Origin of the sequence: Thiothrix eikelboomii, from assembly GCF_900167255.1 — a bacterium.
Lineage (GTDB): Bacteria > Pseudomonadota > Gammaproteobacteria > Thiotrichales > Thiotrichaceae > Thiolinea > Thiolinea eikelboomii.
On sequence record NZ_FUYB01000016.1, the window covers coordinates 1 to 100,057 of the forward strand.

76 protein-coding genes and 1 pseudogene are annotated in these 100,057 nt (G+C 46.4%); 32 read left to right on the forward strand and 45 right to left on the reverse strand.

Going from position 1 to position 100,057, the window contains the following annotated elements:
- Positions 1–578, reverse strand: a pseudogene (locus tag B5D50_RS14060) (RNA-guided endonuclease InsQ/TnpB family protein); the annotation flags it as partial.
- Between the two features lie 413 nt (positions 579–991).
- Here B5D50_RS14060 and ilvD point away from each other — a divergent pair.
- Together ilvD and B5D50_RS14070 are read left to right on the forward strand one after the other, a co-directional pair.
- The gene (gene ilvD / locus B5D50_RS14065; protein ID WP_078923281.1) at positions 992–2,842 is read left to right on the forward strand and encodes a dihydroxy-acid dehydratase; all 1,851 of its coding nucleotides are present in this window, start codon (positions 992–994) and stop codon (positions 2,840–2,842) included.
- A 112-nt stretch (positions 2,843–2,954) separates the two neighbouring features.
- Positions 2,955–4,352 (forward strand): mechanosensitive ion channel domain-containing protein, encoded by a 1,398-nt coding sequence (locus B5D50_RS14070; protein ID WP_078923282.1) that lies wholly within the window; start codon positions 2,955–2,957, stop codon positions 4,350–4,352.
- 24 nt (positions 4,353–4,376) lie between these two features.
- Here the strand turns inward: B5D50_RS14070 and B5D50_RS14075 are convergent, their stop codons facing one another.
- The 3 genes from B5D50_RS14075 to B5D50_RS14085 form a co-directional block, all read right to left on the reverse strand.
- Complete coding sequence (locus B5D50_RS14075) at positions 4,377–5,708, reverse strand: DEAD/DEAH box helicase (RefSeq protein ID WP_078923283.1); 1,332 nt, start codon at positions 5,706–5,708, stop codon at positions 4,377–4,379.
- Positions 5,709–6,020: 312 nt separating this feature from the next.
- Complete coding sequence (locus tag B5D50_RS14080) at positions 6,021–7,517, reverse strand: aldehyde dehydrogenase (protein WP_078923284.1); 1,497 nt, start codon at positions 7,515–7,517, stop codon at positions 6,021–6,023.
- Between the two features lie 15 nt (positions 7,518–7,532).
- Entirely contained in the window at positions 7,533–8,252 is a 720-nt protein-coding gene (locus B5D50_RS14085; protein WP_078923285.1) for a GntR family transcriptional regulator, read from the reverse strand.
- 192 nt (positions 8,253–8,444) lie between these two features.
- On the opposite strand from B5D50_RS14085, the gene B5D50_RS14090 reads away from it, so the two are divergent.
- From B5D50_RS14090 to B5D50_RS14100, 3 genes are all read left to right on the forward strand, one after another.
- On the forward strand, positions 8,445–9,788 hold the full coding sequence (locus tag B5D50_RS14090) for a glutamine synthetase family protein (protein ID WP_078923286.1): 1,344 nt from the start codon (positions 8,445–8,447) through the stop codon (positions 9,786–9,788).
- A gap of 318 nt (positions 9,789–10,106) precedes the next feature.
- The gene (gene speB / locus B5D50_RS14095; protein WP_078923287.1) at positions 10,107–11,084 is read left to right on the forward strand and encodes an agmatinase; all 978 of its coding nucleotides are present in this window, start codon (positions 10,107–10,109) and stop codon (positions 11,082–11,084) included.
- Positions 11,085–11,091: 7 nt separating this feature from the next.
- On the forward strand, positions 11,092–11,811 hold the full coding sequence (locus B5D50_RS14100) for a glutamine amidotransferase-related protein (RefSeq protein WP_078923288.1): 720 nt from the start codon (positions 11,092–11,094) through the stop codon (positions 11,809–11,811).
- A gap of 42 nt (positions 11,812–11,853) precedes the next feature.
- Here the strand turns inward: B5D50_RS14100 and B5D50_RS14105 are convergent, their stop codons facing one another.
- The 6 genes from B5D50_RS14105 to hslV form a co-directional block, all read right to left on the reverse strand.
- Positions 11,854–13,392, reverse strand: coding sequence for a hypothetical protein (locus tag B5D50_RS14105; protein ID WP_078923289.1), 1,539 nt, complete (start codon positions 13,390–13,392; stop codon positions 11,854–11,856).
- A 125-nt stretch (positions 13,393–13,517) separates the two neighbouring features.
- Positions 13,518–13,763, reverse strand: a complete 246-nt coding sequence (gene yidD, locus B5D50_RS14110; protein ID WP_078923290.1) for a membrane protein insertion efficiency factor YidD — start codon at positions 13,761–13,763, stop codon at positions 13,518–13,520.
- On the reverse strand, positions 13,760–14,182 hold the full coding sequence (hisI, locus tag B5D50_RS14115) for a phosphoribosyl-AMP cyclohydrolase (protein WP_078923291.1): 423 nt from the start codon (positions 14,180–14,182) through the stop codon (positions 13,760–13,762). The genes yidD and hisI overlap by 4 nt, the downstream gene beginning before the upstream one ends.
- The gene (locus B5D50_RS14120) at positions 14,182–14,547 is read right to left on the reverse strand and encodes a gamma-butyrobetaine hydroxylase family protein (RefSeq protein ID WP_078923292.1); all 366 of its coding nucleotides are present in this window, start codon (positions 14,545–14,547) and stop codon (positions 14,182–14,184) included. Before B5D50_RS14120 ends, hisI begins: the two co-directional genes overlap by 1 nt.
- Positions 14,548–14,557: 10 nt before the next feature.
- On the reverse strand, positions 14,558–15,931 hold the full coding sequence (gene hslU, locus B5D50_RS14125) for an ATP-dependent protease ATPase subunit HslU (protein ID WP_078923293.1): 1,374 nt from the start codon (positions 15,929–15,931) through the stop codon (positions 14,558–14,560).
- 4 nt (positions 15,932–15,935) lie between these two features.
- Positions 15,936–16,469: an ATP-dependent protease subunit HslV gene (gene hslV, locus B5D50_RS14130; RefSeq protein WP_078923294.1), complete on the reverse strand. Its 534-nt coding sequence runs from the start codon at positions 16,467–16,469 to the stop codon at positions 15,936–15,938.
- Positions 16,470–16,698: 229 nt separating this feature from the next.
- Here hslV and B5D50_RS20760 point away from each other — a divergent pair, with 229 nt between their 5' ends.
- Positions 16,699–16,821: a hypothetical protein gene (locus tag B5D50_RS20760; protein WP_268807817.1), complete on the forward strand. Its 123-nt coding sequence runs from the start codon at positions 16,699–16,701 to the stop codon at positions 16,819–16,821.
- A gap of 112 nt (positions 16,822–16,933) precedes the next feature.
- Positions 16,934–17,671, forward strand: a complete 738-nt coding sequence (locus B5D50_RS14135) for a DUF3299 domain-containing protein (RefSeq protein WP_078923295.1) — start codon at positions 16,934–16,936, stop codon at positions 17,669–17,671.
- 1 nt (position 17,672) lies between these two features.
- On the opposite strand, the gene B5D50_RS14140 is transcribed toward B5D50_RS14135, so the two are convergent.
- The 7 genes from B5D50_RS14140 to B5D50_RS14170 all read right to left on the reverse strand — a co-directional run bounded on the left by B5D50_RS14140 (position 17,673) and on the right by B5D50_RS14170 (position 25,052).
- Positions 17,673–18,047 carry a VanZ family protein gene (locus B5D50_RS14140; protein WP_078923296.1) on the reverse strand — a complete coding sequence of 125 codons (375 nt, stop codon included), beginning with the start codon at positions 18,045–18,047 and terminating at the stop codon, positions 17,673–17,675.
- A gap of 6 nt (positions 18,048–18,053) precedes the next feature.
- Positions 18,054–19,007 (reverse strand): patatin-like phospholipase RssA, encoded by a 954-nt coding sequence (gene rssA, locus B5D50_RS14145; RefSeq protein WP_078923297.1) that lies wholly within the window; start codon positions 19,005–19,007, stop codon positions 18,054–18,056.
- Positions 19,008–19,073: 66 nt separating this feature from the next.
- Positions 19,074–20,294, reverse strand: a complete 1,221-nt coding sequence (locus tag B5D50_RS14150) for a cytochrome-c peroxidase (RefSeq protein WP_078923298.1) — start codon at positions 20,292–20,294, stop codon at positions 19,074–19,076.
- 5 nt (positions 20,295–20,299) lie between these two features.
- Positions 20,300–20,731 (reverse strand): FixH family protein, encoded by a 432-nt coding sequence (locus B5D50_RS14155; protein ID WP_159448644.1) that lies wholly within the window; start codon positions 20,729–20,731, stop codon positions 20,300–20,302.
- Between the two features lie 66 nt (positions 20,732–20,797).
- Positions 20,798–23,161, reverse strand: a complete 2,364-nt coding sequence (locus B5D50_RS14160) for a copper amine oxidase (RefSeq protein WP_159448645.1) — start codon at positions 23,159–23,161, stop codon at positions 20,798–20,800.
- 46 nt (positions 23,162–23,207) lie between these two features.
- Positions 23,208–24,368 carry a copper amine oxidase gene (locus B5D50_RS14165; protein WP_078923304.1) on the reverse strand — a complete coding sequence of 387 codons (1,161 nt, stop codon included), beginning with the start codon at positions 24,366–24,368 and terminating at the stop codon, positions 23,208–23,210.
- Positions 24,369–24,383: 15 nt separating this feature from the next.
- Positions 24,384–25,052, reverse strand: a complete 669-nt coding sequence (locus B5D50_RS14170) for a P-loop NTPase family protein (protein ID WP_078923305.1) — start codon at positions 25,050–25,052, stop codon at positions 24,384–24,386.
- 292 nt (positions 25,053–25,344) lie between these two features.
- On the opposite strand from B5D50_RS14170, the gene B5D50_RS14175 reads away from it, so the two are divergent.
- Complete coding sequence (locus B5D50_RS14175) at positions 25,345–26,667, forward strand: AI-2E family transporter (protein WP_078923307.1); 1,323 nt, start codon at positions 25,345–25,347, stop codon at positions 26,665–26,667.
- Here the strand turns inward: B5D50_RS14175 and B5D50_RS14180 are convergent.
- Complete coding sequence (locus B5D50_RS14180; RefSeq protein WP_078923308.1) at positions 26,609–28,345, reverse strand: hypothetical protein; 1,737 nt, start codon at positions 28,343–28,345, stop codon at positions 26,609–26,611. The two genes, B5D50_RS14175 and B5D50_RS14180, sit on opposite strands and share 59 nt — an antisense overlap.
- A 61-nt stretch (positions 28,346–28,406) precedes the next feature.
- Here B5D50_RS14180 and B5D50_RS14185 point away from each other — a divergent pair, with 61 nt between their 5' ends.
- A complete protein-coding gene (locus B5D50_RS14185) occupies positions 28,407–29,195 on the forward strand; it encodes a methyltransferase domain-containing protein (RefSeq protein WP_078923310.1) in 789 nt (262 codons plus the stop codon).
- On the opposite strand, the gene B5D50_RS14190 is transcribed toward B5D50_RS14185, so the two are convergent.
- Complete coding sequence (locus B5D50_RS14190) at positions 29,189–35,125, reverse strand: CHAT domain-containing protein (protein ID WP_159448646.1); 5,937 nt, start codon at positions 35,123–35,125, stop codon at positions 29,189–29,191. The two genes, B5D50_RS14185 and B5D50_RS14190, sit on opposite strands and share 7 nt — an antisense overlap.
- A 269-nt stretch (positions 35,126–35,394) precedes the next feature.
- On the opposite strand from B5D50_RS14190, the gene B5D50_RS14195 reads away from it, so the two are divergent.
- Positions 35,395–36,207 (forward strand): DUF6174 domain-containing protein, encoded by an 813-nt coding sequence (locus tag B5D50_RS14195; RefSeq protein WP_078923313.1) that lies wholly within the window; start codon positions 35,395–35,397, stop codon positions 36,205–36,207.
- A gap of 49 nt (positions 36,208–36,256) precedes the next feature.
- Positions 36,257–36,970 (forward strand): DUF6174 domain-containing protein, encoded by a 714-nt coding sequence (locus tag B5D50_RS14200; RefSeq protein ID WP_078923314.1) that lies wholly within the window; start codon positions 36,257–36,259, stop codon positions 36,968–36,970.
- Here the strand turns inward: B5D50_RS14200 and B5D50_RS14205 are convergent.
- The 6 genes from B5D50_RS14205 to B5D50_RS14230 are packed head-to-tail and all read right to left on the reverse strand — an operon-like array spanning position 36,967 to position 42,250.
- On the reverse strand, positions 36,967–38,070 hold the full coding sequence (locus B5D50_RS14205) for a DNA cytosine methyltransferase (RefSeq protein WP_078923315.1): 1,104 nt from the start codon (positions 38,068–38,070) through the stop codon (positions 36,967–36,969). The genes B5D50_RS14200 and B5D50_RS14205 overlap by 4 nt on opposite strands.
- 25 nt (positions 38,071–38,095) lie before the next feature.
- Positions 38,096–38,743, reverse strand: a complete 648-nt coding sequence (locus B5D50_RS14210; RefSeq protein WP_078923316.1) for a LutC/YkgG family protein — start codon at positions 38,741–38,743, stop codon at positions 38,096–38,098.
- Positions 38,736–40,151 (reverse strand): LutB/LldF family L-lactate oxidation iron-sulfur protein, encoded by a 1,416-nt coding sequence (locus B5D50_RS14215; protein ID WP_078923317.1) that lies wholly within the window; start codon positions 40,149–40,151, stop codon positions 38,736–38,738. The genes B5D50_RS14210 and B5D50_RS14215 overlap by 8 nt, the downstream gene beginning before the upstream one ends.
- Positions 40,148–40,915, reverse strand: coding sequence for a (Fe-S)-binding protein (locus B5D50_RS14220; protein ID WP_078923318.1), 768 nt, complete (start codon positions 40,913–40,915; stop codon positions 40,148–40,150). The genes B5D50_RS14215 and B5D50_RS14220 overlap by 4 nt, the downstream gene beginning before the upstream one ends.
- A 12-nt stretch (positions 40,916–40,927) precedes the next feature.
- Complete coding sequence (locus tag B5D50_RS14225; protein ID WP_078923319.1) at positions 40,928–41,476, reverse strand: thioesterase family protein; 549 nt, start codon at positions 41,474–41,476, stop codon at positions 40,928–40,930.
- 27 nt (positions 41,477–41,503) lie between these two features.
- A complete protein-coding gene (locus B5D50_RS14230; RefSeq protein WP_078923320.1) occupies positions 41,504–42,250 on the reverse strand; it encodes an FCD domain-containing protein in 747 nt (248 codons plus the stop codon).
- A gap of 182 nt (positions 42,251–42,432) precedes the next feature.
- On the opposite strand from B5D50_RS14230, the gene B5D50_RS14235 reads away from it, so the two are divergent.
- Positions 42,433–45,240: an FAD-binding and (Fe-S)-binding domain-containing protein gene (locus B5D50_RS14235; protein ID WP_078923321.1), complete on the forward strand. Its 2,808-nt coding sequence runs from the start codon at positions 42,433–42,435 to the stop codon at positions 45,238–45,240.
- Positions 45,241–45,273: 33 nt separating this feature from the next.
- The gene (locus B5D50_RS14240; RefSeq protein ID WP_078923322.1) at positions 45,274–46,464 is read left to right on the forward strand and encodes an aspartyl protease family protein; all 1,191 of its coding nucleotides are present in this window, start codon (positions 45,274–45,276) and stop codon (positions 46,462–46,464) included.
- 12 nt (positions 46,465–46,476) lie between these two features.
- Here the strand turns inward: B5D50_RS14240 and B5D50_RS20805 are convergent, their stop codons facing one another.
- A complete protein-coding gene (locus tag B5D50_RS20805) occupies positions 46,477–46,962 on the reverse strand; it encodes an acyltransferase (protein ID WP_327193359.1) in 486 nt (161 codons plus the stop codon).
- A 166-nt stretch (positions 46,963–47,128) separates the two neighbouring features.
- On the opposite strand from B5D50_RS20805, the gene B5D50_RS14250 reads away from it, so the two are divergent.
- Complete coding sequence (locus tag B5D50_RS14250; RefSeq protein WP_078923324.1) at positions 47,129–48,307, forward strand: YbfB/YjiJ family MFS transporter; 1,179 nt, start codon at positions 47,129–47,131, stop codon at positions 48,305–48,307.
- Here B5D50_RS14250 and murU read toward each other — a convergent pair.
- Both murU and B5D50_RS14260 read right to left on the reverse strand, forming a co-directional pair.
- Positions 48,252–48,953 (reverse strand): N-acetylmuramate alpha-1-phosphate uridylyltransferase MurU, encoded by a 702-nt coding sequence (gene murU, locus B5D50_RS14255; RefSeq protein ID WP_078923355.1) that lies wholly within the window; start codon positions 48,951–48,953, stop codon positions 48,252–48,254. The two genes, B5D50_RS14250 and murU, sit on opposite strands and share 56 nt — an antisense overlap.
- Positions 48,954–48,965: 12 nt before the next feature.
- Positions 48,966–49,973 (reverse strand): aminoglycoside phosphotransferase family protein, encoded by a 1,008-nt coding sequence (locus tag B5D50_RS14260; protein WP_078923325.1) that lies wholly within the window; start codon positions 49,971–49,973, stop codon positions 48,966–48,968.
- A gap of 105 nt (positions 49,974–50,078) precedes the next feature.
- Here B5D50_RS14260 and B5D50_RS14265 point away from each other — a divergent pair, with 105 nt between their 5' ends.
- Positions 50,079–50,576, forward strand: coding sequence for a hypothetical protein (locus B5D50_RS14265; RefSeq protein ID WP_234975888.1), 498 nt, complete (start codon positions 50,079–50,081; stop codon positions 50,574–50,576).
- A gap of 25 nt (positions 50,577–50,601) precedes the next feature.
- On the opposite strand, the gene B5D50_RS14270 is transcribed toward B5D50_RS14265, so the two are convergent.
- The 5 genes from B5D50_RS14270 to B5D50_RS20170 form a co-directional block, all read right to left on the reverse strand.
- Positions 50,602–51,432 (reverse strand): phosphotransferase, encoded by an 831-nt coding sequence (locus B5D50_RS14270; RefSeq protein WP_078923326.1) that lies wholly within the window; start codon positions 51,430–51,432, stop codon positions 50,602–50,604.
- A gap of 22 nt (positions 51,433–51,454) precedes the next feature.
- Positions 51,455–52,621 (reverse strand): Gfo/Idh/MocA family protein, encoded by a 1,167-nt coding sequence (locus B5D50_RS14275; protein ID WP_078923327.1) that lies wholly within the window; start codon positions 52,619–52,621, stop codon positions 51,455–51,457.
- A 232-nt stretch (positions 52,622–52,853) separates the two neighbouring features.
- The gene (locus B5D50_RS14280; protein ID WP_078923328.1) at positions 52,854–53,711 is read right to left on the reverse strand and encodes an SDR family oxidoreductase; all 858 of its coding nucleotides are present in this window, start codon (positions 53,709–53,711) and stop codon (positions 52,854–52,856) included.
- 99 nt (positions 53,712–53,810) lie between these two features.
- Entirely contained in the window at positions 53,811–54,860 is a 1,050-nt protein-coding gene (gene pyrC / locus B5D50_RS14285) for a dihydroorotase (RefSeq protein ID WP_078923329.1), read from the reverse strand.
- Between the two features lie 210 nt (positions 54,861–55,070).
- Complete coding sequence (locus B5D50_RS20170; RefSeq protein WP_143594371.1) at positions 55,071–55,574, reverse strand: hypothetical protein; 504 nt, start codon at positions 55,572–55,574, stop codon at positions 55,071–55,073.
- 195 nt (positions 55,575–55,769) lie between these two features.
- Here B5D50_RS20170 and B5D50_RS14295 point away from each other — a divergent pair, with 195 nt between their 5' ends.
- From B5D50_RS14295 to argS, 3 genes are all read left to right on the forward strand, one after another.
- Positions 55,770–56,045, forward strand: coding sequence for a helix-turn-helix transcriptional regulator (locus B5D50_RS14295; RefSeq protein ID WP_078923331.1), 276 nt, complete (start codon positions 55,770–55,772; stop codon positions 56,043–56,045).
- A gap of 19 nt (positions 56,046–56,064) precedes the next feature.
- Positions 56,065–57,297 carry a type II toxin-antitoxin system HipA family toxin gene (locus B5D50_RS14300; protein WP_078923332.1) on the forward strand — a complete coding sequence of 411 codons (1,233 nt, stop codon included), beginning with the start codon at positions 56,065–56,067 and terminating at the stop codon, positions 57,295–57,297.
- A 142-nt stretch (positions 57,298–57,439) separates the two neighbouring features.
- A complete protein-coding gene (gene argS / locus B5D50_RS14305) occupies positions 57,440–59,158 on the forward strand; it encodes an arginine--tRNA ligase (RefSeq protein ID WP_078923333.1) in 1,719 nt (572 codons plus the stop codon).
- A gap of 62 nt (positions 59,159–59,220) precedes the next feature.
- On the opposite strand, the gene dacB is transcribed toward argS, so the two are convergent.
- Positions 59,221–60,939: a D-alanyl-D-alanine carboxypeptidase/D-alanyl-D-alanine endopeptidase gene (dacB, locus tag B5D50_RS14310; RefSeq protein ID WP_078923357.1), complete on the reverse strand. Its 1,719-nt coding sequence runs from the start codon at positions 60,937–60,939 to the stop codon at positions 59,221–59,223.
- Positions 60,940–61,197: 258 nt separating this feature from the next.
- Between dacB and B5D50_RS14315 the strand changes: the two genes are divergently transcribed.
- From B5D50_RS14315 to B5D50_RS14325, 3 genes are read left to right on the forward strand one after another with little or no spacing between them, the layout of a single operon-like run.
- Positions 61,198–61,602: a septal ring lytic transglycosylase RlpA family protein gene (locus tag B5D50_RS14315; protein ID WP_200807100.1), complete on the forward strand. Its 405-nt coding sequence runs from the start codon at positions 61,198–61,200 to the stop codon at positions 61,600–61,602.
- Positions 61,603–61,645: 43 nt separating this feature from the next.
- Positions 61,646–62,470: a polysaccharide deacetylase family protein gene (locus tag B5D50_RS14320; protein ID WP_078923334.1), complete on the forward strand. Its 825-nt coding sequence runs from the start codon at positions 61,646–61,648 to the stop codon at positions 62,468–62,470.
- Positions 62,471–62,490: 20 nt separating this feature from the next.
- The gene (locus tag B5D50_RS14325; RefSeq protein ID WP_078923335.1) at positions 62,491–63,534 is read left to right on the forward strand and encodes a tRNA (5-methylaminomethyl-2-thiouridylate)-methyltransferase; all 1,044 of its coding nucleotides are present in this window, start codon (positions 62,491–62,493) and stop codon (positions 63,532–63,534) included.
- Positions 63,535–63,603: 69 nt separating this feature from the next.
- Here B5D50_RS14325 and B5D50_RS14330 read toward each other — a convergent pair whose 3' ends face one another.
- Entirely contained in the window at positions 63,604–63,807 is a 204-nt protein-coding gene (locus B5D50_RS14330) for a YgaP family membrane protein (RefSeq protein ID WP_078923336.1), read from the reverse strand.
- A gap of 134 nt (positions 63,808–63,941) precedes the next feature.
- Positions 63,942–64,301: a hypothetical protein gene (locus B5D50_RS20175; protein WP_143594372.1), complete on the reverse strand. Its 360-nt coding sequence runs from the start codon at positions 64,299–64,301 to the stop codon at positions 63,942–63,944.
- 200 nt (positions 64,302–64,501) lie between these two features.
- Between B5D50_RS20175 and B5D50_RS14335 the strand changes: the two genes are divergently transcribed.
- Genes B5D50_RS14335 through B5D50_RS14345 form a run of 3 tightly spaced genes read left to right on the forward strand, consistent with a single transcriptional unit; the run spans position 64,502 to position 69,301 of the window.
- Entirely contained in the window at positions 64,502–66,166 is a 1,665-nt protein-coding gene (locus B5D50_RS14335) for an AMP-binding protein (RefSeq protein ID WP_078923337.1), read from the forward strand.
- 8 nt (positions 66,167–66,174) lie between these two features.
- Positions 66,175–67,956: a sensor histidine kinase gene (locus B5D50_RS14340; RefSeq protein WP_078923338.1), complete on the forward strand. Its 1,782-nt coding sequence runs from the start codon at positions 66,175–66,177 to the stop codon at positions 67,954–67,956.
- On the forward strand, positions 67,949–69,301 hold the full coding sequence (locus tag B5D50_RS14345; protein WP_078923339.1) for a sigma-54-dependent transcriptional regulator: 1,353 nt from the start codon (positions 67,949–67,951) through the stop codon (positions 69,299–69,301). Before B5D50_RS14340 ends, B5D50_RS14345 begins: the two co-directional genes overlap by 8 nt.
- A 139-nt stretch (positions 69,302–69,440) precedes the next feature.
- Here B5D50_RS14345 and B5D50_RS14350 read toward each other — a convergent pair whose 3' ends face one another.
- From B5D50_RS14350 to B5D50_RS14390, 9 genes are all read right to left on the reverse strand, one after another.
- A complete protein-coding gene (locus tag B5D50_RS14350) occupies positions 69,441–69,836 on the reverse strand; it encodes a thiol-disulfide oxidoreductase DCC family protein (protein WP_078923340.1) in 396 nt (131 codons plus the stop codon).
- A gap of 90 nt (positions 69,837–69,926) precedes the next feature.
- Complete coding sequence (locus B5D50_RS14355; protein WP_234975889.1) at positions 69,927–70,424, reverse strand: cache domain-containing protein; 498 nt, start codon at positions 70,422–70,424, stop codon at positions 69,927–69,929.
- A 232-nt stretch (positions 70,425–70,656) separates the two neighbouring features.
- On the reverse strand, positions 70,657–71,958 hold the full coding sequence (locus B5D50_RS14360) for a reverse transcriptase family protein (protein WP_078923342.1): 1,302 nt from the start codon (positions 71,956–71,958) through the stop codon (positions 70,657–70,659).
- A 4-nt stretch (positions 71,959–71,962) separates the two neighbouring features.
- Positions 71,963–73,783, reverse strand: coding sequence for a hypothetical protein (locus B5D50_RS14365; RefSeq protein WP_078923343.1), 1,821 nt, complete (start codon positions 73,781–73,783; stop codon positions 71,963–71,965).
- Complete coding sequence (locus B5D50_RS14370; RefSeq protein ID WP_078923344.1) at positions 73,780–80,148, reverse strand: HEAT repeat domain-containing protein; 6,369 nt, start codon at positions 80,146–80,148, stop codon at positions 73,780–73,782. Before B5D50_RS14370 ends, B5D50_RS14365 begins: the two co-directional genes overlap by 4 nt.
- Before the next feature lie 9 nt (positions 80,149–80,157).
- Entirely contained in the window at positions 80,158–83,346 is a 3,189-nt protein-coding gene (locus tag B5D50_RS14375) for a BRCT domain-containing protein (RefSeq protein WP_078923345.1), read from the reverse strand.
- A gap of 471 nt (positions 83,347–83,817) precedes the next feature.
- Positions 83,818–86,235, reverse strand: coding sequence for a penicillin-binding protein 1C (gene pbpC / locus B5D50_RS14380; RefSeq protein WP_078923346.1), 2,418 nt, complete (start codon positions 86,233–86,235; stop codon positions 83,818–83,820).
- A 59-nt stretch (positions 86,236–86,294) separates the two neighbouring features.
- Positions 86,295–92,150 carry an alpha-2-macroglobulin family protein gene (locus tag B5D50_RS14385; protein ID WP_234975890.1) on the reverse strand — a complete coding sequence of 1,952 codons (5,856 nt, stop codon included), beginning with the start codon at positions 92,148–92,150 and terminating at the stop codon, positions 86,295–86,297.
- A gap of 152 nt (positions 92,151–92,302) precedes the next feature.
- A complete protein-coding gene (locus B5D50_RS14390) occupies positions 92,303–93,952 on the reverse strand; it encodes a vanadium-dependent haloperoxidase (RefSeq protein ID WP_078923348.1) in 1,650 nt (549 codons plus the stop codon).
- Positions 93,953–94,550: 598 nt separating this feature from the next.
- Here B5D50_RS14390 and B5D50_RS14395 point away from each other — a divergent pair.
- The 8 genes from B5D50_RS14395 (at position 94,551) to B5D50_RS14430 (ending at position 100,052) form a co-directional block, all read left to right on the forward strand.
- Complete coding sequence (locus B5D50_RS14395; RefSeq protein ID WP_078923349.1) at positions 94,551–95,855, forward strand: tyrosine-type recombinase/integrase; 1,305 nt, start codon at positions 94,551–94,553, stop codon at positions 95,853–95,855.
- 84 nt (positions 95,856–95,939) lie between these two features.
- On the forward strand, positions 95,940–96,275 hold the full coding sequence (locus tag B5D50_RS14400) for a Fic/DOC family N-terminal domain-containing protein (protein ID WP_078923350.1): 336 nt from the start codon (positions 95,940–95,942) through the stop codon (positions 96,273–96,275).
- A gap of 199 nt (positions 96,276–96,474) precedes the next feature.
- Positions 96,475–97,368: a hypothetical protein gene (locus tag B5D50_RS14405; RefSeq protein ID WP_078923351.1), complete on the forward strand. Its 894-nt coding sequence runs from the start codon at positions 96,475–96,477 to the stop codon at positions 97,366–97,368.
- Between the two features lie 95 nt (positions 97,369–97,463).
- Positions 97,464–97,706 (forward strand): helix-turn-helix transcriptional regulator, encoded by a 243-nt coding sequence (locus B5D50_RS14410; protein ID WP_078923352.1) that lies wholly within the window; start codon positions 97,464–97,466, stop codon positions 97,704–97,706.
- Positions 97,706–98,350: a primase-helicase zinc-binding domain-containing protein gene (locus B5D50_RS14415; protein ID WP_078923353.1), complete on the forward strand. Its 645-nt coding sequence runs from the start codon at positions 97,706–97,708 to the stop codon at positions 98,348–98,350. Before B5D50_RS14410 ends, B5D50_RS14415 begins: the two co-directional genes overlap by 1 nt.
- A complete protein-coding gene (locus B5D50_RS14420; RefSeq protein WP_200807101.1) occupies positions 98,343–99,338 on the forward strand; it encodes an AAA family ATPase in 996 nt (331 codons plus the stop codon). The genes B5D50_RS14415 and B5D50_RS14420 overlap by 8 nt, the downstream gene beginning before the upstream one ends.
- Positions 99,339–99,517: 179 nt before the next feature.
- Positions 99,518–99,748 (forward strand): hypothetical protein, encoded by a 231-nt coding sequence (locus tag B5D50_RS14425; protein ID WP_078923354.1) that lies wholly within the window; start codon positions 99,518–99,520, stop codon positions 99,746–99,748.
- A gap of 34 nt (positions 99,749–99,782) precedes the next feature.
- Positions 99,783–100,052: an IS1-like element transposase gene (locus tag B5D50_RS14430; RefSeq protein ID WP_078923360.1), complete on the forward strand. Its 270-nt coding sequence runs from the start codon at positions 99,783–99,785 to the stop codon at positions 100,050–100,052.
- The last annotated feature ends 5 nt before the right edge of the window (positions 100,053–100,057 follow it).

Consider the following 100,057-nt stretch of genomic DNA (forward strand, 5'->3'; position numbering starts at 1 on the left):
ATGGCTTTAACACGCTGCTTCTTGTTAGCACGTTGAGCAACCGCTAGTTTAGGTTCTAATTCACGATAAAACTGTTCGGACTCGAGCTTTAAGCCATTGCTACAGGTAGCAGTGGTTTTTAAACCTAAGTCAATGCCTACTTCTCCGGTGGCTGAGGAGGTGGCTTGCGCGGCTTCAACGACAATATTGAAATACCAGCGACCTCGAGCATCTTGAGAAAATGAACCCGAACGAAACGCAAATTGAGCCAGCCCGTAGCTATCCCATACCTTGAAGTAGTGGCCTGCAAAATAAACTTGCCCGCTTTTCCACTTGGCGGCACTTGCCTTAAACGGAACCCACCCCAAGGACCGCCGTGCTCCACCGGATACTCGCCAGCGCAGCTTATCCGTTTTGAATTGACGACGGGCTTTATGGTGAGCTGCAATCACTTCTTGGACCGTGGTTGAATGAAAGATAAATCCACGTTCCGCTTTAAGGCGCTTCAAGTCTTTTTGCAGATCAAACGCAGAGAAATTCGTTCTTAACCGACCCACTTCGGGAATAGGTATATCGGAATAATTCCGCCGTGATTTCATTCGCCACATTCCAGACCTGATTCACCTCAAATGCCATTCGTTCAAGGATCGGCTTGTGCTTATCCTTGATGCGAACTTTGAGCGTTTTGAGATTGGTCTTTTCTGTCATAAGGCTTATTATACATAACTTATTCTAACTATTAAAAAATCAGTCTATGAATGTTCGTACAGGTCGACTTGAATCACTTTGAATCACTGAATAAGCGACCGCAGCAACTGCAGCGGTGGTGCAATGAAGCTTGCTGTAGTCGGCTTAAGCAAGCTGAAATAGTCAGCCACCCTTTGTGACAAGGATACTATAAATTAATTGCACGTCTTGAATTGTATCCTCACAAGATAAACCCTATGTGACTCCCCGCGCTTCCGGCGTTAGAATGCTCATTTATCCAGAATTTTTGCTCAGGAGAGATCTCATGCCCGTTTATCGTTCCCGCACCTCCACCGCAGGTCGCAATATGGCTGGCGCACGCGCGTTGTGGCGTGCTACCGGTATGAAGGATGATGATTTTCAAAAACCGATTATTGCAATTGCTAACTCCTTCACCCAATTCGTACCGGGGCATGTGCATTTAAAAGATTTAGGGCAGATGGTTGCCCGCGAAATTGAAGCTTGCGGCGGGGTAGCTAAAGAATTTAATACCATTGCGATAGATGATGGAATTGCGATGGGGCATAGCGGCATGCTGTATTCACTACCTTCCCGCGAAATTATTGCTGATGCGGTTGAGTATATGGTCAATGCGCATTGTGCCGATGCCATTGTCTGTATCTCTAACTGTGACAAGATTACCCCCGGTATGCTGAATGCGGCGATGCGTTTAAATATTCCGGTAGTCTTCGTATCGGGGGGGCCAATGGAATCGGGCAAAGCGCTCATCAATGGCAAAACCGCGAAATTGGATTTGATTGATGCGATGATCTCCGCCGCAAATCCTAATGAAACCGACGAGAACGTGACCAAAATGGAGCGCTCTGCTTGCCCCACTTGCGGCTCTTGCTCAGGGATGTTCACCGCCAACTCGATGAATTGTTTAACGGAAGCCTTGGGTTTAAGCTTACCCGGCAATGGCTCGTTACTCGCCACCCACGCAGATCGCAAAGAGCTATTTTTACGTGCTGGGCGATTAGCTGTGGAATTGGCAAAACGGTATTACGAACAAGATGATAGCTCGGTACTACCGCGCTCAATTGCAAATAAAGCAGCTTTTGAAAATGCCATGTGCCTAGACATTGCGATGGGTGGCTCGACTAATACGGTGCTACATTTATTGGCTGCGGCACAAGAAGGCGAAGTTGATTTCACAGTCTCAGATATTGACCGTTTGAGTCGTAAAGTACCCAACTTGAGCAAAGTCGCCCCTGCAACCCAGCTTTACCACATGGAAGATGTACATCGTGCAGGGGGCGTGATGGGTATTTTGGGTGAATTAGATCGTGCGGGTTTAATCAACCGCGATTGTGGCAGCGTGCATAGCACGAATATAGGTGCTGCCTTGGAACAATGGGATATTATGCGTAGCCAAGACCCTGCTGTGCATACTTTCTTCAGCGCAGCCCCTGGTAATGTACCGACCCAAGAAGCCTTCAGCCAAAACAAACGCTGGGAAGAACTCGACACTAATCGTGAAGGTGGCTGTATTCGTGATAAGGCGCATGCTTATTCACAAGATGGTGGCTTAGCGGTGCTATTCGGTAATATTGCTTTGGAAGGTTGTGTCGTAAAAACAGCGGGTGTGGACGAAAGCATTCTTAAATTCTCCGGCCCTGCGCGCATTTTTGAATCGCAAGATGCTGCTGTCAGCGGGATCTTGGGTGATAAAATCAAAGCGGGTGATGTTGTCATTATTCGCTATGAAGGCCCACGTGGTGGCCCGGGTATGCAAGAAATGCTGTATCCAACCTCCTATCTAAAATCCAAAGGCTTGGGCAAAGTCTGTGCCTTGATTACCGATGGACGCTTCTCAGGTGGCACGTCTGGCTTATCCATCGGACACGTTTCCCCCGAAGCAGCCGAAGGGGGAGCGATTGGCTTGATCGAGGAAGGCGATACCATCGACATTGATATTCCGAATCGCACCATCAATGTCCGCCTCAGTGATGAAGCCCTCGCCAGTCGCCGGGTTGCGATGAATGCACAAGGCTCAGCGGGTTGGAAACCTGTCAACCGTGAACGTCAAGTCAGTGCAGCACTCAAAGCCTATGCAGCGATGACCACTTCAGCATCACGCGGAGCAGTCCGTGATGTCAGTCAGTTGGAGAGATAAAACTCAGCGCTTAGGAAGCCTCTTCAAGAGGCTTCCTTAAGAAGGTATGGTATTGGTAATTTGTTTGTATACAGCATCACCACTTTAGCTATCAATCATTGGCAGGATTTTAATGAAACACCGATTGCACTTTGCCTTGTTCCTCAAGCTGTGTTCTGTCTTTGCTGCAAGTATTCGTGAGGGCTTAAGACAAGCGCTACGAGTTATTAGTTTGAGTGTTTTACTGTTAACTAGCCTGAGTGTAAGTGCTCAAGCGGCTACTGATCCCTTTGTCAATTTATTGAATGCTAATAGCCAAGCTGCGCCAGTGACTCAATTATTAGATGGCAAAGTGATTAGCACAGATATTAGCGCAGCTGATGATGAGAAAATCGAAAAGCGATTAACGCAGATTTATCAAGAGATCGACACTTTTAAAGCGCTGAAAGTGAGCGTTAAAAATGCCATTGTCACGATCACAGGTGAACTCAACTCAACTACGGATGCAGTACGTGCCTTGCAATATGCAAGACAAATTGAAGGGGTCATCGGGATTAATAATAAAATCACGATTAATCGCAGTGTAGGCCGCCGCTTAGTGAGTACGTGGAATCGGATTACGGGCATTATTAAAGATGGGATTGGTAGCTTACCTGTATTATTAATTGCAGTTTTAGTATTTTCTGGTTTTTGGTGGTTAGGCCGTTGGTTGTCAAAACGCCAAAGCTTTTATCGTCACCTCAGTGATAATTATTTTATTTCGAGTTTAATCGGCCAGTTCGTTAATATTTTAGTAATCGGCACCGGCTTTTTAGTAGCCCTGATTATCCTCGATGCCACCAGCTTAGTAAAAACCATTTTAGGAGCAGTGGGGATCGTTGGCTTAGCGATTAGCTTTGCAGTCCGTGATACTGTCGAAAACTATATCGCGAGTATTTTGCTAAGTATCCGCAATCCTTTTAGCATGCATGATCTAGTGAAAATTGATGCTCAAGAAGGGCGGGTCGCTAGCCTGAATTCACGGGCTACTATGCTACTAGCAGCCGATGGAAGTTATATTCGGATTCCTAATTCCACGGTATTTAAAGCGATTATTATTAATTACAGTTGCAACCCCAAACGGCGCTTCAGTTTTGATCTAAGTATTGATAATGATCAAAATGTTCGCGTTGCTCAGGCCTTAGCTAATAAGGGCATGGAGGCTACTGAGGGTGTGTTAGACGATCCAAAACCTAATGTTTTGATCCAAGATTTGATAGAAGAAAAAGTCGTTTTACGTCTACAAGGCTGGGTTGATCAGGAAAAGCATAGCTTAGGTAAAGTTCGCAGCCAAGCGATTCGGGAAGTTAAGCGATTATTTGATGAGGCTGGCATTTTCTCAATCGAGCCAGCTATCAACGCAGACCCTCCGCTGCAGGAAGATTTAGAACACCTCAAACTGAATGATATTAGCCCTGAGCAGAAAGTCTTAGCGGAACAAGTGAATAATGAAGAGAATTTGCTTAGCCCTAAAGCACCTAAAGAGTTTTAGAACTTTAGGCGCTGAGGGCTTTACTTAACCCGTTTTGCGTTGGGTACTGCGCGAGCGCCGTGAGTTTCGAGCACGACTCCCCGGTTCAACCGCTTTGAGGTTTTTGGCCGCTTTCGGTTTAATCGGCAGGGCTTTAGCACTGATTGCTTTGCCTTTATTGGCTTTAGCCGGGGCATGAGTATTGAGCGCTGTTTTTTGTTTAGGTGCAGTATGTGGCACGCTATGATTCGGCTCAAAACCATCGACTTGTTGGCGTTGGAATTTACGCTTGATCAGCTTCTCAATATCCAGCAGTTGTTTAGCTTCATCCGCACAGACTAAAGAAATTGCCTGCCCACTCGCACCTGCACGGCCTGTACGCCCAATCCGATGGACATAATCTTCCGCCACTTGGGGAAGATCGAAATTTACCACTTGGGGGAGTTGATCAATATCAATCCCGCGTGCAGCTATGTCGGTTGCGACTAGAATCTGAGTTTTGCCTTGCTTAAAGCCAGCTAAAGCCTCAGTCCGTTGGTTTTGGCTTTTATTGCCATGAATGACAGCGGACGAAATCCCAACGCTTTGCAATTGGCGAACTAAGCGATCAGCCCCATGTTTAGTTTTACTGAATACTAAAGCTTGTTGCCATTGTTCTTCTTGAATTAAATGCGTGAGTAAAGCCGTTTTCTGAGCCTTATCGACTTCATAAATCGTTTGCTCGACAGCCACTGCCGTGGAGTTTTTCGGACTAACGCTAATCTCAATCGGCTGCTTTAAAATACCTTTAGCGAGATTACGAATCTCTTCTGAAAAGGTTGCAGAGAAGAGTAGATTCTGGCGCTGCTTGGGCAGGAGGGCGAGGATTTTGCGAATATCGTTGATAAAGCCCATATCCAGCATACGATCTGCTTCATCTAAGACGAGAATTTCTAGATCGTTAAACTGGAGGGCGTTTTGCTCATATAAATCCAACAAGCGCCCAGGCGTAGCCACCAACACATCCGCACCACGGCGTAAACGCATCATTTGGGGATTAATTTTCACCCCCCCAAACACAACGGCTGAATGTAGTCTGAGATGTTGCCCATAAGTAGCCACACTCTCATGGACTTGGGCGGCTAATTCACGAGTCGGCGTGAGTACTAAAGCCCGCACACGATTACTACGCACGGGTTTACCTAAATTTAAGCGGTGTAACAGTGGCAATGTAAACCCTGCGGTTTTACCCGTCCCGGTTTGTGCAGCTGCCATAATGTCGCTGCCTTTTAAAATAGCTGGAATGGCTTGAGCTTGAATCGGTGAGGGCTGGGTATAGCCTTTTTCTTGCACAGCACGGACTAAGGCCGCATCAAGGCCTAAATTTGAAAATGTCATGGTGTTCCCTTTAAGGTAACTTATCATTGCGCTAAAGCTGAAACGCTTAAAGCGTCAGCCGGATGCGGCATTCAGTAATTGGCACTCAAGGGAGGGGCTGATCTAGTGCATAAAGCAGGTGGGATCAAACAACTAAGGATGTCGCAGGTTCTGGTTATCTGTTTAGACAGTAAGCAGAGGGCGGTAACTTTAACATGGCCAAGGCTCTTAGCACAAATTTTTAAATGTATAAGTGAATAAATAAAAACCTTGCCTACACTTAGTTGGGCAAGGTTTAGACAGCGTTTAGGCAGGGTTTAAATCTTCGTTGGCTTATCTAATTTTCAGCCAAGTTGTTTTTAGCTCGGTGTATTTATCAAAAGCATGCAATGATTTATCACGTCCAATCCCTGATTGCTTATAGCCCCCAAAAGGCGTGGTTATATCATCGGCATCATAGCAATTAGCGTAAACCACACCCGCCTTTAAGGCACGGGCTGCTTGATAGAGAGTATTCACATTATCGCTCCATACGCCAGCGGCTAAACCATAAATAGATTCATTCGCCACGCGAATGGCTTCCTCGACCCCATTAACCGTAATCACCGCAAGCACTGGACCAAAGATTTCTTCTTGCGCAATACGAGCTTGATTACTCACTTGGTCGAAGACCGTTGGCTCAATATAACAGCCACCCGTGTCAATCCGCACTTGCTTACCACCAACGAGTAACTCAGCCTCTTGTTTGCCACTAGCGATATAGTCCATAACCCGCTCAGTATGGGTTTGGTCAACCATGGCGCCTAAACGAGTCGTTGGGTCAAGAGGATCTCCGGGTTGCATCTGCTGCGCAAATTGGAGCACTTTCTCGATGACCGCATCTCGAATCGGCGCATCCAAAATTAAGCGTGAGCCTGCAGAACACATTTCACCTTGATTAAAGAAAATCCCAAAGGCCGCTGCTTCAGCTGCAGCCTCCAAATCCCCACAGTCTGCGAGAATAATATGCCCTGATTTACCACCACATTCGAGGCCAACTTTCTTCATATTGGATTGGGCAGAGTATTGCAGAATGTATTTGCCCACGGCAGTTGAACCTGTGAAAAACACCCCATCAATATCCTCATGCAAACCAATCGCCTGCCCCGCATCCACCCCAAAACCAGTGACCACATTAAGTACACCCTCAGGCAGACCCGCTTCAGCGGCTAAGGCCGCTAACCGAATCGCAGTTAAGGAGGATTGCTCAGCGGGTTTTAAGACAATCGAGTTACCGACTGCTAAGGCGGGGGCTAGTTTCCAAGCAGCCATAATTAAAGGAAAATTCCAAGGCACAATCACCCCACACACGCCTAAAGGCTCGCGGGTAATCGTGGCGAGAATATTCTGTGCAGTCGGTGCCACTTCATCATAGAGCTTATCGACTGCCTCGGCATACCAACGGAAACAGCGGGCAGTGGCAGGAATATCAATACTTAAACTATCACGAATCGGTTTACCCATATCCAAGGTTTCTAATAAAGCCAGCTCATTGCCATGCTGCTCAATTAACTCGGCCAAGCGCAGTAAGACGGCTTTACGCTTAGCAGGCGGCAAACCTCGCCAACGCCCATCATTAAACGCCGCCCGAGCAGCAACTACGGCTTGATCCACATCAACTTGAGTGCAAGCGGCCACTTGAGTGAGGATACGGCCATCAATCGGGCTAATACAATCGAAAGTTTGCCCTGAGGCCGCGTGGACATATTGTCCATTAATAAAAGACTGGCCTTGAATGCTGAGTGTGCGAGCGTGCTCGGCCCAATTGACCGGATTAGCGAGTTTAGTCATGAAAATACTCCTAGCTTAAGCAGATAAAGCCTGCTCTTTAAAATGTGCGTGAATCCCCTCAAGGGCTTGGATAGACGCTAACCCATCGCGAATATCAGCCTCAATAGCCCGCCTTAAGGCAAATGCATTTTGCTGATGCAAAGCTTGTAAAGCTTCCTTGTGGCGATCAATGCGATAATGCTGCGTGAGCTTGTTTTTTGCAAAGCGCACAAACGGCCCTAATTGCAGCCAAATACTTTCAATTAAAGGCACCGCGACCTGAAAGGGATTACGTTGATATAAATAACGATGGAAATCTTGATTGGCTAAGCTTCCCTCTCCGGTATCATTATTTTGATATGCTAGATCAATCAAATGATCTAAACGCTCCAATTCAGCAAGGTGCTCAGGACGGCAATACGGTAAGGCACTTTCCGCCGCATGGGTTTCGAGCACAATCCGTAGTTCATACAGCTCTTTAAAGCGAGCGGCTGTCATTTGCGGTACCATGACGCGCCGATTATCCCGCACTTCGACCGCACCTTCGCAAGTCAGGCGGTGCAAAGCCTCGCGGATTGGCATTGGGCTGACATGCAGAACTTCGGCTAAACCACGAATAGTCAGTGGTAAACCCGGCTCAATTTGCCCACACATCAACGCTCGGCGCAGAGAGTGATAAACCCAGAGATTAACCCCTTGATCCGGCGTTTTCTCCAAGGGAGTTAAGGACAAAAGTGGAGAAGATTTGGCGTTCATGCTGTCCTGTAAACTGGCAATTAGGCTGGTATTATATGATCACATTATTCGGCATTTCCAGATGAAATTATAAGCAAATCGAGCTTGTAGGGTTTATAAATAACTAGTTTGACTCTTGACCCTAGGCATTTTCGTGATCACAATTAGATGCGCAGTGGCCAGCCGATGCCATTGTGTTGCGGAGAACTGGTCATGGATCAGCTAAACAATAATAGACAGACACCCGAACTTGATATTTTTATCACCGACCTTAATGGTAATCAGCGTGGCAAACGAGTCCCTGCCAGCTCAACCCATAAAATCCTCCAAGAAGGTTTCAAAATGCCACGCTCTATCCTTGGTCTCGATTTTTGGGGGGATGATATTGGTGGAGCAGTGCTGGCACTTGAAGATGGCGATAGTGATGGAGTTTGCCATATCGTCTCAACTAAACCGGTTCTCGTCCCTTGGGAGGCGGGCGAACATTATCAAATGCTGGCCATGATGAGTCATCCTCAGGGGTGTCGTTTAGCAACGGATCCACGCCAGCTGTTAGCCTGTGTCTTGCAGCGCTATACTGATCGAGGCCTCACTCCTGTGGTAGCGGCTGAGCTGGAGTTTTATTTATTAGATCTTGCCTCAGAGCGTGAAAATCGGCCGATTCCCTCGCCTTTATTGCCAGAGAGTCGCTTCGCACGCCCTAATCCCTATGCGATGCGTAATTTGAATCGCTTCCGTCCGATTTTAGAAGAGATTCGTTTTGCTTGTCAGGTGCAGGATGTACCTGCGGATTCGATCATTGCCGAATTTGGCGATGGTCAGTTTGAGGTGAATTTGAATCATGTCAATGATGCTTTATTAGCCGCTGATCAAGCCGTGATGTTTAAGCGTATCGTGCGCAATGTCGCACATAAACATGCGCATTTAGCGAGCTTCATGGCAAAAACTTATGGTGATGAAAGCGGCAGTGGTCTGCATATCCACTTTAGTGTAGTGGATCAAGCAGGGCAGAATATTTTCTCGAATGGTACTGAAGCGGGTAGCTCGGATTTAATCCATGCGGTCGGCGGGATACTCGCGGCCATGCAGGGGTCGATGCTGATTTTTGCTCCGCATCTTAATTCATGGCGGCGGTTACGCCCACGCAGTTATGCCCCGATTGCGGCTAATTGGGGCTATGAAAATCGGACTGTATCGGTACGCATTCCTGATAGCCCAGATGCAGCCCGGCGGATTGAACATCGCGTCTCGGGGGCTGATGCTAATCCTTATTTAGTAATCGCTGCGATCTTAAGTGCGGCTTTATATGGAATCGAGCATCAGCTGAATCCGGGTGCGGCCAGTACGGGCAATACCTATGCTAACCCGCAAGCTGAGCAAGTATTACCCACTCAGTGGTATGAGGCGATTGATAGTTTGCGCCAGAGTGCTTTAATGCGTCATTTGCTAGGTGATGCCTTTGTCGATTTATTTACTGCGATTAAAGAGCAAGAATTAGATAAATTTGCCAGTCACATCACTGATGCAGAGTATGAAACTTATCTAGGTGTGGTATAAGAATAGCTCATGTTTGAGCTTTAAACTGATGCAAGTTTTGTTGCAGCCATCTTGGTCTTTCAGTGAATACTGGGACTAAGAGCTTTAGCCATCTTAAATACAAGGGCGCATAATAAAGTGAAAGCTAGCCTTGGTGTTTGCTGGGTACTTTATAGGTGACTGTTTGTATATGGTGGCAACCGTTGCGGGTTTAGCTATGACTATCCTAGCTGACCCGCTACTTTTTAATGGCGAGCAATGGTTAGGCGTGGCGTATCGGTAAACCCATCTAGATAACCAGATAAAAGGAGCAATAAGAACCCTATGCAGGATTCAAACATGAAGACTGAACCCGAATACGGTGATCAAGCCTTCCGGCGTAAAGGCTTATTAGGTCAAGCACCTGAAATGACTTATGGCGGTGCTTTAAGCTTTTTACGCCGCAGCTATAGCCGGGATTTGCAAGGTGCGGATGTAGTCGTCAGTGGCCTGCCTTATGACTCGGCGGTAACTTATCGTTCAGGAGCGCGTTTAGGTCCTAGAGCGATTCGGGCTGCATCGGTGCAATTAGCCGAGTTAAAATCTTTTCCCTTTGGTTTTCAGCCGTTTGAGCACTTAGCCGTAGTAGATTATGGCGACTGCTTTTTAGATCCACATCACCCTGAAACCATCATCTCGACTATTGAAGCGCATATCAGCCAAATTTTAGCGGCAGGGGCTAGTCCCTTGACCTTTGGTGGCGATCATTTTGTGACTTACCCGATTTTGCGTGCTATTGCAAAGCAACATGGCCCAGTGGCACTCCTGCATTTTGATGCACATTGTGATACTTGGGACGATGATGGCACACGCTTTGATCATGGGAGTATGTTCTTACGTGCGAAACGTGAGGGGCTCATTGATGTTACGCATTCAGTGCAGGTCGGCATTCGTACTTATAATGACTCTGATCACGGCTTTAGAATTCTAACTGCTCCGTGGGTGCACCGTGAGGGTATTAAGCGCACGGTCGAAGAAATTTATGAGCGTGTCGGCAATCAAAAACTGTATTTAAGCTTTGATATTGATTGCCTCGACCCTGCCTTTGCACCGGGTACGGGTACACCGGTTGTCGGTGGTTTAAGCACTGCCCAAGCTTTAGGTATCGTGCGTTCTTTAGGGCAACTCAATTTAGTTGGGATGGATGTCGTTGAGGTCGCACCGGCTTATGACTTATCCGAAGTAACCGCTTTAGCAGCGGCTACTTTGGCGCATGATTATTTATGTTTACTGGCGGAAAAGAAAGGTGCAGTGCGCGCACCTATTGGTTTATTGTGAGATCACGATGTTAATTGGTATTTTAGAAACAGGTCGTCCACCTGAAGAGTTAAAAATAGCGTATGGCTCTTACGCAGATATGTTTAAGCGCTTATTAGGTGAGGCAGATAATCAGTTTGAATTTAGAGTCTATGCGGTTTTAGACGAGCAATTGCCAAGCAGCCCGCACGAGTGTGAAGCTTGGTTGGTGACGGGTTCACGGCATGGAGTCTATGAAAATTTGCCGTGGATGCTCAAGCTACAAGATTTCATTCGTGCTGTGTGGCAAGCCGAACGACCGATGATTGGTATTTGCTTTGGTCATCAGGTGATTGCGGCTGCTTTGGGTGGGCGCGTTGAAAAATCCACTAAAGGCTGGGGTGTTGGTCTGCAGGAATATACGATCAAGCAACCCCAAGCTTGGATGGGTGAGCAATACCATTTTACCTTAAATGCCATGCATCAAGATCAGGTGGTGGAATTACCTGCGAAGGCAGAAGTCTTTGCTAGCTCAGAATTCTGTGAATATGCAGGCTTAGTTTATGGTGGGCGGATTCTCACTTTCCAAGGTCATCCTGAGTTTTCTACCGATTTTGAAGAAGATTTATTGAAACTACGTCGTGGGACAGTGATACCAACACTGATTGCAGATCAAGCATTAAGCGATTTAGAGCAAGCTGAAGTAAAACCCGAAGCTCATAGCGGTGAGTGGATGGCGAAGTTCTTAAAGCAAGCGACGGGTGTCTAAGGACAAATGATGAACGAGCGGATGACAACGAAGCCAGTAGGATTACAAGCGATGCAATTTAGCTAATAACTGCTCGCGGGTATTGGGGTCGGGGATTTTATTCAGCCAAGCCAAGGCTTGAGCTTGTTCCCCTAAGACTAAGCAAGCCGCTGCTAGGAGTGTCATACCTTCTGCTTGGATTAAAGCGTCCTTGGGGCTAGCGGCCAATATTTCTTCAGCTACTTTGATAAACTCGTAAGCGGCGGCGGTTTGTGCAAACCGATGATAATCTTTAATAATTTGCAAGACTATCCCTAGCTTTTGAGTTTGAGCTGAATCCCCAGGTTCACTATCGACGATAAATAGCAAACTATTATTGGTGGCTCTTAAGTCTGCCAAGGTAGTGGCTAGCATGGCATGAGCCTGCTGATCCTGCCCTTGTAAGCGCAATAATAAACTGAAACTTGCACTCACGAGCGGCTGTTGGATAGCGGGTGCTCGGCTGAGTAAATGATTAAAAGTTCTGAGAATATCGGCATCATTGCTGTGGTGATTTTGCTTTCTTTCTGAATCAGCTACCTTTAATAGCATTAAGGCGGCCGCGTATTGATCCGTGAGTTGGTTGATGAAAGCGACCGCCAGCTCCGGTTTATTCAGCTCTAATAGGCGTTCTAATTTTTGATGATCCGCCTTAAATTGTTCAGGGCTAAGCTTATTTAAATAGGGATTGGGGCGGTCTTTTTCTAAGAGGGTTTTTAGCTGGTCTATTTGGGCTTGGCTAATAATTTGATGAGTTTTAGCGCTGTTTGGCTCAGTCGCGGATAAGGGTTCTCGTGTTGGCTTTGCTGCTAGATCGGAAGGTTCAGCTAGCTCAGCGGTCAGGGTTTTAGTATTCGGCCCCGCTGCACCTTCGAGTTTTTGCAGCCCCAAGGGCGGTTGTGAGGCTAAAGTGTGTGTTTCTTTACGTTGAATGCTAGTGATAATTAGAATCCCTGCCAACAACATCAAAGCAATGGCGGTAACTCCAATTGCAATATCGAGGGGGCGCTTAGTACTTTCTAGGCTAATTTGTAATTTTGCTTCACGTCTTAATTGTTCCTCCTCACCTAAGCGCGCACGTGCTAAAGCTTCCCGCATTAATTTATCTTGTTGGAATTTATAAACGCCACTTTCTTGGGTAGGATTATCTTCACGCCGTGGATGGCGTTGGTATTTCTCTGCGACTAAATTACAGTTTTGGCAGGTATTCATTCCCGACTTACTGCGTGGCTGTTGATGCTGACAAGCCGGGCAGATGTGAAGATCCTTGGTGGTGTTCTCTACTAAGTTTAATTTTTCAACCGTCTGCTGTAAGGTCGGGCGTATCGAGGTTTCTACCATTAGCTCCCGAAAGCGTTTTTGGTAGTACTCGGCTTCATCTTGAGTAATATTTTCTAAGACGGCTGTTTTACTATCTGGGAATAGCAAGCCTTCAGAGAGTTTATATTCAATATAGGGATCACCTTCTTTATCTAGCAATACCAGCAAATCACGCACCAAATGGTCGACAGGTTCGACCGAGGCGTGATGCTGAATAACAAGATCGTAATGGTGCTCCAACATCGAAACCTAAACCTTATTGTTATGATTTTTTGCATCTTAATGACACAATAATGGCGCTAAGTTAACGGTTTGTAAGTTCGCTGTAAACTTTTTAGGAATGAGCGGATCGTCGGTAGCTGGATTGACTAGTGGTCAGCTTTGGTTTTAAGCGGTTTTTTTGGCTCAGGAACGAGATCAATGCCACCTTCATGCCAAGGGTGACAACGTGAAATTCTGCGTACTCCCAACCAAGTTCCTTGCAGTGCACCATGCTTTTCAATGGCTTCCCTCGTGTAATGCGAGCAAGTTGGATAATAGCGGCAGTTATTCCCTAAGAGAGGGCTAAGAAAGAGTTGATAGCCGCGAATGATGCCGATGAGTACTCGTTTCATGGATTGACGGGTGAGTGCTGATACAAAGTCTGGGGATCAATCAATGGTTCGCTATCAACAATGACTTGATCATGCTCAACTTTATAGAAAAAACAATGTCGCCGTCCAGTATGGCAAGCAGCCCCTGTTTGATCGACTAATAATAAAATGGTGTCTAAATCACAATCAAAGCGCAACTCTTTCAAGAGTTGCACTTGGCCTGAAGATTCACCCTTACGCCAAAAGGCTTGGCGGGAGCGCGACCAATAGCACACGCACCCAGTTTGTAGGGTTTCCTCAATAGAAGCACGATTCATCCAAGCCATCATCAGCATTTCACCGGTATCATGCTGCTGAGCAATGGCAGGAATTAGTCCTGCTTCATTATATTTCAACTGATCCAAGAAGCTGCTTAAGTGTTGGTTGTTAATGGCGGTCATTAGATGATTTGCCCTGGGGCTTTACGTTGATAACCGTGCGCGGCGAGCCTTGTTAAATAATCATCCCAATGTTGCTGCTGGTGTTTGCCTAAATCATACAGCAGCTTCCAATCGTATAAGCCGCTGTCATGATTATCATCAAATACCAGTTTTACTGCATAGTAACCGACGGGTTCAATCGCAGTGATATTTACATTTTCCTTGCCAATTTGTAGCTTTTCTTGGCCAGGGCCATGACCACGCACTTCCGCAGAAGGCGAGTAAACTCGTAAGTATTCACAGCTTAAAGTATGGGTCTCACCATCAGGCCATTCGATCACTAGCTCACGCGATTTCTGGTTGAGGGTTAAATTCGTCGGTGTCATGCCTAGCTCCTTAGAGGATATAGCGGCTTAAATCTTCATCTTTGACCAATTCGCCTAAAGTGGCATCCACATGCGCTCCATCAACAATTTTCGCACCATCACAATCAGGAGCAGCATACAGTACATCTTCCAACAAGCGCTCCATCACCGTATGTAAGCGGCGTGCGCCAATGTTTTCGGTGCGTTCATTCACCTCAAAGGCAATTTGCGCGATTCGCTGAATGGCATCTTGGGTGAATTCTAACTTCACACCTTCAGTAGCTAATAAGCCTTGATACTGCTCGGTTAAAGAAGCACTCGGTTCAGTGAGAATGCGTTCAAAGTCGCCCGCTGTTAAAGCCTCCATTTCAACCCGAATCGGTAAACGACCTTGTAATTCGGGAATTAAATCGGAAGGCTTTGAGACGTGGAAAGCACCTGAGGCAATAAACAAAATATGGTCGGTTTTAATCATGCCATATTTCGTATTGACCGTTGAACCCTCAATAAGGGGTAGCAGGTCACGTTGTACACCCTCACGTGAGACATCAGCGCCACTGACTTGGCCGCTGCGTGCGATTTTGTCGATCTCATCAAGGAAGACAATACCCGTTTGCTCAACTGAATTGAGGGCACGTTGTTTAAGTTCATCTTCGTTGACCATTTTGTGAGCTTCCTCTTCGGTCAGCAGCTTCATGGCTTCTTTAACTTTCAATTTACGGCGGCGTTTCTTTTGACTACCCATGTTTTGAAACATGCTTTGCAGCTGGCTCGCCATCTCTTCCATACCCGGAGGGGTCATAATTTCCACCCCCACATTAGCACCCGTTAGTTCGATTTCTAGTTCTTTGTCATCGAGTTCACCTTCACGTAATTTCTTACGGAATTTTTGACGAGTCGGGTTATTGTCGGCAGTTTCTTTTTTATTGGTTTCGTCTGGGTCAATTTCTAGCCATGCATTGATCGACGGGTTACTCGTTTCTTGCTTAGGGCGAGGTAATAGAATATCTAAAATCCGCTCTTCAGCCGCTTCTTGTGCTCGATAGCGGACTTTTGCCACTTCTTGCTCACGGAGCATCTTGACCGCTACATCGGCAAGATCACGAATAATGGAATCGACTTCTTTACCGACATAACCAACCTCAGTAAATTTGGTGGCTTCCACTTTAATAAAAGGGGCATTGGCTAAACGGGCGAGGCGACGGGCGATTTCCGTTTTACCTACCCCTGTCGGGCCAATCATCAGAATATTTTTCGGAGTCACTTCATGACGTAATGGGTCTTGCATTTGCTGGCGACGCCAACGATTACGCAAAGCAATCGCCACTGAGCGTTTAGCTTTATCTTGCCCAATGACGTGCTTGTCCAGTTCTTGAACGATTTCGCGGGGTGTCATAGTGGACATGGAATTAAAGCTCCTCAATGGTCAAATTATGATTACTATAAATACAAATATCGCCAGCGATATGTAAACCTTTTTCGACAATTTCGCGGGCGCTTAAATCGGTGTTTTCCAGCAGAGCACGTGCCGCCGATTGCGCGAAAGCCCCCCCAGAACCAATCGCGATTAAATCATTTTCCTGCTCAACCACATCACCATTACCGGTAATCAGAAGTGAAGCGGTGTTGTCTGCTACGATTAATAATGCTTCTAAGCGACGCAACATTCGATCGGTGCGCCAATCTTTAGCTAACTCAACGGCTGCCCGAGTGAGATTACCATTATGGGCTTGTAGCTTCGATTCAAAGCGCTCAAATAGTGTGAAAGCATCAGCTGTACCCCCTGCAAAACCTGCGAGCACCTTATCATTGTAGAGACGGCGCACTTTACGCGCATTGCCCTTCATAACGGTATTGCCTAGTGTGACTTGTCCATCACCACCGATCACGACTTTACCGTGACGGCGCACACTTAATATGGTAGTTCCTCTGTATTGCTCCAAAGCTTGCTCCGCAAATGTTCTAAGTATCCAGTCTGGTCTATATGGGCGCAATCACTAAATTCAATAGTCCGCAGTGCTTTTGAAAAATCTTCATTTGTAAAAACCTAGTATTTTATGTTTATATGTTATACTCAAATGACTGTGGAAAGTCTTTTATGTTCAATGGTTTAGACGCAACATTAGTTGTTTTTTAACCACAATCCAACCTAGAGGATTCAGGAGGTGAATCATGGCTATCGTCGTTGGTCTTATTGTTTTAGGTCTACTGGTAGGTTTTGTCTGCTATACCAGCCGCTGCACAGTGCGCAATAGTCGTGCTCTACCTAAGGAAATCGCCGATAAACTCATGTAATGTAGGTATAGTCCTCTATTATAACTAAGGCATTCAGCCACACCACATCGACTATTTTAACTCTGGCTCTACCCGCTTTTGCGGGTAGAGTCTTATTGGGTCTAGCCAATCAGTGCGTTTAAAAACCAAGTCTTGGATTCGCCGCTTAACTATCTTGCCATTAGGTTTAAGTTTTGCAAGCTATGCTGTCAGTACGATCACTCAACCAAACTCAGTGACTCAAATGCCTTCGCCCTCCTCCACTGCAGCAGTGAAGCCCCCTAAAAGCACAAATACACTACCTGCGAGTAAAACCATCGACTGGATTGATTTACTTCCCATGAATGTGAATAGAGAGGTATTGATGGAGCATTATGCTGACTTAATCATTCAACGTTTAGATCCCGCCGATGACCCGAATCTCCAAGCAAACCTCATGGCTGAATTTGCACAAGCCCCAACTAATCCAGACTTAGCAGGCAACACTATCCGTCTCGCAGGCTATATGGTGGTCTTAGCTAGCCGCGAAGATCGTATCACTGAATTTTTATTAGTCCCCTATTCCGGTGCAGGTCTGCATCAGCCAGCTCCTCCTGCGAATCAAATGATTTTAGTACGTGCTCAACCAGAGCAGGCCTTGCTGACGAGCCAAGAATATGAGTCGGTTTGGGTTGAAGGCAAGCTACAGATTCAGAGTAATACGACAGCTAGCGCCCAAGTTAACTATTTAATCGACCCTGCTCAAGTGCGGCTCTATACAGCCGAAGACGCTAAACAAGCTGAAACTCAAGCAGTGGAAACGACGCACAACGAACCAGATCATGCACATGAGCAATCTAAAGATGGAGATGAAACTCCTCATCCTGAGTAGTCTAAGCGCTTGATTTTACCTTTAAGATCATTCTGAATAGCAACCAATACACCATTAAACCCACCGCATCGGCTACAAAGTCTAATAGCGAAAACATTCTCCACGGCGTAAACGACTGCAAAACCTCGATCAAAGCGCCATAACCTAACAGGATCGGTACTTGAAACCGCCAAAAGTCTTTGCGGCTCGCCATATCCAATAAGGCAGCATACGCAAAAAAAGCTGTCGTATGCAGCAACTTATCGTTGAGTTGAATTTCTCCCGTATCTGGCGAGGGTATCAAAGCTAACACTAACCCCAAGCCTAAGAGGATGAGAAATAGCCACATTAACAGTCGCCGCTGCGGTACGGGTAAATTGAAAAATCGAGTTGGCATGGTTAGTTAATGACTGATAAGCGCTTCGAGTTCAAAACGTAGGCGCTGCACACTGTCATAGCCAGCTTGAATGGATTCTTGCGCACGATAAAACTCGAGTAGGCTAATATCCATGAGTTTTGGCGAGAGCAAAATATCCGGTGGATCACCCGCCATTCGGCTGCGCGTGATTTTATCCTGCATAATATTAATAGAACCTGCGAGTGCTTCAATTAAATTAGGGGCTGGCATCAGCCGATTAGTATTGAATAAGCTGGAAGAATAATCCCGTAAAGAAGCTGCAACATTCGTTAGACTGATTTTATTGGATTCAGCCTCAGTCGTATTCAACTCAGGATTAGCGACACTGGGCTTAGGTTGGGGTTGAAAATGCCGCCGTGTAATAGCGTCATTCAAATTCACCGCGATCACCAGCTCTGCACCTAAAGCACGGCAAAGCGACACCGGTACTGGATTCACCAAGCCCCCATCCACTAACCATTGATCCTCATAGGCAAAGGGAGCAAATAAGCCGGGCAAAGAAATCGAGGCCATGACACCATCAAGAACTTTACCTTCGGTAAACCACATTTCGCGCCCTGAACCTAAATAAGTGGCGACGGTAGCAAATTTAGTGGTTAAGTTGGCAAAAGTTTGGTCGGTTGCACAGACATATTCATTAAAAAATTGTTGCAACCGCTCACGATGTACAAAACCATTCAGTGAAGGATTGAGGTCAAAAAATCGAACTAAATCGAGTTTAGTGAAGCTCAAAACCTCACGCTCTAAACGCTCTAAATTACCGGCAGCATAAGCCGCGCCCACAATCGCACCCACGGAGCAACCCGCAATAATATCCGGCTGGATACCCAGCTCTTTCAAAGCGCGCAAAACGCCAATATGCGCCCAACCACGCGCTGAGCCGCTGCCTAAAGCAAGACCTATACGGGGTAGTGGGTTTTTGGTGCTGGTATTAGCCATGTTTTTCTACCGAGTGATTGATTGACTAGACTATAGCGGTTCTAGGCTACTAATTCACGACTAAGATTACTCAATATTTAAGGTATTTAAAAAAGCGATTAAAGCTTGCTTTTCAGCCTCAGTTAATACAATCGCAGTTAAATCAGCCCGTCCAGCCTTGATTTCACTGGAGTTTATATAGTGATCTAACACGTCAGCCAGTGTCGCTTGCTTGCCATGATGGAAATAAGGGGCAGTTTGCCCCACATTGCGTAAAGAAGGGGTTTTATAGGCACCGATTAATTGATGGCGATTGCGTTGCATATATTGCAATTTCGTACAGTCTGCGGGGGAGGCATCGCTAAACTCACCTAGACAATTAAACCGATCAAACCGAATTTGATCAAGAATGGCAGCTCGCCCCGTATCTCGACCCATTTCACCGGTACCAATACTATGAAAAGATTGATTCGTGAATAAAGGTCCTGAGTGACAATTTAAACACTGCTGTTTTGGATCAATGAATAAGCGTAAGCCTTCTAATTCAAGAGGGGTAAGTTTGCTATCACTCTTGCCGGCTTTTAAAGCCGCAACATATTGATCAAAACGGCTCAGAGGTGGTTTCAAGCTAGCCACATAAGCGGCGATCATTTTACCTAGATTAGCAAACTGGGTATCAATACTGGTCCGCTGCTGAGCACTTAAGGCCTTCCAAGCTTGGATTTGCGCAATACTCCCTGAAGGGCGCGCATCCGTTGGCCAAGCAGCCATTTCAGCAGTGCTAGGTGACGCCCCAAATAAAGCTTGATATTTTTGCTGATACTGAGGATCAGTGAGGACTAATTTCACGACAGCGGTGCGAGCAAGATTATGCTCTTTGGGATCTTCCAAGGGGCTTAAGGCTTGTGACCAAAGGCTGTCTTTGCGCCCATCCCAAAAAAACCATTGATTCCAAGCCACCCCTAACAGTGAGGGGGTATTGCGTGTACCCGTCTCAATGGCTTGTGCAGTGGTTAAGCCATCACTAAAAAACTTTTCAGGCTGATGGCAACTCGCACAACTGACTTGACCATTCGCACTTAAGCGCTGATCAAAGAATAACTCTGAGCCTAGTTGTACTGCTTGTGGATTAGAGAGATAACGATTGCTGGCATCACTCACTGCAGGTAAAGCATCCAAAGCCAGTGATTGAATCAACCCCCATGCTTGTGGAGTCCAAGGATTGGCAGTTGGACACGTTGGCTCTGCACAACTGTTTAGACTGAAACTCAGACTTACGCAGCAGATGAGTGCGACGATAGGGCGCATGTGGCTTATTCTAGGTTAGAAATCTCAAAGCTAAAGACTAGTTTATCTTGACCTGCTGGGGTCTTAATCAGCAAGCCAAGCAGCCAAGCTCCGGGCATATTATATTGTAAACCTTCAATCTTATAATGGCCTTGTGCAGCGAGTGGACTCACTACGGGTGCGGTTGGCAAACCATGTCCATGCTTTGGCATACCGCCATCAAGCTTAATGTTAGCGCCATGAATGGCCTTGCCACTCCCATCCGTTAGCTCAAGTTGGCAATCTTGGAAAGATCCGACGGACGGTAAATGCTGACACCTAAGCCGCACTTTAAATAAGCCATTCGTGCTGGTTTGAGTCAGTTCCCATGCAGGTTTTGTAATATCTGCATCAGTTGGTGCTTTACACGCTAACAAAACACAAACTAAACCGGTCAGTATGAAAATATGTTTAAACATCTGTTGATTCATTATGCCTTAACTTAACAGGCAAGGCTTAGTTTTAACGCCTTGCCTGACCAATGATTAGTATTTATTAATGCGTAGATTGTCAACGGCGGCTTCTAACATACTGCCCGCCCCACCATCTGCAGCTTCTATTATAAGGTGCACTGTACTGCCCGCAAAACTACTCAAATCAGCGCTGAAAGCACTCCATTGCGCGGGGCGATTGGCAGCTGTACCAGTTTGTAGGACTAGAGTCTGTTTGCGACCTTGCTCGGTTTCTAGGCTAATTTTAAAAAAGTCCGCATTCGTTGTATTCCAAAGATGCGCAAAATAATAATCGAGTTGCAGGCGGTAGTGGTTATTAGCCGCCAAATGGATAGGGGGCGAACGTACTGAGGTTATACCCCCATCCACATCATAAGTTCCGACACTAGTACCGGCTTGATAACCTGTTACTAGCGCTTGCAAACCACTCGAGGCCGCACCTAATTGCAGTGGGATCGTTTGATAATAAGTTGCTTGCGGCTTAGCCGCTTGCCACTGCCCCACTGTGGCAGAATCAGCACCTGCAGGATTCACTGTCCAATTTAAGCTAGCCTCAAAGTCTTCGCTATAGACCGTGTTACTGGTGGTGTTACCACTCGGTATACCATCGGTTATATCCCCTGTGTTGTTTTGTTTAACCACTTTTAGACTATCGAGGGCAGCCTCCACAATACTACCGGCATCCGCGTCCGCTGCTTCCACCAAAATATAAATCGTCTTACCCGCATAGGCGGCTAAATCGGTATTAAAATTTGTCCATTGAGCTGAGCGATTAGCTAAATTACCCGTTTGTTCCAGCACGGTTTGGCGACGATTACCCTCCACAATACTGACCCGGAAAAAATCACTCGTACTGGCATTCCACAGATGAGCAAAATAGTAAGCAAACTCGAGGCGGTATTTAGTATCCGATGGTAGATTAATAGCTGGAGAGCGGATTGAGCTTAAACCACCATCTAGATCATACGAACCCACCATTGATCCCGCCTGCGGGCCAGTGGCTAAGGCTGCATTACCCGTATTTGCTGCCCGTTGTGTGGCTATATTTTGATAAGTGGTTGCCTCTAAGCGCCCTACTTCCCATCGACCAGAACTGGCTTGATCGGTGTTATAGGGATTGCGAGTCCATTGGTTAGCCGTTTCAAAATCATCGGCAAATAAAATATCGGGGTTATTCGCTGGAGTCGTGCCATCCGTACCGCCAGTGCTTGCAGCTGTATCAGGAGCTGTACTTAAGGGGTTTTGTGCATGCCAATCACGAGGGCTTAAGCTGATATAAGACCAATGAGCATCCATCTGGGGCGCATCTTCAGCACGAGGCATGTGATAAAACGTGGTACTTGGCCAAACGATTAGATCACTCCCGGTTAAAGGCTCGCCATCGACAAAATCAGCTAGATGATTAGCACAATTATTGACCGTTGGATTATGCGAAGCAAAGAGTTCGCAACTATTATACCGCGTGACATAGAGGTCATTTTGAGTGAAAGGTTCGCTGGCTGGGCCAAGATCTTGTTGCTCGGATTGATGCAAACGAAGTTCATAAGAAATCGGCAACCCCTTGGCATTTTTTGTAGCCCCATCGACTATTCGCCAAGTACGTGAAGTGGTCGGGTCAACAGAACGGGCTACTTCAGTAGTAAAGCGTGTTTTGGTTAAGCTAGTACGCCCACTATTAGCGGTGAAGTTTAACTCCTCCACATAGTCATCCATGCTAGTACCATTTAAATCAAAATCCAGCCGCCAAAAGAAATTATGTAAATGCGCAATCCCCACTTTATTATCCGCAATCAACCAACCTTGTTGCTCGGTATTGCGGTCGCTATAGCGTTGTAGTGCGCCGGTAGCACCGACACCCGGTTCAATCGAACCATCATCCATAAAGCGCCAACTAGGAATATAGTTATAAGCACCGATTTTAGACACGCTAAACAAACTAAATGAATCCCCTTGTAGGCGATCTGTGTTCGAACTAAAAGCGCTACCTCGTGCTTCATTTTGTTGGCAAACCACCGCTTTACTACCAAAGCGCAGCAATTTACCACCCGGGCAATCCGTTTGGTTTAAAGCAGCCATGTAGTTGCCACCTAAGCCATAATCAGAAATATCATGATAGCGGGCGCCATTATCATCATAAGGCACATGAATTTGAGCGAGTGCAGCTTGGTTTAAGACCATGCGTCGTTCACCATGACGTGGCGTATAATGAATTTTTGAGAGCACAATGCCTTCGCGAACACGATGCTCCCAACAAAGATCCCAACGGGCTTGATTGGGTAGGGTGACATTCACAGAATAAGCATCTGAGCAGAATTCAGCGGCATAAACCTGACGCGCCCCAGTCATTAAAAGCACAAAACATAAGCAGGCCAACAGAGCTAGAGTTAAAGTTCGCATGGCTGGTTCGTTCCTATTAATTTTTCTAAACATGAAGGCTAGCGGCTCAGAACGGATTCTGTGCATTCCAATCACGAGGTAACAATTTGAAGCTTGACCAGCGAGTACTCATCCGATTGCTATCTTCGCTGCGGGGTAGATAGTGTTGATTTTGCTTATACCAAACCACTAGATCTTGGCGATTAATGTTTTGCCCAGAGATAAATTGCGCGATATTGTCACCACAAGTAGCGGTAGGATTATTCGCTGCAAAGCGTTCACAAGCCTGATAAGCGGTAAAATACAGATCATTTTGTAACCATGCTTGATTACGATGATTAGTACGACTTTGGTCATAGTGGGAAGGGACTAATTCATAAGAAATAAATTTGCCTGCTGCGTTACGCGCTACGCTGTCTCGAATCCGCCAGAAGCGTTTAGTCTCTGGATTCAAACTGCGGGCAGTTTCTTGACCGACTAGTTCTAAAGTTTTGGTTTTACGTAAGCGATCCGGGGTGGGAGTGCTATTGATTTCTTCTACCACATCATCATTAGCGATTTCATCGAGATCAAAGTCTAAGCGCCAGAGATAATGGTCCATAAAACTACTGCCAATTTCGCCATTTGCACCAACAGGCCAACCATATTGAGCAGTACTTTCGCCAACAGCCGGGAGAATCCCACTTAAACCAATCGCTGGTTCGATGGTGCCATTTTCATAAAAGGACCAACGTAAGCTGTAATTACGCGGGCCAATTTGCGAACTGGTAATGATTTCAAAACGTTCGGTTTGACGTTGACTAGTGTATTTATATAAATAGCCTGCTTTATGCATAGTCGCGCACAGTACTTGCCGCCCATTCCAAGCGTATAAAGTACCCGTTGGACAATCCTGAGCCGTTTGTGTGAGGATATTATTCCCACCTAAACCTAATTCGGTGGTGATAAATTTAGGATCGACAGCGGCATCATCAAAGCTGGCTTCGATCTGAGACAGTGAGGCCTCACCTAAGACCCGACGGTAAGCTGTACCCGGTGCTTGATAATGAACTTGAGATAAAACTAAACCTTCTTGATCTTTAATAGTCCAGCAAAACTCCCATAAAGCGCCTGAGGCAAACCGCTTGCTCATTTCCTCGCCTTGGCAATGGCTCGTCGGTGCAGCCATCGCGAGGCTCTGCCAAGCCATTAAGCTGATCAGGGTCAGGCTAGAGATTAAGTATTTCATGGTGTGCTCTCCAAACTAGAAACCGATATTTTGGGTAACTAGACCCACTGATAAATTCACAATAGGGCTAATTTCAAACACCACAGAATCATGGGTATACAATAGGACTTGCGCACAGCGTTGAATGCCGCAGTTTTGTGAGGCTGCATTTAAACCTTCAGGTAAGCTATCAGCGGTGAAAACAAAAGCTTTCACGTGTAACTGCTCGGGTTTAATTAGGGTTTGCCCAGTGATGCGTTTATATTCGGCTTGGATCTGAGACAATTGCTCAGGGTCATTAAAAATCAGCAGGGAAGCCCGCGCTAATTCATTTTCGGTCAGCGGTAATTGCAGCTTTTGTACTCGTTCAGTCTGCACCCGCTCTTGTGTGTTTAAATCAACAATACTGTGAATCGTTTCATCGCTGCGATAGTCATAACTATAAACATCGGCTAAGCGTCGACCGGGTTGTTCTTTATCTACCGGACGCCGCTCAACCAATAATAGCTCTAGGGTATGGGCGATCGCGGGAGCGTGGGTGTCACTGCGCATGGCTAATTGAGCACGCTGCTCGGGTGCGGCTAAGCTGACAGCTTGGCTTAATTCTGCCGGGCTGAGGGGGTCTAAATCCTTGGCTAGGATATTGTTTGACAAAAAGGTCAGGCACAGCGCAGTCAGCGCTATTTTTGCAGATTTATTCAACATGATTTGTCTTAGGCCCTATATAAAAACAGGAGTCATTTAGCTGGAATTACACTCAATCTAGGTGTCTACTGTAGGGTTGGAGAGGATGAGCTCGCTATGCACAGCTGCTTTAGCGGACAATAAGGGGGGATAAATGATAATTTTATTTAATTAATGAATTAATAATAACGATGAACGGTCAGTATAAAACCACAGCAAACTCAATACACACAGGATTTTGTATGTGAGTCGCTCAGCCGAGCGTGGGTAATGCTATACTGCAGTGCACTAGAGGATACGAGGATGATGGTCAATGGCTACTAGCTCTGAGCAGCTGTATAGAGAGCGCTTTCCTTATCGCTTACGCAAGCCCACCTTAAGCTGGGAACGATTTTTGCCGACCTTAACACGGATTGCGGTCTGGGGAATCTTCTTTGGTTTGCTGGCGTTGTTAAGCTCCTTTTTTACTTTGCTATTTCTCACCTTTGTTTTTACTTATCTACAATCCAGTATTGTCGATTGGTTGTTACGTTTTGCACCTAAACGTCGTACTTCCTTAGTCATTCTAGTCAGTAGCTTATTTTTAAGTACGGTGATTGCTTTAGGGGTATTTATTGCTCCTAAGGTCTATCAGCAGGCCGCAGGTTTCGCACAGGGCTTTTCGGTGTATATGCAGCGGATTGATAAGGAAATTCTTAATATCGCCGCACGTTACCCTGTCTTGCAAGAGGCTCTGCCTGAGGTCTTAGGTTCAGCTCAGCAAGAACAGGTCCCACTTGTGACGGACGATCCGCTCACACCTGAAACCGTGGGTCCACCCGCACCACCACGCGCCTTTAAAGATACGCCCTCAGGTGTAATCTTAGGGATGTTGGCCGGTACCGGTAAGGCGGCGGATGGTCGTGAATTAGCACGGGTTGCTTTGGATCAATTAGCGAATATCAGTCGTCAAGCGATTACGATGCTGACGACTTTTCTATTAGCCTTTTTATTCTCTTTCTTGATTGTTTTAGATATGCCGCATCTAGCCGCTAGTGTACGTGATTTAGAAAATACCCGCTTACGATTTATCTATGTGGAAGTCGCCGACAATATTAAGCAGTTTGGGCGTGTCTTAGGGCAAACTATGCAGGCTCAATTCTTTATTGCCTGTGTAAATACACTGTTGACGGCGATTGGCTTATCTATCCTAGGGATGAATGAGCAAATGGCTTTCTTATCCGTGATTGTGTTCGTTTGCAGCTTTATTCCGGTAGCGGGCGTGTTTATTAGCTCAGTTCCAATCTGCTTAATTGCCTTGAATACGGGAGGCACGCATTTAGTGATGCTCTCGATTTTGATGATTATTTTTATTCATTTGGTCGAAGGCTATGCACTGAATCCCTTAATCTATGGGGCGCGCTTACGAATTAATCCTGTGATTGTGCTGATTATTCTGACGGTCGGTGGCAAGCTCTTCCATATCTGGGGTTTGATTTTGGGTGTACCTGTGTCTACCTATATTTTTGGCTATGCGATTCGCTATGATAATAATAATTTGCCACCTCGCTTACGCCGCAAACATGAACGTAAGCGCCTTACTCAGCCAACTTATGCTCCAGAATTTCCTGGGCCGGATTCAGATGGACGAGGTTAAACTCTTTAATAATCCGGCCTGCACGCCAGAGCTTTTGTGAGGCCTGTTCAGAGTCACCTTGAATTAAGGCGACTCTGACCTGCTGATGTAGCTGATAACTGATTTCCCGTGCTAAACGAATGATTTGCGGATTGCCATGATCAATTCGCTCTAATAAACGAATAAAGTACACAGCCCCTCGATTAGCCTGTTCATCTAAGTGATTAGCTTGTAAAGCTTGATAGGCTTTTTTCACTAATTCATCACTGGTCATCCCGTTGGCCGTGAGTGCTTCAGAATCGCGCTCAGGTGCTGGCAGTCGAGCCACGGGCGTCACGGGCGCAGGGGGGGGCGATAAGCTTGGAGCGGGATTAACGACGCCTAAAACTGCTGCTGTATTGATCGTTTGCACAGGTTGTAGCGTAGGTATGACCGTGACTGTATTCGGGGCTAGGTTGGTACCGACGAATTGTGCTTGCGGTCGTTGGCTAGCCTCAGTGGCTCTAATCAGGACAGGTGCTGGCGAAGGTAAATTAACCGCAGGATCTGCTTCTTCGACAAACTCTGCTTGAGTGTCAGGTGCAGATACTGGCATGGATTTTTTTTCAGGTTTAGTCTTTTTAAGGCTTGGCTTTTTTTCAGGTTCAGATTGAGTAACTTTCGTGGGTTCAGAGCGAGCGCTGACGGGTTGAGTCTTTTTATCCTGCATGGGTTTGCTGCCATTAGAAACAGGCGATGGCGCAATGGGAGCAGCCTGCGGTTTATGTTGCTCACTGGCTAAAGCTAAGCGCATATCACCGGGTTCGGGGTTGGGCAAAATTTGCGTATTAGTGAGGGCTAGGTCAATCGGAGTTGCGGGTGTGGTGGGGAGGCTGGATGTCACTACGGGAGGAGGTAGTGGTACTGGGGCTTTGCTAGTGACTACAGGCGGTGCTGGTTGATCAGCACTGGCCGTTGCAGGCATCGCTCGAGGTAGGTCGAGCTCAGCCGGACTTGCAAGCAAACTCTCGCTATTAGCCGCCTCAGTACTGACTGGCATATAGGCTTGAGTCGTCAACCAATAATTTTGATAATACCAACCCGCACTGCTCGCCGCAACGACCCCAATCACCCCCAGTCCCAGCCAAGGCCAAGCACTGAATGGAATACGTTTGGGTAGTTGTTGTGCTTGTAACAGTAGCTCGGGTGATTCAGTAAAGGTTTGTAATCTAGGTGCTAAAGCCGTGCTAGGTAAATAAACTAAACCATCTGCGCTGACTAAAAATAAAGACGTGGGTAAAGCACTCGTGAGCAGCCCTTGTTCAGTCAGTTGTTGATTCAAACGCAAGGCCTGCTCATGCAACCGAGTACTTGGTCCGAGCATTGGCGGTAAAGCAGATAAACTCCAACTTGGGGGGCTGGCCAATACAAAATAGGGTTCTGAGTTTAACCAACCGCTGTCAAGTACCTTTAATACCGCTGCATCGGTCTGTGCACTTAAAGCTTGCAGACGTTCTGTCATCAGCTTAAGCGGAATTTGCAGTAAAGCATTGGTGGGTAGAATATGGATTAAGACGGCAGCGGTCGCTGTAGCACTGGCCCGCAGATCACGGGCTTGATAAAGCGTTCCTGCGCTATTGCTGACTAATTCAGTTTGTAGTAAATAACGTTGCGCAATAAGTCGATTGCTTTGCTTACGCCGTTGCGTAACCCTATCCATAGGCTAGTCGCTCACTTTAAATTTTCTATTACCATTCACGCAGACGGGAAGCTTGCACTGTATGAAAAAAGATCGTGTCTTCGACGGTTTAACCCATAGTTTTCAGAAGAAAATTTATGGTGACGATCCTCGCGGTAAAATTCGTCTTCATATTGTACAAGATGACTTGTGCCAACAAAATTTAAACCACTCAACCCAATCCATTCTGGATGCGGGGGGTGGTTTAGGGCAAATGTCCATTTGGCTGGCAGCACAAGGTCACTCCATCCTTTTAGCTGAACCCTCAACTGAAATGCTAGTAGAGGCTCATGAAAATATTATAGCTGCCGGACAAGCGGGCGCGATTCAATTACAAAATGTAGATATTCAAAGACTTGTTGAGGCCAGTGAAGCTGAACGTTTCGATGGGATTGTTTTACACGCTGTTTTAGAGTGGCTGGCGGAGCCCCGTGAAACTTTAGAGCAACTTTTGAGCTTACTGAAACCCAATGGTTGGTTGTCTTTAATGTTTTTCAATCAATATGCGCGGGAGATGCGTTATTTACTGGGGGGTAATTTTAAAGCTCTGCGCGAACAACGAATTGCCAGCGATGGTAATGAAGGTTTAGCCCCGATTTCACCCTTGCCACCCGAAACAGTCTTGGCTTGGTTGCCAGCTCTCAATTTAGAACTCATCACATGGTCGGGAGTACGCTGCTTTTATGATTACGCTTACGTGGATATTCGTAAGCGAATGCCTTTGGATGAATTATTAGCACTAGAACGCCATTATTCACAGCGTGAACCGTGGCGTTCGTTGGCACGCTATCAACACTTTTTCTGTCGCAAGCAGTCGTCCCCGCTTCAGTGATGATGTGCTAAAGCAGACGCTAGTTTTTCTAAAATGGCGACCTTTTTTTGGCTAAGCGCCAGCATCTGTGTATTGGTTGCATACAAGCTATTAGCCGCTAAACTCAGGAGTTGGGCTAAGTTTCTCAATTGCTGTACCACTGAATTGAAATTGCGTACCGTGGTGGCGACCTCCCGGGTCACTTCTTGGTAAAGCCTAATAAAGTAGTCATCGGTTTCGTTAGGCTCAGCCGGATTAGCCAAGAAGCGGGCAATTTCTATATCTGCACTCATCACGGCATCAAAAAAGTCATTGGATTCAGTAAATTGTAGGCGGACTGCGGCATGTGCTCGATCTAATAATTCGAGGCAATTGTCTGGAGTTTGATTCAAGATTGCTGCCAATTGTAAGCGATTGATTAAGGGATAAGCCTTAAGTTTTGCACCTAACTCAATACCCTCCGCCTGTTGATAAGCCTTTAAGCTCTCTAGCAGCGCCGCTTGAATCGGTTGCCATGCTTGATTTTGTTGCAATAAAATAATTGCTAACCGTTTGTATGCACTACCTAGCAAGGCATAACGTTCAGTATTGCTGCTGAAATGCACAGGACCATCGAGCGCAGCGGCAATTTGTACATATTTAGTAATTGATAGCAGGCCTTGTAAGCGTTCAATAGCAGTTTTCACTAAATCAATCGCCTCATCAAACAGCATGGCACGCTCGGGGTCAGCAGTTGGGAATTCAAGGGCTTTTAAGGCTAAGGCTTCAGCTTGGCGGGATTCTAAATTTGCCATCAGCTCTAGCGCCACAATCGGTACTTGACCATTGCGATCCTCTTCAGCAATCGCGGCTTGGCAAGCTTTACGTGCTTCTACAAAGCCATCGGGCAAGACATTCCCATAGAGACGGGCGAGTTGATATTGTGTACCCGGTGTGGTCAACCAAGCAGTATTCGTCAAATTGGCAGCAAGATCCTCAAGTTCTTCATGCAAGCTTTGGAAGGTATAGTCACGGACTTTGTGATGCATATCGACATCAATACTCGCGAGCACATCTTGTAGCTCATGGGCAGACACGGGTTGATAGCTGTCACTCGTGCGCTTCGGTATTTTTGTAGGATCTAAGATAAAACTGGGGTCACCATACGCCTGATAAGCCCCCCAAGTATTTAAACTCGGATGACTCAGGCGAGTTTGTCGCCGTGCATCATACACAGCTTGACCAAAGTTTTGATTCTTTTCGATAAAGCTTGCAAAAAAGGTGGTAGAGAAAGTACAAGCTGCCGCATCATCCACCGCCCAACCCGCCGCGATCACACAACGCACACCCATTTCAATTAGCTCACGCGAGATACTATAGGCTAAACGGTTGTAATTAACGGTTTTAGTCCCCGTTATAGTGGCTAAATGGCAGCAGTTTAAGAAAACTAAATCGGGAATTTCCTCCATCTGACTGATTTCAGCCGCCGTCAGGAGCGTACCATCGGATAAAATGACTCCGGTGCGGTATTTACCGTCAGTCCCCTTTAAATTCACTTCACCGTGAGCCGCGATCATTAAAATTCGATACGGCTGTTTAAATAAAATATTAAATACATCTAAGGCAGTTTGATTCGGTGCCGCTTCAGAGGTCGCTGGCAGGCAGCGTTCAACGCGATACTCATTGCGCTCTAATAATTCAGCGACTTGCAAGCCCTCATCCGTCGCTCCGGCTAGGCTCGCGAGGCTTTTATCATCTTCTCGATTCGTGGGTTCAGGATCATAGTCAGGAAACTTTCGGTAGAACCCGCTAGTCAGTGGATTCGCAATTACGCAAGCAGTTTTGCTAATGGTGGTAGTGACTCGCCGCCGAAAGCGCATGGAACTGAGCTGGCGTACCATTTGCACTTGTAAGGCGAAAGGCTCATCATCCGCCTGCAGCATTTCCCAAGGTAGATTAGCGGTATAGCTATCTAAAATCAGGAGTAACCGAGTGGTTTGGCGGGCAGCGGATTTAAAATCAAAAGGAATCATCAGCTGAAATAAAGTACGACTAATTTCTGGTTTATATTCACTACTGATAATCGCATCACGAATCAAGGCTTCAATTAAACCGGGTTGACGCTGTTGAATGACAGTTTCGGCGCGTGCACGTTCAGACAGATACACATATTTGAGTAGCTCCGCTGGCGTACTCTCTAAAACACTCTGCTCCTTAGAGTCCTCTGCATTGGTTACCATCAAACGAGGCCAATATCCACTGCCAATAGTACGTTCACTTAAACGATGGCGCACACCTTGATAACGCGGGGCGATCAATTCGTTGGCAGGTATTAAGCGGGTTTCTAGACGCTCTAAATCCGTTTCTAAGCGCTTCGGTAGCTCCCGCACCATATAGGCTGCGGTAATCGCAGTATCTAAATAAAACTCAATGAAATCGAGTTTGGCAACACATCGTTTCGGCTGATCTTCACAGTTGTAGCGATATTGTTGATTGGCTTCACACACCCCCCGGACAATCGCCTCAATCGAAGCTTCGACGGTAATATGTGTTGTCGAGTTATAACCAATCAGCAAGCTATTTAAACCGAGTTCTTCGGTTTGCGAACTTTCAAGGTGTGGATTTAAGGGGGCAGTCAGCAAGTAATTCAACACGCCATCACGGACTGTATCGGTAATCTTTTGGGCGCTGATTTGGCTCCATTCGCCCAAACCGACAATAATAGCGCCCCGACAAGTATGCCGATGCAGATCTTCTGTGCTACGTGGCCGCAGAATAATCGTACTGGTACTGACCGGGCCTGCATAAATACCTAATCGTTCGCGTTGGCTTAAAGCACCCTGTACTAAATAGTCATCAATCACCCGCTCGGCGCTGGCAATAGCATCCGATTGATAATGACCACACAAAATCGGCTGCTGCACAAAGCGTAAATCCATCGCCCGCACCGCGACCTGTAAGGTTTGGGTCGTATCTTCAACGGGTTCTCGTTGCGGGCGATCACCAAAGCAAGCCAAAGCGACCTCTTCAGCCCCTGAGTGTAAAACCGGACCAGCCTCATAACGATAGCTACGCTGAATAGTGCTACGTTGGCGAGGTGGATTGTGTGCTAAAGCTTGGGTGCTACCCGTTTGCAGCAACTCCGCAAGGGCAGGGAAATACTGGCGAGTATTGGTTAGATTGGCATGACTGACCGGCATATACCAATATTGCGAAGCCGCTAAGCCCTTTAAATAACCCGCTGCCCAAGTCACTGAACCATCACCTTCTGTGGTGGCTTGCAGTGAGAGGCGATTATGCTCAATCTTCAGACCTTGCGGTGTATGCAAGTCATAGCCAAACACATAAATTAGACGCTCAGCCTGAGGAAGGCCTTGTTCTTCTTGCTGGGTTAAACGCGCACGCAGCTGTTTCGCCTGCTGTAATTGCGCCTTGTCTGGCAAAGCTCCAAAAGCCTCACCACCTGCAAACCAACGATCTCGATTCAGTTCGTAGAGTTTTTTCCAAGTCTTAGCTTCAAAATAATCCAGCGTTGGGGTTGGTGGGTCAGCCGGATTATCAATCGGCAGTAAATGCAATAGACCATCAAACTTAGCGATAATGTCTAAGATCTCTTGCAGATTATGCTGAAAGTCTAAGCTAGCCAATTGGCGCACGGCACGGCCTTTCCCCAATAGATTCTCTAAGACGGAGTGTGAACCCTGATTGGGTGTGCCTAACATGACGCAATAGCTATGCGGGCGTCTGGCGATTTTTTCCCAAATGGAAGATTGCCCCTCTGCTTGAGAAGCCATCAACAAGCGTACCACTAAACCACTCATCCCATGCGCGAGGATATTCACCGGACGTAGTGGTTGATTTTTTTGGTCTAATTCCTGCAATTTGCTTTCGATCAGCTCACCGAGCTGTTTAGCCAAAACATCTAAGCCTAAGCGCCAATCATAGGGCCAGGGGATGACTTCATAGGTTTTTTCTAAATAAGTTTGTAGCTCGCTGTAGTAACGCTGAAATAAACCATCAGGACGCACATTGCGTTTGCTGATATCTAAGCTACTCATCCCGCCGGCGGCTAAATCAAAAGGATCGAACCAAATTCGATCACCCTTACCTTGATTGGGTGGGCAAATCGCTAAATGCGTACCCATTAAATCCGGTAGATAAAAGACCAACGGAGCAGTTGCCGGGCGCGTGAGCGGTTTGGTTTTAGCCGGATGATCAGCCCCTGCTGGGCTGAGATGATCTAATTTCAGATCACAATCGGTGGGAATACGAGTGAAACCCGGGAGTTGCGTCGGGTCTTGAGTATTCAACCATTGATACAAAGCACGGCGAGTATTAGCCCGCTGAAAATAGTGAATATGACTGACTTGATTGTCCTGTGCATAGTATTCATAGCTAGTATTGCGCTTGGCTAAGCCAGCCCGCATGGACTGGGTATCGACGACAAAATCATTATCAGTTTTGCCAAATAAAACCCAATCAGTAAAGATAATGGCTATCCGTTTTAAGAGACTGGCTTGATCACTATCGGTATTGCCAGTAATCGCGAGCATTTGAATAGAGTCGGAGCGCGAAGCCGTCGCAAGGAAGCCAGCCAGTGGTGAATCTGGCAGCATGGCTTCTAAGCCCGGAATAAACCTTGGATCAATTCGCTTAGCGGCAATCTCTAAAACGACGCGGCGGAAAGCATTTAGTACCGAAGCGCTGACTGCACCTACAACGGGTATAAAACTAGCGCCTAGACTGAGTAGGGACAAAAACCCCGATAAAAACAGATCTATATTATCCGCCATCAGTGTGGTGCCACCAGCTGGGCAAGCAACTCGCACATAGCGCTCAATCTGAAATTGCTTTTTTAATAACAAGGCATGTAATTCAATAAGCTGTTGGCGTTCTTGCTCAACAATCAGTTGCCGAATGCTCGCTTGTTGCGTGGATTCTGGTTGGCCATCTAAATGAATCGGCCTACGCTGATAGTGTTCGATTAAGCCTAATTCAAAATTATCAAGGCAGAGCAAGTCACCAACTAAGCCTCCACGTGAGTGAGTGACCAATGAGAGTCGACAGCCTTGAGGGAGGATTTTAGCTAGCTGTAGCGCATTATCTAAGGGACTGGCTGAGAGTGTACGATGTTCAAAGCCATACACCCGCTTATTAAACGAGCGACTGATATGCTCCCAACTAATTTCTTGATTTGTAAGGCGTAAATCCCCGAAGCTACCCACAGTGCTCGAGCCTGTGCCATGAATAAAAACCAAGATGGGGTCTTGATTTTTCGCAGCTGCTTCGAGCTCTTGATCTTCAATCGTGACGCGATCCGTCAGTTGAATTTGTTTATTCGTCCAACGATACAAGCCCGGCTCACCTTCAAGCTTAGCTTCAATCACCTCCATTAAGGCTTTAGCCCCCACCCATGAAGCTTGGGCATAGGCTAAATCTTCAAACCTTTGACCCAGCTTGGCTTCTAGCCAGTCTAAAGCCTGTTCTTGTGCAGCACGAATAAAACTATCCGGGGTTAAATTCAAAATCGACAGCTTCGACCAAATCCAGCTGTCTAAGCCCCGACTATTGGCCTCATGATCCCTAAGGACTTTCAGATCCAGTGGTTCACCCGCTTTAACCTCGTCTGGATAGAGACGTTGTAATTCGGCTTGCAGCTGATCAGCACGCATAATCACCACACTGCCGTCTTGTGCCTCTAATACCATTAATTGTTCACTATCAACCGTCTCTTGTTGGCTAGCAACCGTTGCTGATCGTCCACCTTGGCTCAGATCAAACACCGCTTTAACTTGAACCGCTGCGTCGTTCATAAAGACATTACGCCCGCTACTGGTGGCACGTGAATGGCTCGCTAACGCACGGGGTAGTGGTAATTTAGACTCATTACGCAGCAGGCTACGCTGGGTTTGAGGGGGGATGAGTAAGACTAATTTGGCATCTTGAGTGGATTCACTGTTGGCAGCACGCATGAGCAACCCTCGTTTCCTCGCTATTAATAGGCTCATTATAGCTCTAGGTGTCGGATTAAGCCTGATTAAGCCCGTTTGTGGATGAGCTTTGGGTCTATTTGCAAAAAAGTATCAATGTCTACTCGTGGTGCGGGTCAAGATCAGTTAACTACCCCTATTCTCAGAAAAAGCCGCTTTTATCCTGAAAAGGATGGGCAAGTACGAGTACTTAGAGGCATCCTCAAAAAATATAACGGATGATTAGACTGGTTAGCTTGAGGATAAATTGAATGATTAATAATGATTATAACCGTAGCTTAAGTACTAGCTCACCCTTGCAGGCCAACAATGCGCGTCAACAAACGGCAACCAATGATAAAACTCATTTATTTTTGAACAATGGGCTAGTTGATTCAAAAGAAGTAAACAACGGAATTATGACCTTAGTGCAACAACTACTGAGCCTGTTGCCAAAAGGTGGGCAGACGAGGCCAGATCGTACTCCCACATTACAACTGACCAGTGAACAAGAAGCAGGTTTAAAAAATCTTTTAGGTTTTAGTAATGAAGCGATTAGTTTGAAGGTTTTAGATCGGCAGCGTGACAAAACTTTAAGCGCGGGTGATGTCGTTATCGTTTCAGGGGGTATCACTGGTGGTGAAATTACGCGCCATACCTTAACGCAAAAAGACATTGATCAACTGAATGGCAAGACCGATTTACCCGCCGATTTCGTGGCTAGCCGTGCTAAATGGGATGCAGCCACTAGCGATGGGCAAACGGCCTCTTACACCGCACAGTCGAGTTGTTTCTGCCCTGAAGACTACACCCGTCCTATGAATATTACTGAGCAGAATGGCAAGATTGTCGATGCGACTTATGCCGATACTGGCGAGGCTGTACCTAATTATATTCGTGATGGTTTATTAACCATGAACGAACGTTTTGACCAATTACAAGATGCTTATTTAAGTGGTGCTGAACGGATCGACGCGACTTATGATCCTCAGTTAGGTTATCCCAGCTCGGTTTATATTGACCAAAGCTTTATGATGGCTGATGAAGAAATCAGCTATAACATCAAAGACTTAGAGTTGGGTTAAGGTTCGGTAGCCAGTCACCCAAATTAATTTTTTAAAGGAGAATAGACCTATGGTAGTCGTATCGTTGCCACCTGTTTTACAGCCCTTATCGGCACTCGCGAACCAAAATACAGCCGCAGTGCAAAACAATGCTGCAAATACGGGCTTTACGAATGCAACTACTAGCGCAAATAGTGCGAACTTAAGTAGCAGCTTATTCGATGGTCTAATTAATAAATTCAAAGCCAAAACCAGCTCTGCCCAACAAGCAAGCACTCCTGTGGCTAATCAAGTCAGCCAGTTAACGCAATTATTGACCGGGCAAATTAATCAAACTGCCACTGCAGGGGCCACGAATAACGCAGGCGCTACAGATAATTTAGAGAATGATAATAATCTGACGACTAATGTCTCGATCAATGCTCTCAATGCTAATTTGGCTAAGTGGGAAGATTATTTAGCAGGAAATGATTATTCATTTACCCTAAAAGAGCGTAGTGCAGGCCAAACCCAACCTGCTATTAAGGTCACTGTCAGCGATGGACAAGTGAGCAGTGCCACTTATGCTAATGGTACAGCTGTCAGTGCAGAGGTTTTAAGCTCCCTACCAACCATTGAAGACATGTTTACCAATATCCGTCAAGCGGATGCAAATCATGAGCGAGTTGATGCCCTATACAACCCTCGACGGGGCTTTCCAGAGTTTATTCTCTTTGGTCATGATCGACAAACTAGCACTGATGACGTAAGTTACGTCCTCAATAATGTCAGCATCAATGCTTAAGCTACCTGACCTCTGACCTCAACCACATTGGGCTTCGTGCTGATGTGGTTGAGAAAATCAACCAAGGATAGTCCTAGCTCATAGCCCATATTAATAGGAACAGCATTACCAATCTGTTTATATTGTGAGGTTAATGGGCCTTTAAATTGCCAATCATCCGGGAAAGTCTGAATACGTGCATACTCACGCACGGTAAATGGTCTAGTTTCATCGGGATGGCATCTTTCAGTTTGTTTTTGAGCAGGCGCACACGTTAAAGTTAAGCAAGGCTCATCCCAATGCATGCGCCGCGCCATACCCGTTTTGCCACCACCTAAATAGAAACTTTTTTGCATATAAGTTTTTTGAACAGCCTCCGGTAAATCTCGCCAATACCCCCCTTGAGGAACTAATTTCATCACCTCAGCTTTCTTAGTAGGGTATTTTTGCCCATTAGACTCTGGAACATCGTTTTTATAAAGCTCACCTGCTTTTAAGGCATCTTTTAAGGTGTACATTTTTTGATAAGGCCTAGGCCAGTTAAATGTAGCCGAGTCGACTAAATCATTACGAATGCCAATTAAAATTAAACGCTCTCGTTTTTGGGGTACGCGATAAAAAATAGCCTTCATTAGATGCGGTGTTAACAACGTATAGCCTAACTCTTCAATCACTGAACGAATATTTTCTAAGGTCCGGCCATTATCATGCGAGAGTAAACCTCGGACATTTTCTGCCATAAAGATTTTAGGATTCGAGGCTTTAACCGCACGAGCAAACTCAAAAAATAAAGTGCCACGTGCATCCTCAAACCCCATTTTTTTACCCGCATAACTAAAGGCTTGACAAGGAAAACCACCCGTCACTATATCAACTTGATTGTAATAAGGCGTGAAGTCTAATTGACTAATATCACCTTCTTGAATATTCCACTGTGGGCGATTAACTCGCAAAGTTGCGCAAGCATGCTTATCAATTTCATTAAGTAGCACGGTATCCAGCCCTGCACGCTCCAAGCCAATAGCAAGACCACCTGCACCAGCAAATAGCTCAATGGATTTATAGGGTTGGGATGGATTAATAATGCCTAACATATCCGCAACTTGAGCAACTGAATACATGAGTTAACCTTAAACAAGCTTGACTTCAAACCAACACCACCACCAACTCCTTCGGCCCATGTACTCCATACGCCAGTACCTGTGCAATATCTGCTGACCTTGAAGGCCCTGAAATCAAAACTGCATTGGTCGGCATGCCTTGCTCTGCCCAAGCTTGTTGCTGTACTGCTTCAGCAAAAGTGCTAAATAACTTATCAGTCTCCAAAATCGCAATATGAATAGGAGGGACGAGAGACAATAAACGCGGCTCATCACCATTCGGCCAAAGCATCAGTGTTCCGGTTTCGGCAATCCCACCTAAAGTCGAGGTTAAGCCTGCATCAACTTCATGAAATAACTCATGCTTCCAAGCTTCAATAGGGCGATCATAGTGTTTTAAAGTCGGAAAGCGTGTGGCATTTTGGCTAATCGCTTGCCCCCATTCCGTATTGGGGGAAAGTAATAGATGGTTTAAACCTTTGGCTTGGCAAATCTCAGCGAGCTTATCCAGCCAATGTTCACGATCCGATACATGCACTTCAGCACGTACTGCCTGCATACGCTCGGTAAAACGGCGAATGCGCTCTTCTTTGTCCCAAGCAAACCGACTTAAAGATTCACGAGCGCTCAGATCGACCACAGGGCGCTCAACAGCTGTAAGGCGCTGAAAAATACGGGTACGGGCGTTACTCATGATCGACTCCTAAGGCTTTAAGTTGTTGATGCAAAGTCTTGTCAGCCAGTTGGGGAGCAGTACGTACATTGGTCCAAGCACCCACCTTATTCGGGACTAAACCGCGCAATTGAGTAGCAACCGTGCCACCGAAGTTATACAGGCTCGGATGTGAGGCTGACCACGACCAACCTTGCCAAATCGCCGCTTCAAGGGGTTTCCGTTTAGTGCCTGCATCGAAAGTAGGGGTATGCTCAGTATCCTTGCGCACGCTGTCATAACGCAGTCGATTGATAATATTTGGAATCGGAATACGTACTGGACAAACCTCACCGCAAGCACCGCATAAACTGGAAGCTTGAATCAATTCGCCATGTACCTTTAAACCTTGTTTTTGTGGTTCTAAAATCGTCCCAATTGGCCCCGGATAGACCGTACCATAACTATGCCCACCAATACGCACATACACTGGGCAATGATTAATGCAGGCACCACAGCGAATACACCGCAAAGTCGCTAATAGCTCAGGGTCAGAATAAATATTGGAGCGCCCATTATCGAGTAACACCAGATGGACTTCGGTGGGACCGTCTTTTTCATCAGCTTGGCGTGGTCCTGAGATCATATTGAAATACGTCGTAATGGGCTGCCCAGTCGCAGAACGCGGCAAAATGCTCAGCAAGGGTGGAATATCGCTGAGCTTTTCCACCACTTTTTCAATACCTGTCACCGCAATATGCACGGGAGGTACCGTGGTAGACATACGGCCATTGCCTTCATTCTCGACTAAACACAGAGTTCCGGTTTCAGCGACTGCGAAATTTACACCGGATAAACCGACTGAAGCGGTATAAAACTTATCACGCAAAATGCGCCGTGCCGAAGCCGTCAATTCATCCACATTCTCGGTATAAGGAATATCAGGAAACTTGTCATGAAATAGCTGCGAAATCTGCTCTTTACTCTTATGAATCGCGGGCATAATGATATGCGAAGGTGTTTCGCCATCTAATTGAATAATGAATTCGCCCAAGTCCGATTCCAGCGCTTCAATCCCTTGTGCCTCCAGAAAATGGTTTAGCCCCATCTCCTCCGATACCATCGACTTACCCTTAATAATCGACTTAGCCTGATGCTTTTGCATAATGCTCAGCACGATTTGATTCGCTTCATCGGTGGTTTCTGCCCAATGTACCTGTACACCCTTGGCTGTGAGTTTGGCCTCGAGCTGCTCTAATAACTCAGGTAATTTACTCAAAGCATTTGCTCGAATGGCTTGAGCTTGGTGGCGTAGCGCTTGTAGGGCGGCATCATCTGGAAACTGATTGCGCCGATTGGTCATTAGAGTATCCATTGCCTTGCGGAAATGGGCGCGGACTTCAGTTTTGCCGAGCGCTTTTTGGACATCAATACGAAATTCAGTGCTCATGACTTCATCTCCTCAGCAGCTTGAGTGCGATCCCATAAAAATTCAGCAATATGCTGGGCTTTTGGAGCAGTTTTGCCTTCATGGTTGGCTTGATACGCAAATGCACCGCTAATATTCAGCAAACAACCGCAATCTTGACTGACTAATTGCGTCGCCCCCGTAGCACGAAGATGCAGAATTTTATCGGCAACCATTGCAGCGGAAATTTCGGGTTGTTTCACGGCAAAAGTACCGCCAAATCCACAACATTCCGCTTTATAAGCTTGCTCTTTGACCTCTACCTTAGACAATTGCCCAAGTAACTGCTCAATCTTATCCGCGACGCCCATTTCACGGCGAGCCGAACACGAGGTATGTACAGCAACGGCTACAGGCTCGCCGAAGTCTTTTAAGTCGACCTGTAAGACATCGACCAAGAACTCCGTGAACTCATAAACACGATTGGCCACCTGTAAGGCTTCAGCTTCGTCGGCTTCACCTTTGAATAATTCGGGATAATGTGTTTTCATCATCCCCGCACACGAACCAGAAGGAATCACAATCGGTAGGTCTTTTGGGAACAATTTAATTTGTGCACGTGCGACCTTGCGAGCCTCATCCCGATAACCCGAATTCCAAGCCGGTTGACCACAACAGGTTTGGGCTTGTGGATAGATGACTTTAACCCCTTCACGTTGCAAAAGCTGGACAGCGGATACGCCAGCTTGGGGATAAATGAGGTCGATCAGGCAAGTGCCGAAGAAATAAATAGTGTCAGGCTTCATAGTTTGAGCCTCCTAAACAGAACGAGTGGTTGGCGAATCTGGCCAAGGTCTTAAAGTATCTGCTGCAATCCATGCACTGACCCATTCGGGTAGCTCAGGCTGCCAATCGGTTTGGTTCATGACTTTTAAAATTGTCTGTGTGGGAAGGATTTTGCCTTGCTCAACCACAGCCGCCCGAATCAGCGCCGATGAATGCCAAACCTCACCAATTTGATGCGTTTGTAAAAAATAAAACCATTTATCATCATAGCCAAGTAAGCGGGTGTGTTGCTCATAGCGCTGAAAGGGTTTGAGGCGTTTGCGATATCGCACACTGCTGCCTGCAACCACAAACCCCCATTGATTACGCTTGACTTCCTTCCATAGACCCGTGCGTACCGAAAAGACAAAACGACCAATATCAAACAGGGTTAAATGCCGCCCATTATTCATTTCCAGAAAAATATCGCAGTCAGTAAAGAGGCTGACGCGCATCGGTACAATACAGGTTTCATGGAGCTGCAGGGGCGGCGCGTGGTGGGCTTTTTGTACTGCTAACCATAATCTGAAAATAGGAAACATCAGTTTAGCCTCGTTAGCTTCTTGGAGTTAGCGGGATAGATGCCGTAATGAGCGCTGTTTACGTGCCTCATCCGCATCTATCATTTTTAAAGAGTCCTCGACAAATACTAAATGAGCTTCAGCAGCTTGGCGGGCGCGTTCAGGGTCACTGGCTAATATGGCATCCATTAACTCACGATGTTGCTGGCTCAAGGGTTCAAACACCCGTGCTTGAGTGTAGAGCTTATCTAGATTATGCGAAATGCTATTTTGCAATAGATCAAATAGGCTACGCATGACATGCAACAAGACAAGATTGTGTGAGGCCTCGACAATCGCCAGGTGAAAAGTAGCATCCGCCCGCGCTTCATTCATAGGATCGAGACTGCCATGTAGTTGCATCATGTTTTCATAGCAAGCTTGAATACTGGCTTTATCTTCATCGGTCGAGCGTAGTGCAGCATACCAAGCGGCATTACCCTCTAAAGCATGACGAATTTCCAAGACATCAAAACGATACTCTGGGTTCTCACGAAATAGTGTCAACAGCGGATCAACAAAGCCGATGGGCTTGGTACTTAACACATAAGTACCACCACCGACCCGACTTTCCAACATACCTTTGCTAATTAATTGCTGAAGTGCTTCCCGCAAAGACGGCCGCGATACAGCTAACTGCGCGGCTAATTGACGCTCAGCGGGCAAGCGTGCCCCTAAAGCCCAATGCCCTTTGGCGAGTAGTTGCTCTAAATGCTCTGCGATTTGAACAGCTTTGCGTGGTTTGATGCTCGTCATATCGACTCAAAATTGGTAATACCAATTAAATATAAAACACTTTAACTATGCTATCAAGCTAAATTCACTTGCAAATAATGTATTATTGCTCAGATTTATGCTAAGTTGTATTTATAGCCCTAGTAATTGGTAATACCAATTACTAGGCTAGATGATTCTACCTGCTAGCACGGATATAGATTATGAGCACCGCCCATCAAGCCTTCTGCCAAGACCTTAAGCAGACCCTACCCGCTGAACGCATTTTGCAAGATGCGTTTCATCGCCTCACTGATGGGACAGATGCCAGTTTTTATCGCTTAATTCCTGAAGCTGTGGTCAAACTTAAGAATGAGGATGAGCTACAAACGGTCTTGAGTTTGGCGCGGCAACATCAAGTATCGCTAACCTTTCGTGCAGCCGGGACGAGTTTATCCGGCCAAGCCGTGACTGATTCCATCTTAGTGATGTTGGAGGGCAATAGTTGGCGTGAGTTTAAGATCCTGAATGAAGGCCAGCAGATTAGCTTGCAACCCGGCATTATTGGTTCACAAGCAAATCAATATCTCCTACCTTTTGGGCGCAAAATTGGCCCTGATCCTGCATCAATTAATACCTGTAAAATTGGCGGCATTGCTGCGAATAATGCATCTGGCATGTGCTGTGGCACTGCACAAAATAGTTATCATACCTTAAGTGGAATGCGTGTCATTTTAGCGAATGGGGTCGTGATTGATACCCGTACTGAGGCAGGCCGCCAAACGGCACTGAATACTCAACAGCCGCTCTTAAAAGCACTCAGTCAACTGGCTAGCGAAGTGCAAAATAATCCTGAGCTTAGTGCCAAAATCCGCCATAAGTTTCGTCTGAAAAACACCACGGGTTACAGTGTGAATGCACTGATTGACTACCACGACCCGCTAGAAATTCTCACCCATTTGATGATCGGTTCAGAAGGTACCTTGGGTTTTATTGCAGCCGTGCAATATCACACCGTCCCTGATTATCCAAATAAAGCCACTGCGCTAGTTTTTTTTCCGCAAGTAGAAGCAGCCTGTTTAGCCGTAACAGCGCTGAAGCCTGCCCCCGTCGATGCGGTGGAGTTAATTGATGGCGCAGGTTTGCGTTCAGTGCAAGCTAAAGCGGGGATGCCCGATAGGCTCAAAACTTTAAGTTTGGAGGCAGCTGCTTTATTGATTGATATTCGTGCACCGAACACTCTTGATTTGAGCAAGAAAATCGCCGAAGTCCAAGCTATTCTCGCCACCCAAACCTTGTTATTCCCTGCCGAATTTACTCAAGATCCAGTGCAATATGCGCAATTTTGGGGAGTACGCAAAGGTTTATTCCCTGCAGTGGGGGCAGTGCGTCCGGTGGGTACCACGGTCATTATTGAGGATGTTGCTTTCCCGATTGAGCAATTAGCGGCAGGTGTCCGTGAGTTGCAGGCACTGTTTGCTTATTACCATTATGATGAAGCCTTGATTTTTGGGCATGCCTTAGAAGGCAATCTGCATTTTGTGTTCACTCAAGATTTTAGTACGCAGGCAGAGGTTGACCGGTATGCGGGCTTTATGGAGGCGGTCGCGCAATTAGTCGCCGTAAAATACGGCGGCTCACTCAAAGCTGAGCACGGCACTGGGCGCAATATGGCACCTTTTGTAGAGTTGGAATGGGGGAGCGATGCGTATGAACTGATGTGGCGAATTAAAAACCTATTCGACCCCGAAAACCTACTAAATCCCGGGGTGATTTTGAATGCGGATCCAGCGATTCATCTCAAAAACCTCAAACCGATGCCCGCTACACATGAGTTAGTGGATCGTTGTATTGAATGCGGATTTTGTGAGCCAATTTGCCCTTCACGCCATCTAACCCTAACGCCACGCCAACGTATTGTCGCATGGCGTGAACATGCACGCCTGAAAACCAACCAGGCGACTGCGATTACTGCTTGGGATAATCAATTCGCCTATGAAGGTTTGGCAACCTGTGCCTTAGATGGGCTTTGTTCGACTCGTTGCCCAGTCGGAATTAATACCGGCGAATTAGTACGCGCCCTTAAAACGGCTCAACATGGCGCTACCGCAAAAAAAATCGGAGTCTACGCTCAAACCCATCTCGCCCCACTGACTGCCCTGACCCGCTTTGGCTTAAATGCAGCTGCTTTCAAAGGCAAAGTGTTGGGTAACGAAACTTTCTCGCGCTTAACCAAAGGCTTTAATCAACTCACCGGGGAGCGCTCACCGGTTTGGCATGATGCCATGCCACGCGGTGCAAACGCTGAAACCCCGCAGTCACAAGGCCAACATGGCAAAGCCGTTTATTTCACGGCCTGTGTGACACGGAGCATGGGGACAGCGGTGAGCGATTCTGAAACCCGCGATTTGCCCCAAGTCATGCAAAGCCTGATGCAAAAGGCGGGCTTTGAAATCATTATACCTAAAGCCGTCAGTGGTTTATGTTGCGGCTTACCGTTTGCCAGTCAAGGTTTGCCGGATAGTGCGAATGCGGCCATTCGTGAATTAGAAGCCGCACTGTGGGAAGCGAGCGAGCAGGGGCAATATCCGATTGTCTGTGACACAAGTCCTTGCACTTTGCGATTACTCGAGCGCTTAGAGAAACCAATGCTAGTATATGAAACTGCAGGCTTTATTAAAGAGTTTCTCGTGCCGCATTTAAAAATTGTCCCACAAGCTGAGCCGATTGCCCTACACATTACCTGTAGCGCTCGTAAAATGGGTTTGGATAAAACCTTACGCGAATTAGTCAAACTGTGCGCACCACAAGTCGTTGAGCCAGAAGAAGAAGGCTGCTGTGGCTTTGGTGGGGATAAAGGTTTTGTGACACCTGAATTAAATGCGGCCGCTTTAGCACGCTTAAAACAGCAATTACCCGCAAATTGTCATGAAGGTGTGAGTAATAGCCGTACTTGTGAAATCGGTTTAACCCTCCACAGTGGGCGGCAGTATCGGTCGGTGGCCTATTTGGTAGAGCGCTGCCTAGAGTAGCGCACCACCTGCTAAATGTTTTAACATGCCCACATGAAAACTATAAGCAGATCTTTTTTATTAAGGGCGTTGATTGGGCTGATTGGCTTGCTGTTATTAGCAGGCTGTAGTCGTTTGCCACATCCAAAAATTCCTGAGTTCCAAGCAGGCAATGTTAGCACGGTACCTATGCAGCTGTTGTATACAGGGGACTTAGGTGGTTTGCCCGCTGTGCCAGTGGTCATGGCAGGACGCAAAACTTGGTGGTTGGTCGATACTGGCTCTTCGCATAATCTTGTTTCCCCACAATTAGCTCGTGCCTTGCGTTTATCACCAGCCGCCAGTAGTGAAGTCTCTACGATTGCGGGTAAACAATTAACTGGCTATTACCGTTTACCTACGCTGCAAATTGGCGCTGTTGAGCTGGAAAATCAAAGTGCAGCGGCGGTGGCTCTAGATTTAGTCTCTGCTCGGGATGGCCTCGTCATAGATGGCGTTTTAGGAATGCCCGCTCTCAACCGTTTGATTGTCTCCTTGGATTTTGGTCGGCATACCGCGATTTTTTCTCAATATGTACCGAATTATCAGCAACCCCATAGCGTGATCCCTTTCCGCTTAGTCGGTGGTGTTCCAGTTGCCTCCTTAACTATTCTCAGCGGGCGCACGGGTGAATTTATTTTAGATACCGGTAATGCGGGCGGTTTGGTCATGTTTCCTGCTTATGCGCGCCGTGATTATCGGCAATCCCTAGCGTTTATTGAAATTGAGGATTTAGGGGGACGTGTACCGACGGGGTTAGCTTTATTGCACACGCTCAATCTAGGCTCTTGGCATACTCGCCAAGTTCCTGTTTCTTTGCCCATGCGTACTCAGGGTTTTCAGAGTTTAGCAGGGAGCGTTGGCAATGCTATTTTCACCGGGCAAACCCTGACCTTTGATTTCCCGAGTCAGCATTTATTATTAAGTGCTAATAGTGATGCCAATGCCTTACCCGGCCAGTTTGGTTTTTTACTGGCTGCGAATAATGTGATTGAAGTGGTTTTACCCAATAGCCCTGCCGCTCGGATGGGGATTCAAGTGGGGGATCATATTGTGGAGGTGAATGGTCAAAATACTCGGGACGCAAGTTCGCATCGTATCTGGCAGATCTTAGATGGGCAATTGCGGGCTGAGTTAAAACTAGCCCGAGTAGACAGTTTTTATGGTGTGAGTTTAGATCGCTCTTACTTTTTGCCTTCTTTCTAAGCGGCTAAGTGGCTAAGTCGCGTTGGCTAAATCAGAAGTCGGTGGCTTATCGACTAACTGATTTTCAGGGAGTAAACGTCCATAGGCTTTGGTGCGTATTCCTGAACGAATAATCTTCGCGGGATTGCCACCAATTAACGAATTAGAGGGAATATCTTTAGTGACTACACTGCCCGAAGCAATCACAACCTCATCCCCAATCGTTACCCCCGGCATAATAATCGAACCACAGCCGACGAAGCAGTTTTTGCCAATCCGCGTTTGAATATTATTATGTGCACCATAACGCTCAGTCGCCCAATCATGCGCAAGAATAATCACATTAAAAGCAATCACTGTATCTTGGTCGATAATAACACCTTTAGGATTGGTTTTATCCACATTCGATTTGAAGGAGATACGCACACTCGGATGCAGCTGCATCCCATACACTTTACGGAAATACCAAGTTCGTAGCCAGACCATCGCATGGCGAAAATCAACGAACCAGAGAAACATCCTGTTATTCATAAACCGTGGCTTCACAATAACTTCCTTAGGTTTTTACCTTGTTCTTAGTATCTTCTCGCGCAAAGTATAGGTCAGAAATCGCTAGAGCGTTGATAGGCTGGAATTTAATGATCAGCGTGTTAGGCTAGAGCGTTTTAAGTAGCGAATTTAGGTCATGGAAACTAGGGCATCCTTTAATCATCAGGAACGCTGGTCTATCGCAGTGGGTATGTTGGGTTTAATTACTGCCTTTGGTATTCCACGCTTTATCTATACACCCTTACTGCCTTTGATGCAGGCTGATCTAGGCTTTGGCGACGATTGGGCTGGGGTGTTAGCCGCTGTTAATTATATGGGTTATCTCTGTGGTGCGCTAGGCGCGATCTTCGTGCACTCGATAAATACCAAACGCTCGCTATTTAAAATTAGCATTCTGATAGCAGCAGTAACCAATATTGGGATGGGGCTAATTCAGCAAGATGCTGTTTGGCTGATACTACGCTTCTTCAGTGGCTTAGCCAGTGCAGGTGGTATGGTCTTAGGTTCAGGTTTGATGATCCTAGCGATTGCCCCCAAACATACGGCAACTGCTTTGGGGATTCATTTTTCAGGGGTTGGTTTAGGCTTAACTCTCGGTGCACTTTGGGTATTAGCCTTTAAAAACCTACAAACTTGGGAAGGTTTATGGATCAGCAGTGGCTTGCTGATTTTTGTTTTGGGCTTACCTGCTTTGCTATTTAATCAATGGTATTTGCATCCACAGAAAAAAGCAGCCCTTGCCTCTGCCTTACCTCAGCAGGCTTTTAAATGGCTGATTAGCTTAGTGGCACTGGCTTATTTTTGTGAAGGGATAGGCTATGTTATTAGTGCTACCTTTTTAGTCTCAATTTTACAGCAGCATACTGAGTTTCCGCATTTGGGAGATTATGCTTGGGTCGTAGTTGGGTTGGCAGCAACGCCTTCTTGTTGGGTTTGGGCGAAGATTGCGCAACGGACGGGAGAGTTTCCCGCTTTAATTGCCGCTTATGGCATCCAAGCCGTAGGGATTATCTTACCTGTATTGAGTGATTCCATCGCAGCAGCTTTATTAGGAGCTTTACTATTTGGTAGTACTTTTATGGGAATCGTCTCAATGGTTTTGGTGTATGGTGGACGTTTAGGTGGCTCTAAACCCACGCAATTGATGGGTATTCTCACCGCTTGTTTTGGTGTGGCACAGATTATAGGCCCTGCATTTGCAGGTTGGATGGCAGAGCAACAAGGTAATTTTAATTTGTCGTTGATTTTAGGTTGTGGGTTTACTTTGCTAGGGGCTGCGTTGATTTGGGCTGCTTGGCGAGTGCAACAGCGTTAAGATGTTGATCAAGTTCAGCTAAACGTTCCGGTGTACCGATGTCTAACCAAGTACCTTGATAATGCTCAGCACTGATTAAGTCTTGCGTGATGGCGGCGCGCAAGACTGGACCAAGTGCGCGTTTACCATAAGCTAAGCCTGCAAATAAATGGGGGTGATAATAACCAAGACCACTAAAAGTGAGCTTGTGTGCGCCTTCATTGCGCGCCCTCCCTGCTGCTAGGGCAAAATCGCCGTGGGGATGATGCTCTGGGTTATTCACGAGGATGAGGTGCGCTAAGCTTTGAGGAGCAAGCATTTTTGGTAAACAAGGATAATCACACCAAATATCCCCATTGACGACCAGAAAGCTTTCCGCACCGAGCCAAGGCAAGGCTTTCAGGATGCCGCCTGCGGTTTCTAAGGCCGATTCGGCTTGTTCGTCGGAGTAATGCAGCTTAACCCCCCAAGCTGAGCCATCCCCTAAAGCCTCGGGAATTTGCCAGCCTAACCAAGCAATATTAATAACAATCTCTTTAAAACCCGCAGCGGCTAATTTTTCTAAATGCCAAACGATCAGCGGTTTGCCACCTGCTTTGAGTAAGGGTTTAGGAGTAAAGTCGGTCAGTGGGCGCATTCTTGTGCCTAAACCGGCTGCTAGGATCATCGCTTTCATCGTTTAAGCAGGAATATCTACCGTACCGATACGCTCAGGAATGTGGGCTTGACGCATCCACTCAACAAGGCGACAGGTTTCGGGGTGCTGTGAGCCAATCGTGAGGATATAGCTTAAAGTCAAAGGTAAGTCTTTTAAGTAACTGGCTTTACCATCGCGGTGATTTAAGCGGGCAAAAATCCCCAGCACTTTCAAATGACGTTGTAAACCCATCAGATCAAACCAACGGAGGAAAGAAATTTCATCAATCGGCGGTAATACCCCTGCAGCAATAGCCTCTTTATGATAAGCCAGCGCCCAACGTTTAACTCGTTGTTGCGGCCAAACGACATAGCAGTCACGCAATAAGGACACTAGATCATAAGTAATCGGTCCCCAGACAGCATCCTGATAATCAATCACACCCAGTTTTTGTTCAGCCGCTAGCATTAAATTGCGTGAATGATAGTCCCGATGGACAAAAGCAATGGGTTGCTCTAAGACAGCAGTGATTAAGTTATTGAAAGTATGATCAATCAGCTTATAAGGAATGTCTTCAGCCGTAAAATTTAAGTGTTGTTGCAAAAACCATTCAGGCATTAAATCCAATTCACGGCGTAAGAATGCATGGCTGTATTCAGGTAGACCCTGAATCTCTGCTTGTTGCAGATGTAACAGTGTATCCATCGCGGTTTCGTATAAGGTATCTGCATTACTTGGGCTGAGTTCGTTTAACAGAAGGGTATTGCCGAAATCTTCTAGCAATAAAAAACCATCTAATAAGTTTTTTGCATAAATCACCGGAGCAGCCACGCCTGCATGATGCAGACGATCCGTAATATCTAAGAAAGGTGTACAGTTTTCTTTGTCTGGCGGAGCATCCATCGCAATGGCGGTTTGCTGATGATGCGTAACACGGAAATAGCGACGAAAACTAGCATCCGCAGAAGCAGGGGCTAATTGAGCACCTTGCCAATCAGCGAGGGTATTTATCCATTCGGTGAGTTGCTCTAGTCGTACATCCTGTATCATAACTTACCTTTTGACTGCCTGTCTTTTTGCTAGAAAAAACTATCATAGCATTAGAGGCTTGCTATAAATTGAATGATCAATAACCACCTAACTAAGGAGATCACTGTGGCTGATCCTGAAAGCCCTGAAGCAGTTATTGACGAACTGTGGCCCGCGCCTGAGTATTTTCACTACTTAGCGCGCTTGAAGCAAGCGATAGGTACTCCGGTGTTTATTGCCGAGATCAATATAACGGCCATTAATTTGGGGGTGAAATTATCAGCGACACCACTGACTTTATTAGCGATTGTCGATTTCCCCAAACCTGATCCATATAAGCAACTCTACCCTCATTTATTAATTTTTGAGGATGGTCGTGGGATCAATTTAGGACATCTTGCGCGCATTAGTTTACAGGCATTTAACCCAACCCCTGACGAGGTGTTGTATGCCAATCATACATTTAATCAAGCGATTTTGTTTGCACCGCGTAGCTTAAGTCGGGAGTCGATACGCGCTACCTCAACCGCTTTACTAGCTGAAATCTTTGGTGATCAGCCGGGGCGCTTATTGGAGTCGAGCTCATCAGCTTCCACCCTTCAGCAAGCTAAGTCTTTGAAATAAATAGCACTCACTACCATCTGATAGCTTAGCGGCCTGATTCACAACGTTGTAACCAATACGTGGTAATGGCTTGTTTCGCTGCCAGCTCTTGCGTCCCACGCTGGACATGCCAATCCCAACTCAAGAGCGCAAAACAGGCACAAAACCAAGCTAAATCGCAGAGGAGCATGGTAGGTGCGAATGCTTGTGCGTGAGTTTGATCCCAAGCCTGCTCGACGATTAGACTGGCATAATCCCATTCGGCGACCATCAGCCGTGCATAATCCCAATCAATCAGCCACCAACGCTGCCCATCATGCAGCCAATTGCCCGGATTGAGGTCGCTGTGCACCGGTTTGATGGGGTAGTTCGCATAACCCCGGTGGATAGCCAACTTAAGCAATTGCTGTGCTATTTGGCTAAGCTTTGGATCAGCTGAAGTGGCTAAGCGCTGTAACATCAGTAGGTTTGCCCCATCTAACTCGGTTTGCTCTGGTGAACGCCAAGCTAAATCACTAGAATGTAAACGCGCTAAAAGAGTCCGAATCTCAGCAAAATCATGCCGTTGAATGGTACGCCGCTCACCCACATCGGCTAGCCACATAAGGCCCATTTGATCATCAAAACCCAATAGCTCGGGGGCTAAATCCAATTCGACCGCATCTTGATGTAGGCTAATGACATGCTTTGGATATTGAGCCAATGGGCAAAGACCAGCTGCTAATTCGTGATTGGCGATACGAATCACTGAGCACTTTGGGTCTTGCGCCGCTTCCACGCGGAAAACATGGTTGGTGTAACCCGTGAGTGGAGTGAGGATACAAGAGCCGAGACCTTGTTGGTTTAACCAAGTCTGTACTTGTTGTTCTACATGCATCGGTAAAGCTCAAAAGCCCTCCTCAAAACTTCACCCACTTCGCGCCCTGATCCGCCGACTCAACACAAGCCTCCAACCAACGTACTCCATTCATTCCTGCTTGCACATCAGGATACCAAAGCGTGTCTAGCATCGCTTGATCAGCGCGCTCAAAGGCATCAATCGCCATCGCAAAGCGATGATATAAGTTCGCCCATGCTTCAAAGAAGCCTTCTGCATGTCCGCCACCAATCCGTGAGCAAATTGCGTCATTTTTCAATAAATAAGGCATGCCACGATCCAGCAATTGGGCTGGTTGACCTTGGATTTCATAGCGTAATTGATTGGGGTGCTCATCCCACCATTCGATACTCGCTTTCGAGCCGATCACGCGAATTTTCTGCTGATGCATAGAGCCAGCATTCACTGAGCTAGCCCAGAGTGTACCAACTGCACCGGTTTTGAACTTAAACATGACATGGGCATTGTCTTCAAGGGGGGCGCGGCTCTGAATAAAGCTTTGGCGCATGCAGCACAGTTCATCAACCTCAAGCCCTGTGAGCATTTCCATTAAATAATAGGTGTGTGTACCCAAATCACCGAGCACATACGTCGGCCCTGAAATCGCCGGATTCATACGCCATTTCGCGCCTGGGCTATGTTCCTCAATCGGAGCACTGTGGAAACCATGAGCAAATTGCATCGTGACGATACGGATATCACCCAGTAAACCCTGCTCAATCATCGCTCGTGCTTGATGTAACATCGGGAAGCCAGAATAACCATACATCACTGCAAAAAGCTTGTGGCGAGCTTTAGCTAAATCAGCAAGCTCCTGCGCTTCGGCACAAGTGAAAGTTAATGGCTTTTCGCAAATCACATGCAAACCTGCTTCAAGAGCGGCTTTGCTAATTGCATAGTGAGTACTATTCGGTGTGGCAATACTCACCGCTTGAATGCCATCATCCCGCTGCGCCTCTTGTGCAAACAAGCTTTGATAATCTGCATAGCAGCGTTCAGGATCAAGCCCTAAGTCGCGACCAAACTCTCGTCCACGTGCAGCATCAAGATCAAAGGCTCCGGCTGTTAAGGCAAAAAAACGGTCACGTGCTGCACTAGCACGATGCGCATAACCAATTTCACTACCACGCCCACCACCCACCATACCCCAACGAATCGGGGCGGCTAGATGGCTTTCTTCATTAAACATCGCTCATCCTTAGGCATGACATTTGTGTGCATGCTGCTGTAATAGTTGGAAAAATAGGTCAGCCGTGACTGACCCGTTCTAAAGCTTGCAGCAGTCAATGGCTGCATGCTTTGTGGCGCTAAACCATGCGGTATATCCGTATACGCTACCGCCGCCTGTCAAGTCAGCATCTAAACTTGGGCTACACAGTACAACAAACGCCGCTCTATCCAAGTTTGGAGCTGCCCTATTTTTAAACCTCAGGCCAGTTCATCGCCTTATCTGGCTGTGGAGTGCGCCCATCACCACAACCCAGCACCCCTTGATCGAAATCAATCACTGCACCCGTCATTAACCCCGACTCAGCTGAGGCCAAAAATGCGGCCGCCCGTGCGACTTCTTCGGGTTTAATTAAGCGCCCATTGGGTTCACGAGCCTCCACTGCGTCCAGCCAGTCGGCAGGAGCATGATGAAATTTAGACTGAATCGCATGCTCACCCGGACTATCCATCCAACCAATATTTAAGACATTGGCGCGAATTTTATTGCGCATCAGTGAGAAAGCGACGTTTTTGGTCATAGCAACCAAGGCAGCTTTAGACGCTGAATAAGCGGTTAAGAAGGATTGTCCACCGTGGGAGGACATAGTGCAGACATTGACTATCGTACCTTCGATGTTGTGCTCGACCATGTGACGTGCCGCCGTTTGCATAATGAAAAACGGCGCTTCGGCATTTACGGCAAATAAGCGGGTATAAGTGGCCGGATCGGTATTCAAAATCGAGCCACGATCGGTGCAGCCTGCACAATGCACCACACCCTGCAATTGCCCAAACGCTTGAATCGTATCACGGACACATTGAATCGCTTGCTCGCGTTGTGTGAGATCTGCTGGTACAAAAACAACTTTGCATTGAGCCGTAGTGAGTGCTTTAGCTAAAGCATGACCACGCTCGGCATTGCGTCCAATTAAAGCAATCCCAGCTGCACCGCGCTCAATGAATAAGCGGGCGGTAGTTTCACCTAAACCTTGGGTACCACCCGTGATTAGAAAGTTTTTGCCCACAAGTTGGCGACTGAAATCAGCGCCATATTCGGTGTTAATAGCCATGACTCTGCTCCTTATTTTTAATAAAGGCAGTATAAGCTAGTTACAAGGATTTGTTATATTTTTTACATTAAAATAAATAATAGAATTTTTATTCCAAATTTAGCTAACCACGGACCAATACAGATCCATCATAGGATCAAAGGCTTGTACTTCAGTGGTGCTTAATTTCAAGTTAGCTGGCAAAGCTTGTGGCTTAAGCTGGCGCTCTAAAACTAAGCGCTCGGTATTCACGGGTAAACCATAAAACGCAGCGCCATTCAAGGATACAAAGCCTTCAAATTTATCTAAGGCATTTTCCTGCTCAAACACTTGTGCGGTAATCGCTAAAGCATTGGCTACATTGAAGATACCTGCACAGCCACAAGCGGTTTCTTTGGCATGCACGGGATGCGGTGCGGAGTCTGTGCCAAGGAAAAAGCGTGGGTCACCACAGGTCGCGGCTGCCCGTAACGCTAAACGATGCCTTTCACGTTTCGCAACCGGTAAACAATAATAATGGGGTTTGATTCCACCGACCAGCATGGCATTACGATTGATGACTAAATGATGTGGTGTCAAGGTAGCCGCCGTATGCGTCGCACAAGACAACACATAATCGACCCCTTCTTGGGTAGTCAGATGCTCAAACACAATATTTAACTGTGGGAAGCGGACACGAAGCGGCATCAATTTAGTTTCAATAAAGACTGCTTCACGATCAAAAATATCAACCTGTGGATCAACGACTTCACCATGCACGAGGAAGGGCATGCCGATTTCTTGCATGACTTCGAGCACTGGATAGATTTTTTCCAAATCTTTGACACCCGCTGCGGAGTTAGTGGTTGCACCAGCGGGGTAAAGTTTGACCGCCGTGATCACCCCTGATTCAAAACCTGCTTTGACATCAGCGGCTTCAGTCGTTTCGGTCATATATAAGGTCATTAAGGGCTGAAAGCTGCTATTCGGGGGCAGAATTGCCAAAATGCTGTCCCGATAGGCCAGTGCATCCGCAGTATGTACCACTGGCGGTTGTAGATTCGGCATCACAATAGCTCGCCCGAAATGCGCTGCAGTATAAGGCAGTACTTGTTCTAACATTTCACCCTGGCGTAGGTGTACATGCCAATCATCAGGCATAGCGATGTCTAAGCGAGTCAGGTGGGTCATGAGCAGCTCCGCAAATAAAATAAGCGTGCCGATTTTAGCAAAAGATCACTAAACTCTAGAGTGGTTTTATCTGGGTTTTTGCTAAAGACCTTAGCCGTAAGAGGGTGCTTAGAGCGATGTGCTCAGAAGCCCTCTAAAAAGCAAGGGTGCCAACCGAGGCTGACACCCTTGCTAGGGAAAGCGAATGAGGAGGAGGAGGAGAGTATTCGCTTATTGAACGGTAGCTGGTGCTGGAGCTGCTACTGCTGGAGCAGTAACTTGTGGTTGAGCAGCTGGTGCAGCAGCTTGTGGCATTGGCATCATTGGTGCTTGATAAGAAGCCATTGGGCCATAAGGATAACCACCGTTAGAAGCGGTATTTGTCCAGCCATTGCCATTACCGTAAGTGTTGCCCCAACCATTGCCATTACCTGTTAAGTAGCCATTGGTGTCTGCATCGCCTTTGCCAGCCATGTCAGTATTCATATCTGACTTGCCTTTGCCTTTGAAAGTGATTTGGAATTCCACTTCGCCATCAGCATTGCCTTTGCCACTGCCCCAACCGTCTACATTACCTTTGCCAGTACCCCAGCCATTGCCATTACCTGTGGTATAAGCGGTGCCATTACCTGCGGCAGAACCGTTGCCATTGCCCATGCCATTGTCAAAAAACTCAGCAGAAGCAGCGCCAGATAAAGCGATTAAACTAGCGAAAACGATGGTTTGTAATTTCATGATCAAATCTCCTAACAGAATGTCTGTGTGTTTAGCTTTAAGTTGAGATAATCATAATATTAGAATTTACTAATGTAAAGAGTTCAGAAAATAAATAACTAATACCTACCCATCAGAGATATAAAAACCGTCAGTTAATGCATCCTATACAATGCATTTCTGGCAAACTAACTAAAAATGCACTATATAGAATGCATGAACTTAGAAGATCTGGGAAAGGCCCTTCAACAGGCACGCAAACAAAAACAATGGACGCAGGCAGAGGTCGCTAGACAGCTAGGGATGAGTCGCGCCACCGTCTCTGCCCTAGAAAATGGAACAGTGAACGAAATTGGTATCCGTAAAGTGATGGCTGTCTGTTCTTTATTGGGATTGGAGCTACACGTTGCCACTCGTCAAAGCAAACGCCCGCATTTACATACCCTCGTCTCAGAAGCCGAGCAGCGAAAACGTGATAAAGAACCAAAATAACGCAAAATAAGGAAGCAAGATGAGCGAACAGCAATTGGCTATTTTTGCAGGCAAAGATCCAGTGGGTGTCTTAGGGCGCAGTGAGTTACAAGCGCGTACTTATCTTTTTAATTATCTGCCAACGGCTGAAGAGCCTCAGGCTATTTCTTTGACCATGCCGATTTTGCCTGACCAATACCATTTCCAGCAGGGTGTACATCCTATTTTCCAAATGAATTTGCCCGAGGGCGAGTTGCGCGAAATGTTGCGCAATAGTTTCCAAAAAACGGTGCAAAATTTTGATGATTTAAGCCTATTGGCGATTGTTGGACACTCCCAAATTGGGCGAGTGCGGATTGCTGAAATGGGGGAGCAGCCACGCGAGTTACCTCTGCAAAGTGTGCAAGATCTACAGACTTATGCGGGCAGTGAAGATTTATTCATGAGCTTGCTGCAACGCTTTGGGCGTTATTCGGGTATTTCTGGCGTGCAACCGAAAGTTTTAATCCGCGACCAGGCGACCGTAGCCACCGCCCTGCAAGAGTTGGAGCAAATCAGTTATAAGGATTCGACGCATATTGTTAAAGCTTGGAATCCAGAGCGCTTCCCACAATTAGCAGCGAACGAGTATTTTTGTCTAAAAGCGGCGCACTATGCAGGTTTAGAAGTACCTGAATTTGAATTAGCCGCACAAGGGCGCTTATTAATCGTTAAGCGCTTTGATTTAGATGGTAAGGGCGGCTATCTAGGCTTTGAAGATTTCTGTGTGCTCAATGGTTTGGCTACGGATGATAAATATGTGGGTAGCTATCAAGATCTTGCCTTGCGTATTCGCCAATTTGTCTCGCCCCATCGTGTACATGATGCTTTAGAGCAGTTCTTTTTATCCTTAGCCTTAACTTGTACCGTCGGCAATGGTGATGCACATTTGAAAAATTTTGGGGTCATTTATGCTAACCCTGAAACAGAGGTTAGCCTCGCACCAGCGTATGATATTGTTTCCACCACGCCTTATATTCCAAATGATAGCCTTGCTTTATTGCTTGGTAACAGTAAGCAATTTCCAACACGACTCGAATTGATCAGTTTTGCGCGACGGTTTTGTAGCTTAACAGAACGCCGCACGAATCAATTGCTCGATTGGGTCGTTCACGGAGTGGAGAGTGCTTTGCCTGAGTTGATCGCTTATCAGAAAGAACATGCCGAGTTTGTACAGCTTGGTGAACGTATGCAGGCCGTTTGGCAGCGAGGTTTGGCTAGTTTGCGAAGCTAGGAGCGATCGCTAGCAACCCTATCAGTTTCTCTATAGGAGCGAGCTAGTTTTTGAGTGCACGCGATTAGGCAAGGCTTATCGCCTCTAAACGCCATTCAAGCTACAATAAGCGTCCTTTTCCTCTTATTTTGAAAACCGCCTTATGAATATTCGTCAGCTGCTCGATCAACGTTTAACGGCTGCTTTACAAGCCGCAGGAGCGCCCGTGGCTAGCTCTGCAATTATTAAGCCCTCTACCCGCCCAGAGTTTGGTGATTATCAAGCTAATGGAGTGATGGCAGCGGCGAAGCAGTTGAAAATGAATCCGCGTGAGTTAGCAGCTAAAGTTTTAGAGCAGACTGACTTAAGCGATATAGCTGAGCAAGTCGAGATTGCAGGCCCTGGATTTCTAAATATTCACTTGAAAACTGACTGGCTAGCAGCAGCCCTACCCACGAATACTCAACTGGATGCTGTCGAGCCACAGACGATTGTTGTCGATTATTCCAGTCCAAATCTAGCCAAGGAAATGCATGTTGGCCATTTACGCTCCACTATTATTGGTGATGCGGTGGTGCGCGTACTGGAGTTTCAAGGGCATCATGTCATTCGCCAAAATCATGTGGGCGATTGGGGTACACAATTCGGTATGTTGCTGGCTCATCTGGCCGATTTACAAGCCCAAGGCGGTGAATTGTCGATGCAGTTGGCTGATTTGGAAGCTTTCTATCGGGAGTCTAAGCAACGTTTTGACGCTGATCCCGCCTTTGCCGAGCGTTCGCGTGAGTATGTGGTCAAACTACAATCAGGCGATCCCGAGTGTTTAGCACTTTGGCAGCAGTTTATTAATATTTCTCTGCATCATTGTGAGGTCGCATATCAAGAGCTAGGTGTGTCACTGACTCGTCAGGATGTAATGGCTGAAAGTGCTTACAACGATGATCTGGCCAAGGTGGTGAGTGATCTGCAAGCGGCTGGTTTACTGACAGAGAGTGAGGGCGCTCAATGTGCTTTCATGGATGAGTTTAAGAATAAAGATGGTTCAATCACACCTTTGATTATTCAAAAGACCGGGGGCGGCTATTTATATGCAACCACTGATTTAGCCGCAATTCGCTATCGGAGTCGGGTGTTGCAGGCTGATCGAGTCCTATATTTTGTCGATGTACGTCAGTCACTGCATTTCCAACAAGTGTATACCTTGGCACGGAAGGCTGGCTTTGCTCCAGCTAGTATGTCTTTAGAGCATATGGCGTTCGGAACAATGTTGGGCGAGGATGGCAAGCCCTTCAAAACGCGCACAGGTGGCACCGTCAAACTGGCAGATTTATTAGCTGAAGCGCAAGAGCGTGCTTATCAATTAGTCAGTGCGAAAAATCCAGAATTAGCTGAAGCCGAGCGTCGTGAAATCGCTCATATTGTTGGCATAGGGGCAGTGAAATATTCGGATTTATCGAAAAATCGTACCTCGGATTATGTATTTAGCTGGGAGCTGATGCTCAGCTTTGAGGGGAATACAGCCCCTTATTTGCAATATGCTTATGCGCGGATTCAAAGTATTTTTCGAAAAGCCGGCAACCTTGAGCAGGGGCAGTCTAGTATTCAACTGCTTGAGTCCAGCGAGCGGGCTTTAGGTTTGAAGCTATTGCAATTTAATGAAATTATCGACAGTGTTGGACGCGAAGGTCAACCCCATCATCTGTGCAACTACCTCTATGAACTAGCGGGGCATTTCATGGCCTTCTATGAGGCTTGCCCGATCCTGCGAGAGGATGTCCCGACGGAAATCCGCGCAAGTCGGTTGCAATTGGCGCAATTAACGGCGGATACCTTGGAGACAGGTTTAAGTCTATTAGGTATTGGGGTCTTGGAGCGAATGTAAGCAATCATGGAGTCGTTGGCAAGAGTCAGTGGTTTTGGCTCTTGCCAACTATTCAAGCAAGCCTAATAGCCGAAGCTACGCGAACCGGCAAATACCCATTCAATCAGATCATCATGCGCACCCCGTACCGAAGCACGTGCACGGGGATCATTATGCAAAATCGAGACCACATAGGTTTGCCCATCAGCGGCTTGCAAATATCCCGCGATGGCACGGACATCGCGTAAAGTTCCGGTTTTGAAACGCCCACGTCCCGCAAGGCTCGAGTTTTTCATCCGATTTTTTAGTGTACCATCTACACCTAATACCGCCATTGAACTCATTAAATCATTGCGATAAGGGCTATTATAGGCATCTACTAACATTTCACCCATGTGGCGCGGAGTAATTTGCTCAATTCTGCTTAAACCAGAACCATTTTCTAAGCGTAACTCAGGAAAAGCCAAGCCGCGTGATTCTAACCATTGCCCGATGGCTTGCGCCCCTTTTTGCGGTGTCCCCGGAGCACCTAATTGCTTAGCGCCCACGGATAATAGAATTTGGCGCGCCATGACGTTATTACTGTCTTTATTGACTTCAACGATAATTTCACGCAAAGGGCGGGAACGATGGGTATACACCAATTGTGCTGATGCGGGTGTGCCAGCGCGAGCGAAGCTACCCTGCATTTGCCCACCCATTTCGCCGACCCAAATCTTCCAGAAGCTGCCGAATAGATTAACATTTAAGGCTTGGCGTGCTTGGGCGCTACTCGGCATCACTGGGCAGATTTTTTGGATCTTGCCTTTTAAATCTTTGAACTCATAGCAACTGCCCCGCTCTTGATAGAGAATAGCTTCGGGTTGCGCATTATACGCAGCGTTTGCATTGCCATCAAAAGCGCCGGGGTCTTGATAAGGCACATTAAAAAAGCCCGTATCCGCCACTAAATTCCCTTTGATATTGTTAATGCCCCGCGCTCGCAGCGCTTGGAGCATTTGCCGAAAATCCGTTTCTGCAAATTGTGGATTGCCGTAGCCGCGAATAATCACATCACCATACAAGGTGCCGCCAGTCACATTGCCATTTGTGTAAATTTCGGTAGGCCAACGATAATCAGGGCCAAGAATACCTAAAGCTGCATAGGTAGTGACCAACTTCATAGTAGAAGCTGGCGTTTGCGGGTTATCTGCATTGGCTGTAAGCAAAGCGGGTTGACCACCTCCGGCTAAACGGACATAAGCCCCCATCCCTGCTTCAGACACACCACTGGCGCGCAGACTACCCGCAACTTGATCCGGTAAGCGTGTAAAGCGCCCAGGGCCGGTATACATACGCCCAGCAGCAAACTGGGCCACCGGACGACTGTCTTGACGCGCATACGTATTCAGTGCAGGTGGCGTACTAAACTGTTGTTGGACACGCTCCATGCGCTGACGTTGCTGAGCACGTAAGTCACGGGAGCGCTGTTGCATCGCTAATTGCTGTTGACGGGCATTTTCCGCTTCCTGCTCACGTTCCCGCCGTTGCTCTGCCAGCCGTTGCAACGCCGCTTCTTGGCGTTGGGCTTCTTGAGCTTGTTGTGCTTGTTGTGCCCGTTGTTGTTCTTGCCAACGCAATTGCTGGTTATAACGTTGTGCATTGACTTGCTGCTGCTGTTGTTGAGCAACATAACGCTGCGCGGGTGGAGCTGAAGTTAAATCTTCGGCTGCCGGAATAATAGGACGTGGCGCAGGTGCAGTTCCACAGGCACTCAACAGCGCTGAGCAAACAGCAATGACACTGAGACGTAAAGTTAGCATGTAAATAAATCCCCCGATCGTTTCCATCATGCTCGGTTTAAGGGTCTTAGGTTAGAAGCTGCTAATTAAAAAAACAAGCTTCGTTACGGATTAAGGCTGCGCAATATGCTTAGGTCTAAATAAATAGCCCCTGAACGTATTAATTAAATAAGGATTTAGCGGCCGTTGTATTAATACCACTGCGAAAATACAACAATCAATTTTAAAAACTTATGGTATTTTCGCCCGAAAGTAACAACTTATTAGGGGATACATAATATGAAGCAAGCTTTCGTCTCCATGTTAGGGGCGCTACTCATTCTGATGTGTACAACCAGCGAAGCAGCGACTAAACACTCGATTGCTACGAATAAACCATCAGCCGCTAAGGTTGGTATTGTTGGAATGGCTTCATTTTATGCCAAAAAATTTCACGGCCGTTTTACCGCCAGCGGCCAACGTTATGATAATAATGGTTTCACAGCAGCGCATGGTCGCTTACCTTTTGGCACTAAGTTGAAAGTGACTAATTTACGCAATAAGCGCTCAGTCGTGGTCACGGTGAATGACCGAGGTGGCTTTCATGCCTATGGTCGAATTATTGATTTATCGCGGGCGGCGGCTAAAGAGCTAGGTATGATTAGCCGAGGTACTGCTAAAGTGAAATTAGAAATCCTAAAGTAGTGCTAAAATAAACCATTTAGTCTCTTGCGGATACTCAGGTTTCATGAAGTTTAAGTTAGTGCTAGCCCTAATCGCGGGCTTATTCACGTGGACAGGAATGGCTCAGGCCGTTGACTGTGCCGCTGTTCGAGCGCGTTTTCAATGTGATGCCGCCACCCACTACCCCCTGCATTTAAGTTTTGATGATGGCCCTGCCTTGCAAACGACTGAAGTACTTCAGGTTTTAAAGCAAGAAAAAATCCCTGCAACCTTTTTTGTGATCGCCAATAAAGTCGACTGCCCAGCCCTTGAAAAGCAATGCAAGGCCGAACATGGCTCTAAGATCCAAGCTTGCCTACAGCCTAAGCAAGAGTGTGAGCAACGCCGCCAGATTTTGCTGCAAGCTAAACGAGCTGGGCATGTGATTGGTTCACACTCCTATGAACATTTGCGCTATTCAGAAGTAGAGCAAGGCTTGATGCGTGAACATTTTCGCTTAGCACGGCAAGTACTTGATCCCTATTTGAATACGACACCCCCTCTATTTCGCTTATCTTATGGAGATGGTTGGTTTAACCGTCAGCAACACCCACAAGTCTTAGCAGCGTTGAAAGCAAATGGTTTTCAGCATATTGCTTGGCAGTTGTCCGCCTTTGATTGGGATGAAAATAACCAACAAGGGGATAAAATTCTCACTAATGTGCTGGAGCAAGTGTGTAAGCGGCGACAAGGAGGTGTGGTGCTCTTTCATGATGGTGTTCACGACCAACTGCACACAGGCCGCTTATTTACCACGACGCATTTAAAAGACTGGATTCCTTCCTTGCGTTGTGTGGTGGATTTCAAACCGCTATCTTTCTTCGAAACAGGTTATACTCAGCGCCGTTAAATTCAAGCGGAGTATCGGAGATGGACAGGCAACCGCGCGCTGTTTCACTGATTTCTGGTGGGCTAGATTCTATGCTCGCGACGAAAGCAGTGCTTGAACAGGGTGTGCATGTAGAAGGAATTAATTTCTTCACGGGCTTTTGTGTTGAGGGTCATACCCATGCGATTCGCAAACAAGAGCGCGATAAACCCAAGCGCAATAATTCGCTTTGGGTGGCTGAGCAATTGGGGATCAAGCTCCATATCATTGATATTGTTGAAGACTATAAAGAAGTGGTGCTCAACCCCAAACATGGTTACGGGGCTAACCTCAATCCTTGTCTAGATTGCAAAATCTTTATGGTAAAAAAAGCCAAAGAATGGCTGATCCAACATGATTTCGATTTTATTATCACTGGTGAAGTGATTGGGCAGCGGCCAATGTCGCAGCGTGCTTTTACCATGCCGATTGTCGCAGCGGAATCAGGAGCCGATGATTTATTACTACGGCCGTTATCTGCACAAAACTTACCCGCTAGCCGTGCTGAACGCGAAGGTTGGGTCAAGCGCGAACAATTATTCGGTTTCAGTGGGCGCAGTCGCAAACCACAGATCGCACTGGCCAATCAATGGGGTATTCAGGAGTATGCACAACCGGCGGGTGGCTGCTGCTTTTTAACCGATGCCAATTATTCAGATAAATTACGTGATCTTTGGGCGCATCGCCCGAGCCGCCAGTATGAGCTGGATGATATTATGCTGCTAAAAATTGGGCGGCATTTGCGGCCACGCCCGCATTTTAAAATGATTTTATCGCGTGAAGAAGGTGAAACTAACTTTCTGGAAGGCTATAAAAATGAATTTATGTGGATTAAAACCGCCAGTTGTTCAGGTCCACTGGTTTTGTTGGATGGTGATAATCTGACCGAAGATGATATTCGCTTAGCCGCTGAGTTGGCGGCTCGCTATAGCAAGGGTAAAGATGCAGCTGAAGTGGTATGCAAGGTCGCTCGCCCACGGGAAGACTACACGGAGCTGAGGGTGAAGCCCTTCAGTGAGCCGATTCCAGCGGCATGGTTACTTTAAGCGTACACACTGCCAGTTGATTCAGCTGGCAGTATTCATGCAAGGCGGGTATTTAGCCTCTATTTGCCGCTATTTAAAAGCACAACCCGTTTGAAAGCCCATTTTTTTGAAAATCATCGCAGCTGGGCAGAAGCCTGTGAAAGCAGATTGCAATAAATTCAAGCCTACAAAGCCCGTGAGCCATAACCAATTCATATTGTGATAAACCGCCAGTAATACACTGAGCAGCACGATCACCCCTGCCATGGCAAATACCATTCTGTCTACCGTCATCTTAGTCTCTCTCATGTGTTTGATATTCATTATATTAGAATATAATTATAAAAAGATCTAGACTCAAATCGACGGAGTATCACTCATTGCTAGCCTAGCAGGCTAAGCCCGCCCTCCCCACCGCTTAAATACCGTTAACTCGGGCGACAAACACTCAATTTACGAATTAAATCTTCGACTTCTTCTGGGCTAAGTTTTTTGCCCGCTTTGAGAGCAGGTTCAGACTTAATGGTTTTTACACTAGGAGCGGCTGATTTGGGTTTGGCTCTGACCATTGCTTGTTTGGCCTTCACTGCTTCAGACGAATTAGCCGTATTGTTTACGACGACTTTGGGTTTAGAGGTCTTAGTTAAGGGTGTTGTTTGGGTTTGACTGGGTGTAACGCTAGCTGTAGGTGTGGGTAGGGAACTCTCCTTACTAGTATTGTACATACAACCACTGAGCAGCGTCATGCTCAAGACACTGGCAGAGAATAAGATGTAATAGTTGCGCATTTAACGCTCCCTCGCAGTAAGTAAATTGGGGTGAGTCATCATAACATGTACCTGCAAAATCGTGTTGCTTGCTCGTCAAGCTATCTGTGGTATTCATCCTTTCTTAATGTACTGCAAATTGTCGTTTGCGAGCATAAAATCTACGATATACACTGCCTGAATGTTACATAATTTCAAATACATTAGGGGAGGAGAGCGATATGGAAAAAGTATGGCAACAACACTATCCTGAAGGCGTACCACTAGAAATTGATACGCATATTTATAATTCCCTGCAAGATGTCTTTTTGCAAAGTACCCAGCGTTTTGCTGATTCAACCGCTTATGTTAATTTAGGTAAAACTATTACCTATGCCGAAGTCGAAGTATCAACGGGATATTTCGCTGCCTATTTACGTCATGAGGTTGGCTTAAAAAAAGGCGACCGTATTGCGATTATGATGCCTAATTTAATCCAATATCCCATTGTACTGTTTGCCGCTTTTCGAGCGGGTTTAATCGTCGTTAATACCAACCCTCTGTATACAGATCGTGAGCTCAAGCATCAATTACAAGACTCTGGAGCCACCGCGATTGTTATTTTAGAGAATTTTGCCTCTACTTTAGCTAGCGTATTAGCGGATACCCAAGTCAAGACTGTGATCACGACACGGATCGGCGATATGCTAGGTTTAAAAGGTCATTTGGTTAATTTTGTAGTTAAACATATTAAAAAGATGGTGCCAGCTTTTTCACTACCTACAGCCGTTAGTTTTAAAGAGGCCTTACGTAAAGGCAGGAATCATCCGTTTAAAGATGAAAAGATTGAGCATGAAGATATTGCCTTTTTGCAATATACGGGCGGTACTACTGGAGTCGCTAAAGGTGCGATGCTGACGCATCGGAATATGATCGCTAATTTATTACAGGCCGAAGCTTGGACTGCGCGTGACTTAACTCAGGGTCAAGAAGTTTTTATTACCGCGCTTCCACTTTACCATGTGTTTGCTTTAACCGCTAATGCCCTATTTGCTTGCAAACTAGGCGCAAAAACAATCTTAATTACTAATCCACGTGATTTTCCAGCCTTTGTCAAAGAACTTAAAGCTGAGAAATTCTCTTTTATCACGGGTGTTAATACCTTGTTTAATGCCTTATTAAATACCCCAGGGTTTGATGAGGTTGATTTTTCGGGTTTGAAAGTTACTTTAGGTGGGGGGATGGCAGTGCAAAAAGCCGTGGCAGATCGTTGGCAAAAAACCACCGGATGCGTCCTACTTGAAGCCTATGGCTTAACTGAAACTTCACCGGCGGTCTGTATCAATCCGGTCAATTTGCAAGCCTATAACGGCATGATTGGCTTGCCTATTTCCTCCACCGCAGTGGAAATTCGTGATTTAGAAGGTAAAGTCTTGAAAATCAACGAAGTTGGAGAGCTTTGGGTACAAGGTCCACAAGTGATGAAAGGTTATTGGAATCGTCCTGAAGATACCGCCAAGGTGATTGATGCCAATGGCTGGTTGCGCACCGGCGACATGGGTTTTATCAATGAAAAGGGCTATATCAAATTAGTGGATCGCCTCAAAGACATGGTGTTGGTTTCTGGGTTTAATGTTTACCCGAATGAAGTCGAAGATGTCTTGGTGTCTAATCCTAAAGTGTTAGAGGCGGGGGTGATTGGTGTGCCTGATGGTGCTGCCGGTGAAGCCGTCAGAGCCTTTGTGGTTAAAAAGGATGAAAGTTTGACGGAAGCTGAGTTAATAGCTTGGTGCAAAGAGCAATTAACCGGTTATAAACGGCCGAAATCCATTATTTTTGTTAAAGAACTTCCCAAAAGTAATGTGGGTAAAATTTTACGCCGTGAATTGCGTCATTTAAACCCCTAGGACAATTAGTGATTGGCTTTGCGTTCTTCACTAAAAAGCGGCAGCTTTCTAAAACTACGCTGTTGGGCTTATTCTTATTAGTTGCCGCTTTAGTGATTGTTACCGTTTACTTCTCAGTAAGCTATTCAGCACACACACGCTTACAAGAAAGTGCTAAAAATTATTTAACTCGTCTAACCAGCTCATTAGATGCTGCCTTAGCACGTCATAGTTATCTGCCGATTTTACTTGCACAAGAACCTTTTATTCAAGATTTTTTACAAAAAAAGCCTGAGGCTATTAGCACTGAACAGCTTAATTTATATTTAGAACGCATCAATCAAATTGCAGGTACTTTAGATATTTATTTAATGCTACCTAATGGTGATACAATTGCTGCTAGTAATTGGTCTAAGGAACAGAGCTTTATTGGCAGGAACTTTGCTTTTCGGCCTTATTTTCAAAAGGCGATTCAAGGAGAGTTAGGTCGTTATTATGCAGTTGGCACGACCTCTAATGAGCGCGGCTATTATTTTTCTTATTTAATCAATGCTCAAGATCAGCCTGCTTTAGGAGTAATTACGGTTAAGGTTAATATCGCAGAGATTGAGTCATTTTGGAAATCACAGCGGATTGATTTCTTAGTAACTGATTCAGAGGGTATTGTATTTTTAGCCAGTCAAGATTCTTGGTTATTCAAAACCATCAAACCACTCACTGAACTGCGTCGCCAAGCGATTCGGGAGGTAAAGCGTTATTTAGATTATCCTTTAGAACCCTTAGCTGATTTTCAATGGCCACCCTATCTAGAGGCTGATCAACCTATTTGGTTGCAGGGTAAACATTATTTGCTGGCTGAGCGCAGTATGGAGGAGGCGGGTTGGGAGGTTTATGTTTTATTGGATTGGCAAGAGGTGACTCGCCCTGCAGCAGTTGCCATGATCTTAGCCACTATCCTATGCTTATTGACCAGCTTATTGCTCTTGCTACTATGGAAAAACCAAGCTCAACGTAGGCGTTATAAACAAGCAGTGTTAGAAGCTCTTGAGTCCAAAGTAGAAGAGCGTACCCGCGAATTGCGTTTAGCCCAAGAGGAGCTGGTGCAAGCTGCAAAAATGGCAGCGCTGGGGCAATTATCAGCAGCGATCAATCATGAATTGAATAATCCACTCGGTGCAATTCGGGCCTATGCAGATAATGCAAGTCAATTTTTAGAACGTGGCCACCCTGAGCTTGTTAAAGCCAATCTACAGGAAATTTCTGGACTCACTGAGCGGATGGCGACGATTACTCGGCAATTAAAGATTTTTTCCCGCAAGAGCAGTGGTTGCATTAGTGATTGTCGCTTACAAGTTGCTCTCGATTCAGCGTTTTTGATTGTGCGCCCGAAATTGTCACAAACGACGGTTAGCTTGCATCATCACTATGATACCCATCTCCAATGGGTGCGAGCTGATTTGGTTTGGCTCGAGCAGATTTTAGTGAATTTACTCAGTAATGCGATTGATGCTGCTGCTGAACAAGCGAAAGGGCAGGTTTGGCTCAGTACCGAGCGGGTGGGCAATAAAGTCCGTATTCAAGTCCGTGACAATGGCCCAGGCATTCAGGCACAAAACATGCCGCATTTGTTTGAGCCATTTTTTACGACCAAAGCTTTAGGTAAAGGTTTGGGTTTAGGTTTGTCGATTTCATATCGCTTGGCTAAAGATATGCAAGGTGAATTATCGGCTGAAAATGCACCGGAAGCGGGGGCGATTTTCAGTTTGTTACTGCCCTTAGCGGAAACTTCAATGGAGACGGAAGATGACTAAGCTACTGTTGGTGGATGATGAAAAAATCATTCGGGATTCAGTCGGCCAGTCCTTGCTATTAGCAGGTTTTCAGGTGGAAACTTTTGCCAGTGCTGCTGAAGTCTTACCTAAATTACAGGTAGATTTTGATGGTCTGCTGATTACAGATATTCGAATGCCCGAGATGGATGGCTTAGAGTTGATGGAGCAAGCTCACCAGCGGGATGCTGATTTGCCCGTCATTTTGATTAGTGGGCATGCGGATGTAGCTTTGGCAGTCAATGCCATTCGTGATGGTGCTTATGATCTACTTGAAAAACCCTTTGCTACCAATGAGCTGATTGAAACGGTGAGACGTGCTTTAGAAAAGCGTCGCCTGACTTTAGAAAATCGTGCCTTAAAAGCAGAGCTGGCTGAACAACAAACTCGTTTGGGTCCACGAATTATTGGGCAAGCACCCAGTATTATTGCCTTACGTAAAATGATTGCACGGATCGCCAATGTGGATGCCGATGTATTGGTTTGGGGGGAAACGGGTACAGGTAAAGAATTGGTTGCGCGCTCTTTGCATGAGCAAAGTAAACGCCGTAATCATAATTATGTCGCCATCAATTGCGGCGCGATTCCGGCTAATTTAATCGACAGTGAACTATTTGGGCATGAGGCAGGGGCTTTTACAGGGGCGAAAAGTTTAAGAATTGGTAAATTTGAACATGCTAACGGTGGCACTTTATTCTTAGATGAAATTGAAAGTATGCCAATGACCACGCAAATGCCATTATTGCGCGTGTTACAAGAACGGCATATTGAGCGTTTAGGTTCAAACCAGTTATTACCTTTAGATATTCGAGTGATTGCAGCGACAAAGGTCGATTTAAAAGAAGCTGCCGAGCGCGCTGAATTTCGCCGTGATTTATATTATCGTTTGAATGTGGTGACCTTAGAAGTTCCCCCCTTACGGGCGCGGCGGGAAGATATTCCCATGTTATTTCAGCATTTTATGCTAATCGCTGCCGCTCGCTCCGAACTCGAAGTTCCCCCCTTAGCCAGCAAGGCTTTGCATGTGCTCTTAGGTCATGATTGGCCGGGGAATATTCGTGAGTTACGCAATATTGCTGAGCGTTATGTGCTTTTAGGGGATGCTTATAGCTATGATCTAGCAGCACTCATGAATGCAGGCGGTGTACCTGATGGTTTATCGCTAGCGGATCAAGTGGCCTATTATGAAAAAGCACTGATTGAGCAAACCCTAAATCGCTATAACGGCAATATCAAATTAACGATGGAAGCCTTGGATATTCCACGTAAGACACTTTCGGATAAAATGCGTAAATATGGACTGGAGCGTGGGCAGTTTTTGGAGTGATCGACGGTAGGCTAGCCTCTGCGCCTACTGTAGATCTTCAATACAGGATACAAAATTGGAGCGCAACACCCCCTAAGTAAACTTCAATACAAACCTTAGTTTACCGTTTCTTTTCTGGATACGCCCTAAACACCGTCTGTTACTCAATAAACCGCGCTCGCAAGTCGGGCTTTGGTAGCATACAAACCTCATTCTGCCCAAACCAATGATAGCGATTGCGAGCGATATAATTATAGATCGCATCACGCCAAGGTCTAGGCAAGATTCTCAATACCTCCAAGCCACGCCACGGCCAACGTAAATACTTCGTAACCCGCAAAGCAGCCTCGGAACGAGTGTAAATTTGATCATTTTGTATCAATACAAAGGTTTTCGTGTCAGCAGGATCAAAACCATGAGCCTGCAGCCAGTGCGTGCCTGTTTTGGATTGTAGTGGAGTGAAAAATAAAACGGGGGCGGTTTCGTGTTGCACAATAAAGCGTACCGAAAAAGTACACAAATGACATACACCGTCGAAGATAATCAGATCATTCATCAATGCCAAGCACTTAGGTTTTACTTAGCCTAAAGTTTGCCAGCGGCAGGTTGTAAGTCAAGCCTACAACCCGCTACCATGCACCGAAGCTTATTTCTTTACGTAAACGCCAACACCACAGAAGAAACCTTTAGAGTTTTTAATGATGTAGCTTTTCTTGTCTTGTGGATCAGTGCCACCTGGTAAAGGCCATTTGTAATCAACCCAACCTTTGCCTTCTGCGCTTTTAGATACTTCAACCATTTTTTCGAATGGCTTATCACCGTATTTGTCGAAGCCCAGCATATCTGTGCCGACTAACTCTTGCTTGAGCGCATGTGATAACATTTTGCCTGCTTCATCCATACAGAAGACATACAAGTCTTTTGCTTGGAAACCGCCATCTTTGGCTTTGAAGGTTTCAAAGGCTGCTTCGCCTTTTTCATCCACTAATTTAGCTGCTTTTTCGCTCATGTCTTGAGCTTCAGCCTCAGTACCCATTTCAACCGGAGCGGCAGCTGGAGCCGCTGGTTTAGCATCTTCAGCAACAGCCGATAAACTTAAGGCTAATAAAGCAGCACCGATCACAGTACTTAATGATTTCATCATTGAGATTCCTCTAAGAATAGATAAGCCCATCATTTACAAGACACTCAGAAATGATGGACACAGCGTGCTTAGTCTTTGCACAACGAAGGATTGTAGTTATTTTTTTCGAGATTGCACTAAAAACGAAGAAAAGATTTGTAAAGGAATTGTAAATCTAAAAACTACTATTAAATTTTAGAATTAAATCTTAAATTTCAAGCAATTATATAAGAAATACCTATATAGACATAAATCATATTTCCCCAACTGGCTGTAATTGGTTTAATAAATCAAATCCTAAATCCCGATCAGTCATCGCAATATAGGCTGCATATCCTTTTAAACGTGACAGGCTTTCTCCTGCAGGCAACGCTTTACCTTGATTTAAATTATGGACAGCCGCTCGCATTTGGCGCTTTAGACTGCGCTTTACTCGAGGTGGCTGTGCACCATTCACCACTAACCCCGTTACTGTTTGCACCTCAGCGGGGCGAATGACCCGAGTTTTGCTTAGATTCAAGGCAAAACCCTCCTCACCTAACACCCGTTTAACCGTTCCTAACAAGCGGCTTAGCTCAGGTGGTGCTTGGTTGGTTGCAGGTAAGCTAAAACTCAGGTCATCGGCATAGCGGGTATAACGCCAGCCCGCTTTGTGTGCAAAACCTGTTAAGCGTCTATCTAAACGCAAGCACAAAGCATTGGTTAAGGCAGGGCTAGTCGGTGCACCTTGTGGCAAACAACGCTCAGCGAGGGCGACATAGACCGACTTACCTTCATGCTCAACGAGTTGGCGCGGTGATTCCGTACATAATAGTGCTAACAGGGTGGCAATTTGCTCAGGGTAGCCAGCTTTGCGAAACACTCCTTTCACTCGCCTCCAACTAATAGTCGGGAAAAAATTTTCAATATCAAGTTTCACCAGCACTTGGCTATCACCGTGTTCAGCGGCATTGGTGGCAATTGAACGCCCTGTGATAAAACCGTGCGCTGAGCCATGTACGACTAAACGCTCAAGGATCTCATGCAAAATCCAATGCTGTGCTTGTTTCAATTTCGGCAAAGGCGCCCAAATCGCCCGTATACCCCCACTGCGTTTCGGAATTTCAAAACGGGTATAATGGCTATGGGTACTAACTTCACGCTGATAACACAACCAGCGCAATTCACTCACGGAAAGCTGTAGGGCTTGGCATAATTGTGCCACTTGGGTAATTGCAGGTAATTGATTCTCCAGCAAACGCTGATTGGCATTGGGTGCATCCCATTGATCTTCACTACTATCATCCGTCCAATAGATCCCCTCACCTAAATGCACGATATGCTTAGCCTGATACGCTTGCCATGCTTGTTGACGGAGGCGATTTTGTTCAGCTGCTTCTTTTTTCAGTGCTTGGCGGTATTTTTCGAGTTCCGCCTTGCTCATCTCATCAGTCGGGCGGCGAGTAACTAAAAAGCCATGCTGCTGCAGTTGTTCACGCACATAAGCATTGACGCTGCCAGCCTGTTCAATCGCTTGCCAAATTTGTTCATAACGGTTTGCTTTGTGTTCACTCATACTCTTAGCCCTCAATAAAGCCACTCAGTTCCAATTGTGCGATTTTGCCCAAATACGCCTGCCGCGCTTCTTGCACAGAATTGAAAGCGAATTGTTGTGGTTTGATGTGCTGATTAAGCTCGCGGCTAATCAATAAGCGTTGATGATTTAAAGTTACTTGAATTTGCTCTCGCTGCTGTTGATGGCGGCGAGTAAATAGCCGTGTTTCCTGCGTAATCATGCTCAGATCACGTTTGGCTTGCTGGGCGGCATAGGCAATACGCAAAGCCAATAAATGGCTACAAGCACCGTGGCTCAAACCTTGGGTCATGATTTGATGGCAAGAACAAGACGCTTTACTGATTTGCCCTTCTTCGGTGAGCTTCAGTTTAGCCAGATAGTCGCGCTTATCTTCTTTGACAGTGATAGTGGCAGAAATTTCTATCCCCTCCAGTGGCAGCAGATTGAGCTGCAATTGACTGATGGCTTGTTGCCGTGCTACCAAGTCATAGGCTAATTTCTCAGCGGGGTGGCGAAATTGGAAATGGCTCATATCCAAGGGTTCTTGAGTCAGCGGGCGATAGCGATACACATCATGCGCTAAATCATAGATGACTAAACCTTGCTGGCTCGCTTGTTGCAGTGCGGTACGACACACCAGCTCACTTAACTGCGTGGTGACGACTAACTCTTCTAAGGTGGCGACATAGACTTTTTGTAAGGCAGCCACGACGGTTGTTAACTCAGCCAAAGTTTCACTCCGGCGCGGCAGGAGTAAGTCAAAATTCAAAGCTTGTGACCAATTACTGCTAGTAAAACCCGTGATAGCTAAAGTCAAACTCATCCCTGAACCACCCAAAATCCAGAAACTCGGCAAACCATGCCCCAAGACCTGTACTTCAATGGTTTCAGCAAAAGGTAAAAAGCGTTTTAATAAGCTTAAACGCCGTCTACCCCACAAACGAATCAGTTTCGCTTGCTGACCTTGATACGGCTCGGCACTCCCTTCAATCACTTGATCAGTGGGTTCTAAGATCAAACGTGGCGGCTGATTGGGGACTAATTCAATGCGCAAACCGCGTTTTTTACCTTTGACATCGGCATGCAAGCGCAAATAACGCAGCGCGTTATAAAGATCAATCGGTTTAAGATGGAAAATGTCAGCTGGCAATTGTGCAGCCGATTGCACTTGCAATAAGCCTCGAATCCAAGTTTGTGGTACTTGAATACGTTTTTCGATAATTTCAGTATCAGGCAAGGCCGGCGCTGTTTCAGTTTGGAAATTCACTGCTGTTTTGCCGACCGCAAAATGGGTACTGCGGAAACTGCGAATTTGCTCAAGGCCTTGTGCAAGCTCTGGGCTAAAGTCGATATGAGTGGTACCGAATTGAAGCTTGCCTTGGGTTTCAAACAAATCTTGATCCAAGGCTAACGCGGCATAACAAGCTTCATCTTTGCTAAATACTTCTAGAAAAAGGCCGTCTGGGTGCACGCTAATAATCGGGTCAAGCATCAGCCAAGCTTGTGGGTCATTGCGTAATAGCCAATCAAAGTAGGCTCGATAAGCTTTAGCTAAGCCTTGATGCCGAGCGCTGCGGCGCATTTGCATAAAAGCAAGATAAGCAGTACGGTCTTTAGGTATATAACGATAATCACTGCTAACAATCGCAAACAAAGTCGCCAAACCCTCGCGGAAGGCCAATGGCTGTTTAACTTTGCCCGCAAATTGCACCTCATCACGCTCTAAATGTGTCAAGAGCTGCACGGCATCTGCATGAAAATCGCTGGGCTGCTGATAGCGCAGAGTAAAGCTTGCAGTGGCTCGGGCTTGATTCTCAGTATTCATGCAGATACTCCCGTGGAGGCTTTGGCTTGGCTGCGTTGCCAGCGACGTAAAGCACGATAAGCTGCCTTGCTAATATCCTCATCCTTAGCCGCTGTTTTAATCTGTTGTAAAGCCACTTCGGCGTTTGGGGTGCTCATCCGTGCCAATCCCTCAATCGCGCCTAACCGCAAAGCTTCTTGTTGCTGTGGATCATTAGCAATCTGCGCAAGGCGGGTGACTGCTTGTTTGGCAATCAATAAAGGTAAGACTTGAGCTTGGTGTGCAGGGCTGGCCGCTGCTGCCGATAAAGCTTGGGTAAACCTATCTTGCAATAAGGTTTCGGGTTGAGTGATTAAGCGTTGCCAATCAAGTTCGGCTTTAGGTTGATGTTTTGCAAGCAATTGATTAGCTAAACGACTGACTTGTAACACAGCTGAGCTTTGTAAACTCACGAGTGCTCCTAGCACGGGTTGTTCACTGAGCTTAGCGACTGCTAATAAAGCGGTCAGAATCTGTATCTGGAAACCACGCTCAGCTTTATTTTCGGTCGTCAGTAATTGTAATAAACGGGCAGGGTGTAAATGGTGCTGCACCAAAGTCCATAATAATTGTGCTAGCGTTTTAGCTAAAGCCTGTTCAGTTTGTTGGCGCTCACTCTCAGTTGGCTTCTGCTCAAGGCGCTGATAGGCGCTTTGCCAGCGGGTAAAATAAGTATCTAACGCCTGCTCTAAGCTCCTAGCTAACGAGGGCGATAGCTGCGCCCTACGCCCAATGAGGCGTGCGATTAACTCGACGACCTCAGGTTTATTCGCTGCGAGTAACGCGGGTAAGGCCTCGACTGAATAATCAGAGCGATTCAGCAAACCCTGTCCTATTTGAGCGAGGATCTTAGGTTGATCGGTGGCTTGATGCGGATAATCCGCCCCGATTAACTCCAATAATTGAGCGGTGGGGGCGGTCTTAATCACTCGAGCGACTAACTTAGGATCAAGCTCAGGGAAATGGCCTTGCAATAAAGCATAATCCACAGCACTTGCGGTATTTGCCTGCACTTTCCACAAGCGATTCGCCGTATTCAAGGCTTCGGCAACCCGCTCTGGCTCACTGGCCTCTTCACGCAGTATTTTTAGCAAAAACTCACGAGTCGTTTCAGTATCACGATATTGCAGCAAGTAGATGGCATGGACACGATCAGCAATAGAGTGGCTGTTATCGGCAGCATAGGCCTGTACTAAAGCCCAAGCGGCTTGAGTATTTAGCCAGCGCAAACCATTTAAAGCATGCTTGTTTAGCTCAGAGAAATACTCGGCATTCAATAAGCGGGTTTTAATTTGTTTAAAAATATGCTCGCCTCGCTCACCTTGACCCAAGTGACCCATCGCTTCAAGTGCCACTTCATGGAGGTAATGCTCCTTATCTTCAGCCAGCTGCATTAATTTATCTAAAGCACGCTCATCACCGGATTTGCCTAAGGCTAAGGTCGCTCGTTGGCGGAAGGCATCATTTTTCTGATAATCCAAAGCAGCCATCAGAATACTAAAACCCTGCTGATGTCCACTATTCGCCAAGCCTTCAGCGGCTAAAAACTGCAGATCTAAATCTTTATGCGCCAGCATGGTCAGTAAGCCATTGACTTGCCCTGCACGCTTCCAAGCCCGATAGGACATCGCTTGTAAAATAGGCTTTAATTGCCCCGTATCCAGCACAGGTAAAGCGTTTGCCAACGCTTGATCTGCCGCTTTGCTTTGTACCCAACCCAGTGCATCCGCTAACTCGCTAGCCTCCTGTAAATAATTCAGTCGAATCAAATGATTGAATAATTGAATAAGCAAGTCTTCATGGCGTGGAAACTGTTGGGCTAACCAGGTTTGATCGGCAGCTTCATCTTGATAATCTTCAATGCGCTGATCGAAACCTGTAATCCTTGTCAGTGCCTTGATCAGTGCTTTGGCTTGTTTAGGCTGTTGCTCCAAGCGCTGCAAGAGTGGCTTGAATAGGGTGATAGGGCGTTGGCTGGCAATGACTTCATAGCTTAGATTGATTAATTCCTTAGCGAGGTATTCAGTATTCAGATAATTGAGCAGCCAGTGTGCAGGTTCAGCACTCGGCAGTCCACGCATAGCCGTTAAGACTGCCGCCTTTTGGGTTTCTGTACCCCGATTAAATAAACTGATTAAAGCCTTTAAAGCTTGTGGATGATTATGTTGTGCCAAGGTTTCGGCGGCTTGCAACGCCACGGCCATCAGGCTATTCATGCTGGCCTCGACCAATAAAGCGGGTACAGCTGCCTCGGTATAGTGTGCAGCTAGCTCCTGTACTATCTGCACTCGCAAGCTCGTAAAATTAGATTGCAGGGCATCAGGGGCTGCTTTCACTAACCCAAGATCCGTGCTGTATAGTTTCCATGCCTCAGGAGCGAGCAGTTCGTGATTGCTACCGATAAAGGTTTGTAATAACTGCTGGGCTTGTGGGCGGGGATAATGCTTGATTAATAGCTCTAACCCCTTGCGCGCTATATCAGCACGTGGCGAAGTGGTGGCGGTATGACCGAGCAAAGCCCAATCCACCTTCATGGTTTGCAGCGTCTCAAAAGCAAATAAGCGTAGCTCAATCTGCTCATGATTCAGCAGGGTAAGGAAGCTACTGACCACACTAGCCTGTAAACTTGTATCGCGCTGTGCTAAGTCTTGCAAACTGCGGAGTGCTTTTAAGCGTAAACTTAAGACATCATGACGGATTGCGGGTGGATAGTCTTGACGTAGCAAGCCTAAATAAGCACCGAAGGCACGTTGATTCCAGACGCTTTGTAGTGGCTTAGCGGCAGCTAGAGTTAGGCTGTTGGTTGTAGCGTGTTTAATTTGAGTGGCAAAACGCTGAGTGAAAGCTGCGTATTCCAATTGCCATGCTTGACCTGTCATGCCAGCCGGCAAGCGCACTAATAGAGCTAGCAAATAAGCTTTTAACTGCCCACTACCATAAACCAAAACGGTCGCGATTTGTTCCAAGTTAGCCCTATCAAACGGCCAGCACTTGTCCTGATCTTTGCTATCCCTACCTTGTTGCTGCTTGAGCCATTGCTCTAAATAGCCCCAACGCGCTGCTTCATCGCTATAGCGCACGAGTAGATCAGCACAGAATTGCTGTAAATCGGGCTGATTTATACTCAAAGCCCAAGTACTTAAGATCGGCTCGGCACTATACAATAAAAACTCATGACTCGCCAACGCCAACACCGCAGGAATCAGGCTAGACGACTCTTGTAAAAATCGTTGCAGATTGAGTGGTGTCGCCGTTTCTAATGCTAATTGGGCGGCTAAGCGTTGCGATACATTTAATTGTTGCTCAATGAGTTGGCGGTCTGCCAAGACGGCTTTGGCCTGTGGCTGACCTAATAGGGCTAAGGCCAATCCGGCATGAGCACGTACCACTGGGCGCTCATCGGCTTGCCATGCTAACAAGCTAGGCAACTGGTCGATACTGGCCACATCCGGTAAAGCTTTAGCCGCTGCCGTTACCAAAGCGGGATATGGTGCTTGTAAATAGCGCTGGATCGTCGGAAATGCAGATGGAGCAGCGGTCAAGCCAAGGCCCGACAAAGCCTGTGCAGTCGTGCGCAACCAATGATCTTTTGCGGGTTTGAGCGTCGGTTCAGGGCGTGCTAGCAAAGCTTCCAAAGTCGTCAATGCGGCTGGCTCGCCCCATTTGGCTAACGCATGCGCAGCGGTGACTTGTACCTCATCATACGGACTGCTTAAGGCAGGTAATAAAGCCGTTCGTTGGTCAGCGTCGACCAATAATTGGATGGCTAAATTCCGCAGGTGCTCATGCTCACTCTTTAATAAAGTCGGTAAATGGGCTTGGTTGGCTTGGCTAGGGTGATTCTGGATATAATCTAAGGCCGCTCTTTGCACATCCAAAAACTGACTACTGACCGCTCTCGCTAAGACAAGTTGTCGATCAAAGCGTTTCTTTTCAGTTAGGGCAAAGCACAAGGCCTCAGTCCGCACGCTCGCAAAACTATCATTCAATAGCTCTACTAACAATTGCTCAACCCAAGCGACCACAGGTAGTACACGGCTGGTTGCCATTAGCTCATTTAAAACTTCACGATGCAGATTTTCATAGCGGCTGTTGAGTAATAAGCGCAGGGTCGGGAGCATCGAGCCGCCTAATTGTCGATTTAAACAAGCCTTAAATGTTTCTTGGCGAATAGGCTCAAAAGGATCATTTAAAGCGATTGGTAATAAAGACAGAGCAGGCTCAGACTCAACCAAATTATCCAGCAGGCTTTTTAAACTACGGGCATGAATATCTTGATGTTGGGAGGCAAAACCACGTTCAACAGTTAAGAGCGCATTGGCTTGTAGTTTTTGTAAAGCCGTAAAGGCGGCATCCCTGACTTCTGGCGCTGGATCATTCAGGAGAATTTCTAAACTGGGGATACTGTCTGCTTGATTTAACCAAGCAAAAGCCCGCCCGACCCCGGCGCGAATTGCCACGCTGGAGGCTTGGCTTAAGACTAGCAACATTCCGAAAGCACGTTGGTCTTGCAGTACCGCTAAGGCAAAGGCTGCTAAGAAGCTAATATCTGCATGACGGTTACTCATGCCTTGTAGCAAGACATTATAATCAGCAAACTCCAGTGACTTAATGAGTTTTGCAGCCTCTTTTTGAGTTGTTTTGTGAGTCTTGACCGGTTTAGCGGGGTGGGTGCTAAGTAATTCAAAATCCTCTAATTCTTGCAATTGTCGGGCTAAATCAGGTTCAAGCGCCTTCAAAACTTGGGTCAGTTGGGTTTGGCTTAAAATCGCCACTAAAAATGCAGTGTGACGGAGCTTGGCATCTTGGTCGGCCTGAGCGAGCAATAAGGCACGTTGCACCTCCAAATCCTGCAACAGTTGGCGCTGATATAAACGAATTAAAGCAGCACTTTGCAAATCGGGATGGGCGACCTTGAGTGCTTGCAAAGAAGCTTTTGGTGACAAACCATAAATAGCTTCTAATAAGCTCAAAGCATATAAACGCAAACTCGCCTTTGGATGGCTGAGTGCTTGTACTAGTATTTGCTCAGCACGAGGCTGATCTTTGGCAAGGGTTGCTAATGCAGTTAAAGCTTGCTTGCCAATATCCAGTTGACGGGTAGCGAGTGCGCGTTCATAAGGCTGTAGATCATCTATTGCAAGCTGACTGACCCAAGCTTTAAACGCTTGTTGGCGCACGGTGTCATGGCGTGTGTCTTGGGTGGCCGTTGCTAATAAACTCAAAGCACGAGGATGTTTGGACTTGGCAACTAATTTAATCAGTTGCTCGCGTAGGCTACGATCTTGTTCTTGCTTAAGCTGGTTATCTAATAAATCAAAGGCAGGTTTATCATTGTATTCTGCTAACAAATTTAACGCTTGTTCACGCTCTTGCGGATCGCTTCGTGAAGCCAGTTCTTTGGCTAAAGCATAGCCGTCATGAATCACGAGTTTGATTTCGCCAAGCTTTTCTTCCTCGGTTAAACTCACAACCCGCAAAGAAGCATCCGTACCAGCAACCAATAAGGCTGGCTTAGCCAAATAGTCGATCAAACCTAGAAAGGCAATATTAGCCAAACCTTGTTTTAAGGTAGTTGGCTGCCCACCACTATACGCCCACGCTTTCAGACTTTTATCAGCTGCCCCGGTGAAAAGTCGCTCTTTACCCAGTAATAGGGCGGTAATGGGGGCTTCATGATGGTTAGTTTTACCTTTATCGACGGGTTGTAAACGCCCATATGCATGCGTGAGAAATAACTTTTTATCTGCTCCGGCGGAATAGAACTGTAAGTTATTCGTGGCAAATAACAGGGCTGTCACTTGACCTTGATGCACTGCACCTTCGCTCGCTAAGCTTAAGTCATTAGTGGTTTCGGCGTGATAAACAGCAATATGCCCATTACGAAAACCAAGCACCAAAGATAAACCATCGAGACTCGTTGCCAGCGTGGTCGCAGCCTCGGTCAGCTCAAAGCATTGGGTCAGCTGCTGAGTGGTTAAATCAAGAATGCTAAGTTGTTTGGCTTGTAACACCGCCAAGCGCTGGTGCGCTAATAAGCCTAACCCTAAGACGCTGCTCGCACTAAAATCGACCGTACCGACGGGTTGAACTTTGCCTTCTTTAAAAGCACTACTATAAAGTTTGCCATCCGTACCTGAGAGCCAAAGCTGTTCGGTATTGCCAACTAAAGCCGTTGCACTGCAGGGTAATAACTCGCATTGTAGTTGGGTGTTTTCCGTACTGGTGTTTAACCGATAGAGTTCCGTCGCTTGGTTTTCAGGATGCTGAGTGACAAAAATGCTGTGTGCGCCTTGACTCAATAAACCCTGAATTTGACCACGATAAGCGTGAAGTAGATGAATCATAGTGCTTCCTTATATCGCAAGAGCAGGGTGAGCAGCGTGCAAGCGGGTCACAGCCACTAAGCAAGCTGCTTGCTCCATACGGCCAGTTGAGCGTGTGAACTGCTGCAACAGTGGGAGCACCAAGTGTGCAAACTCAGCATCTTCTAACCCCAGATCACGGAAGGTTTCAATCAAAGCTTTTTTAGCTTGGCTGGCAGATAAGGGTTTGAGGCGTGTAGTTACAGGCTCAGCCCGAGTCCGTCCGGGCGGTAGTTCATACAACCAGCGACGTAATAATTGTTGTAAGGCAGGTTTATCTGCAGGTAAATGCTCCGGTCGCTTCGGTAAGCCCGTACCGAGATTTTTCAAAGCCTCTGCGCGTTTAGCTTGATCACGGGTACTTAAATTCGCCAGCACCGGTAGGCTAGGTTTCCAATGAGCCGTCGTGGCATAACGACGATATAATGACCATAATATCCGCACCACCCAGCTGCGTAATTCTCGATCTGGGCTTTCGGTCAGTTGGAAGAGGGCTTCAGGTAACTGAAATTTTTCATGCTGCTGAATCAGTTGCATCCCCAATTGACGGGTCGCTGCTGAGCGTGCCTCACAAAAGCTATACACATCGCCAGCGGGTAATTGGCTGGCATCCAAGCGATAACGCCGATTTTCCATGCTCGCCTCTTCCGTGAGTGCCTTCCTAACGAACTCACGTACATCACCATATTTGGATTCAGTCAAAGCCAATAAATCGGCCACTTTCGGTGACCATACGGCAAACTCGTATTGGGCATAATCCAAGGCCAGCTGGCGTAGTGCCGGATAGGCATGATTAAACAAAGGCTTAAACTGAGCAAAACTGGCAAAGCTTGCTGGAATTTCAGCACCCGGGTCGACGGGTCTATCGGTCAGTTTCAAACATAAATCAGGATGGTGATAGCGCAGATATTGAATCGCAAATTGGCTCATCGGCGTGTCAGGCTTATCCACAGCCATCGCCCATAAGGTTTGACAACCTGCGAGCACCGCATCAGCTGAGAATTCGCGCTGCTCTCCCACAAGCATTTGTAAGAAAGCCGTCTCAGAAATGATTTTAATGCTTGCCCCAGCCGCAATGAGCTTTTCTGCGCTCACTTGTTTGCTGCCTTTGCGACCATTGCCGTACAGGGGCGAACCTTCGTCACCAATCACTAAATAATCGAGCTTGGCAGTCACACTACCTGCATTTTTACCCTTAGCCGCCGTGACTTTCGTCTCTGCTTCGCCCCGAGTCATGGTGCTAAGTTTGCCAGTGAATAAGAAAGTCTTACTCTGTAAATCAATCGTTTTCTCGGTCGCGGTGGTAACTGAAGTGGTGGCTGTTGTTGCAGCGGCTGGTTTGGGCGCGAAATCAGCTGGGGTAAAGGCTTTAATCATTAATTTCACAGCAAAATCGTGATAAGCCGCCTCTTCACGATTGACTAGCCTCATCAACCACTCAAAGCCTAAATCTGCCGGTGAAAAGCGCCGAACATCCGCGAGCCAGCCGCGTACTTGCTCCGCTAAATGCGCATCAAAATGCAAACTCTGCGCCCAAGGCCAAGGCGCTTGGCGCAAGCTTTGAATAAAGGGATGAGCATACCAATCTGCTTCGTAGGCCAAGGCTTGATAAAAATCGAGGGGCAATTGACGGGCTTTCAGCACATCGTTTTGTAGCCATGTTCGTAAGCGCCCAGTCAAGAAGGGATTAAATAGCGCGGTTTGAAGAAAATTCGGTGATAGTTCTTGTAAATCTAAGGCCGCCAACTGATCAAGCGCGAACTCAGCCAAGGCATAATGCTCTGCATGACTCGGATCTAATTGCTCTAACACTGCCTGAAAATAAGCACTACCTAAAGTTTTGAGCGGATATAATTCTAATAAATATTGCTTAGTAAATCTAAACCCAAGATTTGAACTTAAACTGAGTGACTGAAACCATGCGGGGGTTAATTCTTTGCGCCCAAATTGTTGCCGTAAATGAGCCTCAGCAAACTCATAATAATGATCCAAGGCCAATAATTGCCCCCACGCCTCCAAGCCAATGTCACGGCGTGCATCTCGCTCGGAAATCAGTTGGCGAATTAATTGAATTAATTCAGGCTGAGTTTTTAGGGCTAAGCGTAATAATGTATCTAGGGGTAAATCGCGGGCATGGGCTTTTACATAGTGAATCGCGTAATTCAATGCTTCGCTGTCTTGTGACTCCAATAAACTCAAAACAACACTATGCAAACCCAAGGCACGGAATTGTTGTTGCTCCAGTTTGGGTGAATTTTGGAGTAACCAGACCATGAAATTATCAACTGAGGGGCTAGACACCGGTAAATGAGCTAAATCAATCAGCCATTGCGCCTCGACATCACGCAACTTGAGTTTGAAATCCGTCTTTAAGGCTGTGCAGGCATAGTGACGAATCGACTCAGCTTTTGCCATGCCTAATAAGCGAAAGAGTGGCTCAGGAACACGCTGCCAAGTTTCTTTAAAAGCACGCTTATCTAAGCGATTGGTTTTCGGTGAGATATAGCCAAAACTAGCCGAACCATAAGCCTGAGTTTCATGGTAAAAAATATGCTTAGCTATCCAAGTTTGCTGCCAATCCGTATCATCTGTATATGCCGCCAAGAAATGAGTAGCCGCTTCTGGATAAACGGCAGGCAAAGTTTGCCCAAGCTTACGTAAATAACGCCAAGCACGACGGCGCATGTACAAGAGTGTGGCAAGGCTAAATTCGGGTTTCGCGGTGCTATCACAACGGGCAGCAATTGCCCCTAATAGTTGATAATCATTGTTCGCTTCAGCTGCTTTAAAAATATGCTTGAGCGCCCGCCAAGGGCCATAAATTAACGGGAGTTTAGCAATCAGTTCCAATAAAACTTGACGGGCATAGAGACTATTATCAGTCCACAAGAACAGAATAATTTTATGCACATTTAAGCGCTCAGCTAAAGGTAACTCAGCATTAGGGGCTTCTAATAAAGCTAATTGCTCGATGCGCCATGCTTTTTGTTCTTCAGCGGGTTTAGCTAAAAAGCTAGTGCTCGACAGGGTTACAATAAATTTCTGGAAACTGAGAGCTTCGGCACGGATCGGCTGATCAGGAATAGCGTCCGGTTGATTGACTAGGGCAAGTATATAATCGACTAAAGCAGGGTCTTTTAAGTGCCATGCTGTTTCAAGGTCAGAAAGAGTAAGGTGCACGGATTTTGCCCCCTGCTTTATAAAAATAAAATGGTGAAGATGACAGTGGTTATAAATCTAAGCAGCATGGATGGATGTTATTATCTGAGCTTAAATAAAATGAAGGGGATGGATCATCCCCTTACTGTCGTTGAAAAATCTACCTTAATACCTGGTACATGGAAGACTCACTGACTCGCGCCCTAGATAACGTACCGGAGTGGGTACGAAATTGCGGCGGCGCGATTGACCCAGCTCGTACCCACTCCGGTACGTTATCTAGGGCAATAGCGAGGCTGAAACAGTCTTCCTTGTGTTGCAATGCTCGGTTTAATGCACAGGTGGCGCAACGCCAACCGGATCCGAAGATCAAACGCTAGACTTTTCACAGGTCAAATTGTAGTCGATACGCTTAAAAAAACAACGGTTAATTAATTTTATTTATTAGTACTTAAGTTTGAATTAATTATCTAGATAACTAACTATTTATTTTTACTGCGATTTATCCTCATGTACTAAGACCTCGAATTGGCGTTCGATGCGCTGCCCTGATTCGTCAACGACCGCTAGTCGGTGCTTACCTGCGGCTGGCTGCACGGCCATTTGATGAAAACTTTGGGTAGTCCCTAAAAATTGATTATCCAAATGCCAATACAAAAGTGCCTCAGGATGGGTCGGGACTGCCCGAAAGATCACCTCTCCTAATTTTCCGTCTAGCTCACGTGGTAAATAAACTTGTGTTGCCTCCTGTGGATAAACCACACTTAAAGCCTCTTGTTGATGACCAAGGTCAGCCACACAGTCAGGACGCCACGGCGGTAGAGGCTGATAATCAGCATGATACTGTTTATAATAATAGGCTTGATCCGGGGGTAACACGAACCAGTCTCGAGCTTGCATCTTGCTAATGGACTCGCATTCGCTATTGACTCGCCATTGTTGTGATGCATCCAAATAAATACGTTGGTGATAGGGGGTCATCCGTGAAAAATGGCTACCCAGAGGAATTTTCACCCGTTTAGTTTGGCAAAATCCATTGCTGAGATAACCATCATTACGACAGATATTCACCTCGGTCAGTTGTGCCTCAGGGCTTGAAAACCAAGCTCGGCCTAGAGGTAAAAAATTAAAGGTATTAAATAAAATGGGAGCAGCCGTTTGTGTTCCAGTTAAACTCGCACGCCCTTCACCATTCGCATTCCCGACCCAAACACCCACCGTATAATCCGGTGTCGTACCAATCGCCCAAGCATCACGTTGCCCATAACTCGTCCCAGTTTTCCAAGCAACTTTGCGGCTACTACTAAACTTATCCCAATAACCTTCATCACCGGGACGCGCTAAATCTAAGAGTGAATCTAAAGTCAGCCAAGCCGTAGCCTTAGACAAGGTAGCAATACGCCCAGAATCAGCTATTTCTGTTTGTAAGCGCCGACCTTGTTGCCAATAGGCCTGCTTGATAGTGGATGTTTGCGCCAAATGTGCGAGATTGGCATAAGCAACCGTCAACTCCCATAAAGAGGTTTCTGCCCCACCTAAGACCAAACTCAGACCATAGTGTCGAGCTGAGCGCTGCAGATGTTGAAAACCCATCTGGCGTAAATACATCAAGAAAGGATCAACACCCCGCAAGCTCAATAGATTCACAAAAGGGATATTTAAAGAGCGGGCTAAAGCTTCACGAGCACTGACTGCACCATGATATTGGCGATTAAAATTTTGGGGGGTAAAACCCGTATAATTCACAGGTACATCAGCAATTAAGGAGTCTGGCAGCAGCATGCCTTGCTCCAACATATCCGCAAATAGCAAAGGTTTTAGCGTACTGCCTGAGCTGCGCGGACGCTGGATCAGATCAATTGCATGCCCTAGCTCAGCACGATAGTCTCTATCTGGGCGATTACCAATATAAGCCAAAGTAGCTAGGCTATGATTATCGAGCACTAGAATCGCCAAATTTTGAATACCTTCGAGGGCTAATTGATCACCCGTGCGTTGCGCGAGGGTAACGAGCTGCTGTTGTAAATTAGCGTCAATAGTCGTCTGAAAGCGCTCACCTTGCGGGTAACTAGCAGCTAAGGTATCCAATAAATGCGGAGCTAAACGGGGCAATAAATGGGGGGCTTCGGGTAAAGGCTCAGCCATCGCTAATTCATAATCTAACTTGGATAAAACCTGCACAGTATATAAGCGGGCTAATAACCGATTTCGTTTTTGCAAAAGCTGGGTGCGATTTCTGCCCGGATGGATAAGCGCCGGATTATTCGGCAACACCGCTAGGAGGGCATGCTCTGCCCAAGACAACTGTTCAGGATCACGCGCAAAATAACGCCAAGCGGCGGCTTCTAAACCAACGACATTACCACCAAAAGGCGCATGGCTTGCATACAGTTGCAGAATCTCAGGTTTGCTATATAAAGACTCCAAACGCCAAGCACGAAACATCTCGACGATCTTTTCAGGCAAGGTCCGAGGTGGATTACCTCTGGCTAAGCGAATTACCTGCATACTTAAAGTACTAGCACCACTGACGATCCGTTGCTGGCGAAGATTGTCATACGTGGCACGGATCAGAGCGAGGAAATCCACGCCACTGTGGTTTTGAAAGCGTCGATCCTCAAATTGAGTCAAAGCGATGGTAAATTTATCCGGGACTTTTTCAATCGCAGGAAAGCGCCACTGTCCGTCGTCTGCAATATGTGCACTTAATAAGCGCCCTTGTCGATCTAACAAAATCTGGGCATGGGTTTTGGCAAATAAGGGACGTGGCAGACTGTCAAAATACCACCACCATCCACCGACGAGTAAACCACCCAAGAATAATAAGCTGAAGCAAAACTTGGCTAGGGTTCGACCTTGAACCCTAGCCAAGGATAAGGGTAAGAGTGGTAAGCGTGGTAGTTGAGCCATGACTTATAGGCTAGCTAGCAACAATGGATCACTATTAACTCATGAACCTCGTTAATTTGTTAATTCGTTGCATCCTCATCCTCTTCAAGCGCATCAGGATTGCTCTCCGTTTCAGCTTCTTCAGCAGCCATTTCAGCAGCGCTAGCAGTTGCAGTTGATACCGGTACCGGCGCTGCTTTGACGATACTGAGCGATACGCCCGCTGTCCGGGCGCGAATAGCGGGTTGATACATCGCCTCTACGCTAAGAGCAGGGAAATAATATTTACCTAGGTAAGCAGCATTCATACGAATTTTCACATTTTGGCTCGCACCCGCCGCCAGGTCGAAATAGCTCAGTACCCGATCATCACGCAGATCTTGATAACTTAAGCCAGTCACCGCAGCTGCTGGCTGAGCTGGAGCGAGCTCTGTACTGCCTTCAGTATTCGCAGCCGTTTCAACCCGTTTGGAATCAGCTACAACAATTTCTACGCCAGAAGGGACTAAAGCCGATAAAGCTAAATGCTGTAGATTCTGTGTTGTTCCATTACTAACAGTAAGACTCAGCTCATAATCCTGACCTTGTTGCAGTTTTAGATTAGGATCCGCGATACTTGCATCCCAAAGCTTATTCCCTGCTCGATCCAATAACTCAGCTTGAATATGCAAACCTTGCGACTCAGCCTGTTCATTTCCGATCTGAGCCACCCCGCGCTGATTTAAAGCGGCATACAACTGATTAGTGCCTTTATTGTTTACCGTCAATAAGAAGGCCTGATCATTGGCGGTTAATAACTGAGTGAGGAGCGGTTGGGCGCTAGTCAGTGTGACAGCTGCTGCTTGATCCAGTACATAGTCCGCTGTTACTGTTTGCTGCATAGCACTTAGATAATGTGACACTGATAATAAAGCCCAACTCAAATCATGGGTATTAAAGCGCTTGGTCGCATCGCCTAATTCAGCCGATATTTGCTGGACAACTAAATCAGCATCTTGCGGTCTTTGTAAGGTTAATAAAGTTTCTAATTGCAAACCTAACTGACCTAAACGCTGACTAAAAGTCGCTTCAGAAACCGGTACATTTAAGCTATTTGCCACTAAGCCCGCTGTCGTTTGCTGAGCAGCCTCCGCTTGGCCTGCTTGTTGATAAGCAGCCGCTAATAACCAACGTGCTTGCTCGTTGGCTTTACCCGATTCACGTAAGCGATTCATGGCACCTAATTGAGGCTTGCCCGCTGAAGCTAAAACGTATAAACGATAAGCTTGGGTTGCGCTCGTATCTTCAGCACTCGCTGAGCTCGTCCAATCTTGAGCTTGGCGAATCTGATAGCCTTGCCAAGCACTCATCACACTCAACGGTAGGCTATAGCCTTGTTTTTGGGCTTCAACTAAGAAATGACCCGCATATAAGCTGGCCCAATCATTCGCTTCAGCCGAACCCGGCCAGTACATTAAATTACCATTGCTGGCTTGGAAACTACTGAATTTAGCAATCGCACGCTTCACATAATGCTCAACCTTTTGCTGACGCTCCGGCTCAAGCTGAAGCAGCTTTGGTAAATACAACTGTGGGAATACCGCTGAAGTAGTTTGTTCCAAGCAACCATGCGGATAATTAATCAGATAATCTAAATGCTGCTCCAGATTCAAATTCGGAATCGGTGACAACTCAAGACTGCTCTGATTAGTACCTGCTAAACCAAATGGGGTAATGGTTTGTTTCCAGCCTGCATTCGGAGCCAGTGTGCTGCTCACGGTACGTATACTCGGCAGGTTCGGCGCTTGCACTTCAATAGCGACTTCATGGCTACTGGTTTGATCACCACTGGTTGCGATAAAGCGCAGTTTACCTTGCATCGGTTTAGCACCCGCTTTAATAAAGACGGTTGCGGTTTTTTCACCCGCTTGGGTGAAAGGCACCGTCACAACAGGTCCGACACTAGCAAAGGCGGCATCGGCCTCGACCTTCACTTCCACTGATTTTAAGTTAGCATCCGCCACAAATAAGGTCAGTGGTACCTCCATACTTTCGCCAATTTTCAAAGTACGAGGTAAAGAGGATTGCAGCATTAAAGGTTGACGCACGAAAACTGATTTTTCAGCCATACCATACGCATGATTCGCTTCAGCTGCGACTAACAGCACTCGCACTGCACCTAAATAGGAGGGGAGTTCAATGGTGTGCTCGCCAGTTTGCCCAGCATCCAAATGGAAAGCGCCGAGGAATTTCACCACGGGTGGGAAACGTTTAGGTTTATTGGCAGCATCGTCGATTTGAGCTTCGTCACCCCCACCAATAGCTAACATCCGCTCTAAATTACCGCTATACGCACCAATTACACTATCAAATAAATCCCAAGTTTTAATCCCGAGTGCTTCTTTACGATAAAAGGCTTTATGCAAATCAGGGGTTTGGAAGCGAGTTAAACCTAATAAGCCTTCATCGACTACTGCTAAGGTGTAATCCATCGGCCGTCCGGCTTGTTCTGATACTTTGAACAATTGAGTGCTTTCAGGCTTCCATTCATCAGCCGCTTGAATAATCGGTTGCAAGCGCGTGCTTGGGTCTTCAACTAACAGTGGCAGCACACCATATAACCGCAAGGGTCGATCATTTTGCCTGTTCTGATGAGCTTGCAATAAGCTAATGCTTACATAGGCATTCGGAGCCATCGCAGATGTGATCGGAATACTCACTTGACTACGCTGCCCATTAAATTCCAACCAACGTTGCTCTAAAATTTGGCTACTGGTTTCGATGGTTAATAACGCACGCCCTGCCTGTGCTTCGGGCAATTGAATTTGCGCCGTTTCGCCGACCTTATACTGGGTTTTGTCACTGCTAAAGCGCAACATAGCCGCAGCACCGCTACCTTCTTCTTGTGCACGTCCTGCCCAACCCGGCCAATCCACATATAAGGTTTTACCGGTACAATGCTTGCCTTGTAAATCACAAGCCCGTACTAAATAACGCCCCCAATCAGGGTATTTAATCTGGAATTTCCACTCACCCTTACCGTTAGTGGTGGAGACGACCGCTTGTTGCAGCTTGCTGCTATGGCTAGAGTCTGCATATTCTGCTAAGGAATCGGGGGATTTATCCCACCACCATTTCCAGTCAATTTTGTAAAGAGTGACTTCAACCTGTGCAAGAGACACTTCTTTACCTTCGGCGTTCAGACTACCAATACTCACGGTATGTTCAGTATCCGTCAGCAGCATATTACGTTCAGCATCGCCTTTGGGTAGTTTGATCCCCACATAATTTTCAAACGGATAATAATCGAGTTCTTGCTTGCTAAGGCTGAAACCGCCCCCTTCTTCAAAGACACGACTCGTAAACCAAGCACTTAATAGCCCAGGTGCCGGTTGCTCAGGTTGGAAGCTTTTATTAAAGCTTAAATAACCTTGATTATCTAAACGTCCTTCCAACAGTTGTTGATCTTCGCTATCGAGCTTGCGAGTAGGGTCATCAAAGGCATAATCACTAAAAGTACTAAAACTAGTGGTCTTTTCACGTAGGCGTACACTCACATCGGCTTTTAAATTAGCGGCTGTACCCCCGTGTAACCACTGTGCAAATAACTTAGCATCTGGCAAGGGTTGGTAACCAAATAAGGCCGGTACACCATAATTCAAATCAACCTTTAGACGATTCGGGCGTACCGTTTCTATTTTTAGGGATTTATTAAAGGTACTGCCCCCTAAGACGGCTTTGACCAACCAATCCCCCGTCGGATCGCTCTCTGCTGTTTTCAGATTGAAGGTATAAAACGGCCCAGTGGGTTGGCGATTAGTTAAGGTTTGCTTGAGTTTGCCACTTGGATCAAACAATTGCACTGTGACGGGATGATTAACAGGCAAGGTTTTACTGCGATCCTGTAGTGCAAAGGTGAGATGAATATCATCGCCCGGACGCCAAACGCCACGCTCACCGTATAAAACGCCTTTCAAACCTTTATTGATGGTATCCCCGCCAATATCAAACTGACTAACCTCAAGGGCAGCATTGGCATTAACCTTTAAATAAGCTTGATCTTTACCTTGTTGAGCCACGACTAGAAACGGTGTACTAGGAGTAGCTAACTCAGCAAACCCGTCGGTATTGGTTGTTCCAGTGGCTAGCGTTTGGCCTTGGAAATTTTTTAAGCTGACCGTGGTATTCGCCGCAGGCGCGGCTGTCCGTAAGTCAGTAGCAATAACATGGAGCTTGCCGACCGTATCTTGCTTAGCGATTAAACCTAAATTGCTTGCAATGAAATTATGGGTCGTTTTAGCGCTATCCGTGTAATTAAAGTAGCTGTCATTACAAGGATCATCACGTTTTTCCCAATCATATTCGATATTTTCACTTCCCACATAATACTCAGCAATACCATCCCAACCACTAGCGGCTGAGCCATCATAATCTTCACTGCTGGCCAGTGGTTTATCCTGAATTTGTGGCGCGGGTGTGCCTGCTGGGCAAGGGAAGGTAGAATGACGACGATCGACGGATAATTCTAAACGATACATCGTGCCGGGTTTAGTTTTAAATAAATCACTGGCATTGATGCTATACCGATTCCATTGATTAGGATTGGCCGCGTTTAAAGGAATCGTCTTGCGCCAAATATAGCGCCCCACTCGCTCAGCCTCGGAATCACCACTCAAATTATTCACTTGCAGGAATTGCTCGATCTTTTCTGGATAAATTTCCATCGCAGTGACTTGAACAGCATTCACGCCCCGTGCTTCGAGGGGGATCTCCATGATTTGGTTATCAGGCAGAATACTGCCTTTGCCTACAAAGCGGATAGCCGGTTTAGGTGGCTCTAAGGCAATACTTTGCTCATTACGCTCAGTCAGTTTGCCTAATTCCGCAGAGGCAGCTTTAATCCCTGGATTCAGAATGACTTTATGCTCACCCGGTTCAAGCTCAGTGGCCGGATACACTAACAGGCGATTACCGACAATTTGGGTTTTAACTTCGCCAGTACCCAGTTGAACTAAACCGGTTAGATCTTGTTGGGGATCGAGAGAATCCGAGAAACTAATGCTTACATAGGGCTTGCCACCATTCTCGTTTTTATCATCTCTTAAAGTCTCAAAGCGGGTCACTGTAAAGGTCTTAATGCTAGGGATAGGCAAGGCTTTTTGCCCGCTACTATTCGCACCGACCGCCTGAATGGCTTTACCGTCCCAGCTTAGGTTCAGATCCGTAGCAAAGGTTTCGCGGGGAATGGCTTTGACTGTAAAGCGATGCTCAGTACCATTGGCATCATGTTCCCAAGCAATCGTGAGAGGTTGTTGCTGTACCTTGGCTTGGAGGATTTTTTCAATTTGATCCGGCTCTAGATAGTCAGAGCTAAACACTTGGCCACGCAATTGCAATTGTGTACTTTGATCAGGAACAGGCTCGAGGCCACTGGTTTGCACTTCTAATTCTAACGGCTTGGTCTTAAAACTAAACTCAAGCTCAGGGGTATCAGCGGGAATATTCAGCAAACCCTGTGGTTTGAGCGTTAAGATATAAGTTTGCCCCGAGTTTAAGGGGGCATCTGGGACGAATACGATCCGATTTGTCCCCTCAAACTGCGCTTTGCCGGGAACTGCAGGGCTAAAGCTGAGATAGCGGTCTGCACTCGTACCTGCTTGATCTTCGCTGATGAGGGCTTGGCGAAAACCTAAAACAATCGGCTGATTACGGGCTTGAATAGCAGCGGGGCGTTGTATAAGAAGTTCCGTTGCGATCCGGGCTGGATCAAGCACAGGCTTGGCAGGTACGACATTATTGGTCGTATTAGCGGTATTAGTTTCAGGTTTAGGATTAGCAACGGAAGCAGTGTCCGCAGAGGTGGGAGTTTCATCGCAGCCATTTAAACCTAGAATACTCGCCATTAACAAGGCTAGTGGCAGTGACCTCATTGTTAAAGCTAAAGGCAATCTTTTCATTATTCATCCCCGCACAAAGTATAAAGTCGTTGTCCCTTAATTTTAGACAGGCATTCTACGCTTTGATTGCTTGGTTTAGCTCAATTAGCAAAAATAATTTTTACGAGGCAAGCCCCTGCCATGCAAAGCATTGAGAGGCTAAAAATCAGACATTAAAAGCTTACAGTTTGGCCACTAAAGCGAGTTAAAGTGAAGTTGACATTGGTTTCACTGAAGAAGAGTTTTGCTTCGCTTAATAAATTCAAGGCTATTTTTTCACCTAGTAAGAGACCTTGAATCGCATCTTGGCGATAGTGAACACCTGCATAGTCACGTCCTAAAGCAATATTACCGGCAAGCTTATTGATTTCCCCACCTACAGTTAAGGCATGGCTGTTATAAGGTAATAAACTTAAGCCATCGTCACTGACCATCACACTATTATTGAGTATAAAAGACTCATTAAAAAAGGCTTTTAGAACCGTAGCACACGCCCCTGCAATCGTCGCATGTCCCGAAGGATAAGACGGATGTGTGGGTGAGCCTTCAGGATAAACTTGGGGCAATAAATAAGAGCCATAACGTGAGAATACTTGCTGGCTACCTTTAGAGTTCAATAAGGAACTATGCAAAGGATAACTCGCTGCACCACGGAGATGATTGTGCACGCGCCCGGCTAGGACTTCTGGACGCAATGAACGATGCACCTGCCATTTTTGATGCCAAGCGGCTTTAAGTGCGGCATAAGCTACTCTGGCGATTAAATCTAAAATATGTGGGCCACCAAAAGTAATGAACCCTGCTTGGCTAGTGGAGTTTGAATAAGGATGGCTATCACGTTGGGCATTCATCCCCATTAAAATCAAAGCAGCATGCTGGAAAGCTTGGAAGGTGAAATCTTTATGCACCCATTCAGCCAAATCATGGGCATTGCGCATATAGCGTGGAGTAGTATCAAACTGGGTCGTGGTCGTCGCAGGTGCTCCGCGTTGAATGGCTAACCACTGATCATAGTGAGTCATGTGGACATCACCTGTAACCGGTAGCTTATAACGTTGCTGCAAAGTAAAAGGACCACAAGGTACATCTTGCCATAAGAATTGCGATACTAAAGGTCCGGTCGTATCACCGGGTAGACCTGCACGAAATAAATTCCCTGCATTCACAGTCGCGTAATTTTTAAAGCCTTTAAGGTCATTAATCGCTGCCGTGGTTTGTGCTTCAAGCCCATATTGCGAAAAAGGCACATCTAAAGCCAAGGCATGCCAATACAGTTCGGTCATTTCACCGGCTAAGGCTTCGCTGGCTAAAGAGAAGAAGGGTGGAACTGCAAATGAATGGGAGTCACCGCCTTCTAATTGAAAGGTTAAAGCAGCCTGTGGATTGGCTAATTTCACACTGCCACCCATCGGAATCGTCTCATAATCTGCCGAGCGACCTGAACTTAGGGCAGCTAATAAGCGGTCATACGCCACCAGATCCACTTCACCTAAATTATTATGTGGCAAACCTTTAGAGAAATTAGCAATTTTACCTTGGTACAGACGTTCATCTTGATTAGGTGTTTGCGTAGGAACTCTTAAACCGTATTGAATCGAAGCTGCAAATTGGCGTAGGTATAGGTTTCGGTTCTTGCGTGCAAGTACATTGGTCGAAGGGGTGGTACCATAGGAAAAATCGGCTGCTTGTACTTTACTTAAAGCTCCAGAGACCAAAGGTAAAGAGGCGACCGATGCGGCGACATAACCTAAATTCTTTAGAAAGCTCCGACGGCTATTAGTGGGTTCAGAAGGAAGCTGGGTGGTTTCGATGGTTTGAGTCATGATCGGTGCTCTCGTTAATTTTTATAAAAATCAATGAATTGTCATTTAAGCTTTGATTTGAAATTTATGCTGGGACACTCAAGATTTTTTGATTCATTCAATTTTTTGTTAATAAAATTATTGAATGTTAAGGCGAGTGCAAGCTAGATCAACACAGATGGATGGTACTTATTAATAGATAAATATAATTTATTATTATAAATAAGGCTCACTTCCTAACAGCACAAAGCGGAGACTGCATACGAGTCCATCGTATTTTGGTAGGTGAAGTGAATGGATGTGTGGTGATAAGTATCGAACACCCCAAAAGCAAAAAGCCCTGTAAATTATTCATTTACAAGGCTTTAAAGGTGGTGGGTCGTATGCGATTCGAACGCATGACCACCTGATTAAAAGTCAGGTGAACAGCAAAAAATATTAACTTAAGCTGTTTAAAGATGAACAATCAAATACTAAAAATATCAATGACTTATTAAAAAATAGTCAGTGCAACTTTATAAAAACAGTTTATTTCAAGTCATTTTAAACCATTCCTAGCCACTCAACCAGTGGACTCCGAATAATCTAGGACTCTCACCCTAACAAATACATCTGCATCATGCCGAAGCTCACCGACAATTTACTCAAATCACTAAAAGCCACGGGTACAGCTTATCGACGCATGGATGAAGGCAAAGCTGGGTTTGGAGTGAAAGTCTCACCGAAGGGGCGCATCAGTTTTATATTTCGCTACAAAACTGCTCAAGGGCGCGATGTACCGATGATTTTAGGTTACTACCCTGAAACCAGTTTGAAAGATGCGCGGCAACTGTGGGTAAAATGGCGAGCAGTTTATGATTCAGGGCGTGACCCGCAAATAGTATTTAATGAAGAGCTGGCCGCAGAAGAAGCTCAAAGAAAGCACTTAGACGCTCAGAGAAAGCGTGAAGCTATGAATGGGAGTATTCGCCAACTGATTGAAGTTTATGTTGCTGATTTGAAGGCCAATGACAAGCGCTCATGGTCAGAGGTAGAGCGGGCTTTAACAGTCAATGTCTACCCGGTTATTCATGAAAGCACCAAAGCTAAAGATATAACTGCTGAAGATATTAAAGGGGTTCTAGCACAAGTGATTGCACGCGATAAATTGATTGCTGCGAATCGCATTAGAGCTTACCTGAGTGCTGCCTTCACGTTTGGTATTCAATGGGATAATGATGCTAAGCACCACTTTGAAGCATTGCGTTTTGGCATCCAATCTAACCCCGTGCGGGATGTACCTAAACCCGAAAAAACTGAACAGGCACGCGACCGCCACTTATCCAGCAGTGAAGTTAGGCAGTTATGGCAAGCACTCGATCATACCAACATGCATCCTAAAGTCGTGCGAGCGATACGTTTATTATTTGCTTTGGGTGGACAGCGTATTGAGGAAGTTTTAGGGCTACATACCAAGGATGTGGATTTTCAGAACCATCTGGTTACTCTGCACGATACCAAAAATGGCTCTACGCATATTGTACCCTTCGGTGACATTGCCCAAGAGCTGCTACAAGTCAGCATTGAGCAAGCGGATGACAAAGGCGCTTTATTTGGCAAGGTGAGGGGAGCACAAGGAATCATGCCTTATGCTACTTTAACCCGCTCTATTAATCGCCTTTGTCCCAAAATTGGCTTAGAACCCTTTGTGCCTAAAGATATTCGGCGCACCGTAAAAACATTGATGGGCTTTGCAGGCATCCGCAAAGAAGATCGGGACAAATTCCAGAATCATGCCATGACGGATGTATCCAGCCGACACTATGACCGCTATGACTATCTGGCAGAGAAGCGTCAAGTGATGGCGGTATGGGATGTTTACCTAAATAGTATTCTGGCAGGGGAAGTGAAAACTAATGTAATACCGCTACGGATTGCCAACTAATCGCATCTTCTCAAAATTTGCCTTTTTTGAGCAGATGGACAAGGATATGTAAAAGAATCCCTGTTTTTTGAGAAGTTGGACATTATGCAAACAATCTCACTAAAAGAACTGCTGCCTTTGGCAGATCAATCGAACATTCTTAAAGCCTTGATTGTTGCACACCGTCATCTAGCAGAACTAAAAGGTATCGCCAAAATGATCCCCAATCAGGCTATCTTACTATCCACCCTCAGCTTACAAGAAGCACAAGATAGCTCAGCCATTGAAAATATAATTACCACTCAAGATGCTTTGTTCAAATATCGACTTCAAACAGATATTAAAGACGTTGTTGCAAAAGAGGTCTCAAACTATGCAGATGGTTTAGCTGTTGGTTATGAACAAGTAAAGCAGAGGGGTCTGCTGACAAGGTTATCTTAGATGAGGTCCTTGGCTCATCTCAGGGCAGTGCTTGTCCTAGCATGACCAGTTTTACCATTCTTAGTCACTATAAGGATTAGCCGCACATTCCCCGCCTAATGCTTTTCTCACACGCCTAGCCCGACGGGGCGAAAACCAGCAAACCTTCAACTGGCTGGCGTGTGTTTTCTTTTGGAGGTAGCACAGTGAAGGTGTGTTGATGGAGATAGATCGGCTGCAAGATGTGGGTAATACTATCCGGCTTTCAAGAGTTGCTGAGCAAATAGCCGAAATTGAAGGGGGTGCTGCCGATATTTTATGGGTCATGCGACTATGCATTGATAGAGGCGTTCGCGTCTGTATAAAAATTGCTGAACCTATCTATGTCTGGCGATGGGGAAACGATCCGGGTTTTTATGTTGATTTGCCCGTCATGGGAATGGGCGACTATATAGAACCCATGACAGGAATAGCCTTTTTATTCAGCAGCACACTAGAAACGTTAATTGTTGATAGGGTCGCAAAATGCAGTTCATTGTATCTACCGAATGATTCATGGGATGGTGGCGTGGAGCATTTGGATATTGCGAGTCATCGCCATTTTTTAAAGCAATCCTTTGCAGAAGAACTGAAAAATAAAAGCACTATCCCCGGTCTAAAGCGCTTAGAAAACGATATGCAAGCTATGATTGATAGAGCGTCAGATACTGATTATTTAGTGATTGATACTAATGATTTATACATGTCGAAAAAAGACATGGATAGACTGCTCCAACTGGGCGCGAAGGAACAAGAGCCAGCATCTAAAATAAGTCAGAGTGATGTTTTAAAAAATACAGTACAGGCTCTACCAAAAGATCAGCCCGTCGACGTTGAATCTGAAAATATTCCAATCGAGAAACAATCTGAGCAATTTCAGCAGGATGAAGAAGCGGGAGAGCCAGCAGCTAAAAAGCATAAATACGATGAGTGGCAGGCAGCGGTAAACGACGAATATTCAAAAAATAATCGCCAAAGTCATTCGGCAATCTGTGCACGGCTGGCTAAGAGCTTAGGTACATCCGCAGAAAATCTGAGAAGACGCACAACAAATCCTAAAAATTTAAAACTCTGATAAAAACTCAAGAATTGCGCAGTTGGGCAACTGCCCAAAAATGCCCAATTTGCTCAGTTATCCTTTGTCCATGTTGAATCACTTGAGAAGAAAACATGGACAATCAATCGACTATTTATCAAGTCACCCAAGAGACCCGCAAAACAGGCATTGCCAGCATCAAAGCCACGCTTGAATTTGCAGGCATTACGAGCCGCACAACTCTAATTGCATGGGAGCGTACAGGTACATTCCCTAAGCGCGTCAAACTCAGTGGTCAACGTGTTGGCTATCGCTGGTCAGATTTATACAAATGGGCAGACAGCTTGCAGGTTGTCGAAGGTGAGGAAGCCGCATAATGAACAAAAAAAAGGCCACCCCAATACTGAGTAGCCCACAAAAACATCATCGCCATTATAGCAAAACCTGCAAACCTTACCTAGATTTTGGCGCGGTGCGCATGGCTGCAAGGGGGCGTTGGGAGTATATCCATCGCGCCCTTAGTATCTCATTGCAAACCACATCCCATCGCAAACATACACCGTGTCCAGCGTGTGGGGGGCGTGATCGTTTCCGAGTCCTGCCAGAGTATCAAGAAACGGGTAGCTGGTTTTGCAGTGGTGGTGGACATCAACAGACAGGCGATGGTTTCGCTTTGCTGAATCATGCCTTCAATTGGGATGCCTACCAGCAATTTGCAGCCGTAGCAGACCTGCTAGGAGTTGCCTCACCGAATGCAGAAACGCGCCTAGCTTTGCGCCACCAAGCAGCACAATATGAAGTCATGATGCAGGCTAAGGCGCGTAAGAAGGATGAGCGGCGGCGCTTGGATACGGATTTAATCGACGCATTAAGAGGCTTTGATGATGCGTTTGAATTTCGCCAGCGAGCACAGCAAGCGGTTAAACCTCAGTTTGTGGAGGTGATGCCCGAAGAGCTTCAAGCCGCCAAAGTGCTAGCCCGTCGCTTAGTAGAAAGTTATGCGGGGGTGTCTCATGGCTGATGCACTGCATAAGTTTATTTATGACGATATACCGTCAGCAGCATTTGAAGGCATGGAAGGGCTTTCTGATTCGCCACCCCATCAACCGCTAGCAGATAACAGCCAATTGACAGAGGTAGTAGCAATAGCGATTGAGGACTTTTTACAAAAGACCTATCCACCCCGCTGTAATCTGCTAGCGCCTTGGTTGCAGAATCCCGCCTTAGCCATGATCTACGCATGGCGGGGGGTGGGTAAGACGCATGTCGCCTTACGGGTAGCCTATGCAGTGGCTTCAGGAGGTGAGTTCCTGACATGGAAAGCGCCAGCGCCTCAACCAGTTTTATATCTGGATGGTGAAATGCCAGCGATTGCCCTGCAAGAGCGTTTGATTCAGATTGTTAGAGCTAGCGAAAAAGAACCACCTACAGGCTATTTCCAGCTGATGGGAATTGATGACCAAGGTGAACATGGTATGCCCAATCTATCCACCGAAGAAGGACAGATGGCTATTAAGCCCTATACGGATCAAGCCAAGTTAATTGTGATTGATAACCTATCGACCTTAGTCCGTAGTGGAGAAGAAAACAAAGGGGATGATTGGCTGCCCGTCCAGCAATGGGCGCTCAAAATGAGAGCTGAAGGCCGCACGGTCTTATTCATTCATCATGCAGGCAAAGGGGGTGCACAGAGGGGCGCATCTAGACGAGAGGATGTGCTCGATACTGTGATTTGCCTAAAACGTCCTGCAGATTATGAAGCTGGTCAGGGGGCGCGTTTTGAAGTCCATTTTGAAAAAGCGCGGGGCATTTTTGGAAAGGATGTTGAGCCTATCGAAGTTCAACTAGGTAGCACTGGCTTAAAAGAACAATGGGTAGTGTCGAGTGTTGAGCAAACGAATTATCAAAAGGTCGTGGAGTTAGCGCATCTAGGCATGCAAGCAAGGGATATAGCTCACGAACTAGAGATCAATAAATCCACCGTATCAAGGCACTTAAGCAAGTGCTGAAGCCTTGGGGGATTTGAAAAAGAAGCCGACCTCTACTGGGCGAAGAAGTAGGGAGAGTAGCACGATGACACCAGAAGAGCAGGCGGCCTTGATAAAGAAAGCGAGGGAAAAAAGACCGTCAGGAGGCCAAAGCATTTCTACGCATGGCTGGGGAATCTTGGCAAAAGAAGGAGGCGTTCATGAGTCTGAGAGTGATTGCTGAGCAATGGTTGGAACGCAAAAAAGTAGAAAGTTGCACAGTTGCACGCCCTAGGGAATGCAACCCTGCAACTTTAAGTGAATCTGATGCAACTAGCTCTGCAACTAGTATGCAACCAATAGGCTTGAAAGCCTTATGTGAAGCCAAACTTAAAGCAACTTGTACTGAAACTTTAGTGGGTCATGTATCCAAGCGGTTGAATAGCATTTAAACTAACGCTCTTGATGTACGTAGAGTAGTGAATCATGGCAACGATAGAAGTGTTATGTCCGAAGTGTTCCAGTGCGGTGTATCGACATGGTAAGGCCGCCAGTGGAGAGGCGCGTTATCGCTGCCGAGGGTGTCATCACTGTTTTCAGTTGAACTACCGTTATGAAGCGAATCGCCCTGGTGTAGCGGAGCGGATCATTGACATGGCGATGAATGGCTCAGGGGTACGTGATACGGGTCGGGTGTTGAAGATCAGCCCGACGACCGTGGTGCGCCATTTAAAAAACTCAACCCAGCGCCGGTGAATCCT

What these genes read in the sequence shown, in the direction of transcription:
- B5D50_RS14260 (WP_078923325.1), bottom strand. Translation starts at nt 49,973, where the DNA reads ATGATACAGGATGTACGACTAGAGCAACTCACCGAATGGATAAATACC.
- B5D50_RS20760 (WP_268807817.1), top strand. Translation starts at nt 16,699, where the DNA reads ATGGCTATCGTCGTTGGTCTTATTGTTTTAGGTCTACTGGTAGGTTTT.
- argS (WP_078923333.1), top strand. Translation starts at nt 57,440, where the DNA reads ATGAATATTCGTCAGCTGCTCGATCAACGTTTAACGGCTGCTTTACAA.
- B5D50_RS14105 (WP_078923289.1), bottom strand. Translation starts at nt 13,392, where the DNA reads ATGTTGGAGCACCATTACGATCTTGTTATTCAGCATCACGCCTCGGTC.
- B5D50_RS14170 (WP_078923305.1), bottom strand. Translation starts at nt 25,052, where the DNA reads ATGTTGAATAAATCTGCAAAAATAGCGCTGACTGCGCTGTGCCTGACC.
- B5D50_RS14120 (WP_078923292.1), bottom strand. Translation starts at nt 14,547, where the DNA reads ATGACACCGACGAATTTAACCCTCAACCAGAAATCGCGTGAGCTAGTG.
- B5D50_RS14250 (WP_078923324.1), top strand. Translation starts at nt 47,129, where the DNA reads ATGGAAACTAGGGCATCCTTTAATCATCAGGAACGCTGGTCTATCGCA.
- B5D50_RS14225 (WP_078923319.1), bottom strand. Translation starts at nt 41,476, where the DNA reads ATGTTTCCTATTTTCAGATTATGGTTAGCAGTACAAAAAGCCCACCAC.
- B5D50_RS14190 (WP_159448646.1), bottom strand. Translation starts at nt 35,125, where the DNA reads ATGCGTGCTGCCAACAGTGAATCCACTCAAGATGCCAAATTAGTCTTA.
- B5D50_RS14315 (WP_200807100.1), top strand. Translation starts at nt 61,198, where the DNA reads ATGAAGCAAGCTTTCGTCTCCATGTTAGGGGCGCTACTCATTCTGATG.
- B5D50_RS20170 (WP_143594371.1), bottom strand. Translation starts at nt 55,574, where the DNA reads ATGAAATTACAAACCATCGTTTTCGCTAGTTTAATCGCTTTATCTGGC.
- B5D50_RS14420 (WP_200807101.1), top strand. Translation starts at nt 98,343, where the DNA reads ATGGCTGATGCACTGCATAAGTTTATTTATGACGATATACCGTCAGCA.
- B5D50_RS14155 (WP_159448644.1), bottom strand. Translation starts at nt 20,731, where the DNA reads ATGTTTAAACATATTTTCATACTGACCGGTTTAGTTTGTGTTTTGTTA.
- hisI (WP_078923291.1), bottom strand. Translation starts at nt 14,182, where the DNA reads ATGACCGCCATTAACAACCAACACTTAAGCAGCTTCTTGGATCAGTTG.
- pbpC (WP_078923346.1), bottom strand. Translation starts at nt 86,235, where the DNA reads ATGGCTCAACTACCACGCTTACCACTCTTACCCTTATCCTTGGCTAGG.
- B5D50_RS14075 (WP_078923283.1), bottom strand. Translation starts at nt 5,708, where the DNA reads ATGACATTTTCAAATTTAGGCCTTGATGCGGCCTTAGTCCGTGCTGTG.
- B5D50_RS14215 (WP_078923317.1), bottom strand. Translation starts at nt 40,151, where the DNA reads ATGAGCACTGAATTTCGTATTGATGTCCAAAAAGCGCTCGGCAAAACT.
- murU (WP_078923355.1), bottom strand. Translation starts at nt 48,953, where the DNA reads ATGATCCTAGCAGCCGGTTTAGGCACAAGAATGCGCCCACTGACCGAC.
- B5D50_RS14405 (WP_078923351.1), top strand. Translation starts at nt 96,475, where the DNA reads ATGGAGATAGATCGGCTGCAAGATGTGGGTAATACTATCCGGCTTTCA.
- B5D50_RS14370 (WP_078923344.1), bottom strand. Translation starts at nt 80,148, where the DNA reads ATGATTCATCTACTTCACGCTTATCGTGGTCAAATTCAGGGTTTATTG.
- hslU (WP_078923293.1), bottom strand. Translation starts at nt 15,931, where the DNA reads ATGTCCACTATGACACCCCGCGAAATCGTTCAAGAACTGGACAAGCAC.
- speB (WP_078923287.1), top strand. Translation starts at nt 10,107, where the DNA reads ATGAAGACTGAACCCGAATACGGTGATCAAGCCTTCCGGCGTAAAGGC.
- B5D50_RS14140 (WP_078923296.1), bottom strand. Translation starts at nt 18,047, where the DNA reads ATGCCAACTCGATTTTTCAATTTACCCGTACCGCAGCGGCGACTGTTA.
- B5D50_RS14400 (WP_078923350.1), top strand. Translation starts at nt 95,940, where the DNA reads ATGCAAACAATCTCACTAAAAGAACTGCTGCCTTTGGCAGATCAATCG.
- B5D50_RS14235 (WP_078923321.1), top strand. Translation starts at nt 42,433, where the DNA reads ATGAGCACCGCCCATCAAGCCTTCTGCCAAGACCTTAAGCAGACCCTA.
- B5D50_RS14100 (WP_078923288.1), top strand. Translation starts at nt 11,092, where the DNA reads ATGTTAATTGGTATTTTAGAAACAGGTCGTCCACCTGAAGAGTTAAAA.
- B5D50_RS14395 (WP_078923349.1), top strand. Translation starts at nt 94,551, where the DNA reads ATGCCGAAGCTCACCGACAATTTACTCAAATCACTAAAAGCCACGGGT.
- dacB (WP_078923357.1), bottom strand. Translation starts at nt 60,939, where the DNA reads ATGCTAACTTTACGTCTCAGTGTCATTGCTGTTTGCTCAGCGCTGTTG.
- B5D50_RS14360 (WP_078923342.1), bottom strand. Translation starts at nt 71,958, where the DNA reads ATGAGTGAACACAAAGCAAACCGTTATGAACAAATTTGGCAAGCGATT.
- B5D50_RS14165 (WP_078923304.1), bottom strand. Translation starts at nt 24,368, where the DNA reads ATGAAATACTTAATCTCTAGCCTGACCCTGATCAGCTTAATGGCTTGG.
- B5D50_RS14160 (WP_159448645.1), bottom strand. Translation starts at nt 23,161, where the DNA reads ATGCGAACTTTAACTCTAGCTCTGTTGGCCTGCTTATGTTTTGTGCTT.
- rssA (WP_078923297.1), bottom strand. Translation starts at nt 19,007, where the DNA reads ATGGCTAATACCAGCACCAAAAACCCACTACCCCGTATAGGTCTTGCT.
- B5D50_RS14325 (WP_078923335.1), top strand. Translation starts at nt 62,491, where the DNA reads ATGGACAGGCAACCGCGCGCTGTTTCACTGATTTCTGGTGGGCTAGAT.
- B5D50_RS14345 (WP_078923339.1), top strand. Translation starts at nt 67,949, where the DNA reads ATGACTAAGCTACTGTTGGTGGATGATGAAAAAATCATTCGGGATTCA.
- B5D50_RS14195 (WP_078923313.1), top strand. Translation starts at nt 35,395, where the DNA reads ATGATTAATAATGATTATAACCGTAGCTTAAGTACTAGCTCACCCTTG.
- B5D50_RS14425 (WP_078923354.1), top strand. Translation starts at nt 99,518, where the DNA reads ATGAGTCTGAGAGTGATTGCTGAGCAATGGTTGGAACGCAAAAAAGTA.
- ilvD (WP_078923281.1), top strand. Translation starts at nt 992, where the DNA reads ATGCCCGTTTATCGTTCCCGCACCTCCACCGCAGGTCGCAATATGGCT.
- B5D50_RS14270 (WP_078923326.1), bottom strand. Translation starts at nt 51,432, where the DNA reads ATGCATGTAGAACAACAAGTACAGACTTGGTTAAACCAACAAGGTCTC.
- B5D50_RS14355 (WP_234975889.1), bottom strand. Translation starts at nt 70,424, where the DNA reads ATGATGAAATCATTAAGTACTGTGATCGGTGCTGCTTTATTAGCCTTA.
- B5D50_RS14330 (WP_078923336.1), bottom strand. Translation starts at nt 63,807, where the DNA reads ATGACGGTAGACAGAATGGTATTTGCCATGGCAGGGGTGATCGTGCTG.
- B5D50_RS14175 (WP_078923307.1), top strand. Translation starts at nt 25,345, where the DNA reads ATGGCTACTAGCTCTGAGCAGCTGTATAGAGAGCGCTTTCCTTATCGC.
- B5D50_RS14415 (WP_078923353.1), top strand. Translation starts at nt 97,706, where the DNA reads ATGAACAAAAAAAAGGCCACCCCAATACTGAGTAGCCCACAAAAACAT.
- B5D50_RS14410 (WP_078923352.1), top strand. Translation starts at nt 97,464, where the DNA reads ATGGACAATCAATCGACTATTTATCAAGTCACCCAAGAGACCCGCAAA.
- B5D50_RS14295 (WP_078923331.1), top strand. Translation starts at nt 55,770, where the DNA reads ATGAACTTAGAAGATCTGGGAAAGGCCCTTCAACAGGCACGCAAACAA.
- yidD (WP_078923290.1), bottom strand. Translation starts at nt 13,763, where the DNA reads ATGAAACGAGTACTCATCGGCATCATTCGCGGCTATCAACTCTTTCTT.
- B5D50_RS14385 (WP_234975890.1), bottom strand. Translation starts at nt 92,150, where the DNA reads ATGAAAAGATTGCCTTTAGCTTTAACAATGAGGTCACTGCCACTAGCC.
- B5D50_RS14205 (WP_078923315.1), bottom strand. Translation starts at nt 38,070, where the DNA reads ATGTATTCAGTTGCTCAAGTTGCGGATATGTTAGGCATTATTAATCCA.
- B5D50_RS14365 (WP_078923343.1), bottom strand. Translation starts at nt 73,783, where the DNA reads ATGAATACTGAGAATCAAGCCCGAGCCACTGCAAGCTTTACTCTGCGC.
- B5D50_RS14185 (WP_078923310.1), top strand. Translation starts at nt 28,407, where the DNA reads ATGAAAAAAGATCGTGTCTTCGACGGTTTAACCCATAGTTTTCAGAAG.
- B5D50_RS14430 (WP_078923360.1), top strand. Translation starts at nt 99,783, where the DNA reads ATGGCAACGATAGAAGTGTTATGTCCGAAGTGTTCCAGTGCGGTGTAT.
- pyrC (WP_078923329.1), bottom strand. Translation starts at nt 54,860, where the DNA reads ATGACCCACCTGACTCGCTTAGACATCGCTATGCCTGATGATTGGCAT.
- B5D50_RS14320 (WP_078923334.1), top strand. Translation starts at nt 61,646, where the DNA reads ATGAAGTTTAAGTTAGTGCTAGCCCTAATCGCGGGCTTATTCACGTGG.
- B5D50_RS14200 (WP_078923314.1), top strand. Translation starts at nt 36,257, where the DNA reads ATGGTAGTCGTATCGTTGCCACCTGTTTTACAGCCCTTATCGGCACTC.
- B5D50_RS14280 (WP_078923328.1), bottom strand. Translation starts at nt 53,711, where the DNA reads ATGGCTATTAACACCGAATATGGCGCTGATTTCAGTCGCCAACTTGTG.
- B5D50_RS20805 (WP_327193359.1), bottom strand. Translation starts at nt 46,962, where the DNA reads ATGTTTCTCTGGTTCGTTGATTTTCGCCATGCGATGGTCTGGCTACGA.
- B5D50_RS14070 (WP_078923282.1), top strand. Translation starts at nt 2,955, where the DNA reads ATGAAACACCGATTGCACTTTGCCTTGTTCCTCAAGCTGTGTTCTGTC.
- B5D50_RS14180 (WP_078923308.1), bottom strand. Translation starts at nt 28,345, where the DNA reads ATGGATAGGGTTACGCAACGGCGTAAGCAAAGCAATCGACTTATTGCG.
- B5D50_RS14080 (WP_078923284.1), bottom strand. Translation starts at nt 7,517, where the DNA reads ATGACTAAACTCGCTAATCCGGTCAATTGGGCCGAGCACGCTCGCACA.
- B5D50_RS14350 (WP_078923340.1), bottom strand. Translation starts at nt 69,836, where the DNA reads ATGAATGATCTGATTATCTTCGACGGTGTATGTCATTTGTGTACTTTT.
- B5D50_RS14300 (WP_078923332.1), top strand. Translation starts at nt 56,065, where the DNA reads ATGAGCGAACAGCAATTGGCTATTTTTGCAGGCAAAGATCCAGTGGGT.
- B5D50_RS14085 (WP_078923285.1), bottom strand. Translation starts at nt 8,252, where the DNA reads ATGAACGCCAAATCTTCTCCACTTTTGTCCTTAACTCCCTTGGAGAAA.
- B5D50_RS20175 (WP_143594372.1), bottom strand. Translation starts at nt 64,301, where the DNA reads ATGCGCAACTATTACATCTTATTCTCTGCCAGTGTCTTGAGCATGACG.
- B5D50_RS14090 (WP_078923286.1), top strand. Translation starts at nt 8,445, where the DNA reads ATGGATCAGCTAAACAATAATAGACAGACACCCGAACTTGATATTTTT.
- B5D50_RS14390 (WP_078923348.1), bottom strand. Translation starts at nt 93,952, where the DNA reads ATGACTCAAACCATCGAAACCACCCAGCTTCCTTCTGAACCCACTAAT.
- B5D50_RS14240 (WP_078923322.1), top strand. Translation starts at nt 45,274, where the DNA reads ATGAAAACTATAAGCAGATCTTTTTTATTAAGGGCGTTGATTGGGCTG.
- B5D50_RS14335 (WP_078923337.1), top strand. Translation starts at nt 64,502, where the DNA reads ATGGAAAAAGTATGGCAACAACACTATCCTGAAGGCGTACCACTAGAA.
- B5D50_RS14150 (WP_078923298.1), bottom strand. Translation starts at nt 20,294, where the DNA reads ATGCGCCCTATCGTCGCACTCATCTGCTGCGTAAGTCTGAGTTTCAGT.
- B5D50_RS14230 (WP_078923320.1), bottom strand. Translation starts at nt 42,250, where the DNA reads ATGACGAGCATCAAACCACGCAAAGCTGTTCAAATCGCAGAGCATTTA.
- B5D50_RS14220 (WP_078923318.1), bottom strand. Translation starts at nt 40,915, where the DNA reads ATGAAGCCTGACACTATTTATTTCTTCGGCACTTGCCTGATCGACCTC.
- B5D50_RS14275 (WP_078923327.1), bottom strand. Translation starts at nt 52,621, where the DNA reads ATGTTTAATGAAGAAAGCCATCTAGCCGCCCCGATTCGTTGGGGTATG.
- B5D50_RS14210 (WP_078923316.1), bottom strand. Translation starts at nt 38,743, where the DNA reads ATGAGTAACGCCCGTACCCGTATTTTTCAGCGCCTTACAGCTGTTGAG.